This window comes from Psychrobacter sp. YP14, assembly GCF_003209315.1.
GTDB classification, from domain to species: domain Bacteria; phylum Pseudomonadota; class Gammaproteobacteria; order Pseudomonadales; family Moraxellaceae; genus Psychrobacter; species Psychrobacter raelei.
Window position 1 is genome coordinate 519,044 of sequence record NZ_CP029789.1, and the last position, 115,343, is coordinate 634,386.

Annotated in this window: 111 protein-coding genes (2 of these 111 running past the window's edge); 82 read left to right on the forward strand and 29 right to left on the reverse strand. The window is 45.2% G+C overall.

What is annotated here, in order from left to right:
• The 28 genes from rpsJ to rplQ form a co-directional block, all read left to right on the forward strand.
• Positions 1-298: the 3' portion of a 30S ribosomal protein S10 gene (gene rpsJ / locus DLE54_RS02175; protein WP_007394248.1), read on the forward strand. Its footprint begins 14 nt before the window's first position; only the last 298 of its 312 coding nucleotides appear in the window; its start codon lies beyond the left edge, outside the window; its stop codon occupies positions 296-298.
• A gap of 94 nt (positions 299-392) precedes the next feature.
• On the forward strand, positions 393-1,031 hold the full coding sequence (gene rplC, locus DLE54_RS02180; RefSeq protein ID WP_110816100.1) for a 50S ribosomal protein L3: 639 nt from the start codon (positions 393-395) through the stop codon (positions 1,029-1,031).
• 14 nt (positions 1,032-1,045) lie between these two features.
• The gene (gene rplD, locus DLE54_RS02185; protein WP_011959714.1) at positions 1,046-1,648 is read left to right on the forward strand and encodes a 50S ribosomal protein L4; all 603 of its coding nucleotides are present in this window, start codon (positions 1,046-1,048) and stop codon (positions 1,646-1,648) included.
• Positions 1,645-1,995, forward strand: coding sequence for a 50S ribosomal protein L23 (gene rplW, locus DLE54_RS02190; RefSeq protein ID WP_011959715.1), 351 nt, complete (start codon positions 1,645-1,647; stop codon positions 1,993-1,995). Before rplD ends, rplW begins: the two co-directional genes overlap by 4 nt.
• Positions 1,996-2,006: 11 nt before the next feature.
• Positions 2,007-2,837 carry a 50S ribosomal protein L2 gene (gene rplB, locus DLE54_RS02195; RefSeq protein ID WP_011959716.1) on the forward strand — a complete coding sequence of 277 codons (831 nt, stop codon included), beginning with the start codon at positions 2,007-2,009 and terminating at the stop codon, positions 2,835-2,837.
• A gap of 11 nt (positions 2,838-2,848) precedes the next feature.
• Positions 2,849-3,124, forward strand: coding sequence for a 30S ribosomal protein S19 (rpsS, locus tag DLE54_RS02200; RefSeq protein ID WP_007394243.1), 276 nt, complete (start codon positions 2,849-2,851; stop codon positions 3,122-3,124).
• A gap of 10 nt (positions 3,125-3,134) precedes the next feature.
• Positions 3,135-3,464, forward strand: a complete 330-nt coding sequence (gene rplV, locus DLE54_RS02205; RefSeq protein ID WP_011959717.1) for a 50S ribosomal protein L22 — start codon at positions 3,135-3,137, stop codon at positions 3,462-3,464.
• 3 nt (positions 3,465-3,467) lie between these two features.
• Positions 3,468-4,211 (forward strand): 30S ribosomal protein S3, encoded by a 744-nt coding sequence (gene rpsC, locus DLE54_RS02210; protein ID WP_011959718.1) that lies wholly within the window; start codon positions 3,468-3,470, stop codon positions 4,209-4,211.
• Between the two features lie 3 nt (positions 4,212-4,214).
• Positions 4,215-4,628 (forward strand): 50S ribosomal protein L16, encoded by a 414-nt coding sequence (gene rplP / locus DLE54_RS02215; RefSeq protein WP_011959719.1) that lies wholly within the window; start codon positions 4,215-4,217, stop codon positions 4,626-4,628.
• A complete protein-coding gene (gene rpmC / locus DLE54_RS02220; RefSeq protein WP_007394239.1) occupies positions 4,628-4,822 on the forward strand; it encodes a 50S ribosomal protein L29 in 195 nt (64 codons plus the stop codon). Before rplP ends, rpmC begins: the two co-directional genes overlap by 1 nt.
• Positions 4,822-5,109, forward strand: coding sequence for a 30S ribosomal protein S17 (rpsQ, locus tag DLE54_RS02225; protein WP_011959720.1), 288 nt, complete (start codon positions 4,822-4,824; stop codon positions 5,107-5,109). Before rpmC ends, rpsQ begins: the two co-directional genes overlap by 1 nt.
• Before the next feature lie 148 nt (positions 5,110-5,257).
• Positions 5,258-5,626 carry a 50S ribosomal protein L14 gene (gene rplN / locus DLE54_RS02230; protein ID WP_007394238.1) on the forward strand — a complete coding sequence of 123 codons (369 nt, stop codon included), beginning with the start codon at positions 5,258-5,260 and terminating at the stop codon, positions 5,624-5,626.
• A gap of 9 nt (positions 5,627-5,635) precedes the next feature.
• Complete coding sequence (gene rplX / locus DLE54_RS02235) at positions 5,636-5,953, forward strand: 50S ribosomal protein L24 (RefSeq protein WP_011959721.1); 318 nt, start codon at positions 5,636-5,638, stop codon at positions 5,951-5,953.
• Between the two features lie 21 nt (positions 5,954-5,974).
• Complete coding sequence (gene rplE, locus DLE54_RS02240) at positions 5,975-6,511, forward strand: 50S ribosomal protein L5 (protein ID WP_007394236.1); 537 nt, start codon at positions 5,975-5,977, stop codon at positions 6,509-6,511.
• A gap of 12 nt (positions 6,512-6,523) precedes the next feature.
• Positions 6,524-6,829, forward strand: coding sequence for a 30S ribosomal protein S14 (gene rpsN, locus DLE54_RS02245; RefSeq protein WP_011959722.1), 306 nt, complete (start codon positions 6,524-6,526; stop codon positions 6,827-6,829).
• 12 nt (positions 6,830-6,841) lie between these two features.
• Positions 6,842-7,240: a 30S ribosomal protein S8 gene (rpsH, locus tag DLE54_RS02250; protein ID WP_110816101.1), complete on the forward strand. Its 399-nt coding sequence runs from the start codon at positions 6,842-6,844 to the stop codon at positions 7,238-7,240.
• A gap of 194 nt (positions 7,241-7,434) precedes the next feature.
• A complete protein-coding gene (gene rplF / locus DLE54_RS02255) occupies positions 7,435-7,968 on the forward strand; it encodes a 50S ribosomal protein L6 (protein ID WP_011959724.1) in 534 nt (177 codons plus the stop codon).
• An 11-nt stretch (positions 7,969-7,979) separates the two neighbouring features.
• Positions 7,980-8,330, forward strand: coding sequence for a 50S ribosomal protein L18 (gene rplR, locus DLE54_RS02260; protein ID WP_011959725.1), 351 nt, complete (start codon positions 7,980-7,982; stop codon positions 8,328-8,330).
• A 2-nt stretch (positions 8,331-8,332) separates the two neighbouring features.
• Positions 8,333-8,830, forward strand: coding sequence for a 30S ribosomal protein S5 (rpsE, locus tag DLE54_RS02265; protein WP_011959726.1), 498 nt, complete (start codon positions 8,333-8,335; stop codon positions 8,828-8,830).
• A 33-nt stretch (positions 8,831-8,863) separates the two neighbouring features.
• Complete coding sequence (gene rpmD, locus DLE54_RS02270) at positions 8,864-9,043, forward strand: 50S ribosomal protein L30 (RefSeq protein ID WP_011959727.1); 180 nt, start codon at positions 8,864-8,866, stop codon at positions 9,041-9,043.
• Positions 9,043-9,501, forward strand: coding sequence for a 50S ribosomal protein L15 (gene rplO, locus DLE54_RS02275; RefSeq protein WP_011959728.1), 459 nt, complete (start codon positions 9,043-9,045; stop codon positions 9,499-9,501). Before rpmD ends, rplO begins: the two co-directional genes overlap by 1 nt.
• A gap of 5 nt (positions 9,502-9,506) precedes the next feature.
• A complete protein-coding gene (secY, locus tag DLE54_RS02280; RefSeq protein ID WP_011959729.1) occupies positions 9,507-10,838 on the forward strand; it encodes a preprotein translocase subunit SecY in 1,332 nt (443 codons plus the stop codon).
• Between the two features lie 55 nt (positions 10,839-10,893).
• Positions 10,894-11,010, forward strand: coding sequence for a 50S ribosomal protein L36 (rpmJ, locus tag DLE54_RS02285; RefSeq protein ID WP_007394227.1), 117 nt, complete (start codon positions 10,894-10,896; stop codon positions 11,008-11,010).
• A 240-nt stretch (positions 11,011-11,250) separates the two neighbouring features.
• A complete protein-coding gene (gene rpsM, locus DLE54_RS02290) occupies positions 11,251-11,607 on the forward strand; it encodes a 30S ribosomal protein S13 (protein WP_011959730.1) in 357 nt (118 codons plus the stop codon).
• A 20-nt stretch (positions 11,608-11,627) separates the two neighbouring features.
• Complete coding sequence (gene rpsK / locus DLE54_RS02295) at positions 11,628-12,020, forward strand: 30S ribosomal protein S11 (protein WP_007394225.1); 393 nt, start codon at positions 11,628-11,630, stop codon at positions 12,018-12,020.
• A 112-nt stretch (positions 12,021-12,132) separates the two neighbouring features.
• Positions 12,133-12,774: a 30S ribosomal protein S4 gene (gene rpsD, locus DLE54_RS02300; protein ID WP_011959731.1), complete on the forward strand. Its 642-nt coding sequence runs from the start codon at positions 12,133-12,135 to the stop codon at positions 12,772-12,774.
• 39 nt (positions 12,775-12,813) lie between these two features.
• The gene (locus DLE54_RS02305) at positions 12,814-13,821 is read left to right on the forward strand and encodes a DNA-directed RNA polymerase subunit alpha (RefSeq protein ID WP_011959732.1); all 1,008 of its coding nucleotides are present in this window, start codon (positions 12,814-12,816) and stop codon (positions 13,819-13,821) included.
• Between the two features lie 20 nt (positions 13,822-13,841).
• Positions 13,842-14,201: a 50S ribosomal protein L17 gene (gene rplQ, locus DLE54_RS02310; RefSeq protein ID WP_011959733.1), complete on the forward strand. Its 360-nt coding sequence runs from the start codon at positions 13,842-13,844 to the stop codon at positions 14,199-14,201.
• Positions 14,202-14,457: 256 nt separating this feature from the next.
• On the opposite strand, the gene DLE54_RS02315 is transcribed toward rplQ, so the two are convergent.
• Together DLE54_RS02315 and DLE54_RS02320 are read right to left on the reverse strand one after the other, a co-directional pair.
• Positions 14,458-15,078, reverse strand: coding sequence for an L-threonylcarbamoyladenylate synthase (locus DLE54_RS02315; protein ID WP_110816102.1), 621 nt, complete (start codon positions 15,076-15,078; stop codon positions 14,458-14,460).
• A gap of 171 nt (positions 15,079-15,249) precedes the next feature.
• Entirely contained in the window at positions 15,250-15,921 is a 672-nt protein-coding gene (locus tag DLE54_RS02320; protein WP_110816103.1) for an elongation factor P hydroxylase, read from the reverse strand.
• Positions 15,922-16,034: 113 nt separating this feature from the next.
• Here DLE54_RS02320 and DLE54_RS02325 point away from each other — a divergent pair, with 113 nt between their 5' ends.
• From DLE54_RS02325 to lysM, 6 genes are all read left to right on the forward strand, one after another.
• Positions 16,035-16,649 carry a YceD family protein gene (locus DLE54_RS02325; RefSeq protein WP_041773272.1) on the forward strand — a complete coding sequence of 205 codons (615 nt, stop codon included), beginning with the start codon at positions 16,035-16,037 and terminating at the stop codon, positions 16,647-16,649.
• Positions 16,650-16,917: 268 nt separating this feature from the next.
• Positions 16,918-17,100 carry a 50S ribosomal protein L32 gene (gene rpmF, locus DLE54_RS02330; protein ID WP_011959737.1) on the forward strand — a complete coding sequence of 61 codons (183 nt, stop codon included), beginning with the start codon at positions 16,918-16,920 and terminating at the stop codon, positions 17,098-17,100.
• Between the two features lie 122 nt (positions 17,101-17,222).
• Positions 17,223-18,221, forward strand: coding sequence for an ACP S-malonyltransferase (gene fabD, locus DLE54_RS02335; RefSeq protein ID WP_011959738.1), 999 nt, complete (start codon positions 17,223-17,225; stop codon positions 18,219-18,221).
• The gene (gene fabG, locus DLE54_RS02340) at positions 18,221-18,949 is read left to right on the forward strand and encodes a 3-oxoacyl-ACP reductase FabG (RefSeq protein ID WP_011959739.1); all 729 of its coding nucleotides are present in this window, start codon (positions 18,221-18,223) and stop codon (positions 18,947-18,949) included. The genes fabD and fabG overlap by 1 nt, the downstream gene beginning before the upstream one ends.
• Before the next feature lie 227 nt (positions 18,950-19,176).
• Positions 19,177-19,419: an acyl carrier protein gene (acpP, locus tag DLE54_RS02345; protein ID WP_011959740.1), complete on the forward strand. Its 243-nt coding sequence runs from the start codon at positions 19,177-19,179 to the stop codon at positions 19,417-19,419.
• 369 nt (positions 19,420-19,788) lie between these two features.
• Positions 19,789-20,295 carry a peptidoglycan-binding protein LysM gene (gene lysM, locus DLE54_RS02350; RefSeq protein WP_110816104.1) on the forward strand — a complete coding sequence of 169 codons (507 nt, stop codon included), beginning with the start codon at positions 19,789-19,791 and terminating at the stop codon, positions 20,293-20,295.
• A 226-nt stretch (positions 20,296-20,521) separates the two neighbouring features.
• Here the strand turns inward: lysM and queG are convergent, their stop codons facing one another.
• On the reverse strand, positions 20,522-21,718 hold the full coding sequence (gene queG / locus DLE54_RS02355) for a tRNA epoxyqueuosine(34) reductase QueG (protein ID WP_110816105.1): 1,197 nt from the start codon (positions 21,716-21,718) through the stop codon (positions 20,522-20,524).
• Between the two features lie 93 nt (positions 21,719-21,811).
• Between queG and DLE54_RS02360 the strand changes: the two genes are divergently transcribed.
• The gene (locus DLE54_RS02360) at positions 21,812-23,491 is read left to right on the forward strand and encodes an NAD(P)H-hydrate dehydratase (RefSeq protein ID WP_110816106.1); all 1,680 of its coding nucleotides are present in this window, start codon (positions 21,812-21,814) and stop codon (positions 23,489-23,491) included.
• A gap of 71 nt (positions 23,492-23,562) precedes the next feature.
• Here the strand turns inward: DLE54_RS02360 and DLE54_RS02365 are convergent, their stop codons facing one another.
• Together DLE54_RS02365 and DLE54_RS02370 are read right to left on the reverse strand one after the other, a co-directional pair.
• On the reverse strand, positions 23,563-24,126 hold the full coding sequence (locus DLE54_RS02365; protein ID WP_110816107.1) for a hypothetical protein: 564 nt from the start codon (positions 24,124-24,126) through the stop codon (positions 23,563-23,565).
• Positions 24,127-24,231: 105 nt separating this feature from the next.
• Entirely contained in the window at positions 24,232-24,795 is a 564-nt protein-coding gene (locus DLE54_RS02370) for an NUDIX hydrolase (protein ID WP_011959745.1), read from the reverse strand.
• Between the two features lie 229 nt (positions 24,796-25,024).
• On the opposite strand from DLE54_RS02370, the gene DLE54_RS02375 reads away from it, so the two are divergent.
• Positions 25,025-26,008, forward strand: a complete 984-nt coding sequence (locus tag DLE54_RS02375; RefSeq protein ID WP_227535423.1) for an NUDIX hydrolase — start codon at positions 25,025-25,027, stop codon at positions 26,006-26,008.
• A gap of 37 nt (positions 26,009-26,045) precedes the next feature.
• Here DLE54_RS02375 and DLE54_RS02380 read toward each other — a convergent pair whose 3' ends face one another.
• Positions 26,046-27,110 (reverse strand): biotin--[acetyl-CoA-carboxylase] ligase, encoded by a 1,065-nt coding sequence (locus DLE54_RS02380; protein ID WP_110816108.1) that lies wholly within the window; start codon positions 27,108-27,110, stop codon positions 26,046-26,048.
• Between the two features lie 265 nt (positions 27,111-27,375).
• On the opposite strand from DLE54_RS02380, the gene DLE54_RS02385 reads away from it, so the two are divergent.
• From DLE54_RS02385 to DLE54_RS02400, 4 genes are all read left to right on the forward strand, one after another.
• Positions 27,376-28,188, forward strand: a complete 813-nt coding sequence (locus DLE54_RS02385) for a sulfite exporter TauE/SafE family protein (RefSeq protein ID WP_011959748.1) — start codon at positions 27,376-27,378, stop codon at positions 28,186-28,188.
• Between the two features lie 118 nt (positions 28,189-28,306).
• Entirely contained in the window at positions 28,307-32,161 is a 3,855-nt protein-coding gene (locus DLE54_RS02390; protein WP_110816109.1) for an AAA family ATPase, read from the forward strand.
• 183 nt (positions 32,162-32,344) lie between these two features.
• Entirely contained in the window at positions 32,345-33,370 is a 1,026-nt protein-coding gene (locus tag DLE54_RS02395) for a cell division protein ZipA C-terminal FtsZ-binding domain-containing protein (RefSeq protein ID WP_110816110.1), read from the forward strand.
• Between the two features lie 208 nt (positions 33,371-33,578).
• The gene (locus tag DLE54_RS02400) at positions 33,579-34,685 is read left to right on the forward strand and encodes an RNA-guided endonuclease InsQ/TnpB family protein (protein WP_110816111.1); all 1,107 of its coding nucleotides are present in this window, start codon (positions 33,579-33,581) and stop codon (positions 34,683-34,685) included.
• A gap of 75 nt (positions 34,686-34,760) precedes the next feature.
• Here the strand turns inward: DLE54_RS02400 and DLE54_RS02410 are convergent, their stop codons facing one another.
• The 4 genes from DLE54_RS02410 to DLE54_RS02425 all read right to left on the reverse strand — a co-directional run bounded on the left by DLE54_RS02410 (position 34,761) and on the right by DLE54_RS02425 (position 39,107).
• Entirely contained in the window at positions 34,761-35,639 is an 879-nt protein-coding gene (locus tag DLE54_RS02410) for an SDR family oxidoreductase (protein ID WP_227535431.1), read from the reverse strand.
• Between the two features lie 66 nt (positions 35,640-35,705).
• Positions 35,706-36,440, reverse strand: coding sequence for a histidine phosphatase family protein (locus tag DLE54_RS02415; RefSeq protein WP_110816112.1), 735 nt, complete (start codon positions 36,438-36,440; stop codon positions 35,706-35,708).
• 60 nt (positions 36,441-36,500) lie between these two features.
• On the reverse strand, positions 36,501-37,712 hold the full coding sequence (locus DLE54_RS02420) for a phosphotransferase family protein (protein ID WP_227535440.1): 1,212 nt from the start codon (positions 37,710-37,712) through the stop codon (positions 36,501-36,503).
• Between the two features lie 150 nt (positions 37,713-37,862).
• On the reverse strand, positions 37,863-39,107 hold the full coding sequence (locus tag DLE54_RS02425; protein WP_110816113.1) for an acyl-CoA dehydrogenase family protein: 1,245 nt from the start codon (positions 39,105-39,107) through the stop codon (positions 37,863-37,865).
• 327 nt (positions 39,108-39,434) lie between these two features.
• Here DLE54_RS02425 and ligA point away from each other — a divergent pair, with 327 nt between their 5' ends.
• The 3 genes from ligA (at position 39,435) to DLE54_RS02440 (ending at position 43,478) form a co-directional block, all read left to right on the forward strand.
• Entirely contained in the window at positions 39,435-41,495 is a 2,061-nt protein-coding gene (gene ligA / locus DLE54_RS02430; protein WP_110816114.1) for an NAD-dependent DNA ligase LigA, read from the forward strand.
• Positions 41,496-41,703: 208 nt separating this feature from the next.
• The gene (locus DLE54_RS02435; RefSeq protein ID WP_110816115.1) at positions 41,704-42,969 is read left to right on the forward strand and encodes an NAD(P)/FAD-dependent oxidoreductase; all 1,266 of its coding nucleotides are present in this window, start codon (positions 41,704-41,706) and stop codon (positions 42,967-42,969) included.
• A 170-nt stretch (positions 42,970-43,139) separates the two neighbouring features.
• Positions 43,140-43,478, forward strand: coding sequence for a RidA family protein (locus tag DLE54_RS02440; RefSeq protein ID WP_011959757.1), 339 nt, complete (start codon positions 43,140-43,142; stop codon positions 43,476-43,478).
• 170 nt (positions 43,479-43,648) lie between these two features.
• Here the strand turns inward: DLE54_RS02440 and DLE54_RS02445 are convergent, their stop codons facing one another.
• Both DLE54_RS02445 and DLE54_RS02450 read right to left on the reverse strand, forming a co-directional pair.
• On the reverse strand, positions 43,649-44,308 hold the full coding sequence (locus tag DLE54_RS02445) for a hypothetical protein (protein WP_110816116.1): 660 nt from the start codon (positions 44,306-44,308) through the stop codon (positions 43,649-43,651).
• Positions 44,309-44,416: 108 nt separating this feature from the next.
• A complete protein-coding gene (locus tag DLE54_RS02450; RefSeq protein WP_110816117.1) occupies positions 44,417-46,132 on the reverse strand; it encodes a vWA domain-containing protein in 1,716 nt (571 codons plus the stop codon).
• Positions 46,133-46,521: 389 nt separating this feature from the next.
• Here DLE54_RS02450 and DLE54_RS02455 point away from each other — a divergent pair, with 389 nt between their 5' ends.
• Positions 46,522-47,439, forward strand: coding sequence for a DUF808 domain-containing protein (locus DLE54_RS02455; protein ID WP_011959760.1), 918 nt, complete (start codon positions 46,522-46,524; stop codon positions 47,437-47,439).
• A 136-nt stretch (positions 47,440-47,575) separates the two neighbouring features.
• On the opposite strand, the gene DLE54_RS02460 is transcribed toward DLE54_RS02455, so the two are convergent.
• A complete protein-coding gene (locus DLE54_RS02460; RefSeq protein ID WP_110816118.1) occupies positions 47,576-51,682 on the reverse strand; it encodes an Rne/Rng family ribonuclease in 4,107 nt (1,368 codons plus the stop codon).
• 1,284 nt (positions 51,683-52,966) lie between these two features.
• Here DLE54_RS02460 and DLE54_RS02465 point away from each other — a divergent pair.
• The 4 genes from DLE54_RS02465 to DLE54_RS02480 all read left to right on the forward strand — a co-directional run bounded on the left by DLE54_RS02465 (position 52,967) and on the right by DLE54_RS02480 (position 56,504).
• On the forward strand, positions 52,967-54,061 hold the full coding sequence (locus DLE54_RS02465) for an RluA family pseudouridine synthase (RefSeq protein ID WP_110816119.1): 1,095 nt from the start codon (positions 52,967-52,969) through the stop codon (positions 54,059-54,061).
• A 27-nt stretch (positions 54,062-54,088) separates the two neighbouring features.
• Positions 54,089-54,784, forward strand: a complete 696-nt coding sequence (locus DLE54_RS02470; protein WP_110816120.1) for an HAD family hydrolase — start codon at positions 54,089-54,091, stop codon at positions 54,782-54,784.
• A 109-nt stretch (positions 54,785-54,893) separates the two neighbouring features.
• Entirely contained in the window at positions 54,894-55,841 is a 948-nt protein-coding gene (gene ubiA, locus DLE54_RS02475) for a 4-hydroxybenzoate octaprenyltransferase (protein ID WP_110816121.1), read from the forward strand.
• A gap of 24 nt (positions 55,842-55,865) precedes the next feature.
• Positions 55,866-56,504, forward strand: a complete 639-nt coding sequence (locus tag DLE54_RS02480; RefSeq protein WP_110816122.1) for a DUF4112 domain-containing protein — start codon at positions 55,866-55,868, stop codon at positions 56,502-56,504.
• Here DLE54_RS02480 and DLE54_RS02485 read toward each other — a convergent pair.
• From DLE54_RS02485 to efp, 3 genes are all read right to left on the reverse strand, one after another.
• A complete protein-coding gene (locus DLE54_RS02485) occupies positions 56,499-57,173 on the reverse strand; it encodes a hypothetical protein (protein WP_110816123.1) in 675 nt (224 codons plus the stop codon). The two genes, DLE54_RS02480 and DLE54_RS02485, sit on opposite strands and share 6 nt — an antisense overlap.
• Positions 57,174-57,688: 515 nt before the next feature.
• A complete protein-coding gene (locus tag DLE54_RS02495) occupies positions 57,689-58,114 on the reverse strand; it encodes a secondary thiamine-phosphate synthase enzyme YjbQ (protein ID WP_110816124.1) in 426 nt (141 codons plus the stop codon).
• Between the two features lie 231 nt (positions 58,115-58,345).
• Positions 58,346-58,921 (reverse strand): elongation factor P, encoded by a 576-nt coding sequence (gene efp, locus DLE54_RS02500; protein ID WP_011959768.1) that lies wholly within the window; start codon positions 58,919-58,921, stop codon positions 58,346-58,348.
• Positions 58,922-58,978: 57 nt separating this feature from the next.
• Here efp and epmB point away from each other — a divergent pair, with 57 nt between their 5' ends.
• Positions 58,979-60,097, forward strand: coding sequence for an EF-P beta-lysylation protein EpmB (gene epmB / locus DLE54_RS02505; protein ID WP_110816125.1), 1,119 nt, complete (start codon positions 58,979-58,981; stop codon positions 60,095-60,097).
• 11 nt (positions 60,098-60,108) lie between these two features.
• The gene (locus DLE54_RS02510) at positions 60,109-60,618 is read left to right on the forward strand and encodes a c-type cytochrome (RefSeq protein WP_197708902.1); all 510 of its coding nucleotides are present in this window, start codon (positions 60,109-60,111) and stop codon (positions 60,616-60,618) included.
• A gap of 129 nt (positions 60,619-60,747) precedes the next feature.
• On the opposite strand, the gene DLE54_RS02515 is transcribed toward DLE54_RS02510, so the two are convergent.
• The 3 genes from DLE54_RS02515 to radC form a co-directional block, all read right to left on the reverse strand.
• A complete protein-coding gene (locus DLE54_RS02515; protein ID WP_110816126.1) occupies positions 60,748-61,332 on the reverse strand; it encodes a M23 family metallopeptidase in 585 nt (194 codons plus the stop codon).
• A gap of 148 nt (positions 61,333-61,480) precedes the next feature.
• Positions 61,481-64,330, reverse strand: coding sequence for an acyl-CoA dehydrogenase (locus DLE54_RS02520; protein ID WP_110816127.1), 2,850 nt, complete (start codon positions 64,328-64,330; stop codon positions 61,481-61,483).
• 359 nt (positions 64,331-64,689) lie between these two features.
• Positions 64,690-65,370 (reverse strand): RadC family protein, encoded by a 681-nt coding sequence (gene radC, locus DLE54_RS02525; RefSeq protein WP_011959773.1) that lies wholly within the window; start codon positions 65,368-65,370, stop codon positions 64,690-64,692.
• Between the two features lie 396 nt (positions 65,371-65,766).
• Between radC and coaBC the strand changes: the two genes are divergently transcribed.
• From coaBC to DLE54_RS02545, 4 genes are all read left to right on the forward strand, one after another.
• On the forward strand, positions 65,767-67,017 hold the full coding sequence (gene coaBC, locus DLE54_RS02530) for a bifunctional phosphopantothenoylcysteine decarboxylase/phosphopantothenate--cysteine ligase CoaBC (RefSeq protein WP_110816128.1): 1,251 nt from the start codon (positions 65,767-65,769) through the stop codon (positions 67,015-67,017).
• A 114-nt stretch (positions 67,018-67,131) separates the two neighbouring features.
• Positions 67,132-67,941 (forward strand): oxygen-insensitive NADPH nitroreductase, encoded by an 810-nt coding sequence (nfsA, locus tag DLE54_RS02535; protein ID WP_011959775.1) that lies wholly within the window; start codon positions 67,132-67,134, stop codon positions 67,939-67,941.
• Positions 67,942-67,999: 58 nt separating this feature from the next.
• Positions 68,000-68,764 carry a TSUP family transporter gene (locus DLE54_RS02540; RefSeq protein ID WP_110816129.1) on the forward strand — a complete coding sequence of 255 codons (765 nt, stop codon included), beginning with the start codon at positions 68,000-68,002 and terminating at the stop codon, positions 68,762-68,764.
• Between the two features lie 115 nt (positions 68,765-68,879).
• Positions 68,880-69,575 (forward strand): DNA-3-methyladenine glycosylase family protein, encoded by a 696-nt coding sequence (locus DLE54_RS02545; protein WP_110816130.1) that lies wholly within the window; start codon positions 68,880-68,882, stop codon positions 69,573-69,575.
• A gap of 29 nt (positions 69,576-69,604) precedes the next feature.
• On the opposite strand, the gene rsmI is transcribed toward DLE54_RS02545, so the two are convergent.
• Positions 69,605-70,534 (reverse strand): 16S rRNA (cytidine(1402)-2'-O)-methyltransferase, encoded by a 930-nt coding sequence (gene rsmI / locus DLE54_RS02550; protein WP_110816131.1) that lies wholly within the window; start codon positions 70,532-70,534, stop codon positions 69,605-69,607.
• Between the two features lie 106 nt (positions 70,535-70,640).
• On the opposite strand from rsmI, the gene DLE54_RS02555 reads away from it, so the two are divergent.
• The 8 genes from DLE54_RS02555 (at position 70,641) to hisC (ending at position 78,797) form a co-directional block, all read left to right on the forward strand.
• Positions 70,641-71,069: a YraN family protein gene (locus tag DLE54_RS02555; RefSeq protein ID WP_110816132.1), complete on the forward strand. Its 429-nt coding sequence runs from the start codon at positions 70,641-70,643 to the stop codon at positions 71,067-71,069.
• 173 nt (positions 71,070-71,242) lie between these two features.
• Complete coding sequence (locus DLE54_RS02560; RefSeq protein WP_110816133.1) at positions 71,243-72,115, forward strand: BON domain-containing protein; 873 nt, start codon at positions 71,243-71,245, stop codon at positions 72,113-72,115.
• Between the two features lie 77 nt (positions 72,116-72,192).
• Positions 72,193-73,107 carry an alpha/beta hydrolase gene (locus DLE54_RS02565; RefSeq protein ID WP_227535444.1) on the forward strand — a complete coding sequence of 305 codons (915 nt, stop codon included), beginning with the start codon at positions 72,193-72,195 and terminating at the stop codon, positions 73,105-73,107.
• Positions 73,108-73,395: 288 nt separating this feature from the next.
• The gene (locus DLE54_RS02570) at positions 73,396-73,650 is read left to right on the forward strand and encodes a BolA family protein (RefSeq protein ID WP_011959782.1); all 255 of its coding nucleotides are present in this window, start codon (positions 73,396-73,398) and stop codon (positions 73,648-73,650) included.
• Between the two features lie 210 nt (positions 73,651-73,860).
• Positions 73,861-75,159, forward strand: a complete 1,299-nt coding sequence (gene murA, locus DLE54_RS02575) for a UDP-N-acetylglucosamine 1-carboxyvinyltransferase (protein ID WP_110816134.1) — start codon at positions 73,861-73,863, stop codon at positions 75,157-75,159.
• 53 nt (positions 75,160-75,212) lie between these two features.
• A complete protein-coding gene (gene hisG, locus DLE54_RS02580; protein ID WP_110816135.1) occupies positions 75,213-75,884 on the forward strand; it encodes an ATP phosphoribosyltransferase in 672 nt (223 codons plus the stop codon).
• Positions 75,885-76,074: 190 nt separating this feature from the next.
• The gene (gene hisD, locus DLE54_RS02585; RefSeq protein ID WP_011959785.1) at positions 76,075-77,367 is read left to right on the forward strand and encodes a histidinol dehydrogenase; all 1,293 of its coding nucleotides are present in this window, start codon (positions 76,075-76,077) and stop codon (positions 77,365-77,367) included.
• Between the two features lie 326 nt (positions 77,368-77,693).
• Positions 77,694-78,797 carry a histidinol-phosphate transaminase gene (hisC, locus tag DLE54_RS02590; RefSeq protein WP_110816136.1) on the forward strand — a complete coding sequence of 368 codons (1,104 nt, stop codon included), beginning with the start codon at positions 77,694-77,696 and terminating at the stop codon, positions 78,795-78,797.
• A gap of 146 nt (positions 78,798-78,943) precedes the next feature.
• Here the strand turns inward: hisC and DLE54_RS02595 are convergent, their stop codons facing one another.
• Positions 78,944-80,647 carry an anthranilate synthase component I family protein gene (locus DLE54_RS02595; protein WP_110816137.1) on the reverse strand — a complete coding sequence of 568 codons (1,704 nt, stop codon included), beginning with the start codon at positions 80,645-80,647 and terminating at the stop codon, positions 78,944-78,946.
• Between the two features lie 466 nt (positions 80,648-81,113).
• Between DLE54_RS02595 and DLE54_RS02600 the strand changes: the two genes are divergently transcribed.
• Both DLE54_RS02600 and DLE54_RS02605 read left to right on the forward strand, forming a co-directional pair.
• The gene (locus tag DLE54_RS02600) at positions 81,114-82,433 is read left to right on the forward strand and encodes an EcsC family protein (RefSeq protein ID WP_110816138.1); all 1,320 of its coding nucleotides are present in this window, start codon (positions 81,114-81,116) and stop codon (positions 82,431-82,433) included.
• 278 nt (positions 82,434-82,711) lie between these two features.
• Complete coding sequence (locus tag DLE54_RS02605; RefSeq protein WP_011959789.1) at positions 82,712-82,990, forward strand: type B 50S ribosomal protein L31; 279 nt, start codon at positions 82,712-82,714, stop codon at positions 82,988-82,990.
• An 83-nt stretch (positions 82,991-83,073) separates the two neighbouring features.
• Here the strand turns inward: DLE54_RS02605 and murJ are convergent, their stop codons facing one another.
• Positions 83,074-84,624 carry a murein biosynthesis integral membrane protein MurJ gene (murJ, locus tag DLE54_RS02610; protein WP_110816139.1) on the reverse strand — a complete coding sequence of 517 codons (1,551 nt, stop codon included), beginning with the start codon at positions 84,622-84,624 and terminating at the stop codon, positions 83,074-83,076.
• A gap of 236 nt (positions 84,625-84,860) precedes the next feature.
• On the opposite strand from murJ, the gene DLE54_RS02615 reads away from it, so the two are divergent.
• Positions 84,861-85,742, forward strand: a complete 882-nt coding sequence (locus DLE54_RS02615; RefSeq protein WP_110816140.1) for an HpcH/HpaI aldolase/citrate lyase family protein — start codon at positions 84,861-84,863, stop codon at positions 85,740-85,742.
• 32 nt (positions 85,743-85,774) lie between these two features.
• Here the strand turns inward: DLE54_RS02615 and ampD are convergent, their stop codons facing one another.
• Positions 85,775-86,395, reverse strand: a complete 621-nt coding sequence (ampD, locus tag DLE54_RS02620) for a 1,6-anhydro-N-acetylmuramyl-L-alanine amidase AmpD (RefSeq protein ID WP_110816141.1) — start codon at positions 86,393-86,395, stop codon at positions 85,775-85,777.
• 178 nt (positions 86,396-86,573) lie between these two features.
• On the opposite strand from ampD, the gene DLE54_RS02625 reads away from it, so the two are divergent.
• Positions 86,574-88,586 (forward strand): DUF4105 domain-containing protein, encoded by a 2,013-nt coding sequence (locus DLE54_RS02625; protein WP_110816142.1) that lies wholly within the window; start codon positions 86,574-86,576, stop codon positions 88,584-88,586.
• A gap of 28 nt (positions 88,587-88,614) precedes the next feature.
• Positions 88,615-90,042 carry an alpha/beta hydrolase gene (locus DLE54_RS02630; RefSeq protein WP_110816143.1) on the forward strand — a complete coding sequence of 476 codons (1,428 nt, stop codon included), beginning with the start codon at positions 88,615-88,617 and terminating at the stop codon, positions 90,040-90,042.
• Position 90,043: 1 nt separating this feature from the next.
• On the opposite strand, the gene DLE54_RS02635 is transcribed toward DLE54_RS02630, so the two are convergent.
• The 4 genes from DLE54_RS02635 to DLE54_RS02650 form a co-directional block, all read right to left on the reverse strand.
• On the reverse strand, positions 90,044-90,823 hold the full coding sequence (locus DLE54_RS02635; RefSeq protein WP_110816144.1) for a hypothetical protein: 780 nt from the start codon (positions 90,821-90,823) through the stop codon (positions 90,044-90,046).
• A 50-nt stretch (positions 90,824-90,873) separates the two neighbouring features.
• Positions 90,874-93,789: a hypothetical protein gene (locus DLE54_RS02640; RefSeq protein WP_110816145.1), complete on the reverse strand. Its 2,916-nt coding sequence runs from the start codon at positions 93,787-93,789 to the stop codon at positions 90,874-90,876.
• Positions 93,790-93,952: 163 nt separating this feature from the next.
• Positions 93,953-94,552, reverse strand: a complete 600-nt coding sequence (locus tag DLE54_RS02645; RefSeq protein WP_110816146.1) for a hypothetical protein — start codon at positions 94,550-94,552, stop codon at positions 93,953-93,955.
• A gap of 168 nt (positions 94,553-94,720) precedes the next feature.
• Complete coding sequence (locus DLE54_RS02650; protein WP_110816147.1) at positions 94,721-95,365, reverse strand: hypothetical protein; 645 nt, start codon at positions 95,363-95,365, stop codon at positions 94,721-94,723.
• A 416-nt stretch (positions 95,366-95,781) separates the two neighbouring features.
• On the opposite strand from DLE54_RS02650, the gene DLE54_RS02655 reads away from it, so the two are divergent.
• The 12 genes from DLE54_RS02655 (at position 95,782) to lpxC (ending at position 110,135) form a co-directional block, all read left to right on the forward strand.
• Positions 95,782-96,672: an NAD-dependent epimerase/dehydratase family protein gene (locus DLE54_RS02655; protein WP_110816148.1), complete on the forward strand. Its 891-nt coding sequence runs from the start codon at positions 95,782-95,784 to the stop codon at positions 96,670-96,672.
• A gap of 72 nt (positions 96,673-96,744) precedes the next feature.
• A complete protein-coding gene (locus DLE54_RS02660; protein WP_110816149.1) occupies positions 96,745-98,127 on the forward strand; it encodes a hypothetical protein in 1,383 nt (460 codons plus the stop codon).
• Between the two features lie 168 nt (positions 98,128-98,295).
• Entirely contained in the window at positions 98,296-98,970 is a 675-nt protein-coding gene (gene pyrE / locus DLE54_RS02665; protein WP_011959803.1) for an orotate phosphoribosyltransferase, read from the forward strand.
• A gap of 112 nt (positions 98,971-99,082) precedes the next feature.
• Positions 99,083-100,060, forward strand: a complete 978-nt coding sequence (gene gshB / locus DLE54_RS02670) for a glutathione synthase (RefSeq protein ID WP_110816150.1) — start codon at positions 99,083-99,085, stop codon at positions 100,058-100,060.
• A gap of 179 nt (positions 100,061-100,239) precedes the next feature.
• Complete coding sequence (locus tag DLE54_RS02675; RefSeq protein WP_110816151.1) at positions 100,240-100,683, forward strand: DUF2147 domain-containing protein; 444 nt, start codon at positions 100,240-100,242, stop codon at positions 100,681-100,683.
• A gap of 369 nt (positions 100,684-101,052) precedes the next feature.
• Complete coding sequence (gene murG / locus DLE54_RS02685) at positions 101,053-102,210, forward strand: undecaprenyldiphospho-muramoylpentapeptide beta-N-acetylglucosaminyltransferase (protein ID WP_011959806.1); 1,158 nt, start codon at positions 101,053-101,055, stop codon at positions 102,208-102,210.
• A gap of 171 nt (positions 102,211-102,381) precedes the next feature.
• The gene (gene murC / locus DLE54_RS02690) at positions 102,382-103,812 is read left to right on the forward strand and encodes a UDP-N-acetylmuramate--L-alanine ligase (protein ID WP_011959807.1); all 1,431 of its coding nucleotides are present in this window, start codon (positions 102,382-102,384) and stop codon (positions 103,810-103,812) included.
• Positions 103,813-103,953: 141 nt separating this feature from the next.
• Positions 103,954-104,952 (forward strand): D-alanine--D-alanine ligase, encoded by a 999-nt coding sequence (locus DLE54_RS02695; protein WP_110816153.1) that lies wholly within the window; start codon positions 103,954-103,956, stop codon positions 104,950-104,952.
• A 274-nt stretch (positions 104,953-105,226) separates the two neighbouring features.
• A complete protein-coding gene (locus tag DLE54_RS02700; RefSeq protein WP_227535454.1) occupies positions 105,227-106,117 on the forward strand; it encodes a cell division protein FtsQ/DivIB in 891 nt (296 codons plus the stop codon).
• A 355-nt stretch (positions 106,118-106,472) separates the two neighbouring features.
• Complete coding sequence (gene ftsA, locus DLE54_RS02705; protein ID WP_011959810.1) at positions 106,473-107,771, forward strand: cell division protein FtsA; 1,299 nt, start codon at positions 106,473-106,475, stop codon at positions 107,769-107,771.
• Positions 107,772-107,851: 80 nt separating this feature from the next.
• Positions 107,852-109,045: a cell division protein FtsZ gene (gene ftsZ, locus DLE54_RS02710; RefSeq protein WP_011959811.1), complete on the forward strand. Its 1,194-nt coding sequence runs from the start codon at positions 107,852-107,854 to the stop codon at positions 109,043-109,045.
• Between the two features lie 196 nt (positions 109,046-109,241).
• Entirely contained in the window at positions 109,242-110,135 is an 894-nt protein-coding gene (lpxC, locus tag DLE54_RS02715; protein WP_110816155.1) for a UDP-3-O-acyl-N-acetylglucosamine deacetylase, read from the forward strand.
• A gap of 295 nt (positions 110,136-110,430) precedes the next feature.
• Here the strand turns inward: lpxC and DLE54_RS02720 are convergent, their stop codons facing one another.
• Positions 110,431-110,970 (reverse strand): DciA family protein, encoded by a 540-nt coding sequence (locus DLE54_RS02720; protein ID WP_110816156.1) that lies wholly within the window; start codon positions 110,968-110,970, stop codon positions 110,431-110,433.
• Between the two features lie 189 nt (positions 110,971-111,159).
• Here DLE54_RS02720 and DLE54_RS02725 point away from each other — a divergent pair, with 189 nt between their 5' ends.
• Positions 111,160-111,885 (forward strand): CHAP domain-containing protein, encoded by a 726-nt coding sequence (locus DLE54_RS02725; protein ID WP_011959814.1) that lies wholly within the window; start codon positions 111,160-111,162, stop codon positions 111,883-111,885.
• A gap of 232 nt (positions 111,886-112,117) precedes the next feature.
• Here the strand turns inward: DLE54_RS02725 and DLE54_RS02730 are convergent, their stop codons facing one another.
• On the reverse strand, positions 112,118-112,453 hold the full coding sequence (locus tag DLE54_RS02730) for a YhbY family RNA-binding protein (RefSeq protein WP_011959815.1): 336 nt from the start codon (positions 112,451-112,453) through the stop codon (positions 112,118-112,120).
• Positions 112,454-112,854: 401 nt separating this feature from the next.
• Here DLE54_RS02730 and rlmE point away from each other — a divergent pair, with 401 nt between their 5' ends.
• On the forward strand, positions 112,855-113,487 hold the full coding sequence (gene rlmE, locus DLE54_RS02735; RefSeq protein ID WP_110816157.1) for a 23S rRNA (uridine(2552)-2'-O)-methyltransferase RlmE: 633 nt from the start codon (positions 112,855-112,857) through the stop codon (positions 113,485-113,487).
• Positions 113,488-114,013: 526 nt separating this feature from the next.
• On the forward strand, positions 114,014-115,343 hold the 5' portion of the coding sequence (ftsH, locus tag DLE54_RS02740) for an ATP-dependent zinc metalloprotease FtsH (protein WP_011959817.1). It continues 554 nt past the right edge of the window; 1,330 of the gene's 1,884 nt are visible here — the first part of the coding sequence; its start codon is at positions 114,014-114,016; the stop codon falls past the right edge of the window.

A 115,343-nucleotide genomic window follows, 5' to 3' on the forward strand; every position in this document is an offset into this window, starting at 1 on the left:
AATCCGTATCCGACTAAAGTCTTTTGATCATAGATTGATCGATCAGTCGGCACAAGAGATTGTCGATACCGCAAAGCGCACTGGTGCGCAAGTTTGTGGTCCTGTACCGTTGCCTACTCGCATCGAGCGTTTCAACGTCCTAACCTCGCCACACGTCAACAAAGACGCGCGAGATCAGTACGAGATTCGTACTCACAAGCGTATGCTTGACATCGTGCAACCTACTGATAAAACAGTAGACGCATTGATGAAGTTGGACTTGGCTGCTGGTGTAGACGTTCAAATCGCATTGGGTTAATAAGTACGTTTCTATAATAATACGTACTGATTAATATAGAGCGACATACTAACAATTACCCAGAATATTAATTGAAGATATAAAGAGGTTTAACATGGCGATCGGTTTAGTCGGTAAGAAATGCGGCATGACCCGTGTCTTCACTGAAACAGGCGCTTCTATCCCTGTAACGGTTGTTGAGGTCGATGCAAACCGCATTACTCAAATCAAAACGAATGACACTGACGGCTATCAAGCCATCCAGATCACCACAGGTGAGCGTCGTGACAGCCGCGTAACAGCAGCACAAAAAGGTCACTTTGCTAAAGCAGGCGTTAAAGCCGGCCGCGGTGTGTGGGAATTTCGTGTTACAGAAGATGAACTTGAAGGACGTGAAGCGGGTAGCGAAATTGCTGCTGACCTATTTGAAGCAGGGCAACTTGTTGATGTTACAGGTCAAAGTAAAGGTAAAGGCTTCCAAGGTGGCGTAAAACGTCATAACTTTAGTATGCAAGATGCTACACACGGTAACTCAGTATCGCATCGCGTATTGGGTTCTACAGGTCAGAACCAAAGCCCAGGTAAAGTTTTCAAAGGTAAGAAAATGCCAGGGCAAATGGGTAACAAACGTGTTACCGTTCAAGGACTTGAAGTCGTGTCAGTAGACGCTGAAAAAGGTCTTCTCGTCATTAAAGGTGCCATTCCAGGTGCCAATGGTGGCGATGTCATCGTACGTCCGTCAATCAAAGCCTAAGCAAGGGGATTAACGTGAATTTAAAAACTGTTACAGGCGCAGCGGTTGAGCTGTCTGACACGGCATTTGGTCGTGAATTCAACGAAGCCCTCGTTCACCAAGTCGTCACTGCTTATTTAGCAGGCGCACGTCAAGGTACCCGCGCACAAAAGACTCGTGCTGAAGTTTCTGGCGGTGGTAAAAAACCATGGCGTCAAAAAGGTACTGGCCGTGCACGTGCTGGTTCTACTCGTAGCCCAATTTGGGTTGGTGGTGGTCGAGCGTTTGCTGCCAAGCCACAAGACTGGTCACAAAAAGTGAACCGTAAAATGTATCGCGGTGCGATGCAGTGTATCTTAGCTGAATTAGTTCGCCAAGACCGTCTAATTTTAGTTGACAGCATCACTGTGTCAGCGCCAAAGACAAAAGAATTAATTAGCAAATTGGCAGAACTTAATGCACCACGTGCATTAATCGTGACCAATGAAGTTGATGAGAATCTATACTTAGCTGCCCGCAACATTCCACATGTGAATGTTCTAGGTACTAACGAAGTGGATCCAGTTAGCTTGATTGCGTTTGATAAAGTCATCATGTCTGTTGACGCAGCGAAACAATTTGAGGAAGCACTAGCATGAACAACGCAAGACTTTATCAGGTCTTAAAAGGGCCTGTGTTCTCAGAGAAATCTCAGCTGTTAGGTGACTCGTTAGGTGTTCAAGTTTTCAAAGTTGATAACAATGCCACCAAGCGTGAAATCAAAAAAGCAGTCGAGTTAATGTTTGAAGGTGTGGAAGTTACTAAGGTAAACACCTTAAATGTTAAAGGTAAAACAAAGCGCTTTGGTCGCACTGTAGGTCGTCGTAATGACTATAAAAAAGCCTATGTGACTTTAAAAGCTGGTCAAGATGTACAAATGGCTGATGCTGGTGAAGAGATTGCAGATAATGCAGCTTCTACTAGCGAAACAGCGAACAACGAATAAGGATACAAATCATGCCTATCGTAAAAGCAAAGCCAACATCACCAGGTCGCCGTTTTGTTGAAAAAGTGGTGCATCCACACCTTTACAAAGGTCGTCCGCATGCCCCACTTGTTGAAGCACAAGGTAGATCAGGTGGTCGTAATAACAATGGTCGTATTACATCACGTCACATTGGTGGTGGACACAAGCAACACTATCGTATTATCGACTTCAAACGTACTAAAGACAATATCCCAGCAACGGTAGAGCGTATCGAATACGATCCAAACCGTACTGCACATATTGCCCTTCTTAAGTATGCTGATGGTGAGCGTCGTTATATCATCGCTCCTAAGAAACTTAAAGTTGGCGATACAGTATTGTCAGGTGAAGCGTCACCAATCCGTCCAGGTAACTGTTTACCTCTAAAAAATATTCCTGTTGGTACTACCATCAGTAATATTGAACTAAAAATCGGTAAAGGCGCGCAAATGGCTCGCTCAGCTGGTGCTTCAGTTCAGTTACTAGGTAAAGAAGGTATTTACGCAATCCTACGTCTACGTTCAGGCGAGACTCGTCGTGTACACGTAAATTGCCGTGCCGTTATCGGTGAAGTTTCAAACACTGAAAATAACCTAAAATCACTTGGTAAAGCAGGTGCATCTCGTTGGCGTGGTGTTCGCCCAACGGTTCGTGGTACTGCGATGAACCCAGTAGATCACCCACACGGTGGTGGTGAAGGTCGTACAATGGGTAAACATCCAACAACGCCATGGGGTCAGAAGACTAAAGGTCTTAAAACGCGTTCTAACAAGCGTACTGACAGTATGATCATCCGTCGCCGTCGCGCCAAGAAGAAATAAAGGAAAATTTCATGCCTCGTTCATTGAAAAAAGGTCCATTCATTGATGCGCATCTGTTTGCCAAAGTAGAAAAAGCTGTAGAGTCAAACTCACGCAAGCCTATTAAAACTTGGTCACGTCGCTCGATGATTCTGCCACAAATGGTTGGTCTAACAATTTCTGTTCACAACGGCCGTACACATGTACCGGTTATCATTAGTGAGCAAATGGTTGGCCATAAACTAGGTGAATTTGCCCCGACTCGCACTTATCGCGGTCATGGCTTTGACAAGAAAGCAAAAAAATAAGGTGCTCACTATGGAAGTAACTGCAAAATTACGCGGTGCCGCCATTTCGGCACAGAAAGTTCGACTTGTCGCAGATGAAGTTCGTGGTAAGTCTATTGAGCGTGCTTTGGATATCCTTGCGTTCAGCAATAAAAAAGGCGCAGTATTCGTTAAGAAATGTCTTGAGTCTGCTATCGCAAACGCTGAACACAACCACGGTTTAGATATCGATACGCTTAAAGTATCAACTATCTATGTGGATGAAGGCATCACGCTAAAGCGTATCCTACCACGTGCAAAGGGTCGTGCTGATCGTATCAGTAAACGTACCTGTCACATCACTGTTAAGGTAGGAGAATAACTCATGGGACAAAAAGTACATCCAATCGGAATTCGTCTTGGCGTTGTAAAAAAACACAATGCTAACTGGTATGCAGACCCAAAACAGTATTCTGAATACCTACTTAACGATCTTCAAGTACGTGACTATCTTCGTAAGAAGCTAGACAATGCTATGATTAGCCACATTATGATCGAGCGTCCTACTGGCGCAGCTAAGATCACAATTTCAACGGCTCGTCCTGGTATCGTTATTGGTAAAAAAGGCGAAGATATTGAGAAGTTACAAAAAGAATTAACCAAAATGATGGGCGTACCTGCTCAGGTTAATATCGAAGAAATTACTTCTCCAGATTTAGATGCTCGTCTAGTTGCTGAAGGTATCGCCAGCCAACTAGAGCGCCGTGTTATGTTCCGTCGTGCGATGAAGCGCGCCGTTCAAAACAGCATGCGCTCTGGTGCTCAAGGTATTAAAGTAGAACTGTCTGGTCGTTTAGGTGGTGCTGAAATCGCTCGTACTGAGTGGTATCGTGAAGGTCGTGTACCTTTACATACGCTACGTGCTGATATCGATTATGCATCAGTTCGTGCAGAGACTACTTACGGAACCATCGGTGTTAAAGTATGGGTATTCCGTGGTGAAATTCTAGATGGTATGGATAGCGTTTATAATCCTCCTAAAGAAGATAAGACTCGTGCGCCAAAACGTCGCGGCCGTAGTAACAGCAACCGCCGCAATTCAGACAGAGCAAACACAGATAGAGGTTAAGCTATGTTACAACCAAAACGTACCAAATTTCGTAAAATGCATAAAGGGCGTAACACGGGTTTAGCACATCGTGGTAGCACCGTTGCATTTGGTCAGTTTGGCCTAAAATCAGTTGGTCGTGGTCGTATGACAGCACGTCAAATTGAAGCGGCACGTCGTACCATCACTCGTAAAGTAAAACGTGGTGGTAAGATCTGGATCCGTGTATTCCCTGACAAGCCAATTACTAACAAACCATTAGAAGTTCGTATGGGTAAAGGTAAAGGTCCTGTTGAGTACTGGGTATGCGAAATCAAACCAGGTAAAATGCTTTATGAGATCGAAGGGGTTTCAGAAGAGTTAGCCCGCGAAGCGTTCACGCTTGCAGCAGCTAAGCTTCCCTTCAAAACTACCATTGTTAAGCGGACGATAATGTAATGAAGATCAGTGAATTACGAGACAAATCAGTAGAAGAGCTGACTGGATTACTAGATGAGAAGCAACTTGATGCTTTCCGTCTTCGTATGGCAAAAGCCACCGGTCAACTAGGTAGCACCCACGAAGTCAGAGCCAATCGCCGTGCGATCGCTCAGATCAAGACTTTGATTAATGAAAAACAAAGAGGCGCCTAATGAGTGACGATATTCAACAAACCGAAGTTTCGGGCACAGGTGTAGGTATTGTTACTGGTAAGGTTGTCAGTAACAAGATGGACAAGTCCATTACAGTATTGATTGAGCGTAAAGTTCGTCACCCACTATATGGCAAACAGATCCGTCGTTCTACAAAAATTAAAGCCCATGATGAAAATAACGTCTGTAAAGAAGGTGATGTGGTTCGTATTATTGAAACCCGTCCTATCTCTAAGACTAAGTCTTGGAAATTAGTAGACGTTGTGGAAACAGCGGAAAAAATATAAGCAAATTGCAATTGGCATTAATTACTGGTAGAATACGTCCCCTTGTGGTGACTTACCAAATTAGTGAGTACTTCATGTGATTTTTATGATTGCATGAAGTTATTCACCAGTATAGTTATTGCCTATTGTATATGATTGGAGTAACGCGATGATTCAGACTGAAACAATTCTGGAAGTTGCAGATAATAGTGGTGCACGACGTGTACAGTGTATTAAGGTTCTTGGCGGTTCACATCGTCGTTATGCCTCTGTCGGTGACATCATTAAAGTATCTGTTAAAGAAGCAATTCCACGTGGTCGTGTTAAGAAAGGCGATGTAATGAATGCTGTGGTTGTACGTACCAAAAAAGGTGTACGTCGTCCAGATGGTTCAGTACTTCGTTTTGATGACAACGCTGCTGTATTGCTTAACCAGAATAAAGCCCCGATTGCCACTCGTATCTTTGGGCCGGTAACTCGTGAACTACGTGGTGATCAATTCATGAAGATTGTATCACTAGCACCAGAAGTACTGTAGAGGTAACCCATGGCTAAATTACGTAAAGGCGACAATGTCATTGTTATTGCTGGGAAAGATAAAGGCAAACAAGGCACTGTGCTAGCGGTAAAAAATGACCGTATTAAAGTTGAAGGCATTAATATTGTAACCAAACACCAAAAGCCAAATGCGGCAACTGGTGCTGAAGGTGGCATTGTTAAGCAAGAAGCATTTTTACATATTTCAAACGTCGCAATTTTCAATGCGCAAACCCAAAAAGCTGATCGTATTACTTATCAGTTTGACGATGAAGGCAACAAAAAACGTGTCTATCGCTCAAACGGTGAAGTAGTGGCGACTGCGTAAAACACTAAGGGTGTAATAGCAATGGCTAGATTAAAATCACTATACAATGACCAGTACAAGCAACAGATCAAAGATGAACTAGGCTTGGAAAACGTCATGCAAGTACCAAAAATCACCAAAATTACTCTTAACATGGGTGTTGGCGGTGCTTCACAAGACAAGAAGCTTTTAGAAGGTGCCGTAGCGGACATGACTGCAATTGCAGGCCAGAAGCCGGTAATTACTAAAGCTCGTAAATCTGTCGCTGGCTTTAAAATTCGTGAAGAATGGCCAATTGGCTGTAAAGTGACACTTCGTGGCGAGCAAATGTATGAGTTTTTAGATCGTCTCATTGCTATTGCTATCCCACGTATCCGTGACTTCCGCGGCTTTTCACCAAAAGCATTCGACGGTCGTGGTAACTACTCGTTAGGTATTAAAGAGCAAATCGTTTTCCCAGAAGTTGATTATGATAAAATTGATCGCCTTCGTGGGCTTGATATCACTATCACGACATCTGCTCAGGATGACGAGCAGGGTCGCGCACTGCTTAAAGCATTCGGCTTCCCATTCAAATAGGAATAAAGCATTATGGCAAAAAAGAGCATGATTAATCGCGAATTAAAGCGCGAGAAAATGGTTGCTAAGTATGCTGAGAAGCGTGCAAAGCTTAAGGCAATCATCGGCGATGTTAATGCAAGTGACGAAGAAAGAATGGAAGCCATTCTTGAACTTCAGTCTCTTCCACGTAACTCGTCTCCAGTAAGACTACGTAATCGTTGTGGTGTAACTGGCCGTCCTCATGGTTACTTCCGTAAGTTTGGTTTATCACGTAACATTTTACGCGAACGCGTAATGCAAGGTGATGTTCCAGGCGTTCGTAAAGCTAGTTGGTAAGGGAGTAATACTATGAGTATGCAAGATACAGTTGCTGATATGCTAACCCGTATCCGTAACGCACAAATGGCACGTAAAGTTTCTGTTGCTATGCCAAGCTCAAAACTACGTAAGTCAATTGCTGACCTACTGGTTCAAGAAGGTTACATCGCTTCTGCTGAAGTAACTGACCAAGGCAATGGCAAAGCAACACTAAGTATCGAATTGAAATACTTCGAAGGCAAGCCTGTTATCGAAGTAATCAAACGCTACAGCCGTCCAGGTTTACGTCAATACCGCGGTAAAGACGCTATCCCATCGGTACAGCAAGGTTTAGGCGTTGCGATTGTTTCTACCAGTAAAGGTATCATGAGCGATCGCGCTGCTCGTGCTGCTGGCATCGGTGGTGAAATCATCGCATTTGTTGCTTAAATCATAATTTGTATTATTTAACTTTTTAAAACATTATTAATCAGGTATAATGGGCGCCTTTATTTAGGCCCCAAGTTTTGATTACTAATAAAAAGCTTAAGTAATATAGAGCTGATTATTTAAATTAACAGGCCTAGTGCCTGTTAATTTTTTCATAATCATTCGTTATTTATCTGTTATTAAGGAATATTCCTATGTCTCGTGTGGCTAAAGCCCCAGTAGCACTGCCTAATGGCGTAAGTGTTACTTTGAACGGTCAGCAGGTTGAAGTTAAAGGCAGTAAAGGTACTATGTCTTTACACCTGCATGATTTGGTCGAGCTAAAACAAGAAGATAGTCAACTGATCTTATCACCTGTTTCTGACTCTAAAGAAGCTTGGATGCACACTGGTACTATGCGTTCAACTTTGAATAACTTCGTTATCGGTGTTTCTGAAGGTTTTGAAAGAAAACTTCAGTTGATTGGTGTTGGTTACCGTGCACAAGTTGCGGGTAATAAAATCACCCTAAACGTAGGTTACTCACATCCAGTTGAATACATCCTTCCTGAAGGTGTAACTGCTGAAACGCCAAGCCAAACTGAAATCATTTTAAAATCAAATGATAAGCAGGCACTAGGTCAAGCTGCTGCGAAAATCCGTGGTTATCGTCCGCCTGAGCCATATAAAGGTAAAGGTATTCGCTATAGTGACGAGCATGTGGTTCGTAAAGAAGCTAAGAAAAAATAAGGTGAAATGACATGTTTGATAAAAAAGCTGCTCGCTTACGTCGAGCTAAAAAAACACGTGCCCACATCCGTCATTTGGGTGTGCATCGGTTAGTTGTTAACCGTACTCCACGCCATATCTATGCTCAGATCATTTCTCCAACTGGCGGAGAAGTATTAGCACAAGCCTCAACGCTTGACGCTTCATTACGCTCTGGCGCTACTGGTAACGTTGACGCAGCTGCTGCTGTAGGTAAACTTATCGCTGAACGTGGAACATCTGCTGGTATCACTAAAGTTGCTTTCGACCGTAGTGGTTTCAAATACCACGGCCGCGTTAAAGCATTAGCTGACGCCGCTCGTGAAAATGGATTGGAGTTTTAATCATGGCTAAAGTAGAACAAAACGACGGTTTAGTAGAAAAATTAGTTTCTGTTGACCGTGTATCGAAAGTTGTAAAAGGTGGTCGTATCTTCTCATTCACAGCATTAACTGTTGTTGGTGATGGTAATGGCCGTGTTGGTTTTGGACGTGGTAAAGCTCGTGAAGTTCCAGCTGCTATCCAAAAAGCACTTGAAGCTGCAAAACGCAACATGATCACTGTTGATCTTGATGGCGCTACTTTACAGCATCCTATTATTGCCCGTCATGGTGCAAGTAAAGTATACATGCAGCCAGCTAACGAAGGTACTGGTGTAATCGCCGGTGGCGCAGTACGTGCTGTACTAGAATCTGCTGGTGTAGAAAACGTATTAACTAAATGTTATGGTTCAACGAACCCAACTAACGTAGTACGTGCAACATTCAATGGTTTACGTGATATGTCGTCACCTGAAAAGGCGGCTGCAAAACGTGGTAAATCTGTAGACGAAATCTTGGGCTAACCATTATTTAGATATTAAAGTAGGTGAGTTACGATGAAAACAATGAAAGTTACTCAAATTAAATCTGGTGCCCATCGCCTCAAGAGCCACAAAGCTTGTCTTATGGGCCTTGGTTTACGCCGTATTGGACATACAGTTGAAGTTGAAGACACGCCTTCAACCCGTGGAATGGTGAATCGCATCAATTACATGGTTAAAGTGGAGGAAGCGTAATGGGACTTAAATTAAACGAATTATCACCAGGCGTAGGCGCCAAAAAAACTGCACACCGTAAAGGTCGTGGTATCGGTTCTGGCCTAGGCAAAACTGGTGGCCGTGGTGTTAAAGGTCAAAAATCACGTTCAGGTTCAGGCGTTCGTCGTGGATTTGAAGGTGGCCAAATGCCATTATTCCGTCGTGTACCAAAATTTGGTTTCACAAGTCAAATGGCATTAACTACTGCTGAAGTTCGTCTGTCTGAACTGAACAAGATTGACGGCGACGTAGTAAGCGTTGAGACTTTGAAAGCGGCAAACATTATCCGTCATGACATGAAACGTGCGCGTATCATCCTATCAGGCGAGATTACTAAAGCTTATACATTCAAAGGTGTTAAAGTAACTAAAGGTGCTAAAGCTGCTATTGAAGCTGCCGGCGGTACTGTTGAAGTTACTGAGGGTACTGAGGAGTAATTTAGATGGCTAAGCAATCTGCGCCTACCTCTGCAATTCCGATGAACCCGCTCGTTTTTATTCGTAAATATGATGAGCTATGGAATCGTCTGTTATTTTTGATAGGGGCGCTGGTTGTCTACCGTTTAGGTTCACATATCCCAGTTCCTGGTATTAATCCGGTTAGCCTAGCTGACTTATTCTCTCGCAATGAAAACACCATCTTAAGCATGTTCAACATGTTCTCAGGTGGTGCTTTAGAGCGAATGTCAATTATGGCTTTGGGTATCATGCCTTACATCTCAGCTTCTATTATCGTACAGATGATGTCGGCGGTACTACCGTCGCTTGAAGCTTTGAAAAAAGAAGGAGAGGCCGGTCGTCGTAAGCTGAACAAGTATACGCGACAAGGGACTCTCTTTTTGGCATCTATTCAAGCCATATTTATGTGTACCGGATTAATCAGTCAAAACCTGACTTTATCCTCAGGGTTAACCTTTTATATTCCTGCTGTGAGCTCTCTTGTAGCAGGCGCCATGTTCTTGATGTGGCTTGGTGAGCAAATTACAGAACGCGGTGTGGGCAATGGTATTTCAATGCTTATTTTTGCAAGCATTGTATCCAGTGTGCCTAGTATGTTAGGTCAGTCTTTCGAAATGGTCAAAAACGACCCTCAAAGTCTGATTGTACTGCTGATATTTGCGGTATTAGGCATTGCAGTGACTGCAGGTATTGTGTTTATTGAACGAGCACAGCGCCGCATCCCTGTTAACTATGCGCAAAAACAGCAACTAGGTCGTAAAATTTATGCCGATCAGCAGTCACATTTGCCGCTGAAGATTAATATGGCCGGCGTTATCCCAGCGATTTTTGCCAGCGCTTTATTAATGTTCCCAGCAAGTCTGGGGCAGTGGGTAGGTAACTCTGCCGATCCTAGTACATGGCAGCAAATTCTACAAACCATGTCATTAGTTCTCGCACCGGGTCAGCCATTATATTTGGTTTTATTTGGTGCAATGATTATTTTCTTCTGTTATTTCTACACGGCATTGGTATTTAGTCCACGTGAAGTAGCAGAGAACTTGAAACGTAGTGGGGCATACATTCCTGGCATTAGACCCGGTCTGCAAACTCAGCGTTATCTAGATCACGTATTAAACCGCTTAACCTTCATTGGGGCGATTTATATGACGGCGATTTGTTTAATGCCAATGCTACTACAGTCTTCATTTGGCATACCATTCCACTTAGGTGGGACATCACTTTTAATTATGGTAGTCGTGGTTATGGATTTCATTTCACAGCTACAGGCTCACTTAATGACACATCAGTATCATGATCAAACACTGATTAGATAGGTCTTAACTTTATCCTTAAAATCGCTAAAAAGTGTTTGTTCAATAGGAGAAAATTATGAAAGTTCAAGCATCTGTTAAGAAAATTTGTGGTAGCTGTAAAGTAGTTCGCCGTAAAGGTAAAGTACATGTTATCTGCAAAGCAGAACCACGTCATAAACAGCGTCAAGGTTAATCAGTAATTTTTGAGTATTTTAGACACGTTTAGAATACTATTTACGAATTAAACTTGAAAAATAAAGGCGGATGAGCTATCATCCGCCACTTGCCGTCGTTTACTAACTTTTATTTGGCTTTTGGCGTTAAAACCAGTTGACCAAAGACAAGATACAGTAAATGGCAAAATCTGAAACATAAGTCTCAAGATTATTTTTAATATAATAAAGACTCATTTTTCATAACTGGAGAGAAATCAATGGCTCGTATTGCCGGCGTCAACATCCCGGATAACAAGCATGCAGTGATTTCATTGACTTATATTTTTGGTATTGGCCGTACTACCGCTAAGAAAATCTTAGACACGGTGGGCATTGCTCCTACTACCAAAATCAGTCAATTAGATGACGCACAGCTTGATGCTATCCGTGCAGAAGTTGGTAACTACATGACAGAGGGTGACCTACGTCGTGAAGTTTCAATGAATATCAAGCGTTTGGTCGATTTAGGTTGTTACCGTGGCATCCGCCATCGTCGTAACTTACCTGTAAGAGGTCAAAACACGAAGAACAACGCTCGTACTCGTAAGGGTCCGATTCGTTCAATTAAAAGATAATTAACTTAGGAAGCTAAAAGATGGCAAAAGACACCCGTGGTCGTAAAAAAACGGCACGTCGTTCGGTATCCGAGGGCGTAGCCCACATTCATGCGTCTTTTAATAACACCATTGTAACGATTACTGATCGTCAAGGTAATGCATTGGCTTGGGCCACCTCAGGTGGACAAGGCTTCCGTGGTTCACGTAAATCTACACCATTTGCAGCCCAGGTTGCAGCTGAAGTTGCTGGTAAAGCAGCTCAAGAAACTTATGGTGTAAAAAATGTCGATGTTCTGGTTAAAGGTCCAGGACCGGGTCGTGAGTCTGCGGTAAGAGCTTTAGGTGCATTAGGTTATAAAATTAACAGCATATCTGATGTAACCCCAATCCCACACAACGGTTGCCGTCCGCCTAAAAAGCGTCGCGTATAAACTATTGTTGCCGTATATTGTGCCGAACGTATTGGCAGATATACGGTGTGTGTATTAAGACGAAATTACCGTTACAAGTTACTATTAAGACGTAACTCAAGGAGACACAAGCATGGCCCGTTATATTGGTCCAAAATTAAAGTTGTCGCGTCGTGAAGGTACTGATTTACAATTAAAATCAGGTGTTAAGCCTTATGACGTTAAAACTAAAAAAGCAGGTCGCGTACCTGGCCAACATGGCAACACTCGCAATAAAGCTTCTGAATACTCGTTACAGCTTCGTGAGAAGCAAAAAGTTAAGCGTATGTATGGCGTTTTAGAGCGTCAGTTCGCTAACTACTATAAAGAATCTGCACGTGCTCGTGGCGCAACTGGTGAACACCTATTGCAAATGCTAGAGCGCCGTTTAGACAACGTTGTATATCGTATGGGCTTTGGCTCAACTCGTGCAGAAGCACGTCAGTTAGTAAGCCACCGTGCGGTTATGATTAAAAAAGCTGGTCGCGATGAGTTTGTTCGTGTGAACATTCCATCAATCCAAGTTCAAGATGGTGACGTTATCGCCATTCATGAAAAAGCGAAAGAACAGTTACGTATTAAGAATGCTATCGAACTTGCCACTCAACGTGGTATCCCTGAGTGGTTAGAAGTTGATCATAGCAAAATGCAAGGTACATTTAAGCAAGCTCCAGATCGTATTGATCTACCTGCAGAAATCACCGAAAGCTTAATCGTTGAATTGTATTCTAAATAATCGCTAACAATAATTTGATTAACTAATCGAGGTGACAATATGATGCTAAATGCTACCGAGTTTCTGACCCCTAATGCCATTAATGTGGATGCGGTTGACGAAACCAATGCAAAAGTCACGCTCGAGCCGTTAGAACGCGGCTTTGGGCATACCCTAGGTAATGCCCTTCGTCGCATTCTTTTATCTTCATTGCCTGGTGCAGCGGTTATTGAAGCAGAAATCGAAGGAGTTGATCATGAATATTCAACTCTTGAAGGTCTGCAAGAAGACGTTTTAGATTTATTGTTAAATCTAAAAGGTCTTGCGATTACTATGCACGATCAAAATGAAGTGTTTTTAACACTAGACAAAAAAGGTCCTGGCATTATCACTGCGGCAGATATCGAACTGCCACACAATGTTGATATTGTTAACCCTGAATTGGTTCTAGGTACGCTAGGTGACCGTGGTCATCTAAAAATGCGCTTACGTGTGGTTATGGGTCGTGGTTACGAGCCTGCTAACCTACGCCGTGAAGATGGTGACACGAAGGCCATTGGTCGCTTGAAATTGGATGCTAGCTTTAGCCCAGTTTCACGTGTGGCTTATCAAGTTGAAAATGCTCGTGTTGAACAGCGCACGGATCTTGACCGTCTGATCATTGAACTAGAAACCAATGGCACGATCGATCCTGAAGAAGCAATTCGCAAAGCAGCAACTATTTTGCAGCAACAAATCTCTATTTTTGTAGATTTAGAAGCAGAAGAAGCGCCAGAGCCTGTGAAAGAGAAAGAAGAGGTTGACCCTGTACTATTACGTCCAGTGGATGACCTTGAACTAACGGTTCGCTCAGCCAACTGTTTAAAAGCTGAAAACATTTACTATATCGGCGATTTGGTTCAGCGTTCAGAGACTGAACTGCTTAAAACACCAAACCTTGGTAAGAAATCATTAACCGAAATTAAAGACGTTTTAGCGTCTAAAGGTCTTGAACTGGATATGCGCCTAGAAAACTGGCCACCAGCAGATCTACGTGTTGATGACCGTTTTTCTTACCGTAGCCGTTAAACTATTAAGGATATTTGACCATGCGACATCGTAAGAGTGGAGTTAAGCTGGGTCGCACCGGCAGCCATCGTAAGGCAATGTTCCAGAACATGACAAACTCTCTGTTTGAGCATGAACTGATCAAAACAACATTACCTAAAGCTAAAGAGCTTCGCCGTGTAGCTGAGCCTCTAATTACTTTGGCAAAAGAAGATTCTGTAGCCAACCGCCGTTTAGCATTCAGCCGTATGCGTAACAAAAATATGGTTGGTAAGTTATTTGGTACATTAGCACCACGTTATCAAGCGCGCCCAGGTGGATACATCCGTATCATCAAATGTGGCAACCGTGATGGTGACAATGCACCAATGGCTTATGTTGAACTGGTAGACCGCGACTAATTTTTATTGGTTGTTGGCCAGTCCATCTGCTACAAAAAACCTCAGTAGCTTTATAAATTCTGTTTTACATAATTTATAAAGTAGCTGGGGTTTTCTTATGTCCTAAAAAAGCTTAGTTGTCCTCACTGACTTCAAATACTCGATGTAGACACCAAGCCTAAAGATATAAATAAAAAATAACGGACTAACATTAATTAGTCCTTTATCTCAATTCTAGCGTTAACTGTACCCTATATCATCTTTGATCTACACCATTTTACTCAAGAATTTGACTGGCATCACCAGCACCTTGACGCACTAATTGTGGGGGGAAGACAGTCATATCCACTATGGTGGTCAGCTTGGTGGTTAGCACACCGGCGTTAATCATGACATCAATATTATTACCCAGCTTGTCTTCAATATCGAAGGGATCATCTAGTGCCAATGGGGTAGAGGGCAAGATAAGCGAACTGGTCAAAATCGGTTCACCCATAGCCTCTAGCAGCATCTGCGCTATCGGGTTAGAGGGCACACGAATACCAATGGTTTTTTTCTTGGGATGCGATAACTTTTTTGGCACATCTTTGGTGGCATCTAGAATAAAAGTGATTGGCGCGGGAGTGGATGCTTTTAACAGCTTAAACTGCTGATTATCTACGGTAGCGTAGGTGGCAATTTCGCTTAAATCTCGGCACAACAGTGTAAATTGATGCTTATCATCGAGTTGACGAATTAAACGCAGCTTCTCAATAGCCTCTTTTGAGCCAATTTTGCAGCCAAAAGCATAGCTGGTATCAGTAGGGTAGACGATCAGCTGATCACGGTTTAATGCATCCACAGTTTGGCTGATAAGTCTGGGCTGAGGGTTTTCGGGGTGAATGTATAAAGTTTGCATAAGATGCCTCCTGATAACTAAGGTCAATCCTGATGCTGCTTTGAGCTTGCGATACAGGCTGCATTGTAGCGCCTTTAGAATCGCACAGTTAAAAGTTAGCCATTATGACCCTAGACTAGGTTATTTATAATTGTCTAATGAGTTAAATTGGGCAATTAATTAGTTGGGTGTCTAAGCTATAGTATCATGACACAAGTAGGCTAGAGCTGTTAACAGTATTTTTGCATCTTTGGGCAGGGTTTGTGGGGCGTTAAGGTAACTGAGCGCTTGGTTATAAACGTCAATAGCAAAAGTGCTCTGACTGGTATCAAAGTTGGCATGTAGGTTGTCTTGTGAGACCCGAAAGCGTCGTTGGCACATTATGCTAAATAGGCATTCTATAGCTTGCGGCTTAATCTCTACTTGCTCAAATGCATGCTGCTGGGCTTCTGTACGCCCATCGGGGGCATACCAGTAGCCAAAGTCGGACAACGTGCGTCTGCGGGCACCTGCCAAGCTCCAGTGACTGATTTCATGTAGAGCGCTTTGAAAAAAGCCATGTGCAAACTCGATACGTGCAGGTTGTCCATCAACTGAGGGAAAATACTCAGGCTCAAAGTCGCCGCGTACTAAGGTGACGTTTTGAGTGGCAAATAAAGTATTAAATACAGCAATAAGCCAGTCCACCTTCACAGCCTCTATCTGCTCATCTGTTAGATTGACCAAATTAAGTGTTTGCTGCGTAATGTGTTGCCATTGGGATTTGAAACGAGATAACGCTTCAGGCATAGTGCTTGGCATCTTTTGCAGCAGCGTATTGGCCAAAGCGGTTATGGGTAGGTCATAAAAATTAATCACAGACATGGCTTTAATGATCCAAAGAAAATGGCAAGCGGCTATTTTAGCAAGTTAATTGCCGCTGACAACCTTATCCTCGCTTAGCAATGAGCGATATCATTTTTAAAAAAGAGAGAAGTATGACAAAATACACCAAGGATACTAAATCCACTAACTTAACGGATTTGAACGTGAGCAATAATACTGAAAAAAGTGCACAGCAGTTACCTAATCACGTCAATTTAGAGAAGTGGGAAGATGCCGGCTATGTTTGGTCCGGTAGCATTACCCCACGTCTGCTAAAGCGATTGGTAGATATTGTCCCTGAAGACTATCAAGATAAGCCCATTGACTTAAGATGTGAGCTGAAAAAACAAGGTCAGCTATTGACCTTAGAGATGCAGTTCACAGGCGATATTTGGGTGACGTGTCAGCGCTGTCTTAATCCACTGAACATCGATGTCACTCACGATGCGCAGCTGATACTATTACAGCGTGAAGAGCAAGAAAGCTTGGTGGATGAGTCCGATGATTATCTGCTGCTAGAGGAGCTGCTCGCCGATCAGCCTGAGAATAAAAAAGGCGATCGCCTGCTACCACTAAAAAAACTGGTCGAGGATGAGTTGCTGTTAGATGTCCCTTTATCTGCCAAACATGATGATTGTGAAATGGCAGTAGAGCAGGTCGGTGAAATTATCGAAGAGGAGGCAGAAAACCCATTTGCCGCACTCGAAGCACTCAAAGGTAAGCTTTAAAACTTGATCTTAGCACGTGCTCATCTGATTGATTAGATCTCGTAAAACTTGCAAAGTGAATACCCCTTTATTTTATGGAACAAAGCGAGTATAATCTCTCGTTTATTATTCCCAGATTTTAAACCTATTTGATTTTTAATAAGAGTTGCTCTTATTGAGGTCAATAGAGAACTCATTTTGCTAAGTGAGCTTATTGTATTTTAGATAAATTTTTATTTAAAATATGGCGCTCACCGCCAAAGCATATTTTAAAATAGGAGCAAGACCCATGGCTGTTCAAAAAAGTCGTAAAAGCCGCTCACGCCGTGATATGCGTCGTTCACACCACCATATGGAAGTTGCTGAGCTAAGCATCGATGCTACCACTGGTGAAAAACATCGTCGTCACCATATGACTAAAGATGGTTTTTACCGTGGCCGCCAATTGTTTAAAGCGAGTCAGGAAGACTAACTCATAATCATTTTAAATGATTATGGTTAGATATAAGAGCTAAGCCTTACTAATGACCCTTTTATCATTAGTGGCGCTTGGCTCTTTTTTTATGAGTATATTTAGGGATAAGAAGGCTTATAATGTCACTAAAAGCGTCGCAAGCAGTTAAAAAACAAGGTCAACTGGATGTGCCTCGTCGCATTGCGGTTGTTTTTCCTGGGCAAGGTTCACAAACTGTCGGTATGCTAAATGAGCTGAGCGAAGCGTATCCTATCGTCAAAGAGACGTTTGCTGAAGCGAGTGAAGCATTAGGGTTTGATTTGTGGGCAGTGTGTCAAGATGAGGCTGAATTAGGTAAGACTGAGAACACTCAGCCTGCGTTATTAACCGCGAGTATTGCCGTTTGGCGTATTTTGCAACAAAACACTCAAATTGAACCTCTATTTTTAGCAGGGCACTCTTTAGGAGAGTACAGTGCCTTGTGTGCTGCGGGCTCAATTAGCTTTGCAGATGCTGTAAAATTGGTTCACGCGCGTGGCCACTTTATGCAGCAAGCTGTGGTAGGGGTTGATACTAAGATGGCTGCTGTACTTGGCTTAGATAACAGCCAGGTGATTAGTATCTGTGAGCAAGTAGAGAGCAATAATGATGACACCATCGTGAGCGCTGCCAACTTCAATAGCCCAGGTCAAATCGTGGTTGCGGGCAACTCTGAAGGTGTTGATATCTTAAGCCAACATATCCAATGTATGGGCAAGCGTATAGTGCCGCTCAAGGTGAGCGTACCTTCGCACTGCGCATTGATGCAGCCAGCCACAGAAGCCTTGGCAGAGAAGCTGGCCGAATGCAAATTTGAGCTGCCAAGCATTCCTGTAATTCAAAATAAAAACGCCATGGAAGAAAAAACAATCGCCGGTATAAAAAAGGCGTTAACTGAGCAGCTTAGCCATCCTGTGCTATGGACTCAAACCATGCAAAAACTGGCCGATAAACACATCAATTTAATCATTGAGTGCGGTGCAGGCACGGTTTTGAGTAATTTGGCAAAAAGACAAGACACGCCTATTGCCACTTATCCTACTGATAAGCCAGAGCGACTCGCTAAGCTTTTTGATAAGTTAAATAATGAGGATCTATAATGAGTCGTACAATCACTTTAGTTACAGGTGCCAGTCGTGGTATCGGTAAAGCTATTGCCAAGCGTTTTGCTAAGGAAGGTCACTTTGTGATTGGCACTGCCACAACCGCTGAGGGTGCTCAATCGATTGATGAGTACTTACATGATGCTGGCGGTATTGGTCGCAGTTTGGATGTGACCAATCAAGAAAGTATTGATAAATTATTTGAAGAAATTGAAAGCGTTTATGGTAGCGTGCAAGTATTGGTCAATAACGCCGGTATCACCCAAGATGGTCTGCTCATTCGTATGAAAGATGAAGATTGGGATAAAGTGGTAGACACCAACTTAACCTCAATTTACCGCATGAGTAAGCGGGCAATGCGGGGTATGATGAAAGGGCGCAAAGGTCGTATCATCAATATCACCTCAGTTGTGGGTCAGATGGGTAACGCCGGTCAAGCCAACTATGCGGCTACCAAAGCCGGTGTAGAAGGCTTTAGTCGTACTTTAGCCCGCGAAATTGGTTCACGTCAGGTGACCGTTAACTGTGTGGCACCAGGTCTTATTGAGACGGATATGACCGATGAGCTTGATGAGCGCCTACTTAATTCTATGTTAGATGCGGTTCCTGTGGGACGTCTGGGCCAGCCTGAAGATGTTGCTGCTGCCGTCTCTTACTTAGCCAGTGATGAGGCGAGCTATGTAACTGGCGCTGTCATTCCTGTCAATGGTGGCATGTACATGTAATATATGCAGGTAAATTGTTAATTAATTAGAATTACGCCGACACTTTTGCTATTATAGGCAACAGATGTACACTTTAGATGAAAGTGGTCGCAATAATTGATAATATAGTGACCCCTATCTAGTAGATCGATGCTAAAGTTCAATGCTTGAGCGGCCACTACAGGTGAAAAGTTTAAGCATTGCCATTATTAGAAAATTTTAAATTACCAATCAGGATGGAGACTCCTATGAGCGAAGAAATTGAATTAAAAGTAAAATCAGCTGTAGCCGAACAGCTAGACGTGAATATTGAAGACATCAAGAGCGATTCTTCATTCATTAACGATCTAGGTGCTGACTCTTTAGACCTAGTTGAACTAGTAATGAACTTTGAAAATGACTTTGATATCACTATCCCTGATGATGATTCAAGTGAATTAACCACCGTTCAAAAAGCAGTAGACTATATCAAGTCAAAATTAGAGTCTTAAGCTTTAATTTGCTGTCAATGACTCGGTTATAGAGGCATTGATAATAAAAGACCATGTACGTCACGTACGTGGTCTTTTTTTTGGTGTATTGTTTATGTGCTCAGGCGGCACGCCATTTGTAAGTAATAAAATTTAACAATTAGCTACATTGAAATAGTAATAAATCACAAGGGCAGTGGGTATACTTTAAAAGTGGAAGTCACAAACCAAAATACACAATATTAAAGACTCATTGTTTGCTGCGCTGCTTAAGGTAGTTATCAGTCGGTACTGGCTACTTGACTGAGATGTGCCTTAGACTTGAGCTAATAATTTTATTTAAAATAATATGTGGCAAATAATATAATCAATAATTTTTAGGAGAAATTCATGGGAATTTTTAGTTTTGCAAAGGATATCGGCGATAAGATTTTTAATCGTGATGATGCCAAAAAACAAACAGAATCACACGCAGATGCTAATGCAACCCCAGCTGCCTCTACTGAGCCATCAGCACAGTCAGTAGCTAACTTACTATTAAAGCGTATTCAGCAGCAAAACCTTAACATCACTAATTTAAAAGTTAAGTATAACGCCACCACAGATACCGCTGAAATCAGTGGTAATGCAGAAACTCAAGCAGACCGTGAAAAAGCGATCATCGCTATTGGTAACGTTCAAAACGTTGCTAAAGTTATCGATAACATCGATATCAAGCAAGATGCGCCTGAATCTACGATGTACACTGTAAAATCTGGTGATTCTTTATCTAAGATTGCTCAAGAAGTGTATGGTTCTGCGAATGAATATAACAAGATTTTTGAAGCTAACAAGCCTATGCTAAGTAGCCCAGACAAAATCTACCCAGGCCAAGTACTTCGTATTCCTAAGCCTTAATCTGTTTAATAGCTAAGCTTCTCTATCTAAGGCCCTATATTTAAGGTCCTATATCTAAGGTGCTATAGCTAACAGACTACAGGAAAACGTAAAAACGCTTAAGCCAAAAAGCCACCAACAACAGTTGGTGGCTTTTTTAGCTTCAAAATAAACACAAATAAACACTTAAGTGACCTGTCATTATTTATGATATTTTAAATCCTACATTGGGCCAAAGACTTATCAGTTATGACGTTGATGAGTGAAGCTTAGCCAGCTGCTCCTTAATGGCCCAGTGAATGTGCTCATCTAATACCTCACCGTGCTCGCCTAAACGAGAGTTAAGCTTTCCGATGTGCTTGGCATGATAAGGCGCATTACCGATACCAATAGACAGATTACGCAAAAAGTTCACATAACCGGTGCGGCGCAGTGGGCTGCCCTCGGTGCTTTTTAAGAACTGCTGCTCGCTCCACTGCCACAGCTCAATTAATAAGCTGTCATCTAGATTATGGCGGGCATGAAAGTCGTCAATAGGGCTAATTTGAGCATAACGATTCCAAGGACAAATAAGCTGGCAGTCATCACAGCCGAAGACTCGATTACCAATCGCCTTACGGTATGTCTCGTCAATGATGCCATCATGCTCAATGGTTAAATAAGAGATGCAGGCACTGGCTTTAAGCTGATAAGGGGCGACAATCGCCTGGGTGGGACAAATATCTATACAGGCACTACAGCTACCGCAGTGAGCGCTAACGGCCGTATCCTCTGGCAGTGCTAAGCTTAAAAACAGCTCTCCTAAGACAAAAAATGAGCCTGAGTCTTTATTAATCAACAAAGTGTGTTTACCCGTCCAGCCCAGTCCTGCCGCATCGGCTAAAGGACGCTCAAATATCGGTGCTGAATCACTAAAGGGACGAAACACAAAAGGGCTATCTACGCCAATATCCAAGTGTTGCCACTGAGGAAGCATGGCTTCAATATTTTGAGCCAGTTTTTTTAGACGCGAGCGCATGGTTTTGTGATAGTCACGTCCTCGGGCGTAGCGGGCAATAATGGCATGATTGGGGCGCAGGTTATCTTCAATACGGCGCGGTGCGGGTGCCGCCTCTAGATAATCCATACGCACTGATATGATGGTGCGTGAGCCCTCTACCAACAGCGCAGGATTGGCGCGCTTATCATGGTTGCTCTCCATAAAGGTCAGCTGTCCGTGATGTCCTTTCGCCAGCCAGTCACGCAGACCTTGCATTTGTGCTTCAAACAGCGGATTGTCAACGCTAATAAAGCCGCAGTCGGCAAAGCCTAACTTGATTGCCTGCTCACGAATCCACCGCTTGACATCGATGGCATCTTGAAACTCATTGGTCGGTATGGACGCATTTTTGGCAGTTGGCATAGGCGCTGTGGCAGAGGCTGGGGTAGACGACGAGGAGGACATAATAAGACACAATACTCAAAGCTCAATTAAGGGGGTATGATAAGCTATAACTACCCAAATATAAAACCTAAGCTGCCTTGGAGTCTTACTGATATGTCAAAGCAATCTCATTGTGACGCCGCTGCGCGTAGTATTCAGTCTATTCAAGCTAATGATGCGCTAGTCCCCTTGTACAGCCCTAAGCAGGTATATGGCATAGAAAAAGCGTGGTTTGATGCCGGTAATGACAGCTATGCCCTAATGCAGCAGGCTGCTTGGCAGATTGCTCACTGGATTTACCGCACTTATAGTAAGGCCGGTGATAAGCTAAAGATAGGGGTGTGGGTGGGCCGTGGTAATAATGGCGGTGATGGCTGGCTGGTGGCTGATTATTTGACGCAATTAGGCGCGCAGGTCGCTGTCATTGAAGTGGGGCCAGAGGTCAGTACCGCTGATGCGCTTTTGGCCAAGCAGCAGGCTACAGCGACCTTAAATAACAACAAGCAAGTAATAGAGCAGACATTCACCAGCCATTTAGCGAATCAAACAAGCTTTGCTAAAGTTTGTGAACAATCCGAGTACTTAAGCGCCGATGTCTATGTGGATGCCTTATTTGGTATTGGTCTAGACCGAGCGCCTCAGTCTGCTTATGCCGATGCCATTCGCTATATCAATGCAGCCAAGCAGTACAATCATCGCTTACAAGTGGTCAGTGTGGATGTACCAAGTGGCGTGGTCTCAAGCACAGGTGAGGTCTTCGATGAGCAGGCGGTGAGGGCAGATATTACCTTATGTTTGGTGGCTCGCAAAGTAGGCTTGCACCTAAAAGATGCTATGGACTATACCGGAAAGCTGGTAGATCTGCCGCTGATACCCACAGTGTTGGGCAAGCTGCCACAAGCTTGGCTACAACATCACGCGCAGCCGTTACCTGCGCGTGATCACAATACCCATAAGGGCAGCTTTGGTCATGTGCTTATCGCTGGCGGTAATCAGGTCGACGGGTCTCAGGGTATGGGTGGTGCCGCTATTTTATCGGCCAGCACAGCCTTTGCCACAGGTGTGGGTAAGCTGACGGTGGCTTGTCATAAGGCTTTTCATGGCAGTCTAATAGGCGCTGTGCCTAATGCCATGAGTTTAGACTTGCATGATGCCTCAAGCGTAGAGTCTCTTATTGCGCAGTGCGATACTTTGGCAATAGGTATGGGGTTTGGGCGAGATGAGAGTAGTTTTACGCTGTTTGAGCGCTACTTGCGTACCGCTTTGCAGCAGTCCATTGCCCTGATCATTGATGCCGATGGTTTGTATCATTTGGCCAGCTTGGCTAAGCAGGCTCCTGAAATTATTGATCAGCTGATTGAGCATGCTAAGACTCATGAGGTCTGGTATACACCGCACAGTGGTGAGGCAGGGCGATTGCTAGATATATCGGCTGATGAGATAGAAAAAGATCGACTGGCGGCCATCACGCAATTGGCCAATAAATACAATGGCAGCTGGCTGCTCAAAGGTGCAGGCTCATTGGTACTACATAAGGGTGAAATACGAGTCTGTGCAGCGGGCAATGCGGGAATGGCAACGGCTGGCATGGGTGATGTATTGTCTGGGCTGGCCGCAGGGTTACTGGCGCAATCGGTACTGCCTAAGTCTTCTCGCACTCTCATACAAGCGGTCATGATTCATGCAATGGCTGGTGACGTACTTGAGCGCAAAAAAGGAGTGTGGGCGCTACAAGCCAGTGACATGCCGCCTGTGGTAGGACAGATTATGCAGCAGTTAACCCAAGCTCAGTAGCGCTGTGAATATGAGCGCTTATATCGCCCAATATGCTGGCATAGCCAGAGCAAGGGGATGACTTGTAAAAACTAGCAGTACTGCGCCAATAGTTGCTCGGTATTTTCTCGCTTTAGCTCAATCATAGGGGCGGTTAGATAGACTCTTTGGCCAGTAGCATTGAGCGTATATACCTCATCGCCTGTGGTTAAGTGCATTAAATTAACTTGCAGCTTTTTACATTGGGTCTGAATGGTTGGGTCCAAAGTCTTGAAAGGGGGAGGGGCTTGGTTGTTTTTTGCAGTGGTGCTGCCTGAAGATGACAATAAAGGTGCAGTAAAAGACGACTTAGGTTGGGTTGACGTATTGGTCTGAGGCGGCGCGACAGGGGCGGAGAATTGACCTGGCTTACTGGGCCGGCCGTCACCTCTCATCTGTATGATTTCAACCTGAGTGCCTATGTCAGGTGCAAATTGTGAGTATTTTACCTCACCAAATTCTCCCGTAGTTTTATACACCGGCATGGCCCAAGCTGGCAGAGCAACACCTAGGCCAAGTGCCGCCACACTTAGTCCATATATGAACGTCCGATTTAACAGTGGCTTGGCAAGCCTATCGTGCATATGGATCCATGGCACAGCCTTAAATAAATTCATAAGCACGGTTTATCCTATATAAGCTAAGCAGTGGCAGGCAATAAGCAGTGGGACGCAGTAAGCAACAAGATGTAAATTTTAACCAAATCATCGGGTGACAAATGATTAGTAGCGCTTGATACTCTTGTCTTTTGAAATGGTCTCTTGATGAATAGGAAACTGGCTGTGCTCAGTGACCGACTTTCGGTCATTAAAATAGTGATGCAAAGTGCGTTTTACCGCTTCAAAGGCGATGTCATCCCAAGGAATGTCTTTTTCTTCAAATAAGGCACACTCTAAGCTTTCAGGCCCGACGCCATATTTGCCGTCTTGCAACTGGGTCAGATACAGCACATAGATTTGACCGATATCAGGAATGTCATATAGACAGTACAAATGCGGGTGTGTTGCCACAGCGTCAGCTTCTTCTACAGTTTCCCGAGCGGCGCCTTCTGCCATGGTTTCGCCAATCTCCATAAACCCTGCTGGCAAAGTCCAATAGCCATATCGAGGCTCAATGGCACGGCGGCATAGCAGCACCTTATCTTGTGAGATGACAATGGCGCCACAAATAACCTTAGGGTTTTCATAGTGAATATAATGGCAGTGTGGGCAGACCAAGCGCGGGTTGTGGTCGCCGGCAGGAATTTTATGCTCCGCTAACTGGCCGCATTGCAAACAGTACGCCATAGGGCAGTCCTTATTTTTGAAATTAATCGATTACTTATTATTTTAAGCCGCATTTTCAGCGCTTGCTTTGTTAAAAATGAGCAAAAAACAGGCTGGCTACTGATACGCGTTATAGCATTTATCATACATAATTACTAAGGCCAATCTATCATCAAGATAGCATATTTCAGCATAATACGTTAGTCTAACCCTACACTCTTATTTGTTGGCTTACTGTTTATCGCGCCTTATGAAATCCTCTATTGAAACGCTACTTGTACCACAAAATCTGTATCAAAATGAGCACTCACCACGCTTTGAAGAGCTTGCGGTGGTGTTGCCTGAGCAGGTCATTCACCCTAAGCTTAGGCAGCTGGTTGAGAGGGTACAACAGCACACATTGCATGCCACCTTTAAGCAAGACATAGCGGACACCAAGGTTCACACTCAGGCGCAGTTGGCGGCGCACTTCCAAGGCAACTCTCAAGATAATGCCCGTGCTACTGAGCAGGGCAAGTCTGCGCATAATCCGTCTCACTCTACAACAACTGATGCTGCAGTTGATGGCATACAATCAGTACTCAAAAAGGAGGTGGCCACGGTCAAGGGTGGCGCACACACTAAAAATACCGAGTTGTCATCAGGGGGCATCAGTCGAGCCCAAAGGATTTTAGATAAGCTGGTCACCACTGACAATGCAGATGCCGCAGTTTTGGTGGTTATTACCAACGAGGCGCATCCTAAAATGCTGCTGACTCGGCGTGCTGCCCACTTAAGCAGCCATGCCGGAGAGGTGTCTTTTGCGGGAGGAAAGCACGACACAGGTGACGGTAATAATGTGGTTACAGCGCTGCGAGAGGCCTGCGAAGAGACCGCTCTACCACCGAGCAAAGCACAGATTGTTGGTCAATTACCAATTCAGGTATCCAAAAAGGGACTGGTGGTGCGTCCTATCGTGGCTTTGGTGGAGCCGCCCATTACCTATGTGCCTGAGCTGGGCGAAATTGCCCGTATTTTTTGGGCTGACTTTGAGACGCTAATCGAGCAGCCCACCACAGACCACATTTTGCCTTATACCATCAATGGCCAGACCCTTAATATAAAGACACCCAGCTGGCGTGTAGATGGTGAAGTGGTGTGGGGGCTGACCGGTCGGGTGCTGGCTGGTTTACTACAGATCGGTTTTGATCGCGAAGTGACTTGGTATTATGAGCCGGTTGACGGCTCTGATTAACCCATCAAACTCTCATCTTCATCCTGAATCTGCATATTTAGCCTTTATCCTTGCCCGTTAAACGGATGGTGCCTGTGTAGATATTGCGCGGCTCTACGTATCCTTGCTGCGTGGTGTTTATGGCTAAGCTGCCATCCGTATTTATCCCCGTTACCACGCCGTGAATCACCACTGTATCTGAGTGTTTATCTTGGGCGCTTTGTGGTTGGGTCGCTTGAGTGGTGTGAGCGGATAAAGGTGGCTGCTCAATAATGATTGGTCTGCCAGCCAGCACATTGACTGCACTATAGTCTTCAATAAACTGTGTCAGGGCGTAGCTTTGTTGTGAAAACTGTTCAAATTGAGCCACGGCACGCAGCAAGGTGGCACTCACAGGTATATATAAATCCTCAGCACGCGGTAAGTGGCTGTGAGCGTCAGAAGGCAGGCTGTTATGGGCGCTGTGAGCATTATCCTTATTGGCTGTGTGGGTTTGTTTATAATTTTGGGTTTGCTTAATAATCTGAGTTAGGCTAATGGCCTGATAATCCATGCCTTCTTTGGTGCTGTCACTTAATACAGGCGCAGCCTCGATATTCATACCGACCCCAATAATAACGCCGGTAATCTTATTGTCTGTCACCACAGGCTCAATCAAAATCCCCGCCAATTTATGAAAACTGGTATTGCTTTTATCAGCTGCGGTGGGCGTCTCACCAGCGCTGAGAGACTCAGTGTCATAATAGCCTATGTCATTGGCCCATTTTACCCCGACTATAGGCAAGCCTAGACTGCGGCGCTGACGATTGAGGTTTTGCAGCACTGGCAGGCGGGTGATGTGCAAGCCGACCACCAAGGATAATAGGCCAGACAAAGACGATTGTAAGGGGTGATACAGCGATAGATAGATATTGCCAATAGGTGACTGCCACGTTCGGGTACGCTGGCCACGGCCGGCAGTTTGCATACTGGCAGTGAGTAGATAGGGGCGAGTTTTGTCAATGTCACCATTGGCAAGTTGTTGCATAAGCTCGCTATTGGTAGAGGGGCTGACGGCCACGTGACGGTGTATTAACGGCTGATTGGCGCCTTGATTTAAGACAGACTGTGAAGCAAAGGGCATAACTTGGCCTACAAAATAAATTTAAGGGGCTAATGTGTGAAATCGGATTTTCAGGGGTTGATAACTGGCGAACAAATAAGGGGAATATTAGCACAGCTGCCCCCCAGCTTGCCGATATGTTGCGCTGCATTCGGCTTATTTTATTGATTTTCAAAATTGGTGTTTTGTTATACTGGCCCTGCAGGTAAGTTTAAGACTCATTAACTGTGATTTGCTAAGTATTGAATAGGTATCGGCAAAGCGCACAAGGCAGGAAGAAACAAGTATGATGATACTGTGGTTTTTATTGGCAGGAACCTTTGCAGGCGTGTGTGCCGGTCTATTCGGTGTGGGCGGTGGTATGATTATTGTGCCAGCACTGGTGTGGATGTTCACCGCTTATGGCTATTCACCCGATATCATTGCGCATTTGGCAGTGGGCACCTCACTGGCAACCATTATGGTTACCTCCATCAGCTCTTTGACCGCACACCACAAGCGTGGCGGTGTGCGCTGGGAAGTATGGAAAAATATGGCCATTGGTTTGGTCGTCGGCAGCTTACTTGGTGCAGCAGTGGCTGATCAAATGAATGGCTTAATGCTACAAGCACTGATTGGTGTGGCAGCGCTGCTGGTGGCCTTTAAGATGCTGTTTTTGTCCAATAAAGAAAATTTAGGTCGTCCTCTACCTTCAGCACCGGTTCAAATTGGTGCCGGCTCTGGGATTGGTATGGCATCCGCAATATTCGGTATCGGCGGTGGCAGTTTAACTGTGCCTTTTTTGACATGGGCAGGCTTACCGATGCGTCAAGCGGTAGGCACATCAGCCGCTTGCGGATTACCGATTGCCCTGGCAGGTGCGGCAGGCTTTGCTTGGTTTGGTCAGGACGTGGTAGGCTTGCCTTCTGGGGCCATTGGCTTTGTACATGTCACCGGATTTATTTGTATCTCGATCGCCAGCTTTATCACCGCTAAACTGGGCGCAAAATGGGCGCACCAATTACCGGCTGCTACCTTAAAAAAGGGCTTTGGTGCACTCTTGGTAATCGCAGGCAGCCAGTTGTTGTGGTCAGGCCTAAAAGGCATGGGTGTTATTTAGATAAGCACAGCGCAAAACCTGAAAAATCACCGCGTTTGCGGTAAAATAGCCGCGCTCATTTGTCTGATAGACAGCTACGTTTTCTCCTTCTTATCTTTTAACTTATTATGCGGCCTTCATGCGTTTAAAATCTCTTAAATTGTCCGGCTTTAAATCTTTTGCCAATCCAACCACTTTTAGCTTTCGCCATGGCATTACTGCCATTGTGGGGCCTAATGGCTGTGGTAAATCTAATGTGATTGATGCCATACGCTGGGTTTTGGGCGAGTCCTCTGCCAAGCAGCTGCGTGGTGGGGCAATGAGTGATGTTATTTTTGCCGGTACTCAGAATAAAGCTGCCAAAAGTCTGGCCAGTGTTGAGCTAACCTTTGAGCATACCCAAGATGAGCAGACCGGTATTCGCCATGAGCTCAATTTATATCATGAGCTGTCAGTGCGCCGCCAGATTAATGGGGAGGGTAAGTCGGATTATTTTATCAATGGTACCCGATGCCGCCGCCGTGATGTGGTCGATGTATTCTTAGGCACAGGCTTGGGACCACGCAGCTACTCGGTGATTCAGCAAGGGATGATAGGGCGTATTGTCGACTCAAGCCCGCTACAGTTGCGTGAGTTTATTGAAGAGGCCGCGGGGGTGTCACGCTATCAGGCCCGCCGTGAAGAGACTCAAAAAAAGCTGCTTAGAACCCGAGAGAATTTAGAGCGCTTGCAAGACATTGAAGCTGAGCTGAGCCGTCAGAAGAAAAAGCTGGCCAAACAAGCTGAGAGCGCCACCCACTATCAGCAGTTGCAGCAGCAGCTAAGTGAAGTCAAAGAGCAGCTGGGCACGCAGCAATTGTATCAGGCCAAAGCGGCACAAATGCAGCACAAGGCTGAGCAAGAGCAGCTGACTAAGAGCCTTGAGGCGCAGCAAGCTCAGGACAGTATGCTGAAACAAAAGCTGGCCAAAGTCAGTGCGCGTCTGGCTGAGGAGCAGTGGCTAAAAGATGAGGCGCGTGATAGCCTGCACCAACAAGATTTACAGCGCCAGCAGGTTGAGCATCAACTCAAAGAGCTGCACTCTAGTCTCAGTCAGCTGGAAGGGAAGTTACGTGCCAATGCCGATCGGCAGCAAAAAATACAGGCCAGTATGTTGGCCACCGAGGAAGACAATCAAGCACAAAATGAGACCTTGACCCAGTTAGCCCCTGAGCTTGAAGCCCTGCAAGTACAGCAGCAGCAAACGCAGGAAAAATATGCGCCGCTGCAGTCGGCTTGGGAGGCAAGCAATACCAAAGTGGCTAAGATTGAGGCGGACAAACGAGAGGTTGAGCAGCGTCTTGCGCTTGCCAAACAGTCTGAATCTCGGTTCACGCTGGATTTGTCCAAATGGCACAACAAAGATAAGCTATGGCAGCAAGAGGCAATAAAATGGGGAGTGCGCCCAAGCGGTGATACCCTTAGCGCTACTGACGCAGAGGTGACATCAGCCCCAGTTTCGCAGCCGTTAAATGAGCAGATTGCTGGTATCGATAACCAGCTTAAAGGCTTAACTAAGCAGCAAGAGGTTATTGAAGAGCAGTTAGAGACTAAGCAGCCAATTTTTAATCAATTAAAGCAGACACAACACCAGCAGCAATCACAGCTTGCCCAGTTAGAAAAGCAGCATGCCAGTCTGATGGCAGAATATGACACGTTGCATGCCATTGTTCACCCCAAAAAGCCGGCCAAGTTACCCTCAGCGCAGCCGACAGATGGCGCTCAATCCGCTGCAGATAACAGTACGGCGGAAGATAACAGTACGGCTAACCGCTCTTTAGGACACACGCTTGGGCAGCTCTCAGCATTACACGAGCAGATTAAGCTGACCGCCGCTGGCGAGCCTTATGCCCAAAGCTTGGATAAATGGTTGGCGTTTTGGCTGGATGCGGGGATACTGCCGGCCACCGGCTTTGGCAACGATAACGGCCATGCAGGATTTATTCAGTGTCTGCTGTCTGATGACAGCTTTGATAAGCTTAGTAATAAGCCTCAACGTAAAGCAGATAAAAGCGCTGCAATGCCCCCTCAGAGTGTGTTATTTGAGGGCAGTACTGCATCAGAGCATCAACAGCAAGACTTGCCACCTGATTTACAGCCCTATTTAAAGCCTTTAACTGAGCTGATTGCTGCGCCCAAGCTTAGACTGTGGCAGCATACTTATTTGTATGTGAAAGAGCATAAGACAGATGAGGGCGCGACAGACCTAGCACTGGACTTAGATAAAATCGCAGTGCTGCTGCACAGCATGCCTGCACCTATAATAATATTAACGCAAGCAGGATGGCTAATCACTCGAGTCGGCGCAGTGCATATCAGTAAGCTTGATAAAAGTGGACAACATCCGTCATTTTTAAGCATTCGCTTGCAGCAACAACAGCGTCTGGCTGTACTTGAGGCGCATTTAAATGAGACAGAAACCCAGATTGAGCAGCTTACTAACACCATAAAAGCACAGGCTCATAAGCAAGAGCAACTGTCTGTGATTATTGAAGAGCTGTTGGCACAATTATCTGCCTCAGCGCATAAGCGCCATGAACTACAGCAGCAAAGAATTACCTTGATAGCCAAACAAGAGCGGCAAGACAGCGAGCAGCAGCGCTTACAAGCACAGCGAGATGAGCTGGATGCTGAACAGCAAGAAATCCAAAGCGCTCAGTTGGCATTAAGCCAAAAAATTGAATCAGATAACAAGCACTTACAAGCCTTGATGCCAGAATTAAAGGCGGCAAAACAGCAGCAGCAACAGCTAGAGTTAGAGCGCCAGCAAATCAGTCAGCAAGAGCGTGACAACAATGACAGCTTACGTCAATTACAGTTGCAATACAGCCAAGTACAGATTGCTGCCAAGCACAGTGCGGCGCAGTTACAGCAGTTTATTGAGGACAAGCAGCAGTTAGAGCGCAGTCAGCAAAAGCTTATCCAAGAGCAAGATAAGCTGCAACAAAAGCTGCCACAATTACAAGCCCAGCAACAAGCAGTCAGCCAGCAGCACCATGAGCTGCAAGTGGCCTTAGATGAGCGCCAAGCGGTAATTGGCAGCTTACAGAGTGACGTTGAGGCGCATCAAGCCCGCCGTGATGACTTAGAATCGCACATTCAGCAGCTACAAGATAAGTTATCGCACAGCATCACTCAAGTGGCCATTGCTGATGAGCGTATCAAAGAAGCCAGTGAGCGATTAAAGGGGTTAAACACACAAATTAGCCCCTTGGCTTTACTGACCGATTATATTACCCATGGGCGCAGTGTGTCAGCTGCCAAGCTAGAAAAACTGCAAGCGGCAGAAAGTCAGCTAACGGCTAAGCTTAATAGCATGGGGCCGGTAAACTTAGCCGCCGCAGCCGAGCTGGCTGCTGTAGATGAGCGTCTGCTTCCGCTTGAGCAGCAGATTAATGACATAACAGCCAGTATGGATACTTTAAGTGAAGCCATTGCCTCTATCGATGGCAAAACCAAAACCTTGTTCTTACAAACCTTAGACTCGGTTAATGAGTCGCTCACTCAGCTGTTTACCAAGGTGTTTGGTGGTGGTCAGGCCAGTTTAACCTTACTCAAAGACGATGAATTGGGCGTAGGGGAGCAGTGGCGAGCAGGTCTTGAATTGATGGCGCAGCCCAAAGGTAAAAAGAACAGCCGTTTGGCAGTATTGTCTGGTGGGGAGAAGACATTAACAGCGCTGAGCCTTATTTTTGCTATCTTTAAGCAGCATCCTGCACCATTTTGTGTGCTCGATGAGGTGGACGCACCGCTTGATGATGCTAACGTGGTGCGCTTTACCAATTTGATTGCTGATTTAGCTGATGAGGTGCAGTTTATTTTTATCAGCCACAATAAATTGGCAATGCAAATCGCCGACGAGCTTAAGGGGGTGACCATGCCGCAAGCGGGTATCTCAACGCTGGTGAGTGTCAGCCTAGAAGAGGCCGAGCAGTATTTAGAGCCTTCGGCTTAACGATTTATAGACATTGAAAGTTACATTGGCTAAGTAGCAACTACCAGATGCTTCAGGGTAAAATTAAATAAAACATAAGCCAAATAAAAAGTTACCCATTGCTCGCAGCGGTTGATGACGGGCAGGGTTAAGCGTGCTAGACTAATAGCGTTTTTTCTACCTCAATTTTAGGACACGTACATCATGACCACCGTAGACTATATTTTAATTATCATCGCTGTTGTTATTATGGTGGTAGGTCTGTATATGATTATTCGCGGTATTTCTGCTCGCAAAAATAAAGCCCACGCTCAGTCAATTATGCGTGATAAAAATGGCATTCCTATTATTCCGCGTCATGAGCGCAAGCTGGTAGAAGAGCCGGAAGCCCTAGAAGCAGGTGAGACGGTTATTGTGCCAGATCGCGAGCATTTGCAGCCGGTTATTACCGATAATGCCCCTGCCGCTGAGCCGCAGCCTAATCATTTAGATAAGCCAGCTGAGACTGAGTTTGTACCCACAGCACGCACCACTCAGTCAGCTGATATGATGCCGCATACGCCTGCCGCCTCCCATCAATTTGCCAATACCACTGACAGCCCATTGACCAATCCGCATCTAGCCGCGCTAGACGATGATGGCGAAGATGACTTGTTTTCAAGCTTGGCCTCAGCGACCGAAAAGCTGATGCCGGTTATTGAGACCGCTCAAGAGTCTGAGTTCTTGGACAACAGCCCCATGCTTGATCAGCATTTGTTGGCAGAGGCAGACCAAGATCAAAACAGCCCGCTTAATCACGCACAAGAAAATATCAACATCACTTTAGTGCCCAAAAACAGCTATGACACTATTGATGGTAAGACCATTTTGTCCATCGTATCGCAATACGGCCTAAAATATGGTGCCATGAATATGTTCCATCGTTATGAGAATAAAGATGGCTCGGGTATTTTATGGTTTAGTATGATGGGGGTGACTCAGGACGGTATTGCGCCCTTTGATTTAAACTTGTTGCCCACTTCTCGTTTTAATGGTTTGGTGTTGTTTTTATCGCTGCCCCATCCTAAAGCGACTCAAGGCTTCGACACCATGATGAGTGTGGTCAATTTAATCTCTAATGATTTAAATACCTTGGTGCTTGATGAGAATAATGACATCTTAACCCGTGAGCGTAGACAGCAGCTACGTGCCCAGGTCCAAGAGTATCAAGCTGCGTATCAACAGGGTTAATTGATCGCTATTTTAAAGACAGAAAATTAAGATGGCCGTTAAATAAAAAACGGTTAAATAAAAAACCGTGTTCTCACAAGAGCACGGTTTTTCATCACCGGTCGCCTTAAAACCACCTACTTCAGGGGGTGGATATAAGGCGACACACACTGTCGTGATCAGTACTTAAAGTATTGCAAGTTAAAATTAACCTCGCCATACTAACCCTATGAAAACCCTCAAGCTACGCATCAAAGACAAACATGCAAACCAGCTAAACAAACTAGCTGGGAGTGTTAACTATGCGTGGAACTATGTTAATGCGTTAAGCTTTGAGCATTTAAGACGCACAGGTAAGTACTTTTGGGCCTATGATTTAAGCCAATACACCAAAGGCAGTGGTGAGTATTTAGGCTTACACTCGCAAACTTTGCAAGCCATCAACGAAACTCAGGCCAAGTCTCGTAAACAGTTTAAAAAAGCCAAACTAAATTGGCGAACCAACAGACCCGATGCCAAACGTAAATCGCTTGGCTGGATACCTTTTAAAAAGTCTGCTATCAAGTATCTACATACAAGACAAACAGGTAAAAAAGCACTTAAATCAACCATACAGCTATCGCTCTGTAAAGGTCAAAAGGTAATCATAGACGTATTTGATAGCTATAATCTAAGCCTATATCAAATCAATACGCTTGAGATAGTGCAAGACAGCCGTAATCGTTGGTATGCCTGTATTACCGTCAAAGACTTTCCTAGACAAGCAAGTGGCAAAGGCAGCGTTGGTATTGACTTAGGCTTAAAGCAGTCTGCTACCACATCAAACGGTGATAAGCTGACAACTAAACAAACTCAAAAATGGGCGAATAAATTAGCAGTCGCCCAGCGTGCAAACAATAAAAGCCGGGCAAAGGCAATCCACGCCAAAATCAAAAACTCAAGATTAGATGCCATACACAAATTCACCACCCAATTAGTTAAGAATAATACCTTAATTGTGGTTGGTGATGTTAAATCACGCTCATTCACTAGTAAAAAAACCAACCTAGCTAAATCAACATACGATGCAGGATGGTTTGAACTCAAAAGACAACTGGACTATAAATGCAAGTATGCAGGTTGTCAGCTTGAGATGGTAAATGAGAGTTACACTACCCAGACCTGCTCGCACTGTCTTAAAATAACTGACAGTAGTCCGAAAGGTAGAGCGGGACTTGGAATAAGAGGATGGAGGTGTGCTGAGTGTGGCACATGGCATGATAGAGATATCAATGCTGCTAAGAACATCCTTGCGGTCGGGCTTGACCGTCTAGCTGTAGGAATCCCCTCGGTTTAGCGAGGGGAGGAAGTCAAATTGTGGATGTTAAGTTTGAGAAAGTGCAGGGTACTTAGTGACGCAATAACCAAGTTATTAGCCCAGCTTATTGACTAAATGTAGGGGCAAATGCTTCATGGCTTTACCCACCAACATCCAAGGCAGGGCAGGTACGCAAGCTTCTTCAACACCTGATTCGATCGCGGCGACTAAGGCTGTGCTGCCGGTTTGCTCATCAACTTCAAAGGGCAGCTTAGGTGCCCCTTCATTGATTTCGGTGCGAATATAGCCAGGATAGATTGTGGTCACTTTGATAGGTAGCTTATCGGCAATCATTTCAGCGCGGATACCTTCTGCTAAGTGAGCCAGTCCTGCTTTACTGGCGGCATAAACCGTTAAGTGCTTGGGCATACCACGCATGGCGGACATACTAGATATGGCGACTAAGTGCCCCAGGTTTTGTGCTCGGAAGATCTGCATCGCCGCTTCACACTGAGCCAGTGCTGAAATAAAGTCAATCTCTGCGGTGCGCCGGTTAATATGAAAGCGGCCGGTACCTACTCGGCGGCCTTCACCGACACCGGCATTGACGATGACTTTATCAATTTGTCCAAACTGTGCTTGAAAGGCCTCAAATACGCTAAATACTGCCTCATAGTCGCTCACATCCAGTGACTTAATCTCAACACGGATGCTAGGGCTGTTGGTTAGTATCTCTGCCTTTAAGGCCTCAAGACGATCTGTGCGGCGGGCACAAAGCGCTAAGTTATAGCCCAGTTTGGCAAAGTTTTTGGCCATACCTGCGCCAATACCTGAGCTGGCACCGGTGATTAAAATTGTCTTATCTTTACCGACTTGCTGCTTGGTTAACTCAGCCAAATCTTGGTTTTGTAATAAGGATTTGGTTTGTTGTGCCTTGTGCTGCAAGGTGCCCATAATCCCTTGTTGTAGACTGCTAAATAAAGTGTGTTTCATAGCTATCCTTGTGATTTGTTAACAATGTGTGTCGAGTCATTATCTTGTGCGGCTAAGAAATAGGGCTTAGTGCCACGTCAGCAAATCTTGCCCCTGTTGATACAAATGACTGTGCTCGTTGAGTGACAATAACCTAAGCTTTGGCGGTGTATCAGATGGAGTAGACTTAACCACCACCGAGGTAACGCCTGTGTTAATCAGGCTGCGATTAATGCTGTAAGCGGTGGCACTGCTTTGACCGAGTAAATGGGCAGTAATAGCAGCAATCACCCCACCTGAGGTAAAAATCAAAGCAGTGTTTGCTTGCTTGTGCTGGGTAAGCTCAACCACGTGCTGCAAAGCCTGCTGCACCCGCTGATTAAACTGTGGCCAACTTTCTAAATACTCCTCATCATGATCGCCACTATGCCAACGCAGCATGGCTTCATTAAACAGCTCCGCCAAGCGCACTTTGGGCACAGGGGCACTGGCAATGGCCGTCAGTAGACCGACTTCAGTGCTAAACTCAGGGTTGTACTTAACAAACACATCGGTATGATTAAACTCGTTAAAGCCTTCGATCAGGGTCGGTTGAAGCTGTGCAGCATCTGGATAACCGGCTTGATAAGCGCTTAAGAAATGGGTTGCCGAGTCTTGTTGACGAGATAAGCCCCCCGTTACAATCGCATCAATTTTGCGCTGGGCTTTGGCATACTGGCTTCCTAAGCACGCCGCTTGTTTGGCGCCAAGCTCAGAGAGCTGATCGTAATTTCGTTGACCGAAGGAGGCTTGGCCGTGTCTGGCAAATAGCAAGGTAGTCATAAAGTCCCATATATCAAAATCAAAATAAATGTAGAGCAAGCTTTAAAGCATAAGGCAGGGCTACTTTAACCACTGCTTGGCCAAAGATTGAATGGGCGCAGGCAGCTTGCCACTGTCTATTACCCGAATGGCCTCGTGCTTGGCGATAAGCTTTAAAGCGCGTGCATGAATGGCGTGGATAATAAGCCAAAAATCTTTAAAAGCGGTGTTATCAGTCTGCTTATTATAGTAACGATAGTAGATTTGCTGAGCGATACCAGCCAGACGGAACAGACCGAATACCTCATAAAAAGCCCAGTTGCTATCCGCCATGCCAGTCTTGTTCAGATAGTATGTCACCACCTCTTCTCGAGTCATCATCCCCTCTAGATGTGTGGGCTGACGGCGAGACTGACGCATGATTCTATTGTCATCTTTTTGTACCCAGTAGGCCAGCGCACTGCCTAAGTCCATGAGCGGATCGCCCAAGGTAGCCATTTCCCAGTCTAGTACCCCGATCACTTCAGTGGGGTTGTCAGGATTTAACACCACATTGTCAAAGCGCCAATCATTGTGAATCACACAAATACGGCTGTCTTTTGGCAGATTGCGTTTGAGCCATTGACGCACTACAAAGAAGCTTGGCACATTGGGGGTCTTGGCTTTTTTATACCGCTTGTCCCAGCCGATCACCTGACGCTCGCAGTAGCCTTCACCTTTGCCCAGCGCCGTTAACTGAGGATTTTGTTTGTAGTCAATTTGATGCAGCTCGATTAAAGCATCGATGACATTGGTACATAGCGTGCGAACTTGAGCCGGCTGTAAGGTGATGGCTTTGGGCAGGTTGGCGCGTGGAATAATACCGATTAAGCGCTGCATGACATAAAAATCGCAGCCAATCACCGAGTCATCGGTACACAAAGCAATCATTTTTGGCACGTAAGGGTAGTCGTCCTGCAACGCTTGCTGCACCTTGTACTCACGCACCATGTCATGTGCCGACTTAGCCTTAGTGCCGGCAGGTGGACGGCGTAGAATTAAGTCCATGTTGGCGTATTGCAGTCGATAGGTCCAGTTAGAGGCACCGCCTGAAAACTGAGTAATCTGCGGCTCACCTGCCACCTCAATACCTTGGGTGCGTAGCCAATTGCTGACCGCATTACCATCTAAGGTCTCAGAAGCGCGTACTTTGCCCGCCTGATCAATCACTGAGTTTTGGGCAGTGGGCTTGGCTTCTGTTGAGGCTGTTGACTGGGAGTTTGATGAGGTGGGAGTGGTATCTGTGGTGCTCATAAAAAGTCCTTTTGTCTATGGCAAAGATAAAAAATTAGTTAGGATAACGCAGCGGTAAAACTTAGCCCAAGCGGTAGATGACGCCGCTTGGCTGTATATTAGGTGATTAAGAACAAGCCGATTTCTTTTATGCCATAAGGCTTAGCCGAGCTAAGGCTTAGCTTTAGGGCGGCCGTAGCCCAATTTCTTTAATTCAAGTTTGGCAATCATGGTCTTGTGCACCTCATCGGGACCATCGGCCAAGCGTAAGCTGCGTGCTTGAGCATAGAATCTTGGGAGCATGGTGTCTTGGCTGACGCCCATACCACCGTGGATTTGCATCGCCATATCGACCACTTCTTGTAGCACCGTTGGTGCCACCACTTTGATGGCTGAGATTTCAGTTAAGGCCGCTTTTACCCCTTTTTCGTCCATCTTTTGTGCGGCATAGAGGGTAAGCAGGCGAGCTTGGTCAATGCTGACTCGAGCCTCAGCAATGCGCTCCATATTACCGCCAAGTTGCAAAATGGGTTTGCCAAAACTGGTACGGCTCATGCCACGATGAATGGCCAGCTCCAGTGACTTCTCAGCGGCGCCAATACAGCGCATACAGTGGTGAATACGGCCAGGGCCAAGGCGACCTTGGGCAATCTCAAAACCCATGCCTGGGCCGCCGATAATATTGCTTACCGGCACGCGTACATTATCGAATACTACCTCACCATGGCCGTGCGGTGCATCATAATCACCAAACACTTGTAGCATGCGCTCAATCTTAACCCCCGCAGTGTCTAGCGGCACCAGTACCATAGAATGCTGATGATGGCGGTCTTTGCTGTCATCAGGGGTGTGAGCCATAAAAATAACAAAATCCACATCAGGATCACCGAGGCCAGATGACCACCATTTGCGGCCATTTAGGACAATATCATCACCATCAATAATGGCAGTGGCTTGCATATTGGTGGCATCACTTGAGGCTACGGCAGGCTCAGTCATACAAAATACAGAACGGGTTTCGCCTTCCAAAAGAGGCATTAAAAAGCGCCGCTTTTGTGCCTCATTGCCATAGCGCCATAACAGCTCCATGTTTCCGCTATCAGGGGCGTTGCAGTTAAAGATATTGGGAGCAATGAGGCTACGGCCGGTCAACTCGGCGATGGGGGCGTATTCGGTCACAGACAGGCCAGCGCCTAAGATGTCATCGGGTAAAAACATATTCCAAAGCCCGGCCGCTTTCGCCTGTTTGCGCAGAGTATGATACTGCTCAGGCCACTGCCAGCTTTGCCAGTCGCCACCAGGATTTAGCTTATGACAACGCTGCCAGAATTCATCTTCAATAGGTTCGATTTGGGTTTGGATAAACTCTTTGACACGGTTATAAAAGTCTTGTCCACGCGCACTGATGTCAGGCATCATAAAATCCTTTTTATGTGAAAAATAGGGAGAGGATAACAAAATAAAGCCTTGAGTCTTAATGCTTTATAATTGACCACTTGGTTAGTTTATCACTAATGGCGCTATTTTTTAGAGTCACTATTGACCGGTGGGTGTTTGATTGACTGCCGTTATATTTTTCGATATATCCCTGAAAAGTGCAGGGTGGATTTATTGGCTTTAAGTGGTGTTTATTGGCTTTTAGCTCGGCAGCAAAGATGCAAAATTGGTATCATATGACCACTCAAATATTTGAACCAAATGAAACATTAAGCGCAAAAATGCAATTAAAATAAGGCCCGCTCTATGACTCAAAACACAGCAGACACTCATGCCTCAGCACAAGCTCAAGAGGTCATTGCAAAAATGCGTACCTTGATCGCACAGGTGCGTAAACACAACAATGCTTATTATGTGATGGATGAGCCGACCATCAGTGACAATGAATATGACCAATTGCGCTTAAGTCTCATTGAGCTTGAGGAGCGTTATCCTGAGTTAACTCAGCCCGACAGTCCGACGGCTAGCGTGGGCGACAATCCTCTGCCATCATTCTCCCAAGTGCAGCATGACATTGCTATGCTGTCACTGGGTAATATTTTTAATTATCAAGACTTACAAGAGTTTATGCGCCGGGTCAATGACCGTCTAAGTGATGCTGATCGAAATCCTGAGTATGAGATTGAGATGAAATTAGATGGCTTGGCTGTTTCATTAAAATATCATAACGGACAATTTGTGCGCGGCGTGACTCGCGGCGATGGTCAAATGGGCGAGGACATTACCCAAAACGTGAAGACCATCAATAACATTCCCCTGGTGATAGAAGCGGCGCAAGATATTGATGTGCTGGAGGTGCGGGGCGAGGTACTGATGCCAAAAGCAGGCTTTAAGCGCTTAAACCGTTTGGCAGAAGAAAATGGTGATAAAACCTTTGCCAACCCCCGTAACGCAGCAGCAGGTAGTCTACGTCAATTAGACCCAGCCGTGGCTGCCAGTCGTCCTTTGGCTTTTTATGCGTATTCGGTGAACCAAGGCTTGCCTGAAGCGATTACTTTGCAATCGGCGGCTTTGACCTGGCTTAAGCAGTTAGGCTTTACTGTTAGTGACTTTGAACGGGTAAAAACAGCCCAACAAGTTCAAGACTACTATGAGTCGATGATACAAAAACGGGCAGATTTAGCCTTTGAAATTGATGGGATGGTCATTAAGGTCGATGACTTAACGCTACAAAGTCAACTGGGCGCGTTATCTCGTGAACCGCGCTGGGCCACCGCCTATAAGTTCCCTGCTGAAACGGTGATGACCACACTCAATAGTATTGAATGGCAAGTGGGGCGTACCGGTCAGCTGACTCCAGTGGGCAAGCTTGAGCCAGTGCAAGTGGGCGGTGTGACGGTCAGTAACGTGACCTTGCACAACTTCGGGGAAATCCAGCGCCTTGATGTGCGTGCAGGTGATACCGTCAGCGTCCATCGAGCGGGCGATGTGATACCTAAAGTGACTCGGGTATGGCATGATTTGCGCCCTGAGGGTACCTCGGCGGTGACGCTGCCAACCCACTGTCCTGTGTGCGACTCACCTGTGGTATTGCCAGAGGGTGAAGCCTTGGCACGCTGCACCGGTGAGCTGTTTTGTCCTGCGCAGCAGCAAGAGGCACTAATTCACTTTGTATCACGTAAAGCGATGGATATTGATGGGCTCGGTGAGCGCTGGTTAATCAGTTTCTTTGAGCATGGCATCGTCAAAACTGTGGCCGATATTTATCACTTAAATGAGCATGCTGATGAGCTGGTTACTCTAGAAAAATTGGGCGAGAAGTCCGTTAGCAATATGTTGCGCGCCATTGAAGAGAGTAAAAAAACCACACTGGCGCGCTTTATCTATGCGCTAGGCATTCGCGGTGTGGGAGAGACCACAGCACAGAATCTGGCACAATATTTTGGTGATTTGCCTGAATTGATGGGTGCCAGCATTGACGCCTTAGAGGCCGTACCTGACGTGGGCCATATTACCGCTGAGCTTATTTATAATTTCTTCCGTGCTGAGCATAACATCGAAGTCATTAACGCATTGCAGCAAGCTGGCGTGTATTGGGATAAGGTAGAGCAGCAGGCCTTAGACAATCTGCCCCTTGAGGGCCAAACGTGGGTAATAACAGGTACCTTGGTCGCCAGCGGTATGTCACGCGATGATGCCAAGGCGCATCTGCAAGCTTTGGGTGCAAAGGTCTCAGGCAGCGTATCGGCCAAAACCTCGGCATTATTGGCCGGTGAAAAGGCAGGCTCTAAGTTGACCAAAGCGCAGAGTCTGGGGGTGCGTGTGGTGTTAGAGGATGAGTTCTTAAAGATGATTGGGGCGTCATGACACCACACTCATCCATTTAATAAAACAAAATGCCGAAATCAATTTAAAAACTCAATCAAATTAGTAGCACTTTAGGCGCATAAAAGCGGTATCATAATGCGGTGCACGTCTGTTCTATAAACGATTATCAGACGTGCTTTTTATTATTGAATATTCTCAACTTGTTAACCTGACAGTTCATTTAACTGGCCCAGGAAAAGGATGTTTTATGCAATACGATGTTATTGTGATTGGCTCAGGAATGGTAGGCACTTCAATTGCTTGGCACCTACAAAAGAATAATTCTAAAGTGCTGGTTTTGGACAAAAAGGCGCCCGGTGAAGAGACCTCTTATGGCAATGCCGGTCTTATTCAACGAGAAGCTGTGTATCCTAAGGCTTTTCCAAGACAAATGAGTGAAATCTTAAATGTACTGCCCAATACTCGAACGGATATTCGTTATCGCTGGTCAGCTTTGTTTAATTATCAAAGCGCTTTATATCAGTATTGGACCAACTCAACGCCCAACAAACTGACCAAGATTGAAGATGAATGGGCCACTTTGATTGAGCATTGCACCAGTGAGCATGATGTGATGATTCAAGCGTCAGGTGCGGATGACTTAGTGCGTAAGGGTGGCTGGTTTGAAATTTACCGTACCCAAGAAAAATTCGATTACGCCATTAAACTGGCTGAAAGAGCGGCATCCAAAGGTGTTCAATATAAGCTATTAACCCCTGAAGAGCTAAAAGCATATGAGCCAAATGTTAACTTTGATGAGTTCATTGGTGGTATCCACTGGCAAAACTCTTGGCAGGTCAAAAACCCAAGCCGTTTGGTAAAAACTTATGCAAAAAGCTTTGAGGCCATGCAAGGTGAGATTAAGCAAGCCAATGTGAAGACCATCGAGCAAAACGACGAGGGTATCTGGCAAGTAACCGTTGAAAATAACTCAGGTGAGATGGCCACGTATACCAGTAACCATGTGGTGATTGCAGCCGGCCCTTGGTCGACTGAGTTGACACGTCCTTTGGGCTACGATTTCCCATTGTTCCCAATGCGCGGCTACCATCAGCACTTTAAGGTAGATGAAGCCAACCGTATTGGTCACAGCTTATTTGATGCCGAAAAAGGCTATTTAATGGGGCCTATGGATCAAGGTATTCGCATCACAACGGGTGCGGAGATGACCACGCTCAATGCACCTAAGAACTTCGGTCAGCTTGAAGCGGTATTAAAAATTGCCAAAAACGTCCTGCCGTTAGAAGAAGCAGTAGAGTCAGAAGCTTGGTGCGGTTCACGTCCTTGTATGTCGGATATGAAGCCAGTCATTGGTCCTGCGGCGCGTCATCCTAATCTATGGTTTGCCTTTGGTCACGCGCATCAAGGCTTTACACTTGGCCCAGCTACCGGCCGCTTGGTACAAGAGATGATCAACGATAAGCCATTGTACGTGGATGCCACACCTTTTAGCGCACAGCGTTTTGGTAACTAATCATCACTTTACTGGTATTATGTTATCTATTTTAGTTAAGGTGTGATCTTTAGCTGATAGGCATGATAAATAAGCTGGCAGAGGGCGCCTCTCTTTGTCAGCTTATTGCCCTTTTTTAGTGATGTTGTTCAAGTTTTATAGATTAATTAACCCTAGGTGACCCTTTATTTATGCAAAAATTACACAGCAACCAGCGCATGAGCAAAATTGTTATTCATAACGAGACCATCTACTTATGTGGACAAGTAGGTAACGCTGAGGATGATATCTCTGCACAAACCTTAACCTGTTTAGAGAAGATTAAAGCACTACTAGAAGAAGTGGGCAGCGACAAATCAAAAATCTTATCTACCACAGTTTGGCTAAAAGACATGGCTGACTTTGCGGCGATGAATGCGGTATGGGATGAGTGGTTTAGCGATGTGTTGCCACCAGCTCGTGCTTGTGGCCAAGCGGCTTTAGCCCGTCCTGAGCTATTGGTCGAGATGATTGTCACTGCTGCCGTTTAAAGGTACTGAAGTCATCAAATAGCCATAAAAAAGACAGCCAATTGGCTGTCTTTTTTTATGGGTGATTATGGGCAATGACTTAGAGGGGGTTTGCTCACAGTGACCTTGATAAGAAGCCCCTTTTATACCGTATAGGCTCTGAGCACAGCCCAAGACTTAATGCCCAAGATTTAATGCGCTGCTGTGTTACTGGCAGCGTCTGCCTTGCCCTCTGGGCTTGGCATAATCTCAATAGGCAAAATCAGCCCGCGAGCGAACTCATGCTTAATCACATAGTCGTATTTGCTGGGGGTAACATTGGGGGTGGTATACACAATCAGCTTGGCATCTTTTTCTGAGTAGCTGTGTGAAACGTAGCTGTCAGCCAACTGATCCAGCAGTTTTTCTAATGGCTCATTGCTGGCCATGCCCACAGTTAGACTATGCTGCGCCTGTTCAGGAGATATGCCAGAAAATTTGGCTTGAGCCTGAACCGCATCGCTGTCTAAAGCAAAGGGATACTTAAAGCTTTTGGGGTCGACCGCTTGCTCACCGGAATCTAGCGCACGCCAGTTAATCTCTAGAGGCTTGTCTTGAGTGGACATCATAGGCTGAGTGTCAGGGTTATTTTGTGGCTGCTGCGCGGTTTGCTCATTATTATCAGTATTGGTGTCTGTTTTTAATTCAGTCTTTGATTCAGTGTTATCCGTAGAGGCATCGGCTTTAGTCTTGGGTGCTTGATTACAGCCGGCAACCACCATGCTGCAACCAATAAGCATAGAGAGCAGGGCAGGCTTGAAGCGGGATATAGCGCTGCTGTAAGGCAGTAAGGTATCAAAAGAGCGGGTCATAAATTACATCTCAATAAGAGGGCAGGCGATGCAGCTATCTGTAGGTTATAAGGTGGATCCAATAACCACAGACAAAGGCTGGCACCTGCCGGTGTGTGTTATGGGGAATTAGTTTAGCGCCTCAGCCAAACTGACCAGTTTAATAAATTCAGTACGGCTGCCACTGCTGTCGATCGGGCTTTGAGCGCCGCTTTTGGCCAGTCTTTGTAGTTGACTATAGCTTAAATCATTCACATATTTACTGCCAGTGAGCAGCTGACCATAGCCTGCCACTGCTAAGGCAAAATTGGTATCGGCTGACGCGGCAGTTACTCTATTGGCAATAGGGAAGGACAAGAGCTGCGACTTTTCAGCTTGAGGCGCCTTGTAGCGAATTTTTAAAAACCCAAGTTCACGGTTATTGCCACTGACTGCTGCGCTGTTTTGGTAACGGCTTGGTTCTAGTAAACCTTTTTGCCCCACAGGAGTCACCTCAAATAGCGCCACCACAGATTTTCCTGCGCCCAATTCACCTGCATCGACATTGTCATTATTAAAATCCTCTTTGGCTAATACTCGGTTTTCATAGCCAATCAAGCGCCATTCAGAGACAGCAGCAGGATTAAATTCAAGTTGAATTTTAACGTCTTTGGCCACGGTGTTAAAGGTAGCAGACATCTCATCGATAAGTACTTTTTTGGCCTCAGACAAGCTGTCGATATAGCTATAGTTGCCATTGCCGTTATCCGCCACTTGCTCCATCATGTGATCGTTATAATTGCCTTGACCAAAGCCTAAGGTCGATAATGAGATGCCCTTATCCCGATTACTGCGGATAATTTGCAACATGTCTTTGACACTCGATACCCCCACATTAAAGTCGCCATCAGTGAGCATCAAAATGCGGTTAATGCCGTCTTTTTTAAAGTGCTCAGTAGCTTGTTGATAAGCAAGCTTAATAGCCGCCTCTCCATTGGTTGAGCCGCTGGCGGTTAGGTTATCAATGGCATTTAGGATTTTTTGGGTCTGATTGCCTGGGGTAGAGGGCAGCACAACCTTTGTGTTACCGGCGTAGGTGATTAAGGTGATACTGTCTTGGGCACGTAGCTGTTTGGTGAGCATTTTTAAGCTGGATTTCGCCAGTTGCAGCTTATCTTCAGTGTCCATTGAGCCTGATACATCGACCAAAAATACCAAGTTGGCCGGTGGCTGTTTTTGTTTAGCGGTTAATAGGTCTTCGGCTTTAATGCCTACTTTGACAATTTGATTGGTTGGGTGCCAAGGAGAATGGACCACTTCTGTACTGACTAAAAATGGCGCATTGGCCTGTTTTTTGGCTGCTGTAAAATCGTAGTTAAAGTAATTAATCAGCTCCTCTACCCGCACCGCATCTTTAGGGGGCAGTTGGCCTTGATTCAAAAAGCGGCGTACATTGGCATAGCTGCCGGTGTCGGTATCGATGCTTAACGTTGCAAAGGCTTGCTCTGAGGTGGCATTGACCGCATTAGGCTCAATTTCAGCATAATTTTCTTGTTGCTTTGGTGCCATATAACCTTGTGAGGGGGGCGGCATGATGCTTGCATTCGCTGTCATTTTGCTCAATTGGCGGGACTCAGCCATGGCTGGGGTGGCCATGACCACCACTGGGGCAGCAGCATCCGCTTGAATGCTTTGCTCTGCTGTCTCCAAAGTTGTGGTGCTGGCTTTATCGGACGCAGGCGTGATTTTTGATTGTGGAGCACAGGCTGTGATGACTGACAAAGACAGTACACTTAGGAGTGGCCAAACTTTGGATGTAGCATTAGGGTTGGCGGTGCGGGGTATATGAGTTGTTGAGATGTTCATAAACTGTCCTTGTTAGAGGCGAAATACATTAAAGCCATTAGGGTTTAGCGCCTTCTTCATCGTGTTCGTGGCTCATGATATAAATAATTGGAGCCTATGATATAAATAAAATGTTAATAATTGTCGGCTTAGTGCTTAAATTAACCTGCACTGCTTACAATCGCAATATGGTTTTCATTAGATTACGAGATAAACTAAGCATTAACAGTAAATATATGTTGAAATAAACCCAATACGAATTTTTATATTGTATTTAAATCTGTGTCTTGGTTATTTATGATAAAAGCTTGTAAGGCGCGTTAGAGGCTTTTATGAGCTTTATGGCTGAGTAAGTAGAGGCAATAAGGATTTAAATACATCATAACATAGGTAATAACTAAGGAGATTTTATGGCAGGTGGTAGCTTACTAATGCTGCTCGATGATATTAGCGTGATTATGGATGATGTCTCGGTAATGACCAAAGTGGCGGCCAAAAAGACCGTGGGCGTGCTGGGGGATGATCTTGCGCTAAATGCTGAGCAGGTAAGCGGGGTCAAGCCTAGCCGTGAGCTCCCTGTGGTCTGGGCAGTAGCAAAAGGCTCCATGATAAATAAGTTTATCTTGGTACCTGCTGCGCTTCTCATCAGCTACTTTGTGCCGTGGCTTATCACGCCTTTACTTATGGTGGGTGGCTTGTTCTTATGTTACGAGGGTGCCGAAAAGGTTATTCATAAATTTTGGCCAAAGCTGTTGCCCCATGATGAAGAGCAGCAGGCGCGCATCCATGCCAATGCAGATGACACTGTGGACTTGGTTGCGCTCGAGAAGCAGAAAGTAAAAGGTGCCATTCGAACTGATTTTATCTTATCGGCTGAAATTGTGGTGATTGGCTTAGGGACGTTAAGCGCCGCCAATTTATTAGACAAAGCGATTGTGCTGTCTGTTCTAGCCATTGGGGTTACCATTGGTATTTATGGCCTAGTGGCAGGTATTGTTAAGATTGATGACTTGGGGCTGCACATGATGCAAAGACCAGGTGCAAGTAAGATAACCCAAAAAATCGGTGAATTCTTATTGTCAGCGGCTCCCAAGCTTATGAAGTTTTTGACCATCGTAGGCACTATTGCCATGTTCTTAGTCGGTGGTGGCATCATCGTGCATGGTATCGGTTATCTACACCATGCGGTAGAGGACATTGCACACTTATCTGGTGTATTTGAAGGGTTATCTACCAATCTATTAAATGGTGCCATAGGTTTTGTCATTGGGGTGGTGCTGTTATTTATATTAACTGCCATCTCAAAAATGCGCGGTGACGCCCACTAAGATTATCATCAAGACGCCAGCTCTAAACCAAAAACAAGACTCAACAAAAAGGCCACTTAATTTATTAAGTGGCCTTTTTGTTATTAGGATGATGAAAGATGACCCTTGAGGTCAGCCAATCGATAGGGGTAAGCGGTTAGCTGTCACTATCGGTGGAGCCTTTAGGGGTGGCTGTGGTCTTTTTGGCATCCTCTTTTACCTTGCGCGAGCGTGCTTTGGGCACTTTTGGCGAGGTTAGATTTAACAGTCCTGTTTGCGGCAGTAGCTGCTCTGAGATGTTTTCAATCATGCTCTTATAAGTCTCAATACTGGTTTTATTGGACGTATTAGCAGCATGGTGCGCTGCTTGTAGCATCTCGGTGCTGTCATCACTGATGGCATCGGCTTGTGGCTCATTCACTAACGCTGTGGCCGGCTGCTCTATGGTTTCAGTAACATGAGCCTCATCCGCTACTTGCTGCACTGTTGCCTCAGCGCTTGAGTCGGTATCCTCTAAGAGCGTATCATTAGCGCTTTGGGCCGATTGGGCTACTGGCAGCGGCTGACGCAAGGCTTTTAAGAAAGCTGCTTCAGTGTGTCCCGCTGCAATGCTGTCCACGCCCTCTTGACCGAGCATTTCACGGATAAAGTGGCCGACATTTAGCGTAAGTAGCTGAGCTAAATCCTTAACTTCTTGTGGCGCTGCCTCTGCTTGAGCCGGTGTCGCCTCCACAGTATCGCTAACATCGCCCGCAGTTAAGCCATTGTCTAAAGGCTGTGTCACTGCGTCAGAGGCAGCATCGGGGGCAGTATAGTCCGGATGCTGGCCACGTGGGTCATTTGAGGCGCGCGCACCAATTGGGCTTGGCTTAACTTCAGTCTTACCTTGCTCGATGGTATGGGTCGCTACCGCTGAGGTCATCTGGGCAAAGCGCTCTAGATAACTGGGTGATAAGGACTGATAGCCATAATTTACGAAGCTAAAGGCCTTGGCGTGCTGCTTGCTGTTATTAGCAGCGGCTTTACGCTTCGCAGCAGGCTTGGTTGTACTGCCTGACGTCTGCTTGTGCGCATTTAATGCCGCTAAGAAGCATGCAATTACCCCATCTTTAGCCAAGCGCATACGTGGCTGGGCTAGGTGAGTGTGGATAAATTGACCCACAGAGCCTGTAATCGTAGCCACTGGTGCTAAGAGCTCTGGCTCATCGGCTTCAGGCGCTGCAAAAGACTGAGCTTGAGCTTCAAGAGAGGCTTTGATCACACGCGGGTCATTGCTGGCTTGACCATATTTTTGCGCCGCCACGTAGCGGTTGGCAAACAGCTCTTTGGCATCAAAGCTTAAGCTTGCCGTCTCAGGGGCCTGATCTTCTGAGGCTACAACAGGCTGTGCAGTTGCCTCCTCTGGGGATCTTGCAGCGTAAGCAGCGTTAATAGCGGTGGCTTTGGCTGGAGTCGCTTCAGTATCAATCACCGCTTCAGCTGGTTCAGACTGGGCTGTGCTGGCTTGCACCTTAGCCGGCTGGTCCGCTTTGGGCTCAGCATCTTTGCTTACTGAGGGTGCCACGACTGACTCAGTCTTGGTATCGGCTTTTTGCTTTTGATCGCCTTGAGCAGCACCATCTTTCATATTAGAAGCTGGTTCGGCCACCTCTGTGACAGCTGCCGTGTTAGGCTGAGCTGCAGATGCATCATCGCTTGGCTTATGGTCACGCGAAGCTTCAGACTTAGCTGCCTTTGAGTTGTCAGCTTGAGGCTCGGCTTGAGTGCTTTGCTGGCGAGTTACGGCGCGATTGTTAGGGCTCGCTTGCTGCGCTTCAGGCTTACTTTGAGTCTGTGCAGATTTTTGGCTTGATTTAGCATCATCTAAACAGATATGCACTACTTCGGATTTTTTCAAAGTGTTCTGTGCTTCAGTCACTCTTAGGTTCACCTCATTAGGGTCAACCGGACGCTCAGAGTTTGAGCGGCTGCCATTTTTATCGGCGCTGCGTGACTTTTCGTCTGTTTTTTGATTACGATCAGAGCGGTTGTCTGAGCTGGCCTTGTTAGGCTGTTTGGTGTCACCGCGCTCTATAGCACCACGTGATTCACGTTTGCTATTAGGCTCACGCTTAGGCAGCTCTTTGTTAGGCTCTTGCTCAGCTACCTGACGGTTGTCTGACTTGTCTGCTGTATCAGCCGACTTCTTGTCTTCTTTGTCTTGGCTGCGGCGACGGTTGTCAGGCTTGCTACGCTTGTCATATTTATTACGGCTGCGGTTGTTGCGGCTGCGGCGACGGTCTTTGTCATTATCGGCTTCAGTGTCATCTGCGCTATTGGCTTGCTCGCTAGCGGTAGGGGCAGAGGCAGGTTTGGCCGCTACAGTAGCGGAAGCCACAGGGGCAGCGGCTGGCGCGGCGCTTACTTGACCAAAAGCGCCTCGGCTTTGCGCACCGGTATTAACGATGGCTTCAATCGCTTGAGCGGCATCAGCACTGCTTACTGTGGCTGACATCTGGGCTTGCGGTGTTGGGGCAAATAGGTTTGATAGCCAAGCCACGGCAGCAGGTTTGGCCTGTTCTACTTGGGCCTCGGCAGGCTGCTGTGGTTTGGCAGCGGTATTGGCCACAGGAGCAGCGGCTTTAGCGGCCTCGGCAGGCTTGCTGGTATCGGCGCTGGCTTGAGGTGCCGTTTTGCGCGGCTGACGCACAGGCTGCTGCTCTGGACGCTCAGATTCCGCAGTTTGCCAGTCCACTTCATAGCCTAGGCCACTGGTTTCTTGCTGCTGAGTATCGGTCACACGCTCATAGCTTGCGGGTGCGAAGCCATGGTGGTTAAAGTGGATATTGAAGTTTGGCGACTCAAGGTGGGCATGTGGCAAGATAGTAATGCGGGTGCCGCTGTCTTGCTCAAGGTACACCAAGCTTTCACGCTTTTCATTTAATAAAAATGCTGCTATATCCGTAGGTACTTCAGCTTGCACCTCACCATGACGCTCTTTTAAGGCTGTTTGTTCAATTTGACGCATGATAGACAGTGATAACGAACGTAAATCACGAATCATACCGTTGCCATGACAGCGAGGGCAGATATAGCCGGTGGACTCTTCTAAAGAAGGACGTAGGCGCTGACGGCTCATTTCCATCAGACCAAAGCGTGAAATCTCCCCAAACTGAACACGAGCACGGTCATATTTGGTGGCTTCAACCAGACGTTTTTCCACTTCTTTTTGATGTTTGCTGTCGTTCATATCAATGAAGTCGATAACAATTAGGCCGCCCATATCACGCAGACGCAGCTGACGGGCAATCTCATCGGCTGCCTCTAAGTTGGTGTGATAGGCTGTCTCAGCGACGTCCGCACCTTTGGTCGATTTGGCTGAGTTGATATCGATAGAGACCAAGGCTTCGGTTTGGTCAATAACAATTGAGCCACCAGAGGGCAAACGTACTTCACGCTGATAAGCGGTTTCAATTTGGCGCTCAACGTTGAAGCTTGAGAACATAGGCTCAAAGTCAGTGTACTTGCGTAGCTTATCAATTTGAGTCGGCATAACTGCTTTTATAAAGGTCTCAGCCTCAATGAATGCCTCTTCATTATCAATCCAGATCTCAGTGATGTCATCACGTAGATAATCGCGTACCGCACGAGTCACCACCCCCGCTTCTTGATGTACAAGACGAGGAGAGGCGTATTTTTTGTTTTGATCTTGAATGGCGTTCCAGATATTAAGCAGGTGATTTAAATCGTGTTGCAAATCTTCTTGGGTTTTGCCGATACCAGCAGTACGTACGATAACGCTCATCCCTTTTGGCAAATCTAAATTACCCAGCATACGCTTCATGTCTTCACGCAGCTTGCCTGAGATTTGACGTGAGATACCGCCGCCTTTCGGGTTGTTTGGCATTAATACCAAATAGCGGCCGGCCAAAGACACATAAGTAGATAGGGCGGCGCCTTTGTTACCACGCTCTTCTTTTTCGACTTGCACGATAAGCTCATCGCCTTCTTTGATAAGCTTGCGGATGTTTTCTTCACGAGGGTTGCCTGACAGATATTCGCTGGCAATTTCGCGCACTGGCAAGAAGCCCTGACGCTTTGAGCCATATTCGACAAATACGGCTTCTAATGACGGCTCTACGCGGGTGACATGGCCTTTATAGATGTTGGCTTTTTTCTGTTCGCGGGTGCGGTTTTCAAGATCGAAGTCGTATAAATGGTTGCCTTTACATAAGGCGACACGAACTTCTTCGTTGTGGGTGGCGTTAATCAGTATGCGTTTCATTGCTGTGTCCTAGTTAGGTCATGACACACAATGGCTGATAGTATCTAGAAGATAAGCTTTGGCATTAAGGCGGCAAAAATGATATCGCCTGTGAAGTGCTTGTTGCCGATAATTATACTGCGCTAATTATGCTAACAATAAAGCGACTTATTTTGGGCAAAAAGACCAATAATGAGTGGCTGAAAATTAAACTTTAAAGCAAGTGTTTTTTAAGTGATTAAGTGGCTGTCAATTGCTTAGCAAGAAAATCAAGCAGAAAAAAAGCGAAGAAAAAATCTAAGCACTCTGCTGTCATTAAGGCTGCAGCTTTGGGTGATACGCTAAGTTGTATAAAACTTGGCTGGCCGTAAAGGTTAATATCACTTATCTGACGAATAACGTCAGGGGGTGCTGCCGGTTTCCAGCTGCTTTGTTATAAGCAATCTGGCTTTATTACGTTCCTGCTGGTGTTGCAAGTGGCTAATTAAACCTATCCGTTTTACTGGGTAGTAACTGATAAAGAGGGGTGTAAGTTCTCTTTATATTATTTAGGTATGACCGCTGGACTGTATGGCAGTCAAGGGTTAGGGACCTGTTAATCGGGTCGGTCTTAATTATAAAAACTTAATCAGTTAAAGGGTTTTGAGTCTAAAGTCTTATCTCGTTATCAATTTAGAGCTAATTTTGACGGGGCGTACTTGGCAAATAACGGCTTTTAATTATCGACAATCGCAAGATTTATTGAGCGTTTGCTTACGGTTATTTGACCGCCAAATTAGCACAGTTTGGTCTTTTATATCCATGCTTATTACCACATAACATAAGCGGTAGCTTAGAGGGTAAATCGGTGCAAGGTGTAAGGTTGCAGCAATTGGCTAGGGGCTACTTTATGTCCATCTGGCGCTTAAAGTCAGAGGGTTTGGGCTTGTGGCCAAAAACCTCAAATTTCTAAAAATATTACAGCATTGTGTTCATGTTAAATTTAAATGGGGGCGGCGGTGCCAAGTCGGCAATAGGTAGTTGTAAGCTACAAAAAAACCACTCACCCAAAATCATTGTTTATGAAAATAACGTTGTGGGCTGACTTTAATATCCAAAAAACAACAGGGCTTATAACCACCCTAATACAAACTGTCCACAGTGCCTAAACAGGGATACTGCCGGTAAAGGAGTCAGTTTTTGTTGTGAAACCGCGCTAGCGTGTCAAAGTGATCATAAAAATGAGCTTTTAGACAGAACAATGCACGAGACACAAAGTCAACGTGTTAGACTATACCAAATCTTTTGCCAAACACCTAACAAAATATGTCAAAATCCAACCGAAAACCTGAGAAAAATGTAGATAAAATGAACAGTCAAAATAGCAAGATAGAGCAAGATTTAGAAGGTCTAATGGCCAGCGTTGGCGCTGAGCCAACCCAAGTTAGACGCCATTCTACCAAGGCTCGCCCACAAAGTGCCGATGAAGATATCAAGGATTTTGGACAGGTGAACCACCTAGAGGTTACCCGTAATCAACATGGCCAACGCATTGATAATTTTTTGTTAGCCAGACTTAAAGGTATGCCGCGCGCGCACATTTATAAGATGATTCGCTCAGATGAGGTGCGTATTAATAACAAGCGCTGTAAGCCTTATAACAATCTTGAGCGTGGCGATGTGGTGCGTATTGCTCCTGTGAAACTGGCGACTCGCGAAAAACCAGTGATCAGTGAAGGCTTCGCTAAAAGCTTACTTGAGCGTGTGGTCTATGAAGATGAAGGGCTTATTGTGCTAAATAAGCCTTCAGGCATGGCGGTACATGGTGGCAGCGGCCTAGATTTTGGGGTCATTGAAGCCATGCGTGATGCCACTAGCAAAAAATATTTGGAGCTGGTGCACCGCATTGATAAAGATACGTCAGGCTTACTGATGATTGCCAAAAAGCGCTCAACGCTTAAAGTATTGCAAGAGTATTTGCGTGAAAAAACCATTCAAAAGTACTATCTGTGCTTGGTAAAAGGGCAGCCGGCACTTAATGAGTTTGAGATTGATGCGCCGTTATTACGTTACACGGTGGCCAATGGTGAGCGCCGCGTAAAAGTAGATAAAGCTAATCCTGAAGCTAAGCTTAGTCAGACAACCTGCAAGGTGTTGGCCCGCTTTAAGATGAACGGTGAGCCGGTGAGCTTAATAGAGGCTATGCCTCACACTGGACGTACCCATCAAATCCGAGTGCATTTGGCGTATCTGGGTCACCCTATCTTAGGCGATGACAAATACAACATCAAAGATACCTCAGGGGTTCGACGCTTATGCCTACATGCTTGGCAGCTAGATGTGCCTGAGTATGAGGTGATTAAAGCGCCACTGCCTGAGGATATGCAGTCGTTATTGCCTGCAGATTTTAAATTAGATTAAGCTGGGTTGTCAGAGGGTTAAATTGCTATGAATGAGGTGGTCACTAACACTGAGCATGACTTGAGTCAAAAATCGCTGATTATTTTTGATTGGGATGGCACCTTAATGGATTCAATCGGCCTGATTGTAAAAGCCATGCATGTCGCAGGAGAGGCCCATGGCTTTAGCACCACAGATGAAGCGGTTAAGTCTATCATTGGGTTAAGCTTAATGCGCGGTATTGAGCTCTTATATCCGCAAGCGAGCGCTGAGCAGCACTTGGCCATTCAGCAAAGCTATGCCGATTACTATATCCACGCCAGCACCTTACCCAATCAGCCGCACTCTGAGTTTTTTGAAGGCATCGAGGCCATGTTCAAGCAACTGTTGGCACAGGGTAAAAAACTGGCTGTGGCCACTGGCAAAAAGCGTGCTGGCTTAGATAGAGTCATGGATTATGCCAATAGCCGTCATTATTTTGTCAGCAGCCGCTGTGCTAATGAGTCCGGCTCTAAACCCAATCCGCAGATGCTGCTTGATATTTTGCAAGAGACAGGGTACGCCGTGGCAGATGCGGTCTTTATTGGTGACAGCATTCATGATATCCAAATGGCCAATGCGCTGGGAATGACCTCGATTGCGGTCAATTATGGTGCAGCAAGCGCGCAAGTGCTAGCCGCTGAACACCCGACGTATCAGGTAAGCACTCCCTCACAGCTCATTGAGTTGTTAACGGCAGGCTAAGCTTGATTTAATTTAATGGTTTTTAAAGCGCTGCTGATTGTCGCCGCTCTTGAATTTATTTAACCCCCCAACCGCTTCGGTGTAACTGATTTAGCTTTGCTGACTTGCTATGACTACCAATTTTAAAAATAAACTTCAAGCCTATATTCACTTAACCCGCTTTGATAAGCCTGTCGGGATTGAGCTGCTGCTGTGGCCCACGCTCTGGGCAGTATTATTGGCAGCTTTTGGCCAGGCCATCGCTCAGACCCCCTCAAGTGTAACAGCATCACCAAGTGTGCTGCCGGCTTGGTCGGTACTATTGATTTTCGCGCTTGGTGCGATATTGATGCGCGCTGCAGGCTGCGCGATTAATGATTTTGCCGATCGTAAAGTGGATGGTTCGGTAACACGCACCAAAGGGCGTCCTTTAGCCGATGGCAGATTGACCGGACGCGAGGCGGTAGGGGCATTTTTAGTCTTGTCGCTTATCAGTGCCAGTTTATTGTTTTGGCTGCCCATTGCGGTGTTTTACTGGTCAATCGGCGCCCTTATATTGGCGTTTATTTATCCCTTTATGAAGCGGTTCACCCATTTGCCGCAGGTGTTCTTAGCGGCCGCATTTGGCTGGGCCATTCCCATGGCTTATGTGGCCATACAAGGGCAGCCGGATGTGTGGTGCTGGCTGTTATTTATTGCTTACATGTGCTGGACGGTAGCCTATGATACTCAGTACGCTATGGCAGATCGTGATGATGATTTAAAAATTGGGGTGAAGTCCACGGCGATATTATTTGGCCGCTATGATGTGGTCATCATCTCGTTACTACAAGTGGCCTTTTTGGCAATAATGGGTGTGGTTTTTTATCATTATTTTGCACCCACAAGCCTTGGGTTAATTCCTGTTTATGCCTTGGGACTGGTTGCCATTTTGTTTGCTCAGCAAAATAGGGCCTGTGCAACTCGTGAGCCTATGGCCTGTTTTCAGGCGTTTTTAGCCAATGTTTGGGTGGGACGATATGTGTTTTTAGTGGTGCTTTTGAGCAGCCTTTACATCCAGTTTAATGGCCTCACTTAACTTTTTTACACCCAAGAGAGACTCATGGCAAAACCCTTTAAAAGTGATTTAAGCCTTGACGCTAAACTAGCAGCGCATCAGCGGTTTGAACAAAATCTGCTAAAACAGGGCCTGACTAAGCAGCAAGTGGTAGAGATGGAGCGCAAACTGGCCAAATTCGCCAACACCATGGATTCTGTGGTGCGCATCCCCTTTACCAATCAAGGGGTGGGTGCAGATGCCGCCTTATCTACTGTGCCTATTGCAGGTGATGTTGCCGGTTTATTATTGACCGGTTACGCCTTTATGCTGGGGATTAAGCTTGGTGTCCCTGCAAAAAAATTAACGCCAGCGGTTAGATTGGCATTGATAGATTTGGTCGTCGGGGTGGTACCCGTAGCCGGCACGGTGATGGATGTATTTTTGCGTCCCAGCCGCAAAACCTTACAGATCGTACGTGAGCACATGCAGCAAGAATATGGGATTACTGATACCACTCATGTTGATCGCCCTTTTATGCATCAGGCGCTACAAAAAAAGCAGCAGCAGGCGAAATTTTGGCGCAATCCTTTGGTGGCGTGGCTTTATTTGCATGTGCCTGATATTTTAGGACTTATCGTCCTAATTTTATTGGGCTTGGCACTGTGGGCTATGCTAAGTTGGATTATGGGCTGGGTGTTATGATGATTTTTGCGGCTTAATCACTTCGGTATCACTATCCACAGCTGTAAAATTAATAGGCTTACCTTGATAAATCAGATCAATATTATTGCCGCCACCATGAGTCACCAGCTCAATACTGCCATCAATGGAGCGATAAGTGGGGTTGTTGCCTTGGCCAGTAGGGGCAGTTAGCAGTACCCGTTTACCTGAAGGCATCATAAGATTGGCTTGTAACGTAGCGGTAGCTGAAGTCTGAAAGGTCACATAAACGCTGCGGCCTTGGCCATCTTTATACTCTACATCCGTAACTTGGGTCTCACTGGTGGGCGCCGCATTTTTGGTGGTGGAGGCCGTGGCCCCAGCGCTGCTATCTGCATTAGCTGGATCGGTATTGATAGCCGATGCCTGCTGGCTTTGCTCCTGCTGCATAGCCTGTGCATCAATAATCTCGGTATCTGCACCATCATTGACATCTTCCACCGTTTGGCTCTGGGTGTCCATCGTCTGAACCTCTGTGCTAGGGACAGTATCAGCAGGCTGTGAGGCTGTACTGCTTTGGGCAGCGTTACTGTCTGTGTCTTTGGTGGTTTCATCTGTTTTTTGGCAGCCATAAAGACCAACAAGGGCACTGCATAAACAGGTGGCCATAATCAGCTTTTTGGTCGGGGCGAGCACAGAAGAAGATAACATGAGCATCTCACTTACAAATAATTTTGGGGTTGACTTCCTCCCCTCCCTAAAGTGAGGGGATTCCTACAGCTAGACGGTCAAGCCCGACCGCAAATCTTAGAGGTGGCTACCGCCTTGCAATTCACACCTTGCATCTAAGATTCTTATTTCAAACTAACCCTACCGTTAAGATTGTCTGTTGACACGAGCTAGTTTGAGGGTGTGTGTGGAATACCATCTACCAGTCAAGACACTGCGTACTCGCAATTTATACTTGTCTTAGCTGTTTTTTGTAGATGGTTTAACTTAATAGCTGATTGATTGTAGCAACCTTGTCGCCTTATATCCATCCCCTGAAGTGGGTGGTTTTACGGCGACCGGTGATAAAAGCCATAGATATGGATGTATTGGCAACAGTCATCAGCCAACTAAAGCTAAATTTAATCACACTGTGTATTCAGAAACAAATACCATGATTAACACTGTGTATGAATTTGTTAGCAGTATCTGTCTTTACTTTATAAATACAAAAATACTTAAACAGTTGCTGTGAGTACAACGGTGCGGCTGCCCCCATAATTGCGATGCTCACACAAATAAATACCCTGCCACATACCCAGTCCCAATCTACCGTTGGTCAACGGCACAGTTAGGCTCACTCCAAGCAGCATGCTTTTAAAATGGGCGGGTAAATCATCCTCGCCCTCTAAGGTGTGTCTATATTGAGGCTGATTGGCCGGGGCAATTTGATTGAGCCAGTCTTCGGTATCTAACCGCACATCTGGATCAGCATTTTCGTTAATTGCTAAGCTGGCCGAGGTGTGCTGCAAAAAAAGATGCACCAGACCGGTGTCAGCATTTGGCGGCAACAGCGTCTCTAGTGCTTGATGAATATAATCGGTGATTAAATGTACGCCACGAGAGTGAGCAGGCAGCTTAAGCGTTGTTTGGTAAAATGCCATCACATAAGTCTCTTTGTCATTTGAACAGGCGCGTGCCAAAAATTATACAGCCAAACGGGCGCGGTGCAACGATTATCTTTGAGGCCCAAAAAAATAGCCAGGCTCAAAAAGCTTTGATAGGCGGTCACTGGGTGTATAATACCCACTGCGGCGCCTGATGCAAAACGATTGAGACTGGCTACTTGACAGAGGCGCCAAATAAAGGCGCCCCTGCTACGACTAACTTATGAGTTATTGGCTAACGCGAGTTTGATAGTCACCAGTACGGGTATCCACACGAACGACTTCATTTTGTTGTACGAATAAAGGCACACGAACCACAGCGCCAGTTTCAAGGCGGGCAGGTTTACCACCACCACCTGACGTATCACCGCGTACACCTGGATCAGTTTCTACAATCTCTAACTCAACAAAGTTAGGCGCAGTGACTGATAAAGGTACACCGTTGAACAAAGTGATGGTACATAAATCGTTACCGTTTTCTTTTAACCATTGCTTCGCATCAGCCATTGCATTAGCATCGGCTTGCAATTGCTCGAAGGTTTCTGGATGCATAAAATGCCAAAACTCACCATCGTTATATAGGTAGTTCATTTCGGTATCAACCACATCTGCGCCTTCTAGGCTCTCACCTGATTTGAAGGTTTGTTCTAACACTTTACCAGTACGCAAATTACGTAGTTTGACACGGTTAAAAGCTTGGCCTTTGCCTGGCTTCACAAACTCGTTATCAATGATGGCGCAAGGGTTGCCATCATACATAACTTTAAGACCGGCTTTAAATTCGTTAGTTGAAAAACTTGCCACAATATTGCTCCTGATACTTTTCAAATTAATGACAAAAAATCACACATAATGAGTCCCATGATAAACCATTTACCCCAACAAAAAAACAAGCAAATCCCTATTACCTCAGTCGCTGTTGGTACCTGTGCACCAAAGGCGGGTGAGTCGTTGCAGGTTATTGAAGATAGTAATGAGGCTATCGACTGGCAAACACAGGTTGCAGATGTTATTACAGATATCGATCAGTTGCTAGCTATTTTGGAATTAAGCCATATTAAAGATGAGCTGTATGTACCGCAGGGCTTTGGTTTGCGGGTACCTAAGGCGTTTGTGGCAAAGATAAAAAAAGGCGATGCAAATGACCCGTTATTGCTACAGGTATTGCCCAATAAGCAAGAGCAGACACAGGTTACCGGTTATGTCAGTGATCCACTGGCTGAGAATGCGCATAATCCAATTAAAGGATTGTTACATAAATACCGCTCTCGGGTATTGGTGACCGTCACTGGAGCCTGCGCCATTCACTGCCGCTACTGCTTTCGCCAGCATTTTGATTATCAAGCCAATTTGCCAAAATCAGATCAGTTACGCTTAATACAAGACTATATCAGGCAGCATCCTGAGATTAATGAGGTTATATTAAGTGGCGGTGATCCGTTAAGCGTGACCAATCGACGCCTGTTTTTGTGGCTACAAGCTTTAGAGGATTTGCCGCAGATTAATACCATACGTCTGCACACTCGGCTGCCGATAGTCATTCCAGATCGGCTAGATAATGAGCTGCTTGATCGACTCGAGCACAGCCGCTGCCGTATCGTAATGGTGGTACATACCAACCATGCCAACGAAATTGACAATCATACAGCAAAATTGCTACAGCACGCCCGCCAAAAAGGGATTACGCTACTCAACCAAACTGTGCTATTGGCTGGGGTTAATGATGGGCTTAAGCAGCAAGTGGCTTTAAGTGAGCGGTTATTTGAGGCTGGCGTGCTGCCTTATTATCTACACCTGTTGGATAAAGTGGCTGGCGCTGCGCATTTTGATATCGCCCAAAAGCAGGCCATTGACCTATATTGGCAAATGCTGGCTCATTTGCCAGGTTATCTGGTACCCAAATTGGTACAAGAGCTACCACACAAGCCCTTTAAAACCCCTGTGGACTTATATCACAGTGACTCTGCCCATCTATTTTAAGAGAGCTTTTCATGTCTTTATGTGTTTATTCATCAGCGGGTGCTAAGCGCCTAGCAAGTGCTTTTGGTATTAAAAAATCAGTGGCTTTATTGGCGATGGCTGGCTTTGTGGCCTTAGGGAGTGGCTGTACGCAGACCCCGCCGGATTACAGGCTGCAAGTTACTGCGCCCGCTTATCAAGGCGGGGATGCCCAAAAAGGCGAGAAGCTATACGAGGATAACTGTACTCAGTGCCACACCATCCGCCCAGGAAGCAATAAAAAAGGGCCTCAGTTATTGGGGGTGTATATGGCGCCATCAGCTCAGCTAAAAGACTATAAATACAGTGAAGCGATGAGCCATGCCAATTGGATATGGGATGCCAAAACCTTGGATAAATATATTGCCGATCCAGAGGCAGTGCTGCCAGACACACGTATGCTGTCTGACCCCATGCCAAATACCCAAGATCGACAGGATATTATCGCTTATCTATCGACACTAGGTCATGATGCGCCGCCAGTGCCTGAGGAAAAAAAGTAGCGTTTATCCAAATCTAAACTCCAAATCTAAACACTGCCACGCCAGATTATGCACGTGGTCAACCCAATGAATCCCGCTCTTGTGGTTGGCTCATTCATTATTTGGCCCAGCAGCTTATTTAGCCAACAACTATTTAGCCAATAATGGATAAGGGTTGACGGCACCGGAGCGGGTATAGATACCATAATGTAGGTGGGGCGGGGTGCCTTTGGCATTGCCGCTGTCACCGACATATCCTATGATCTCACCGGCCTCAACCCAGTCCCCAACCTCAATATCAGCAAACTGCTGCATGTGCGCGTAATAATGCATCACACCTCCTGGGCCAATAATAGACACCACATTACCGCCGAGTCTATCCAGACCCACCTTACGAACCACGCCTATAGTCGTACTGTGAATAGGGGTGCTGCGCTTGGCAAAAATATCTATACCCTCATGAGTACGGCCTTCACTGCGTGCTGCGCCCCAAGTATCTACCAAACTTGCCCCTTCAATGGGATTGGGTAGGCTACCCATCTGTGGAGCGCTTTGCTGGATAAGTTCAGTATATTTGATGCGATCACTTATATAATGACGTAGTTGCTGCTGATAATCGCCAGTATAAATATAGGCCATATATCCTAAGGCACTAATAATGGCAAGCTTGATCAAAGACTTTACAAACCAAGCCATACCGTTGCTGGGCGGTCGGTTTGGACTGGGAGTTGGCATAGAGGGACCTCGTTATTTTCATCTGGTTTGAGCGCTCAAGGCAGCAGGCCTAATATCTATAATAAAAGACCGTGCTCAGAGTGACTGAACACGGTCTTTTTTAACGCTTACAGCAGGGGGTGTGGTAGAGCGCACTGTGTAGTGAGCACTACTTATTGGGGCGATGCGGATTGTCTGAGCTATCGCTTTGAGCGCCCTCTGTCTGCTTATTGGCCTGCTCTAGGCTGGCTTGATGACGAGCATGGTTTTTGGCCATGCGCTGCTCTAATGTCAATTCAGCATCACGCAGGCGAGGATCATTTGCTTCATTAAAGTCGGCTTCATTAAAGTCGGCTTGATCCACCTGCTCCTCTAACTGCGTTTGTTCAGAGACTGGCTTAACCTCTCCATCTTGCTGATAGCCATGCGCGCTATTTTGATCGCCACTGTCCTCTATATAATCTGACTGCTCTGAGGCAGCTTGTGCAGGGTTTTCAATGGCTTCAAGCACATAAGGCGTTAAATTTTGCGCCGCATTTTCTAAGGTATGCGGATTGTAGCGGGGTAAGGCATGATTTAAGTGCTCATCAAAGACGTCTGTAAGCAGGGCATCAAAGCGCACAGCGTTATACTCAATCAGCTGTTCAGACTCATGCTCGGTGATAACCCCATCTTTTAAGGCAGTCAACACATGATCTTCAAAGGTCAAACCGGCAAATTCGCCTTTGTTCTCCGCTTTTTTAAAGCTGTGCCATAATGGCTCTATGTGGCGTAGCATCTGGAATGCGTTTTCGATACGGCCAGTGTTGTTGTCCGGATCTGTGGTGTAATACACCAAGCTTTTTAATTGCTCGCGGAAAGGGTTTTTCTCGCCATCTAACATCATCAGCTCGCCCACCTCACGTTTGAGCGCATCACTTGGCTTACTGGCAAAAGCGCCACCTGGGAAGCAGACAAATTTAACCAAGCCGGCTGCCATACGATTTGGGAAGTTGGCATATAATTCAAAGAAGGCTTCTTGAATGGTATATAACGCATTGTCTAGTGCCAAGCGGGCGTGCAATTGTTCTGCTTTTGACTGAGTGCCATGGGCGTAATAACGTAAAATGGCCGTCATAATAAACAGATGGGCATGAATGTCTGCTAAGCGGCCAGACAGCATCTCTTTGCGTTTTAAGTCACCGGCCAAAAGTCCCAATGCCATATCAGCGGTCAGCGCAAAGTTGGCACTTAAACGGTTAATTTTTTTGTAATAAGGACGGCTAAAGCTGTCAGCGAATTTCGGTGCTTTGCTGCTACCACCAAAATAACCGGCCACAAATGAGCGGGCACCTCGGTTAAAGGTGTAGCCTAAATGTTTGAAGAACATGTCATCGAATTTATGCTGTGCTGAGCGTTTGTCCTCACTTTGTAGCAGTTGTAGCTCTTCAAATAAGTAAGGATGGCAGCGCATGGCCCCTTGCCCGAAGATCATCAATGAACGGGTCAATATATTGGCACCCTCGACAGTGATAGAAACCGGTATGGCCTGATATGGTAGTGCTAAGAAGTTACGGGGGCCAAGCTGAATAGCACGTCCACCAACAATGTCCATACCATCATTGACTATTTTGCGCATGGTTTCAGTAGCATAGTATTTGGCCATCGCAGTCATGACTGAGGGTGTGCCGCCTTCATTGAGGCCACAGGTGACCAAGTGACGGAATGACTCTAGCATGTAGGTATTGCTGGCGATGTTACTGTTGGCATCTTGTACGCCCTCAAATTTACCCACAGATATTTTGAATTGCTCACGAACTTTGGCAAAGGCACCAACCGTCAAATAGCTCATCTCGCCGGCTGAAGTCGATAGGGCAGGCAACGAGATACCGCGGCCCACAGCCAGACATTCCATCAGCATACGCCAGCCTCTACCCGCATTTTCTATTCCCCCAATAATGAAGTCTAGCGGAATAAAGACATCTTTACCGACCACAGTACCATTCATAAATGGTGAGCCTGGGTTATGACGCTCGCCGGTATGAACGCCTTCATAATTGGCGGGTACTAAGGCGCACGTAATGCCGTAATCAGTTTTGTTTTTATCACCCAATAAGCCATCTGGATCATGCAGTTTAAAGGCCAGACCCACTACGGTAGCCACAGGGGCTAAGGTAATCCAGCGCTTAGAGAAGTTCATGTTAAGGCCCAGTACCTCACGGCCTTCATACATGCCGTAGCACACTACGCCGGTATCAGGAATGGCACCTGCATCTGAGCCAGCTTCAGGACCGGTCAGACCAAAACAAGGGATTTCAGTACCTTTAGCCAGACCTGGTAGCCAGCGCTGCTTTTGCGCCTCAGTACCGTAGTGCATCAACAGCTCGCCTGGGCCCAATGAGTTTGGCACCATACACGTAACGGCAGCCGTTAAGCTGCGTGAGGCGATCTTACTCATAATACGGCTTTGAGCATAAGGGGTAAACTCACGCCCGCCATAACTTTCAGGGATAATTAACCCCAAAAACCCATTGTCTTTAATATACTGCCATGCTTGAGGTGATAGGTCCTTATCATGATGATGAATTTGCCATTCATCTAACATGCTACACAGTATTTCTACTTCATTATCAATAAAAGATTGTTCTTTTTCAGATAACGTTGGGTACTGGTAATTGGCAAACTTATTCCAGTCCGGCGCACCCATAAACAGCTCTTTTTCCCACCAGCTGGTACCTGCATCTAATGCCTCACGTTCGGTGTCGCTCATACTAGGCATGGCGCCGGCCAGCATCTTATAAGCCGGCTTACTAATCACTGCCTGACGCAGTGGCGCGATAAGAACCAACAGGCTACCGATAATCATTGGCACGCCCAATAACAGTGACCACGGTGCGATAAAGGCACTGACCACGGCAATGACAATAAGAAAAATGGCACCAACAGTGCGGCTTAGCCCATACAAAAATACCAGCAGTAGAGCGAACAGCTGCAATAAGATGGCGAGTATAAAAAAGCCAACTAAAGTTAAAGGGGTCATAATTAGCAACCTAAAAAGAATTAAAAAGTAAAAAATCCGTCAACTATTGGCCAAAAGCTTGTGAGTTATAGTATGTGCTTTGCAACTTGCCTATCAATAAACTGCTTTATGGCACTTTAAATAGGCGGGAGTATTGGCCGAGTTTTATCGGTTTGATTTTAGCTGTTGTTTGATACTAATTAGCTGTTTTTTGATACTAAGTAGTAGGGCCAGATTACTTGAGGTGTCTGCTAAGTCAAACCGATAGTGACGCTATGTTACAGAGTAAGTAGATAAAAGGAGATAATCAAGCTAATAATCTTTACAATTGGTTAATTTTGTACAGATATTTTTTAGAGCTATTTTGATACAAACGATTATCAAAACGGTGCCGTGGCTGTTTCGGCAAAAGACAAGGTTTGATTGCGCCCAACAATAATGTGATCTGTTAGACGCAAGTCGATGGCTTCGCAGGCAAGCTTTAGGGTCTGGGTCAGATGAATGTCTGCAGCAGAGGGGGTGGCATCTTGATTGGGATGATTATGAGCGATGATAATCTGACTGGCGCCTTGCTCTAAGGCATGACGTAGCACTTGCTTGACGCACACCGAACAAGAGGAGAGGCCGCCTACAAATAGCACCTTATAATCGAGCAGGTTTAAGCCGTTATCTAAGCACAATACGGCGAATACCTCTTTACTTTCGCGGCGTATTTGGGTGGTAATATAGTCTTTGACCACTTGCGAGCGGTTTAAGCTGTTACCTGATTTAAGCTCGCTGTTTAGGTAGCGTTTGCCCATCTCAAGGCTGGCGAGTAATTGAGCATACTTAGCTGTGCCAATGCCATGACAGGCGAGCACCGCCTCTTTGGGTGCTGCCAGTAGCTCTGCAATCCCTCCAAAATGATCAATAAGACTTCGGGCAAGCTCTATGGCTGATTGCTGCTTGCTGCCTGTTCTTAAAAATATGGCCAGTATTTCAGCATCTGTTAGATATTCGGCGCCAAGATTTAATAGTTTTTCGCGCGGTCTATCCTCTTCGTGCCAGTCTTTGATTGCCATGGGATTACTCTTTTGTCTGATAGGTGAATAAAATAAGATTAAGATTAAGATTAAGATTAAGATTAAGATCAATGATGGGCGCAGTAAAACCGCCGCTTAGTCTAACAAATTATCAAGCCACCATGGCAGATATTGTGAAATTAATAACAATAAATAGTTAAGTTATTCTATTTAAAAATACAAGTTTTAATCATGGCTATGGCCTGCAAGCGGTCAGTAGGTAATGTGCTCCTATGGTAGGAAGGCAAAATAGGCAGTCAGCGTTTTTGTGACTTGCGGTGAGCTTAACCAATAAAAGCTATCCAAAACCGAGTCAAACTTGTTACCATAACTGCATTTTTATTGATAACAACTCAATTTATCGTCAGATAACTCTCCAAAAGGTAGCTTTTGCTTATGAGCCCAATCTTTACGCCTGTCACCTCTGTCGCCCCTAATATTACTAAGGTTATCCTGGCCATCACCGGGGGTATTGCTGCTTATAAATCTGCGATACTGGCCCGACTGCTCATTAAGTCAGGCTTTGAAGTGCGGGTTATCATGACTGCAGGCGCGCAGCAGTTTATTACACCTTTGACGTTGCAAGCATTGACGGGTAACGAGGTACATAGCGAATTATTAGACACCAAAGCAGAAGCCGGTATGGGTCATATTGAGCTGGCAAAGTGGGCAGATCTTATTGTTATAGCCCCAGCTTCAGCCAATACTTTGGCGCGTTTGGCAATGGGCATGGCTGATGACTTACTAACCACCGTGTGTCTGGCCACAGCGGCGCCAGTGATGGTAGCGCCAGCGATGAATCAGCAAATGTGGGCACATCCTGCCGTCCAGTTAAATGTACAAACTCTTAGTGACATGGGGTATGAAATCATTGAGCCGGACAGTGGCGTGCAAGCTTGTGGCGATGTGGGCTCAGGACGATTACCTGAGCCGGATATCTTACTGCGCCAAGTTATTAACTTCAAAGCCCGACTGACTGTAGCGCAGTGTTTAACAGGTAAAAAGGTCACCATTACCGCAGGACCAACTGTAGAGGCGATTGATCCGGTACGATTCTTATCCAATCATTCCACCGGAAAGATGGGTTTTGCTTTGGCGCGAGCTTGCCGAGATGCTGGAGCAGAAGTCACTTTGATTGCAGGTGGTAAAGTGAGCCTAATGACCCCGTTAGAGGTTAAGCGTATTGATGTGCTCTCTGCAAATGACATGCTACAAGCGGCGACCCGCTCTGTGGAAGCCGGCTGTGATATCTTTATTGCTACAGCCGCTGTGGCCGATTATCGTACTCGTGATGCCGCCCCACAAAAAATCAAAAAAACTCAGGATGAAATGACCCTGGATTTGGTAAAAAACCCTGATATTTTGGCCACCATTTCACACAGCTATCCAGATATGTTTGTGGTAGGCTTCGCCGCTGAAACTCAAGATGTAGAAAAATATGCCCGCGGCAAACTTGAGTCAAAGAACTTAGATATGATTGCTTGTAATGATGTGTCACGCAAAGACATAGGTTTTGCCAGTGATGAAAATGCGATGCTGGTATTTTTTGCCAATCAGTATCAAAAACCGCCAGTTGAGTTAGAAAAAATGAGTAAAGCTAACATAGCTGAACATTTAGTTAACCTAATAGGTAGTGTTTTAAATTAATCTTGACTTTATAATACAGTTTAAGAGGGGGAGGGTTTTGCTTGACGCTCTCTTATCCTTGATATCTGACATTTTATATCTGCTGTTATAAATTTAATCAAGTAAGGATTGGCTATGACCGATGTTTCTGAAAATATAAAAAAAATGAACTCAACCTTAGACGCTATGCTATCTCATCGCTCAGTTCGCAGCTTTACCGATGAGCCGATTAGCGAGCAGATGCTTGAAGCCATCTTACAGGCAGGACGTGCCGTCTCAACGTCCAACTACATGCAGTCTGTTAGTGTCATTCGTATTACAGATCCTGAGCAGCGCATTAAATTTCACCAAATCTCTAATGGCATGACACAAGAGCAGTACAATCAAGCCAAAAGTGAGGGCAAAAAACTGGCGCATCCTTATATCTTAGAGTGCCCGGAGTATCTGGTTTTTTGTATGGATAACTACCGTCATCACTTAGTTGAGCCTGAGGCGCAGCTGGACTGGATGGAGGTGGTCATTATCTCAGCTGTCGATGTTGGCCTGTATGCACAAAATGTAATGGCTGCCGCTGAGTCTTTAGGGCTAGGTGGCGTGTATATTGGCAGTATGCGTAATGACATCGAGCGAGCGGGTGAGGTTATTAATGCCCCCAAACACGTTGTGCCCTTATTTGGTATGTGTTTGGGTCATCCCAGCGATGCACCGGTTAATGCTACGCAAAAGCCACGATTCCCATTGTCTATGCTGGTCTCTGAAAATCAGTATACACCGGCCACTCAGCAGCAAATCGATGCCTTTAATAAAGAGGTAAAAGACTACTATGACAAAAGAGGTAGTCAGGAGCATAAAGCTTGGGAAGCTCAAGTGACTAAAACCTTTGCGACGGCAGTGCGCCCTCAGGTTATGCCATATTTAAACAAACAAGGTTACGCCAAACGCTAATCTTATAAATAACAGAACGCACTCAAGTTCTGTTAACCTTATGTTATAGGGATAGAACATGTTCGATTTCGAACAGCTATTACTGCTCTTTATATTTGCAGTGGGCTCGTTGTTACATGGTATCACCGGTATAGGTGTCACCTTAGTAACGACGGGCTCATTGGCGAGTATGTATCCTCTGCAACATGCCATCATTCTTACCATCTTGCCCTCATTTGCGCTTAATCTGATGACTTGGCTTATCGGCGGCGAGCGCAGTATTTGGGGCAATTTTACATTTTATCTGAGCCGCTATTGGCTACTGGCCTTGATGAGTCTGCTTGGCAGCTTACTTGGGGTTAAGCTGCTCATGTGGGTCGATAGCAGTTATATTCTACTGTTGTTGGCTGCGGTGATTGCTTTTTATGTGGCCAGTAATGCACTGGGCAAAAAGATTATTCTACCGGCCACCACACCTGTGTTAATAGTGACGGGACTGATAGCGGGCATTATCGGTGGCTCGACCAATGCCATGTCCACCATATTGCTCATGTATTTGCTGGGCAGCACCAATGATAAAAACACCATCGCCAAAGTGGGTAACATGTGTTATTTGCTTGGCAAGGTGGCTCAGATTATTGTGCTTCGAGAGTCGATAGTGGCCCTGCCCAAAAGCGATTTACTGCTGATTGCGGTGCTGACCACCACGTCGATTGCGTTTTTATTGGTGGGTATTCGTCTGCGCCGTTATCTCTCGCAGCAGCGGTTTCGCCAATTGGTACTGCTTATCTTAACTGTGCTGGGTATTAGAGTAGGCTGGCAGGGAATTATCGGGCTGATATAGCTTTATATCACTTTGGGGCCTGAATGACTGCGGTGAGTCAGGCAATCCATAGCATCTTCATTAAATGAAATCATCCAATCAATGATAATGTCCGCCAAGGAGACAGTCGCTGCTCATGAAACACTCCTCTCTAAACCGTCAGCCCTCTGCATCCAAACTGCCCAGCGAGCCAGCCTGTAATCTGATACAGACTATGAATGATCTTAGCGAGCTTGAGGGTCATATTAAACAATTGATTGACATTGAACCTCGATTTGCCCCCATTTATCAGCAGCTAGGGGTACCAAGCCTGCGCCGTAATCGCGGCGGCTTTAGAGAGTTGATGCGAGCGATGGTGGGTCAGCAGCTGTCGGTAGCAGCAGCAAGCAGCATATGGAGTAAGCTTGAGAATGCGGCATTGATTACCCCAGATGCGATAATGAAAGCCGATGATGATACGCTACGCTCCCATGGCTTATCTAGACAAAAAATTCGTTATATACGATCCTTGGTCGAGCATGATATTGACTTTGAGGCATTGGCTAATTTGCCGGATGAGGCAGTCATCTCGGAGTTAACAGCGGTCACTGGTATTGGCAAATGGACGGCGCAGATGTATCTATTGTTTAGTCTAGGGCGCGCTGATATATTGGCGGTAGATGATCTGGCTATTAAGGTGGGTGCCATGGAGGTGCTAGGACTTGATGAGCGACCCACGCCAAAGCAGCTAGAACGCTTAACCCAAAGCTGGTCACCGCATCGCAGCGCCGCAAGCTTATTGCTATGGGCGCATTATGGCTGGCTAAAAGACCAAGAGGCAGTGCCGGTTTAGGTATGGTTTAACCGCTACTAGCTTAGAGGCTATTCAGATTTTTGTAAGTCAAGCAGCCTCTGATACAAAGTATTTTTCTTAACGCCGGTAAGCTCAGAGGCCAAAGCAGCCGCTTTTTTTACAGATAAATCCTGTAAAAGACGCAGCAGTAGTTCATCATGAATACTGTCATCATCTGAGTCATTATTCACATTACCCCCAACCACCAGCACAATCTCGCCTTTTTGTTGATTGTTATCAGCCTCTACAAACTGAGCCAATTCACCTAAGGTGGATTTTTTGACGGTTTCAAAGGTTTTGGTTAATTCACGGCACAAGGTGGCCGGGCGATTATCACCAAAGACGCTGGCCATATCTTTAAGGCTCACCACGATACGGTGCGGCGCCTCATAGAATATCAGGGTTTCGGTACGCTCAATATACTGCTCAAGCTGCTTGACACGGCCATGGGTTTTGGCAGGTAAAAAACCGACAAAGCTAAACTTGTCCGAGGGTAGGCCAGCCACACTTAACGCAGCAATGGCAGCGCTAGCCCCTACGATAGGCACGACGCCAACCCCTGCTGCATGAGCCGCCTGAACCAGCTGATAGCCTGGATCACTGATTAAAGGGGTGCCGGCATCACTGATTAACGCCACAGAATGACCGCGCTGGATCATTTCGATAATCTTGGGTGTTTGAATCTCGCTGTTATGTTCATGATAAGCCCAAGTCTGGGTGTCGATACCAAAGTTGGACAAAAGTTTGCCTGACGTGCGGGTGTCTTCACAGGCAATAATATCTACCTGCTTTAAGGTATCGATGGCGCGAGCGGTGATATCGCCCATGTTACCAATGGGTGTGGCTACGATATAAAGATAGGCGCTGGCCACGTTATTATGAGTATGACGAACGGGCGTAGTAGCAGGTGCTGAGGTGGCGGTTTGGGTGAGAGACTGAGAGTCATCTTGCGCTGACATAAAAGACCTTTTGTAAAAGTGAGATATAAAATAAGGAGCCATGCTATCAGTTTACCATGATGTGCTAATATATCCCCTTCATTGCACTATAAAAAAAGGGCAGATTATGCCAGCTAACCCCGAATTATTGATTTCGCCAAAACAGCGTCAGGGGGGAGGGTATGAGCAATTGGCCGCTGATTTCTTGCAGCAGCAAGGGCTACGGCTTATTGCCCGTAACTGGCAGCAGCCCAAAGTGGGTGAGATTGACTTGGTGCTTATTGAACACGGCCGCTCTTGGAATGTCTTAGTATTTGCTGAGGTGCGTAAGCGTAAGCTTTTAGGCTATGGTGACGCACTGGCCAGTATCACCCGCAGTAAACAAAAAAAACTGATCAAAACCGCACGCTATTTTTTGCGTCATCATCCTGAATATGCCGATTTTGAGTGCCGCTTTGATGTGGTGGGGTTTACTGAGCGAGCAGGCCGATCCGGCCAAGGGGAGCCGCTACAGTCAGAGTGGCTACAAGGGGCATTTTTGGCGCCTGCTTGGTAAAATAGCCAACAGAGGCTACGCTTTTGTTACCAAATGCTCAATGCAGCGTAAGTTATTAGCGGTAAACTAGCAGCTAAACTTTTTAAAAGCGCACCCCTAACCGTACCGCTTAAAATCGCAAGATTAAAAGTCAATGTTATGAAGCACTAAGCTATAAATAAGGACATTATAAAATGGTAAGTTCTTGGCTATTCGGCAATAAGATAATCCAGCGCACCACTGTGGCTGTGGCACTAAGTGCAGGCCTACTTTCTGGCTGCGCCAGTATACAATCTTTTAATTCATCTGATGATTCGTTTGGGGTGGCGGTGACCGACCGCACTTTAGCTCAGCGTATTTTGGATAAAAGTATTGAAAATACCGCAAAAATTAATATTAGCCGTATTGATCCCACTTTGTATCAGCGCAGCCGCATCAGTGTCGACAGCTTTTATAGCACGGTGCTGGTGACCGGCGAGGTGCCAGATGAGCAGACTAAGCAGCAGGTAGAGACGATTGTGTCCTCCATGCCAGATGTAAAACAGTTTTATAACAAGCTGACTGTGGGGAACCAAAAAGGCACCAGTTATACGGTGCATGATGCTTATATTAGCTCCAAGGTAAATGCCAAGATATTGGCCAATAATGCCCTAAGCAGCAGCCAAGTTAAGGTGGTTACTGATGATGGCATTGTCTATATTTTAGGTAAATTGACCCCCGCGCAGCGCAGTCACTTAATTAATATCATCAATAGCACGGTAGGTATTAAAGAGTTGGTTCTGCTCAATCAGTTGATTGATGATAATGGGGCCGTAATTGACGAAAGCAGCATCACACAAGAGACGGGGCTTGAGCCACCTGCACCGGTCTATACAGAGCAGCCACCTGCTCAAGCTGCCCCCGTAGATACCCAAAACTATGCGCCGCCGGCTCAAGTTGCACCTGAGTATCAAGCACCAGAGACTGCGCCTGCTGCACCGACAGCTGAGGCGTCGACCACTCAAAACTCGCAGGTGTATCCGAGTCCTTATATTGAGATGTACAAGCAAGATGTGAGTGGTTGGTAGAGCATACTAATCGAGCCGTAGGCAGATTATCTTTTGAGCCACACCATATCTTATAATCAACAATCTAAGTAGAGTCTATGCTAAATTATAAAAAACTCAGCTATTCACTGGCTGGCGGAGCGGTTATTTGGATGTCGATACAGACGGCAAATGCCGCCTCTGTACTCGGTCTGTTAAATGCTGTGACCCCTAATGGCGGTGTAAGCGTCATTAAAGATTTGGCTTATGGCAGCGAACCTGAGCAGGATTTGGATGTGTATTACCCCAAAGCTTTGACCCAAGCGATACGCAACAATGACACGCCTGCTGCCAATTACCCGTTGGTGGTGTTCGTGCATGGTGGCTCGTGGGAGAGTGGCAATAAAGAGCAGTACAGATTTGTTGGAGAAAGCTTAGCTCAGGCCGGTTATGTCACTGTGGTCATCAATTATCGCAAAGCACCTGAGCATATTTATCCAGATTTTGTGCAAGATACGGCCAAGGCCATTGCTTGGTCGCATCAAAATGCGGCTAAGTTTTTTGCCGATGCCAATAAAATGGCTGTCATTGGTCATTCTGCCGGCGCTTTTAATATAGTGGCGGCTGTGTCTAATGCCGATTTTTTAGCAGTTTATGGTTTACAGCCAAGCGACATAAAGGCTGTGGTGGGTATGGCCGGTCCTTATAGCTATGACTTTAGAAAGTTCTCATCGCGCAGTGTATTCCCTGCTGAGGCCACGCCAGATGAGGTGATGCCTGATCGGTTGATTAAAGCGGGCAGCAGTGGCAAGCAGCCACCTTATCTATTAATGACAGCACAAAATGATAAAGTGGTACACATTAGCAATACTCAGAACATGACCCAAGCGCTACAAAAGGCAGGTGCAAAAGTGACAGTAGAGCAGATTGATGGGGCCAGTCATGCGACCAGTATTGGGGCCATGGCCACCACCTTAACCTGGGTTAATCCGGTACGTCGGCAGCTACTTGATTATTTACATGACACCTTATAGCGGGCACGCTTAATGAACAGTAAAGCGGCCGCTTCTACTAAATGGCAGGCAAATAAAAGGCAGGCAAATAAATGGCAGACAACAGGGCTTAAAAAACTCAGGCAGGACATATGAGGATATCGAATGTTATATACGTTGATAAATGACCTAGCCTCAGCCATCTGCCAACATCTATTAGGTAAATAACCGCAACCCTTGCTATAATCAAAAACTTATAGCAGGCTTTAGGTTATTTGCCTATTTAGCGACAGCGAACACATTCACCCAATAAAATTATAGGTAGTTTTCATGAGCATGAACGCGGACGATTTAATCGCATTTTTACAGCCCCATTTCCCAGAAGCTTTTATTCAAGCGGCAAATCAAGGCAATAAATTTGATGTGCGTGTTGTGGATGCAAGCTTTGAAGGCAAACGTTTGGTACAACGCCAGCAAGCAATTTATGGCTTGGTCAATGACATTATCGCCAGCGGTGAGATTCATGCGTTAAATATCCAAGCCTTGACCCCCCAAGAGTGGGAAGCCAAACAGGCAGGTCAATAGGGGCTGATGACGAGCTGATACCATCACTCTTATATTAGCGGTACTTAACTGAGCGCTTGACCTTATCTTTGGTCATAGTATTTTTGATCATGGTATTTTTTATCATAGTATCTTTGATGGTCAGGGTTGTCTTATTTACCGCACCCTTTGTATTTTTAGTCACTTATTTAGTGTAATTTTTATTGAAACAATCGTTTAGGACAGTATTCAATGGACCAATTCTTAATCACCGGCCGCAGCCGCATTGCAGGCGAAGTCACCATCTCAGGCGCAAAAAATGCCGCCTTGCCACTTCTTGCTGCCATGATATTGGCAGAGACGCCGACAACATTGAATAATGTGCCTTCACTACAAGATGTGCGCACGTTAATCAAGCTGATTGCAGGACTTGGCATTCGTATTGAAAAGCAAGGCGATACGGTAACCTGTGACACCAGCACCATCGAAAACTACTTTGCCCCCTATGAGCTGGTAAAAACCATGCGTGCCTCTATCTTGGTTTTAGGTCCTTTGTTGGCCCGCTTTGGTGAAGCTGAAGTATCACTGCCTGGTGGCTGCGCTATCGGCTCACGTCCAGTGGATCAGCATCTAAAAGCCTTTAAAGCAATGGGTGCGGAGATCACTGTAGAAAACGGCTATGTTAAAGCCCGCGCCCCTGAAGGTGGCCGCTTGATTGGCTGTGAATTCAGCTTCGATATGGTAACAGTAGGTGGTACAGAAAATGTGCTGATTGCCGCCACTTTAGCCAAAGGTACCACGGTATTAGAGAACTGCGCACGTGAGCCAGAAGTGGTTGATTTGGCCAATATGTTGGTGGCTATGGGCGCTAAGATTAGCGGTATTGGCACGGCTACCTTGACCATTGAAGGTGTAGACAGCCTACAGGGCTGTGAGTACTCCGTGGTGCCTGATCGCATCGAGACCGGCTCTTATTTGGCAGGCGCTTTGATGACCGAAGGTGATGTGACTACTAAGAATACTGACCCGGCGTTATTACAGCCTGTGCTACAAAAGTTTGAAGAAATGGGCGCCATTATTACCACAGGTGACGACTGGATTCGTGCTCAAATGACCGGCCGTCCCAAGCCAGTTGATATTCGTACCCAGCCACACCCAGGCTTCCCAACCGACATGCAGGCCCAATTAATGGCGGTATGCTGCTTAGCAGAGGGCACCAGCACCATTAGCGAAAACATCTTTGAAAACCGCTATATGCATGTGCCAGAGCTTAAGCGCATGGGTGCAGACATCCAAGTTGACGGTCACACAGCCATTATCCGCGGTGTAGATAGCTTCAATGCGGCACCAGTTATGGCCACTGACTTACGCGCCTCAATGTCACTGGTAATGGCCGCGGCGGCTGCCGAAGGCGAGACGCTGATTGACCGTATTTATCATATTGACCGTGGCTATGAAAACGTAGAGGAAAAGCTACGTGGCCTTGGAGTAAATATCGAACGTGTCAATCCGATAACTGATGCAGCAGAAGCCGATAGCTTGGATGACTAAAGCCCGCTTGGTTATAACAAAAATACTCTCATCTTATTAAGACATACCCGACTATGACTGAAACAAATGAAATATTAAACCAAGCCGATAGTGACTATGATGGTCTAACTTTGGCATTATCTAAAGGGCGTATTCTAAAAGAGACGCTGCCTTTGCTAAAAGCGGCAGGTATCGAGCTTTTAGAGGACCCAGATAAATCTCGCAAACTGATTTTTCCCACCTCACATGCCAAGGTTCGGGTACTAATTCTGCGGGCCAGTGATGTGCCGACCTATGTAGAGCACGGGGCGGCCGACTTCGGCGTAGCGGGTAAAGATGTGTTGTTAGAGTATGGCGCCAAACACGTGTATGAGCTGCTGGATCTAAAAATTGCTCAGTGTAAACTGATGACTGCAGGCATTAAAGGTGTGGCGTTGCCCAATCGTCGCCTGCGCATTGCTACCAAATATGTCAATGTGGCGCGTGCATATTTTGCCAGTCAAGGTCAGCAAGTAGATATCATCAAGCTGTATGGCTCGATGGAGCTGGCGCCTTTGGTTGGCCTAGGTGATTTAATTGTCGACGTGGTCGATACCGGCAATACTTTACGTGCTAACGGCCTTGAGCCGCTTGATCACATTTGCGATGTCTCGTCACGTCTGATTGTCAATCAGGTCAGCTACAAGCGTAAATACAGCCTGCTTGAGCCAATTTTAGACAGCTTTAAGCAAAGTATTGGTGATTAGTACGGACATAGAGCATTGATAACCACTTGCTATTATTGATATTTAAACCAGTGTAGGGCAAAACCTAGCAGTTTTGCGTGATACACTGGTTTTTTTTTAAGTGTTCTTATATGACTTTGTAAGACACTGATGCTTAGTGCTTAGTAAACATAAGCCCTTTTGGTATAACCTTATTTTTTGAGGATTTTTCATGCGTACTTTGACCAGCACCGACCCCAATTTTGAGCAGCAGCTTACCGACTTGCTTGCCTTTGAAACTGTGAATGATAAAGAGCTACTGGCTACTGTTGATGACATTATCCATCAAGTACGTCATGGGGGTGATGCAGCGGTACTGGCACTGACCCAAAAGTTTGATGCCCACCCTGCAACGAGTATGCAGCAGTTAGTCTTAACACCTGACGCTTTAAAACAAGCTTTTGATCAATTAGATGAGCCGATTAAAGCCGCTCTAAAGACAGCTGCTGAGCGTATTAAAGATTTTCATCAGCGCCAAGTACAGCCAAGCTGGGATTATACCGATGCACTGGGCAACCGTCTGGGACAAAAAGTGACGCCGCTAGATAGAGTGGGTATCTATGTGCCCGGTGGGCTGGCCTCTTATCCCTCGTCAGTACTTATGAATGCGGTACCTGCTAAGGTCGCTGGCGTGGCCGAGGTGATTATGGTGGTGCCAGCGCCAAAGGGCGAGCTGAATCCCTTGGTATTGGCAGCCGCTTATTTATCTGGCGTAGATAAAGTCTTTACCATTGGCGGCGCGCAAGCAGTAGCGGCGTTGGCTTATGGTACAGATAGCATCGCGCAAGTGGACAAGATTACTGGGCCAGGCAATAAGTATGTGGCCGCAGCCAAGCGTGCGGTATTCGGTCAAGTGGGCATCGATATGATTGCCGGTCCCTCTGAAGTTTTAGTGTATGCTGAAGGTGAGGCGGCGGACAATGCCGACTGGTTGGCGATGGATTTATTGTCTCAAGCGGAGCACGATACAGTGGCGCAGGCGATTTTTGTGACCACCAGCGAGCAGCAATTAAATGAGGTTGCTACGGCCATTGACAATGCCCTTGAGCAGTTGCCCAAAGCGGATATCGCCCGTGAAGCACTACAAAACCGTGGTGCGCTTATTTTGGTGAAAGACCGTGCTGAGGGTCTGGCTTTAATTAATCGTATTGCCCCTGAGCATTTAGAATTGTCACTTGATAAGCCCGATGATGTGCTGGCAGATATTCGTCATGCTGGCGCCATCTTTATGGGTCGTCACACCCCTGAGGCCATTGGTGATTATTGCGCAGGCCCTAACCATGTGCTGCCGACTTCTGGTACTGCACGCTTTTCCTCACCGCTTGGGGTGTATGACTTTCAGAAAAAATCCTCTATTATCTACTGCTCAGCTGAAGGCTCAAAGCCACTGGCACAGATAGCAGATACTTTAGCAATGCAAGAGGACTTAGAGGCGCATGCCCGTTCGGCACGTTACCGCAGCTAATTTAACACGCTTATCTGCAGCTTGTAATTCATTGACACCCGTTTGGTGGAATTGGCCTATTTAGCATAGGTACTTATGGTCGTGGCGTCTTGATCAAAATGACTGGGTCATAAGGGCGCTGTAAAGTGACACTAACTGTCGTTTAATCCCTTACGGGTGTTGTTTTTTGGTGGATTATTATCGTTTACTTGGGGCGGGCGTGCTAAGATAAGCTGTGCTATTTGCTTTGAACTTGCCCTTAATATCTTAATTGAATGAAGTGAGTAAGACCAAGTTATTGCGTATTGTGATGGCTGGCCACACTTCATATCACCCCTTATAAAAAGATGATAAAGACTATGGAATTTAAACTTGATACGCGATTGTGGTCTACAAAAGCACGTAATTTAAACCCCTATGTACCCGGAGAGCAGCCCAAGCACGATAATTTGTGCAAGCTAAATACCAACGAAAACCCGTTTCCGCCTTCCCCCAAAGTTGTAGAGGCCATTACGGCCGCTTTAAGTCATGGCGGTGATCAATTGCGTCTGTATCCGGCACCTGAGTCTGATGCATTAAGGCAGGCTTTGGCTGATGCTTATGATTTACAGCTCAATCAAGTCTTTGTTGGTAATGGCTCAGATGAGGTTTTGGCGCTAGTATTTGCCAGCTTTTTTATGAAAGAGCGCCCATTATTGGCGCCGGATATCAGCTATAGTTTTTATCCGGTATACGCCGATACTTTTGGCATTGATTTAGTAAAAATCCCATTGCGTGATGATTTTAGTATTGAGACTGATGATTATCGTCAGCCTTGCTCAGGCATTATTATTGCTAACCCCAATGCGCCCACTGGTATCTTAATGTCACTTGAGGCCATTGATAAGCTAGCCACTGAGCACCCCAATGCAGTGATTGTGATTGATGAGGCTTATATTGATTTTGCCAGTACCGAGCAGGCATCAGCCATCCGCTTAATTGAGACGCATGATAATCTACTGGTTACCCAAACCTTCTCAAAATCACGCTCATTGGCAGGGCTGCGTGTGGGTATGGCTTTTGGTAATCCTTCATTAATTGAAGCGTTAACCCGCATGAAAAACAGCTTTAATAGCTATCCACTAGACCGTTTGGCACAAGCGGGAGCCTTAGCCAGTGTAGAAGATGAGCTGTATTTTAAGAGTACCTGTGAGCAAGTTATTGCGCTACGCGAACAGCTGGTTGAGCAATTAAACTTGCTTAACTTCACGGTATTGCCATCACAAGCCAACTTTGTGTTTGCCCGCCCACAGCAGGGCAATGCCAGCGAAGTCGCCCAGCAGCTACGTGAGCAAGGCATTATCGTGCGTTATTTTAATCAGCCAAGAATTAATGAATATTTGCGCATTACTGTGGGTACCGCTGAGCAAAACCGACGTTTGATTGGCGCCTTACAGCAGATGGCCGGTTAATCCGTATTGTCTTTCTGCCTTGCGTTTCTGTCTTGTCTTTCTGCCTTGATTGCATGGCCATTTAGCAAGACATGCATAAAAAAGGACACCGATCGGTGTCCTTTTCTTTTTGTCTTTTTTGTAGGCAAAAATAAAATGAGGTGTGTCTATGGCGTAGATTTAGAGGGCTGCGGATTTAAGATGTGTCGCAAGTTGCCCACCTTATCATGACACTCTTGATATTCTGATTGGCACTCAGAGCCCACGGTAATACCGCCGCCTGCCCACAACGCCACGTTGCCTTGATGATCAGCTTGCAAGGATCGAATCAGCACATTCCACTGTCCATTGCCAGAGAAGTTCATAAAGCCCAATGTTCCGCAATAGGCTCCTCGTGGCGCCACTTCTAGCTCACTAATAATCTCCACCGCACGCTTTTTTGGGGTGCCAGTAATAGATCCGGCCGGTAAGCTGTCGAATAATACAGTTAATGGATGGTGCTCAGGCTTAATGGTGGCAGTGATGGAGCTGACCATATGGTGCACGTTGCTAAAGCTTTCGATGGCAAACAGTTTGGGGACTTTGACGCTGCCTATTTGCGCATATTTGCCCAAGTCATTACGCAGCAAGTCTACAATCATTACGTTTTCAGCTTTGTCTTTTTCGCTCATGGCCAATTGCTGCTTGAGCGTGTCATCTTGCTCGGGTGTTTTGCCTCTTGGCAGCGTACCTTTGATAGGTTTGGTTAGAATTTGTGATTGGCCTTGATGATCGTTATCAAACCACACAAACAGCTCAGGCGAACAGCTTAACAATTCAAATGCAGCAAAGGGATGAACACCTGATGGGGCAGGGATGTCAGAGTGTTTAGCCTGTTTTGTGAGCTGCGTAATGCAGAGATAGCCGGCAAAAGGTGCCTGTGTTTGCTGATGTAGCTGGGGCAGGTAATTGACCAAACGAATGGGGCTATCTGACGGGAAATAGGTATCGGTATCGCTGGTGGCATTCGCCTGCGTCGGAGAGTGATTTTTTGCACTGTCATCATTTTGAGCATGCAAAGCGCTGGGCAATTGTCCTTGCCACTTTTGGGTTAAGTTAATCTGATAGCTGTCGCCTTGATATAAATAGTGTTGGGTTTGCTCAAAGGCAAAGCGATAACCCTCAACATCCCAGATAGGGTCTAAGGCAAGCAAAGGTGATGCCAATTGTTTTTGTTGCCTCGAGGACAGCTGCGCCTCAAATGCCTGCAAATAGGTCATAACTTTGTTGATAGCTTGCTGAGGGCACGCCGGCTGTGTGTGCAGCTGCCAGCCTTGGGGCGTTGGGGTCAAATAAATATCATAATGACCCAAGAAAGCTGCCGGCTGCTCGGCCAAGCCGATATCTGACTTGGGACTAAGTGCTTTGGCTGCTATGTCATAACCAATAAAGCCCATCAGACCATTGTGATAAACACAGCTTTCGTGAGGTTTATTGATGCTGTGTGCGCTATAGTTGCCGCCATTATGAGCCTTGTTATCAGCTTTTTTATGCACAGTGGCATATTCAATCAGCTCACTTATCCACTGCTCATAACCCATGTGCTGCGTTGTAACCATTTGGGTGGCGGCTTGTGATGCTTGATCTTGTGGGCGGTTATATACGGTCACCTCTACGTTCAGCGCAGAGGACTTGAGGTTATGGGGTCGTGTGATGGGCGAGACGCTCCAGGATTTTTTTGGCAATAAACCTACCACAGGGCTGCCTTGATTATTAAGCCAGCATACATGCCAAGGCAGATGACGCTCAGCGCACTGCTCAACAAAATCTATCAGATAAGGCACAAGCTGATGCGCCGGCAGGTTATCAAATGAAAAGGTGTGGTAAATCATAAACGCTCAATAAAAGTAAAAAGGGCTGTGGTATTGTTGGATAACAACCATACCTATAGACAGTTGGGCACAGGTGATGGCCATTTTCGGCTGCTAAAAGTTCACGGATACCATACATCAAGTGCCACAAACAACATACGTAAAATGCCGGCTATTTTACATTGTGCCAATCGCTGATAACACTGTTTAAACTGATATCTTGCTTACAATTACATATCATTTGGTAATAACTAAGCTTAACATTTGCTAGGCACAAGTGGCTGTCTGTAATATAGACTCATGTATAAGTGCTAATATAATAAGTGCTCATATCAATAAGGCGAACATAGGCTACAGCAATATTGTAGATCGCGACATGAGCCGCACCAAGTTTAACAATACTCAGCCATTATCCATAACGGCACTTTAGGGCTTATTTTTATTCGCTATTTACCTTTAATTTTTACTCATTCAGGAAGAATATTTTATGGCTAAGCAATCAAAAAGTTCAACAAAAAGCAAAGCAGTTGTAACCGGTCTAGACGTATTAGGCCATGTGGCACGCAATAATTTAGAGCGTTTTGGCTCTATGCTTGACAGTTTAAGTGCCAAATCAGGCAAAGCCAGTCAATTTAAAGCGGTCGATTTATCTGACTACAAAACCAGCACGGCCAGCAACTTGTTAAGCCAACAAACCATTAAGACCTCAGAGCAGCTATTGGGTAAGCGCTTTGCGACTTATGGCAAGTATGCCAAAAAAGTTGTGCCAAACAGTATTTATCAAAAGGCGTCTGACAGCGTATTTTCACAAGTGGCAAAATTGGCTGCCACATGGAGTGAAATCGATTTACCACGCGAGCAGCGCTTTGAGGGCATTCAGACGTTAAGCGATCAAGAGCGCAATGCGTTGGCACGTGATATAGCCAACCAAAACCGTGCTTTGGCTACTATAGGCGGCGTAACGGGTCTGGCTGGTCTACCGGGTATGTTGGCTGATACGCTGTGGTTGCTTTTGGTATCACTACGCACGGTTTATCAGTTGGCCACTGTGTATGATAAACCCTTAACCGGTAAGCAAGGTATTAAAATGGCGTATGCGGTGATTGGCAGCGCTGACTTAAGCAAAATGCAAGAAAAACAGACGATTTTAGCAGCGCTAGGTGTGGCCAAAGGTTTAATTAGCAATGCAGATAATACGGGTCTACGTAGTGAGCTTTCAAAAGGCTTAGGCATTGCTGGCAGTAATATTGAGTTTTATGCCAAACAAGTGGATAAGTTAGCAGAGCAGTTTAACTTCGACTTAGACAGCATTAATATCAGCTGGATGGGCAAATTCTTACCGCTTGTGGCTGTGGGAACTACGGTACATTACAACAGCCATTTGATTGATCAAGTTATCGGTGTGGCCAAGGCAACATTTGGTCCAGAGCCCATTGTGGCGAAGCAAGCGTTAACGGATGCAACCCATGAAGAGGATCAATCAGACAACGCGTCAGAAAAAGCTGCCGATAAAAAGCAGCCTGCTAAAAACGATAGTGAGGCTAAAACACAAAGCGCTGATGAAGCAGCTGACAAAAACGCTGACAACAATGCTGACAATAAGCAAACTAAGGCTGATAAAAAAACTGAAGTAAGCGATGACGTGGCCGATCAATTCGGTGAAGAGCCTACAGATCCCACCAAAGGTGCAGAAACCCAAGAAAGCTATGACTTTCACACACAAGAGGGGCAACCTGCCAAAAAAGACGCTGAGTCAACAACTGCCAATGACGCTAAAAATGACGCTAAAAAAGATCAAGCCAAATAGCCTAATAGCTTGATAATTTAATAAGCTTATCTTGGCTTAATAACCGTTTAGACAGGTCAGGGCGTGACGTAAGGTGAGTATTGTTTAATACCACCTTGCATCATGCGGTATAACTCTGTAAAATTACCGCCTTAACTTCCCGCTGAGGAAGGCTAGAATAGCAGGTGGTTGGTGTTGTGTGCTGGAATGAGCCAGTGACATGATAGCTAACAGCTAATGCGTTTAGTGCCTCAGTTAAATACAGCTTTGCTGTATATCGGACATAGAGAGAATTAATTATGCGTAAAGATATCCACCCAGAATACCAAGAAGTATTATTCCACGACACTAACGCTGACGTGTTCTTCTTAACCCGTTCAACTGCTAAAACTAAAGCTACTCGTGAGTATGAAGGTAAAGAATATCCTTACTACCCACTAGATATCTCTAGCGCTTCTCATCCTTTCTACACTGGCGAACAACGCAAAACTTCTAACGAAGGTCGTGTTGCAAGCTTCAACAAACGCTTTGGTGCGTTTGGTGGCCGTAGCAAGGCTAAGAAAACTGACGCTGAGTAATGATTTAAATTATTCTGCTTTAAGTTTTAAGCAAAGAAAACCACCGTTTTTTACGGTGGTTTTTTTATTATATAAACTATCCGTTAGCCATGTTTTAATTGACGAGGACGGAAGCCTGATGCCAGTAGCACCACACCATATACCAGCGCACCCACGGCACAGATTAGCAATAAAGCAAAGACGCGATGCCACTGTGAAGCATGAGTGGGGAAGTAGGGGAGCATTAAATACAGCGCAATCACCATCAATAAGCTAGATATGGCAAACTGAGCAAACAGCTTTTTCCACTGTGGGCCAAAGCGGTAAAAGTTGCGCTTATGCAGAAGATAGTACAGTAGACCTGCGTTGACGAAAGAAGCGGCTGTGGTGGCCAATGCCAGACCGCCATGCAAAGGCAGTTTGAGCAGATAAAACAGACCCACGAAGATTAAGCTAAATATCATGTTAGCAATCACAGTGATAATACCAATTTTCACTGGAGTCTTGGTGTCTTGACGGGCGAAGAAAGCGGGCGCAAAGATTTTAATGAGCATAAAGCCTAAGATGCCGCCAGACATACTTCGTAGCGCAAAGCCACTCATATTAGCATCGCGTAAAGAAAACTCACCACGCATAAATAGCGTCTGCATCAATACATCAGACAACACAAATAAAGCACAGGCTGCTGGCAGACCCACCACAATAATTAATCGAGCCGCCCAGTCTAAGGTCTTACGGAAGCTGACATCATCTTTTTTGGCTTCACTGGTAGACAGGCTTGGCAAAATAACGGTACCAATGGCGACCCCAATTAAACCCAAAGGCAATTCGGTCAAACGCTCAGCGCCATATAACCAAGAAACCGAACCGGTGATCATTAATGATGCCAAGATGGTGTTAAGCAGCAAGTTAATTTGAGTGACTGAAACACCAAAGATGGCCGGTAACATCAGTTTTAAGATGCGGCGCACCCCTTCGTGCTGAAAATCAATCTTGGGCGGCACAAGCAGTTTTTGCTGATACAACTGCGGCAATTGGATAAAAAACTGTAATAGACCTGCTATGGCAACGGCGTAACCTAAGGCCATAATCGGTTTATCAAACATAGGCGCAAAAATGAGAGCGGCCGCAATCATACTTAAGTTAAGCAGGACAGGGGCTACAGCAGGCGCAGCAAAACGTCCATAGCTTTGCAAAATACTACCGGCAAAGGCGGTCATAGAAATAAACAGTAAATAGGGGAAGGTTAAACGCAGTAGCTCGGTGGTGGTGTTAAACTTATTGGGGTCCTCAGCAAAACCTGGCGCAAATAAACTGACTACCCATGGCGCTGCCAACATAACCACTACCGTTAGCATAGATAAAATCATCAATAGCGCACCTGAGGTGCGGCTGATTAAAATCTGTACTTCTTGTAGGGTACGGCGCTCTTTGTATTCAGATAAGACAGGAACAAAAGCTTGACTAAAGGCGCCTTCAGCGAAGAGACGGCGTAGAAAGTTTGGAATCTTGAATGCCACCAAAAAAGCATCCATCAGGCCACCAGCACCAAACACACTCATTAGGACCATGTCGCGCACAAGGCCTAGAATACGTGAGAGCATGGTCATGGAGCTGACAATCATTGTCGAGCGAAACAGTTTACTTTTTGCCATGTAATCTCAATACCTGTTTGTTTAAAATAGGTTTCATTGGGTTTTAAAATTATAAAAAACTGGCAGATTATAGCACTATCTCGATACGATAATTGTACTGGCTAATGAAATTGTGATGGAATCTGGGGGTGTGTCATACTTGGTAGTTTGTCTGTTTTGGCTCTGAGCTGTAATCATTTTATTGTTAATTTTAATAAATATACCTATAAACCATGAAGGGTAAAAAAGGATAAAAAATGAGCGACTCTTATCGCATAACGCCAATCGCCAGCTCTGGTACAGGCAGCCGGCCAATCGTCAGTCCGCGCAGTTGGTTATTCGTTCCCGCCACTTATCCAGAGCGATTTAATAAAGCATTAAACAGTGGGGCGGAAGCGGTCATTATTGATTTAGAAGATGCTGTGGCCTTGGACCAAAAGCGCCAGGCACGTGAGAATATAGCTGAGTTTTTTTCACAATTAGAGTCTGATAATGTGAGAGCCAGTGTTTGGCTGCGCCTTAATAATGATGAGCAATTGGCTGAGGATTTAGTGCTATGTAAGCAGCTGACCTCAAGTAAGTTGGTGTCCGGCGTGCTGCTGCCCAAGCTGACCTCAAGTGCGTCAGTCACTCAAGTATGGGAGCAAACGGGGTTAACTGTTGTGGGGCAGATTGAGTCAGCTCTAGGATTAAGTCAGTTAAACCAAATCACCCAAAGCAAGGGGCTTATGGCGCTAAGCTATGGCCGCCTTGATATTAGCAATGAGTTGTCATTACGCGCAGGCAGTCAAGCTGAGCAAGACTTTTTTCGCCAGCTGCGCGTCACTTTATTATTAGCCAGTAAAGCCAATGGATTACAAGCCCCGATCGAGAGTATTTATGCCGATTTTAAAGATGAGGCAGGCATGCAAATGGCGGCTGAATACGCTTCTGACTTAGGCTTCTCAGGTATGCTGTGTATCCACCCCAAGCAAGTGGCCTTAGTAAATACAGCCTTTACCCCCAGCCAAGCTCAGCTTGAGTTTGCCCAACAAGTAATCGACTATTATCAGCGCACTGGTGAGAGCATCTTTGCCATAGACGGGGTCATGGTAGATTTACCGGTGATTTTGCAGTGTCAAACACTGTTGTCTGCTTAGAGTCAGACACTGCATTATTTAACAACGCTGCATTATTTAGCCACCAAGGTGCTGACTAAGTCACGCAGCGTGTCCCACTCAAAATACTCTCCTGGATCCGTTTTACGCCCAGGGGCAATATCACTGTGGCCTGTTAAATGACGGCGTGTTTTGGGATAAGCCTTATAAATAGCGGCGATTACACTGGCCAAGGCGGTGTACTGCTCAGCGGTGAAAGCCTGAAAATCTGAGCCTTCAAGCTCAATACCTATGCTGTAATCGTTGCATTCAGGCCGGCCCAGATAGCTTGATCGCCCGGCATGCCAAGCTCTGTTTTCAAAGTTGACCAATTGAGTGATTTGGCCACTACGCTCGATAAATAAATGCGCGGAGACCTCCATGCCTTCAATGCTCTTAAAATAAGGATGTGCGTCCCAATCCAAAGTATTGGTAAATAATGCTTTGACATAATGTAGGCCTTGCTCATTTGTTTGACCAAACTCATTAGGTGGCAAGCTAATATTATGGATAATGATGGCACTAATTTCGCAAGATTCAGGACGCTGATTGTAATTAGGTGAGGGCAGCCAGTCGGCTTGAGTTAAAAGACCTGATTCAATGCTTAGAGGTATAGGCTTGTAAGAAGCGCGGGCTTTAATAAAGGGTTTTTTCATAAGTAGTCATTTTATTATGAGTAAATAAGGGAGGCTAATAACACTGTTTAAGCGGCACTAAGCAACATAATATATACCGCTATTAATGGCTTTAAATCAGCGGCATGGTATCATAAACCCATTAGGCGGCAATCGATTAAGCTGCTTTATTATACTTAAATTAATAATAGGGTGAATCATGTTATCAGACAAATCGGCTGTAGGTTCTTGGGCTCAAAGCACACCCTTATTAAGCCTAAAAAATAGTGTCATTCATGTGGCAGTGACCAGTATCTTGGTAAGCTTAAGCGCGTCCGCTTATGCCCAAGCTCAGCCGCAGCAGACTAAGCATAACAAGGACATCGCAAAGATGCCTATAACGCAGTCTGCTAAAATGACGGCAGAACAAGCCGGTAGCTTAGAGCAACAAAAGCAGATAGATCAATTGATTGCCACAGCAAAGCAAAAAAATCTGGCCACCCATCCCAGCTGGCTGCGACTGCATTATTTTGAACCAAATGGCCATACAAAAAGTGGCTCAGCACGCTATAAAAGTAAAATCACTAACCCAGAATTTTTTCTAAGCCCTGCAGGTCACACTGATCCGCAGGCTGAGTTAGAGGCCTTTATCACTGCCACAATCACTCAAGGTATAAAGGGCAATGACAGTGCGGCCTGTAGGTTTCCGGCGCGTACTCATTGGCTCAAGACTCAGCTTGGCCTTGAAAACATTCAGCCCGACTGTCCTGACTTTGATAATTGGCTTCAAGCATTAGACCCACAGCGCTTATCTGTAGTATTCGCTGAAGAATATCCCAACCGTCCGGTATCCGCTTTTGGTCATACCTTGATGCTCATTGATTCTAAGGCCAGCCTGGCTGATCCCAAAGCCATTGATAAAGCGCATGCACTAAATGATACCGTGGCCGGCAATCCTGATGATTCATTTCTCGTCTATGCAGCCAAATCTGCCGCTGGTGGTTATCCTAATGACATTACTATTGAGCCCTACCCACAAAAGCTTGCTGACTATCTAAAGACCGACAACCGTGACGTTTGGACCTATGAGCTTAAGCTAACAGATGCTGAAATTCAGCAAATTATGCGTCATGTTTATGAGACCAAAGACTTAGAACTGCCTTATTATTTTACTTTAGATAACTGCGCCTCAGAGATTCTACGCTATATTGATGTGGTACGCCCTGAAGGCAACTTATTAGATGAATTTAAGCTGGCAGTGGTGCCCTCTGATGTGGTTCGATTGCTTAAAAAACAAGGCTTGATAACAAATCAAAGCTATTTTCCTGCAGACAAGACATTGGCACAGGCCAAACGCAATAACCCCCAAATAGAATTGCCCAAAAGCAGCATTGATGCGAATAATCGCCTGGTCCCCACACAATTAACCCCTGCTGATAATAACCCGCTAAATGGACATGAACTACAGCGCGTGATGATCGGTGCAGGTGCGCAAGATGACACAGGCTATCTGAGCTTGGCCTATCGCGGCGGATTTAATGACTTATTGGATCGGCCCAGTGGCTATCCACAAAATTTTCATTTAGAAGCAGGTTCTATTGCGCTTAGAGTGTATCAAGACCAAGAGCCACACAAAGGCGATCATAACCGAGTGGAGTTACAAGAGTTGGCCATTTTGCGTGGCCGCTCATTTAACCCGATCAATACCGCCCGCAGCGGCGACTCTAAGTTGTCAAGCTGGGGAGTTAACTTGCAAGCTACGCAAGTAAAAGATGGCTCTCAAGCCAAATTAGCGACTCATGACGATCCCGACGCCAGCCATCTGGTGGGCAGCTTTGCTTACGAGAAAGGGATATCTGCCGCCTTTGGGACACCAACAGCGGGCTCAGGTAAGCTACCGCCGCAATTGTGCTATGCCTTTGGCTCCGGCTTAGCACAAGTGGGTAAAGGCTTAAGTCGTGGCTACCGAGTGGGAGCAGGCGTGAATTTGGGCTGCCGCTATCAGCTCAATAGCAAGGCTAGGGTGGTGGGGGAGCTACAAATGCCATATTGGTATCACGGCGACTTAGATTCAGACAATCGTAGAAGTCATTATTGGCAGCCAATAGTTAGCTTAGGGGCGCAGTATGACTTGGCGAAGAACCAAGCGATTCGCCTGCAAGGCAGTTATCAGCTGCAAGATGATATTGAGGGCAGAGACGATATACAACTGGCGTATATCAAGCATTTTTAACACTTAAATACTGAGCATAGCAGTATGGATGTCACTTTATGGAAGCGGCCTAATGATCAATCCTACCTCACCCTCGAGTGCCATGCCGATATCGCATCAGTCATCAGCTTTGACCACAAACTATCCGTTACAGGCAGATAATGATCAATTAGATGAGCGGGCATGGCAAGACCCTGAGCTGTCTTTGCGTGATTTTGTGGCCGGTATCAGTCAACTTGCGGTGATGGGCGTGATTGAAACGACAGGTATTGCTGAAGCCATACACCGCGAAATCGTTTTGCGGCCATTAAGGCTATTGAATCACCGCTATGGCGACTTGTGGTATAAGGGCATTAGTGGGCGGGTGTATCAGGTGGTGAAGGGCATCACTTCAATCGTTGGTCACAGTTTGGCAATGGGTCTAAAGCAATACTGCCAGTTAATGCACCATACCAAGCCTCATCCTCTGCCAAACACGCTCAGTATGGTGGTGAATGTCATCAACGGAGTCATGGGCGATCATCTTGTTAGCAACAATAATCCGCTTGCTCTGCCGATGACCTTGTATGGCGTGGATAGCCATCACAAATATACCAAGCCAATACTCTCTAAGCGAACTGGTGCTGATGAAAGTCTTTCTAAACTCGGCAATACTACTCAAACCGTGTACACAAATCAGCGAATCAAAGGCCGTGTGGTTATTATCTTGCACGGCTTGTGTATGGGCTACATAAACTGGCAACCTGATGATGACGCGTCACTTGGGCGGCGAGTGATAAAGAACCTGCCTGCATCCACGGTATTTTACTTGAACTACAATACCGGTCAGCGCATATCGACAAATGGTCGTCAGTTCTCTCAACTGCTAGAAATGCTGATAACGCAATACCCTGATATCACTCAAATAGATCTAATCGGCCACAGCATGGGTGGTTTGGTATCGCGTAGCGCGCTGTATTATGGCAGTGAGCAACAGCACGACTGGGTGAACAAAGTACAAAAGTTAATCACACTCGGTTCGCCACATCATGGCGCCCTGCTTGAGCGCATTGGTGATGTGGTGCAGCAGAGTATTGGCAAGCTGCCCTTTGCTGGCTCGTTGGCCAAGCTTGGCGATATACGCAGCATGGGTATCATTGATTTGCGCCATGGCAGCGTGCGTGATGAAGACTGGCAATCGCTGCAAGCTCGCAGTGTGTTGCCGGACAGCGAGCGTCATGCAACCCCTCTACCACAGCATATCAAGGCTTACTTTTTGGCAGGCAGCTTGAGTGAGGAGGGGCAGGCTTCTAAAGTGAGTGATCTGCTGGGTGATGGGCTGGTAAATATCAACTCAGCCCTTGGTGAACATACCACCGAGCACACCTTAGCTGTTCCAAAAGAGCACAAAGCCGTCTTTTATGGCGTGGGCCATATGGCTTTGCTGTCTGATGAGCAGGTTTTGGATAAGACAGTTGAGTGGTTGGTGGAGGGTTAAGCTACTGAGTTAACACCCCTATGTTTAGCTTATATTCACCTGATCTTTTTATATTTCCGTCAGGCTTGATAATAACTTCAGTACCTACACCTACCCAACACATCTTATTCGTTGATGAGGTGAATCTTTGACTTTCCTCAGCAGGAGTACTTTGAAATAACCTAATACTTGCGGTTAAAGGGTTGTTGTCATTATCTCGTAAAATCACATTATTTATTATAGCAATACTGTTTGTTGAACTGGTGTCTGTGACACCAACCTGAGTCCCATTATTGGCTCGAAAAATACTTGGATTGCTTCTAAGGTAGTTTAATATGGCAGTGTATTGATTTCCAACAAGCAAGCTTCCTTCACATTGACTAGCGACAGGTATTCTTGTATAAAAATTGAACAGGCTAGGAGAGCCGAATGCCCCATCTCGATTAGGGTATCTTGCAGTAAGTTGATTGGTGTTTAAGCTATTGACTGTAAAACCAGATAGGTTAATACTACTATTAGATATAGAAGACTGCTGTATTGTAGAACCTCGAGATATAACTTGAGAGCCAGCGGTGACTAGTTCAGTGCTTCTAGGACTAAAAGAAAGCGCATTACTATCAAAACTTTGCTTACAAAAATATATAGCTTCGGGGTTACTGGTTGCCGAATTTACTTTAGATAGTTCGGCATCATTGGGGGAGTAAATAGCAGGACATGCCGCAAGCGCAGCTTGGCCGATAAAACCAGTGGTGGCTAGAATGGCCAATCTTAATGCCATTTTTTGGGTGTATGCAATGTTCATAACTTTCTCTTCATCGACCTATCTATAACATGTCTATAGCTTTGTCTTATTTAATCTGTTGGCGGCAACACAATCTGCATTACAAAGTCATTATCAATCACGACTTTCTGCTCTTGATAGCCTGGTGACTTTAAGATGTATGTCGCAGCGGGTAGCCCAAATACTTGGAAGTAACCAAAATTGCCAGAGACAATCGATTGGATCAGTTGATTGTCTTGATAAACACCTATTTCGACATCTTGTTTGGCATTAGCCAACTTACCTGATATCCCATACGTTCTTTGCAAATTAATCGGTACAGCGGTTGGTGAGTAGTTAGCTACACGGATACGCGGTGTGGGTAGCTCACTGGTGCTATACTCAAGCGGCAAATCTTTAGCATCCATGTTTAACGTGTATTCGCCGGCTCTAATATTACTAATCAAATACTGGCTGCTGGTATCACTAGATCCCAAAAGGCTGGCGTTTACTTTTTGATTGTCTAAAGTAAAGGTCATAGCTTCGCGGCCAATATTCGGCTCTGCAGGATGGGCAATATCAACAATCACACTACCTAGACTTTGGCGAGGATAGTTACCCAATTTTAAGTTTTGTTTGGGGGCTTTGAACATATCAAAAGACAGTCTGGCGTACAGATAGTTGTTTTGTGTCCAAGCGGGCAGTGACTTATCGCGTATCAATACATCGTCAATTAATAGGCCATCTAAGCGCTCTGTCGATATGGAGTCCACATATTTATGCTTATATCCAATACTAACGTTGACGCTATTTTGATGCGTCAACTGCCAGTCAGCCTGCCAACCGATTTGATTGTCATATAGGCTATAACCTAAGCTAAGCAGATTGCTAACCGTGCTTAGCGGGCTACCTCCACCCAATCCGATACCGTCAAAACGGTGATTGATATCACCTTGATAAAGAAGGTTACTATGGCCATGACGGTAACTAATAGATTGTCCTAAGCTGGTTTGGTCATTGAACTGGTGTCTTAGTGACAACGTATCACTGTCATTGTCACCAGAGAGTCCAACCGTATTTTGACCCACTCTATTATCATAACCTTGCCTGTTAATATCCTGCCAAGACAAGCGATAGTTATAACGATCGCCTCGAGTATCCCAGTTCAGTCCACCATTTAAAGCATTGCTAAACTGATGGTTAATGCCGGCATAGGCGTAGTAGCTCTCTGAATCTAAATTATTGGCAATGTCTTCGTAATATTGATTTAGAGTGATGTTGGTTCTGTTGGTTGGCTGATAGTTCAAAAATAACTGATGGCGCTCGTCACGTTGCGACCCTGCCACTGCCGAACTGGTATTATCGTATTCTCTGAGGTTGTATTGATAATTGGCCCACAGCTTTTCAAGATGATATTGCAATTGCGCTTGCCACAACTCTTGGTTTGGCGTATTTGCATAGCTTAGGTCAATGTTACTGCGTGTGGATGGGCTATAGTTTAGGCCGGTGTGCCAAGATACGGAGTCATCACTGTCACTGCTATTGTTTTGCAGGTTGGTATTCACACCACCGCGCACTGCCATACGGTTGTTTAAGCCATATTCTGCATAGACATGTGCTGCTGTTTCATGGTTGTCGTTTGAGTCACTATTAAACGCATTGCCCGCACGGCCAATACCTGCTTCAATAAGTAGCTCATTGGTAGCAGCATTGGTGCGGCGTTTGCCCAAAAATATAGGTCGAACCTCTAATGGCTGGCGAGCCAAAGGGTAGGCAAATATGGCAATTTCGACCAAGGTGTCAGTCAGGTTGAGCTGACTGACATCGAGGTTTAAAAACTCATAGCGTCCATCAAGACCAATTTGCACGCGTGCGACAGCGCGTCCATCGATGCGTAGCTCAGCAACACCGCCAGGCTCTCCAGTACCAATAATATGCTGATAATCTTGACTGGTGTTTTGCAATAAGCTGCTGCTGTTGTCATCAAAATAAGAAAGGTGTCGGCCAATATCACGATTACTATAGGCGATTAGGGCACCAGTAAACTCTGAGCCTGAGGTTTGAGCGCCTTGGCCTAATGAGTTGGGCTGGTTGATGCCCAGTCGAGTTGCTACTTTTTCGCCAGATTTTGCCCAATATAGGTTATCAATTTCCCAGTCTGATGGCAGGGTGCTAAAACCATCGACAGCGGTATCTTTAAATTTGTCGTTGTTGATGTTTTCTGAATGACTATCTATACCGACCGCTTTGGCGCCCCAAACCCCACCCAAACCATAACCAAAAGCACCAACATTGGCATAGATGTTGCGGTTGGTTGATTGGGGCTGATTGGGTGCGGTGCGGGTTTCTGAAACGTTTAATGAGCTATCAAAAGACAGACCAAGCAGACCGGCTTTACTAGGATAGTAGTCGATGGGCAGCTTTTCAGTGTTGTCTTTATTATTAGCAGCAGCGCCGTTGTTGATGCTTTCTGGTCGCCAGCCCATATTTAGGTTGATGGCCAGATTTGCCTGATTATAGTCAGCGGTGATACCAAGTTTTTTGAGGCTGCTGAGTGCCAAATACTCTTTATTGTCTTTTTTGATGACGTCATTTTCGGTAAGTTTCGCATCACCAATGGGGGTTTTTGCCAAATAGAGCGTGTTGGCTTTTGCGATTTGGTCGGTTTGATTATTCTGCGCAGAGGGCTCAAAGGTGACACCCGTCAAACGAATCAAATCATCTTTAGATAGAAAATAATAGGTATTTGCTTGAAGTGGACCAGTAGTTGTATTGTTTGCCGGAAGCTCACTAACGCGGGCATCATACAACATATCAACAGCGTCAACTTCTTGGCCGTTGATAAAAACACCAACCAAGCTGGGTTTGAGCTGTTCTGAGGCGGTGTTTGCATTGCTTGTGTTGCCGCTATTTGAAAGTGTTGCAGCAAAAGAAGTTAAGCCGAGGCTACCTACTGAGGACATAGCTGCCAGAATCATCAAGCGTAAAGTGGTTTGTTTGGTCATCATATCTGGCAAATACTGCTCAAAAACATCTAAAAAGCTGGCCTAAACATGAATGAATCATGGGGATAGGCGCTAGCAGAATGGTATCAACGGGTGTGCAAATGAATACTACTGTCGTTAACTCGTTAATTCATGAATAAATGGCAGTGATTATTCAATATTAATTTTATTCAACATTAATAAAGACAGGTAAGCCATAGCGTGATCCAATCTCTAACGTAACGCCTTTACCGTCTGCATCATAAGTTAATGATTTATCAACCTGCTGCTCAATAGATAGCATCGCAGCATGTTTGCCGGCTGAAAACTCTAGTGGCAAACGCATGGCCATACGTACCGTCTGATAGCCACCTGGTGCAATGGTGAACTCGGTTGGATTAATCAATGTCCAAGGCTTTAACGTTGTTTCACTCGGTTCGACAGGCTTGCCTGAGGCATCCATATCAACAAGGTTCAAACGAATTTTTTTCGGCTTGGTGCCATAGTTATAAAGCGTCAAAGACTGGTTGAGTCTTGAGGTGTTTTTGTTTGTTTTCAGCGACACGGTTTCATCAATGCGTGAGGGTGTTATGCCCAGCTGTGCTGGTGGCAAGTCCTTTTGTTTGTCTTGATTGACGACCATGCTGGTCTGACCGTTTGCATCTTTTGAGGTGTGAATAATCAATTCTGCATGGGCTGACTGTGCAATCAAAGAAGAGGCGAGAAGTACCGCTGAAGAGAATAAAGCCTGATGTACTGTATTAGAAGAGGGGGTGTTTTTCAGCATAGAGTGTCCTTGCTTTGAAAAATAATAAGACGAGAAGACTGCATATATAGACTGAGAACGATTCTAAAAAAGTATATAGTTGTATAAAGATAAAGGTCTATTCAAAAAAATACCAGCTATCAGCTGGTATTTTTTGATTATTGGGCTGATGGCTATAAACTAGACTTTCTAGTTACCAGTTAAAGTAAGTAAGAAAGTATCTGTTGTTGCTGCTGCTGCTGCACGACCAGTAGCACCGTGAGAGGTGTACTCTCCAGAATGATTGGCATTAGCTAAGTTAAGATTAAAGTCAATATCACCTAACACAGGAGTCCATCCCGATGGTATTTTAACTTCAGCGGTATTTTCATTAGTAAGGACTTGATTGGTAGACTTTAAAGTCGCAGCAGAAACAGCTATCGTAGATCCAGAAGCAGGGGTGCTAACGTTGGTAAGCGTAGGGTTTTTAGTCTCTACTTTTAAAGCAACAGGAGCACTTGATAGGCTACGTACTGCCCAAGCGTCTTTAAGGGTTACGTTGATTGTATTATTGCCATGTCGCTGAGTATGAGCTGAAGTAGCATTAACTTTGTCTCCAATAATCGAATAAGAGCTCGAGCCTATAGGAGCCACTAATTCACGAGTAGGCTCATCACCTACAACAAAGTTATCAGTATTGGTTAGCTTTAAATGTGCATCATCCCAGTGATATAGCACTAAAATCTCTGGCAAGGTAACACGGAAGTCAGTTGATCCACTGATAGACGCTGCTGAAGCAACAGAAGCGATAGATAAGGTAGCAGTAGCCAGTGCAATTTTAGAAAAAAGTTTCATATATATAGTTCCCTGGGGTTAAGCCAGTTTAAAAGTTTGGGGACCAGTGATACTTATTATGATTAATTGGAATCGATAGCGCAGGATGATTTTACTGAATCAAGCAAGAGTGTTACTGGTAGTCTGGAGGTTTAAAAGGTAAGCTATGTGGAGGATATGAGGTATTAGAGGGTTATATGATGCTCTATTAATCTATCTCTACATGTAATACCATCGATTATATTATGGCATTTAGATTTAATCAATGATTGTTTAGATGACTCGAATAATATTTTTGTAACTTAAATTAAAAGCACTATAAAAATCATTAAAAAAATAATATTAAAAGACTTAGCAGAATTAAAAGCTTAATCAAACAGTTATGATAATTGTTATAGACAATAAAAAACAGTTAAAAATATAATAAGGAAGCGAGAATGGAGAGTTTAACAAACACAGATTTAGCCAGTTCACAGACATCGAAATATCTCATTATAGGGCAGGGTGATATTGGTTTGGCAGTGACTAATGTGCTGGCTCAGCAGCAGCTTAAGGTTACGGGGTTGGCCAGAGGAGAGCTTCAGTCTTATGATTTGAATGAACAGGCGGACTACCTGCAAGCTGATGCGCTAACGCTAACGGCAGAGCAGCTTTATGCGTTTACCCATATTGCAATCATAGTGACCCCAGATGGCTATGAGACAAAAAACTATAAACATACTTATTTAGGTGTCGCCCAGCATGTTGCAAATTTAGCTGATCAACTACCAAAGCTTCAAAGGGTAGTGTTTATCTCATCCACCGGGGTGTATGGACAGGATAATGGTGAGTGGATAGATGACACCGTTGTCCCAGTAGCCCCCAAAAGAGAAGCCTCAAAATACATCTTGCAAGCTGAGCAGGCACTGCAGCAAGTATTTGCTGAGCGCGCGGTAATCATTCGTCCTAGTGGCATTTATGGTGAACAGCGCCTCATGCGTCTGCGTCAGGCAAAAGAGGCAGATAAAGCGCCAATGCCAGTGTCCGCTTGGACCAATCGTATTATGGATACAGACTTGGTGACCATTATTGTTAAAGTGCTCACTTTATCTGCATCTGAGCCTATAGCGCCTATGTACTTGGCAACAGACTATGCACCGGTGACCTCTTATGAGTTGATGGTTTGGCTGTGCAATAAACTTGGTACAACGCCGCCTGCAGTCTTAAGTGAGACAGATAAAGCGCAGGTAAGCGGCAAGCGCTTGCACAGTAACATTCCGCGCGATTGGCTGCAATATCCAGATTGGAAAAGCGGGTATATGCATATTCTACAAGCTATTGAGGCATAAAACGTTATAATAGTTATAATATATTACACGCTTTAAAAGAGCGTTTTTACGTTAAGCTTATCAGGAGGGCGTATGTCATCAATGGGAAACTCACAAGACGATGCGCAACAAGGCTCATCAGCAAGTAATAAGCCTAACTTAAATAGTAGTCGCAGTAATAGCCAAGACAGTCAGCCTCACCCTTTTATTCAAATATCGCGTTTGAGTGATAAGTTGCATCAGCCTTTTCAACAGGATAGGCATTTACGCGACTCTAATACCAATCATGTCCGCTCAGATGCGATGCAGGTATCTAACGCCCATACCTCTCATACTGGTACTCAAGCACACTCAGAGTCCTCTGCTCTCGATTGTACCGACTTATCAGAGTCATTGTCTGATTGTGAGTCTAAGACAGATACAGAGGTAGAGGCATATAATCAGATGGCGCACACCTTGCAGCAGCGTCAAATTAAGCACGCAGGAATCAGACATCCTAGCTTTAATGGCGATGCTATAGGATTAGATCCAGACCGCCCTTTGAGCGATATACCACATCCTGCCCCACGTTATCAGCAGGCGCTGCATCAATTGGTAGAGCGCACTCAGATACCGCGCCAATTATCAGAGTCTCAAAGAGAGGGTTCAAATGCTTCGATGTGGGCGCTCATTGCTTCACCTGAGTTGGCTTCGCATTTAGAGTTGCTGCAGTTGGGTGGTTTGATTAATTTGCCGGCTCATTTCTTCGAGCCTGTATTTGATACTGCCAGTGGCTCTGAGCAATCTGATCACTTAGAATCGGCCAATGTATCAGACACACAGCTGTTAGCGCCTTTAACTCAGATGAGCTTATTAGACATGGCCGATATCTACCAAGCGTGTCAACAGTATCCAGGCTTAACACGTTATGGGTTTAGGCACTCACATTGTAATGACGATCAGAATTGGGCAGGGCAGGCTGATAAGCAAAACCAAGGTGTCTGCTCATCAAAACTGTCTGCCTTGATGCCTGAGATGATTAATGATTTATTTGCCCCAAGCTGGGAGGTTATCTTATATCCTGAGCGCTTTGATAATGGGGTTGACAGCTTAACCACAGATATTTTGGCTTGCAGTGTCGCTGTGCACATTCTTAAGCAGTGCCGTCGTCAAGCGCATATTAATGATTACCTAACTGCCAAACAAATCTGTCAGCACATGCGCAGTTATGTGCTTAATCAATGTAATCTACATCCACAGTTTGCACAGCAGTACCGTCAAATTCGCTTGTTTGAAGGTCATGTGGTGGTGGCCGCCAGTTACCTATCTTTGCAGGTACAGCACGCCAAACAGCACCGCAAAACCGCGATCACCAATCAAAAGGGTGAGACCAGTCATAACTTAGGCCAGCCCATTTATCTTAACCTATGCAGCGATTGTGTCCTGTTTACTAGATACCCTAATATCAGTAACTATTACATTAATGGCTGGTCATAACCCTGACATTAAAAGGCGATTAAAGCTATAATACGCCGCTAATTGGCTTTATATATGACAGATTTTTGGCCTATCTTTTACCAAGCTTTGGCCTAACTTTAGCCTAAGTTTGGTTGGTGGCTTGATATAACGTCACTTTACTTTTTATTTATTTAAATAGGACTTTTCATGGCAGTTTCTCCTTCTATTTCTAATTTTTCTAGCAGTGCTTTTATTGAGCTTGCTTTGTCTAATGAAGTGTTAAAGTTTGGTGAATATGTGCTTAAATCAGGCCGTATTAGTCCTTATTTCTTTAATGCAGGTTTACTGTCCACAGGAGAGATGTTGTCATTATTGGCCAATGGTTATGCCGAAGCTTTAGCTCAGCAAGTAAAGGTGTCGGGTAGCGATGAGCTGGTTATCTTTGGCGCCGCTTATAAAGGCATTCCTTTTGTGGCAGCCACTGCACAAGCCCTATGGAATAATCATGGCATTAACGCACACTGGGGTTACAATCGTAAAGAGGCCAAAGATCATGGTGAAGGCGGCAACTTAGTGGGTGCAGATGTGAATGGCAAAGCGGTATGGGTGCTAGATGATGTCATCACTGCTGGCACAGCAATGCGAGAGGTTGTCGATATTTTGGATGCTGCCGGTGCCACAGTGGCCGGTATTCTTGTGGCGCTTGATCGCAAAGAGCGTGGCCAAAATGAGCAATCTGCGATTCAAGAGCTGGCAGAGAACTTAAAAGTTCCTGTACAAGCTTTGGTTAATATAGATGATATTATTGATTATGTGGCCAAAAAGGGTGAGGAAACGCAGTTGGCCAAAATGCGTCATTACCGTGAGCAGTACGGCGTATAAACGGAGTGGGGCTTAAGTCAGCTAGACTTGTAAAAATGACGCCTAGCCATCACCCTAACTATAATCATCTTATCTTTGTCAGTTGCTGACAGTCATAACGGAGTGAATTACCATGAGTCAACATAGCGCCCAAAAACCACTGAATATTTTAGTGGTGATGGATCCAATCGAAACGGTGAACTATAAAAAAGACTCAACATTAGCCATGATGTGGTCTGCCAGTGATCGAGGACATGGTTTGGGGTATTGTCAAATTCATGACTTATGGCTGGATAAGGGCGAGTTAAAAGTAGATGCGCAAGCGGTCACGGTTCGCCGTGACCCTAACGATTTTTACAGTTTAGCGGATAAGGTAACTCAGCCAATTACTGATTATGATGTCATCTTAATGCGTAAAGACCCGCCATTTAACATGCGCTTTTTATACAGCACTTATATGTTAGATCATGCCAAGGCAGCGGGGGTATTGGTGGTCAATGACCCTCAAGCGATTCGCGACTGTAACGAGAAGCTTTTTGCCACCTGGTTTAGCGACTTAATGAGTCCCACCATAGTGACCAGCAAGCAGCAGCATATTCGCAAGTTTATCCAAGAGCATCAAGATGTTATTGTAAAGCCTTTAGATGGTATGGGCGGTACCGGTATCTTTAGATTGACGCAAGACAGTCCCAATATTGGCGCCACGCTTGAGATGCTTACTGAACTTGAGACTTTACCGATTATGGCGCAGCGTTATTTGCCAGAAATTAAGCAGGGCGATAAGCGAGTGTTGATTGTTGATGGTGAAATTGTTCCCTTTAGTCTGGCGCGCATCCCCACAAAAGGCGAAACCCGCGGCAACCTAGCTGCCGGTGGACAGGGTGTGGCTATGCCAGTGACTGAGCAGGAGATGGCTGTGGCCAAAAAGGTGGCGCCTATTGTTAAGCAAAAAGGCTTGATGTTTGTTGGTCTAGATTTGATCGGGGCCAGAATTACAGAGATTAACGTCACCAGCCCCACCTGTGTACGCGAAATTAACGACCAATGTGGTACCGATATCGCGACCGATTTAATTATCGCCATTGAGAAAAAATGCACTCAACATTCATAACTGGGATGGGCATAAGTAGAGGGGATAGCCATAATATGGCAATACTCTGTTAATTATTCTTACAAAATAATTAAATATTTTATCGTTAGTAGGGTGGTTATTTGTTACACTCTACGCTACGATGAATAAAGTGAGTGTGACTCACTTTGGATTAATTGCACATAACACAAGGATGTAATATGAGTACCTTTGCAAAATCACTTATACTTAGCGCCGGTTTGGCTTTCGCTTTTAGCGCTAGCGCTGCGGACCAATTAAATAACACTCAGTGGACGACTTATAACGATAAGGGTCAGCCAGATTCTGTATTAAAATTTACCGAATCAAATGGTAAGATTTCTGCAAAAATTGTGAAGTTGTTAGACCCCCGCGCCCAAGGCAGAACGGTGTGCGATGTATGCCGCGGCAAATTCAAAGACAAATCTTTAATAGGCGCGACTGTGCTTTGGGATTTAAAAGCAGATCCAAACAACCCTAATAAATATGTCGGTGGCAGCGGTATTGAGCCTGAAACAGGCATGACTTTTTCAGGTAAAGGTGAGCTTAAAGGGGATACTTTGGAGCTTAGAGGCTATAAAGGCATATCACTACTGGGCAAAACACGTGTGTTAAAGCGTCGTTAGTCTTAGCAGGTTCACTCTCAATGAGACTCAATGAATGAGAGTAACTGTGTAAAATGCATGAATTGGCTATGAAATGAGGTGATTCATATCCCACCTACTTTCATAGTACTCATTTTAATAATAAAATATAGACCATCTTAAAGGCCAAGCTGTGAAAAACATCACAGCTTGGCTTTTGTGTATTCGATGTTTTGTGGGAAAACTCATTTTGAGGCATAGATTGTCCTACAGCATCTAAACAGTTGTTTACTTTGTTGTAAGATAGGCGGGTATAACTTAGGTAGGTCATCGCCTAAGCCTGTTATTTATGCTATGATTTTTCAACTTTTATCTGTACCTATTTTTAGCTAAAAATTAGGAGAACCATTCGTGTCTGAGTCTGCTGCTGTACAAACCTCCGCACCAACATCCCCATCGACAAGCTCTTCGGTAAAGACTCCTAAAGTATTAATGATGGCAGCGGGCACAGGCGGCCATGTATTTCCTGCATTGGCAGTGGCAGAAGAATTGACCCGACGCGGCGCAGAAGTACACTGGTTAGGTACGCCGCATGGCATGGAGAACGACTTGGTTCGACCTGTGGGCTATACTTTTCATACCATCGATATGCAAGGCCTGCGTGGCAAAGGTGTGGGTAGACTCTTAAAAATGCCGTTTACTCTATCGCAGGCAATGCTGGCGAGTATCAAGGTCATCAAAAGCAATCAGATTGATGTGGTGGTCGGCTTTGGCGGTTATGTCAGTGCCCCAGGAGGTCTGGCTGCAAAAGCCACCGGAACACCGCTTATTATTCATGAGCAAAATGCCATCGCTGGCATGAGTAATCGCTACTTGGCCAAGATTGCTACCAAGGTGTTACAAGCCTTTCCTAACACGTTTGGTGATAGTGACAGCGCCGAAAATCCTAAGCTTGAAACCGTGGGTAACCCGGTGCGTGAAGCGATTTGTGAGATTGAGCCGCCTGAGAAGCGTTATGATCTTAATGATGAGAGCCCGCTTAAGCTTTTGGTGGTTGGGGGGTCTTTGGGTGCCGAGGCATTAAATCGTACGGTCCCTGCTGCCTTGGCTCAGATAGATAAGCCGATTGCAGTCCATCATCAATGTGGCCGTAATAATTTGGACAGCACCCAAGGCTATTATCAAGCGGTGGATAGAGCTGTGCATACGGTCACGGTTAAACCCTTTATCGACGACATGGCCGCAGCGTATGCTTGGGCGGATGTGATTGTTTGCCGAGCGGGGGCGCTGACGGTGACTGAAATTCAAAATGTGGGACTGTCAGCCATCTTTGTACCTCTGCCACATGCCGTCGATGACCATCAAACTGCTAATGCCCGCTCGTTGGCTATTGAGGATGCCGCCTATTTAATCCCGCAAAGTAAGCTGACGCCTGAATATCTAGCACAGACACTACTGGACTTAGACCGTGAGAAGTGTCAGAGCATGGCCAAAAAAGGCAAAGCCTTGGCCAATCCAGGATCAACTGTGGTGACGGCAGACTTTGTGTGGGAGCAAGCCATTCGCTAATGAGTTGCTTTGCATCGGCGATATTTAGCGTACTTGTAACGGTTAGGCTCAAGTTACTACAAAACTTATGCTATTACCGTAAAACCTATTTTAAACGGTATTTAGCTCATTACTAGGTAGCTATTATTTCTACCAAATATTTATTGTCATTTTTTATTGAAAGAGAACCCTATGTCAAAATCAGCCCTGCCAAAAAGATTAATCGAAATTCCAGAAATGCGCCGCATTAAAAGCATTCACTTTATCGGCGTGGGTGGTGCAGGGATGTGCGGGATTGCTGAGGTAATGAAAAACCAAGGCTATGGTGTTAGTGGCTCAGACATTAAAGAAAGTCCGGTAACCAAGCGCTTACAAAGCTTGGGAATTGAAGTATTTATCGGTCATGACTCAAAAAATATTGCCAATGCCGACGTGGTCGTGGTCTCTTCTGCCATTGATCGCGAGAATCCTGAGATTCAGGCTGCTCTAAAGGCACAATTACCCGTGGTACGCCGTGCTGATATGCTGGGTGAATTAATGCGTTATCGTCATGGCATCGCCGTGGCCGGTGCCCATGGTAAGACGACAACCACGAGCTTGCTGACCATGATGATGACAGAGGCTGGGTTTGATCCTACGTATGTTATCGGCGGTAAACTTAATGCTTCAGGAAAAAATGCTTCACTGGGTGAAAGCCGCTATTTAATTGCAGAAGCTGATGAGTCAGATGCTTCATTTTTGACCCTGCATCCTATGGCTGCTATTGTGACCAATATTGACCAAGATCATATGGATACTTATGGTAATAGCTTTGATAAATTAAAAGCCGCTTACATCCAGTTTTTACAAAATATGCCGTTTTATGGTCTGGCTGTGGTCTGCGGTGATGATAAAGAGCTGTTCGATATGATTGATGATATTGGTCGCCCAGTATTAACTTTCGGCTTAGAGCCGCACAACAATGTGCAGGCCACCAATGTACGTGTTGATGGCACTAAAACTCACTTCACCGTGCTGCGTAAAGACCGCGAGCCATTGGAATTAACGTTAAACATTCCAGGGCAACACAACGTACTTAACGCCTTAGCTGCCATTACTATGGCCACCGATGAGGGGGTGAATGATGACGCTATTAAACGGGCGTTGGCAAAGTTTGCTGGGGTAGGTCGCCGCTTTGAGCAGCAAGCTTGCGTGGCCAAAGATGACGGTGATGTTTTATTAATTGATGATTATGGTCATCATCCAGTAGAGGTGGCAGCGACTATTAAAGCGGCGCGCGCCAGTTATCCTGAGCGCCGTTTGGTGATGTTATTCCAGCCGCACCGTTACAGCCGTACTCGTGATTGTTATGATGACTTTGTGGCGGTATTATCGCAGGTGGATGTGCTGCTATTGCTGGATGTGTATAGTGCCGGTGAAGCGCCAATTGTGGGCGCTGATACCAAGTCATTGGCTCGTAGTATCCGCTTGCGCGGTGAAGTTGAGCCGGTTGTGGTGGATAAAGATGAGCTGGCCCCTGTGATGCAGCGGGTGCTACAAGCGGGTGATATGCTTATTACCCAAGGCGCAGGCAACGTAGGTCAGCTAAGCCAACAATTAGCGGCCAATAACCTGTATCTTTAAGCCAACACTAATCCTTGAAGATTATGATTAGTGTTTGAAGTAATTTTTATCTATACTATTTACGTTGTGACTAAGCTGACTGGTCTTATTGGCCTTGCTGGGTGTCACGGCTTTGATTATTGACCCTTTTTACCATTTAAGATGCCCATGACTATGACTCAATCTGCTACCAACCCAACTGCAACCCCTGTATCTGCTACCAAAGCTTCTGCTAACGCCGCCACGACTCAAGATCCAAGCATCTTTGGTAAAGTCGCCGTGGTCTTTGGGGGTAATAGCAATGAGCGAGCAGTGTCATTAGACAGTGGCAATGCGGTATTACAGGCGCTACAGTCACAGGGTATCGATGCCACTCATTTTGATCCTAAAGACCAAGATGTGACTGAATTAAAAAATTACGACCGTGTATTTAATGTGCTACATGGCCGCGGCGGTGAAGATGGTCAGTTACAAGGCCTGCTAGATTGGCTGGGTCTACCCCAGACAGGATCCGGTGTTTTGGCATCAGCGATTGGTATGGACAAAGTACGTACTAAGCAATTGTGGCACGGCTGTGGATTATCTACTGCGCCTTTTGCAGTATTGGGCGCTGACACAGACTGGCAGCAAATCGTTAATACTTTGGGTCTGCCTTTAATTGTAAAGCCAGTGCATGAAGGCTCAAGTATTGGTATGAGCAAGGTGAATACGTTAGATGAGCTGCCAAAAGCCTATGAAGTGGCAGCAGGGTGTGGTGATGTGGTGATGGCAGAAAAATGGATTACTGGCCGTGAGTTTACCATCGTTATTATCGATGATGAGGCTTATCCAGTTATTCGCCTGCAGCCTGCAGACATCTCCAATTTCTACGATTATGAGGCCAAATACAATCGTAACGATACTCAGTACCATATTCCTTGTGGCTTAAGCGCAGAAGAAGAAGCACATTTACAGGCACTAAGCTTGGCGGCATTTAAGGCAGTAGACGCCAAAGGCTGGGGCCGTATTGATGCTATGCAAGACGAAGAAGGTAACTTTTGGCTATTAGAGATTAATACCGTACCTGGTATGACCAGTCACAGCTTAGTACCTATGGCAGCTAAAGCACGTGGGATGAATTTTGAACAGCTATGTTGGCATATCTTAGCCCAGACTCTGTAAGGGTTAACAGGGCTAGTGTGGTTAAATAATCAGATAAATAAGGCAAGGCTAACCACCACGCGGATCTGATTAAAACACACCCATTTAAACCCAAAACCAATTAAAAATATGTATTTTTAGACCCAAATAGCCCTATGAGATATTGCATTATTTCTCATATGGTTTTTTCTGTCATAAATTGATACATGCTCACTAAACATAGGCGCTATCGCTACTTCAGCAAATGCGTTACAATTATAAGTTATTAGACAAAATGGACACGATGGCTGCCTCTGTGAATAAAACTTCGCTGAATTTAAGTAAATTTTTATCTGCAAAAGTGTGGATAGCTATCGCGGTAGTGTTGTTTGTTGTCATATTTGTTTTGGTGGCCAATAGGGTGTATCACTCTCAGCCTGCCAAAGTGGTGGTAAACGCCAAAAATCTAGATGCCGCTCAGTACCAAAAGCTTAATACCGCTATGAGCAAAAAACAGGCTGGTAGCTTTTTTACCGCAGTATTGCCTGAGCTTAAAGACAGTGTGATGCAGCAAGATTGGATTAGCCAAGTAGACATTGAGCGCAAATGGGGTGAAGGAATTGTTATCACCGCCTTACCACGTGAGCCGATAGCTAAATTTGGCAGTGAACACTTAATAGATTCGCAAGGCAAAGTATTTAAGCCTGTGAGCGAATCTGAATTGTCTCAAGATGGACTTATTATGCTGCAAGGAGATGCTGAGCAATCCTCCTTAATTATGCAGCAAATGCAGCAAGTCAACCAGTGGTTTGCCCCTTTAAAAATGCAAGTGGATGATCTGGTGTTAACACCGCGCATGACTTGGGCAATTCGCTTTAATAATGGCATGCGTATTATTGTCGATAACGAGCACACCTCACAAAAGCTTATGAATCTTAGCCAATTGCTTCAAAACCAGTTGGCAGATAAACGTGGTCAAATACAGGCAGTAGATTTGCGTTATAAAAATGGCTTTGTGATTGATTGGAAAAAAGACTCAGTACCTGATAAAGTTGAAATGAATCAAAGAAGTGATACTCAAAAGATGGCAAGTACGCAAAAAGCCACCAGTAGTACAAGTGAACAGAACAAAAATACCAACAGTTCAAGCTTAGCTAATGAGCCGCAAGCAGCAGCTTCTCGTCCAAGCAGCCAACAAACCAACTAAAGAGCGCATTTGATTCTGCCGCAAAGCATAGGCGATGCCCGTTTATTGATAAGTTGTTTTTATAGCACCTCTAGCTGCTGCGTATAGTGTGTTACCGTGATAAGCGCTAAGCTTGTCTTGGCCAATAAACGCTCAGTTAGATATAAAATAAAAGAAAGATGGTGGATACATGGCTGGCAAAGGATAGGGCAGTAATAGCAGGAAATAATAAAGGGTACTTAAGGCCAGTCTGCTTAAGGATAAGCCCAGACGAATTAATAACCAAACAACTTAATCTAACCTTACTGTTTTTTGTAGGATACAGCGTATAACCAAATACTCTAAACTCCTAACAGTACCTATATGTTCTAAACTTATGAGTAAATCTGAAAATCTTCTCGCCGTTATTCATCTAAGCGCCACTGCAGTGTATGTAGTCGTTGGTAATGTGATTTCTGCAAAAGAAATTCGCATTAAAGGGGTGGGTGAGGTATTTACCAATGATTTTCAGCAAGGTCAGATTACCCACTTTGATCGTTTAAAAAGCTCTATCCGTCAGGCCATTATCCAAGCTGAGGAAATGGCCAATTGTCGTATCCATAGTGTTTGGCTTACCTTATCGACTCCTGAATTATTAAGCCATAATGGCTTTGGTGTGGTGGATTTAGACAGTGGCGTGGTCGAAACCCAACACATTGTTAATGCGTTAACCTTAGCCAAAGCCAGTGTGCTACCCAATACCCATTATTTAATGCATTATTGCCAACAAGGCATCTTCCTTGAAAATCAAGAAAAGATGGTAGATGATGCCATTGGTATGTATGCAAACAAAGTCACTGTGATGTATCATTTAATGATGATGCCGGTGAGCAGCCGACAAAATATTCAAAAACTAATTCAAGCCTGTGATGTGAGCATTGACCATATGTTGTTCGATGCGGTATCAAGTGCTGAATATGGTCTGATGCCAGACGAACGTGAGCAAGGGGTGTGTTTGATCGATATCGGCGCAAGTACAACCAGTATTTGTGTTTATCGTGAAAATAAATTAATTTTTACCCACTGTATCGCTGATGGCGGTAATAACGTCACCATGGATATTTCAGCTGAGCTCAATATCACCATGATGGAGGCTGAAAGACTCAAAATTGAAAAAGGGACTGTGGATACGCGTGATATAGACCCTTCTCGTTTTGAGACGTTTGCTCGTGTGGGTAGTATGAATGATGAGGTAACGGTTAATATCTTACAGTTGGCCCAAATCATTGAAGCCCGTTATATCGAGCTTTATAAAGCGCTATTTCAAAAGCTTTCAGATGCCGGCTTACTCGACTACCTACAACGTGGTGTGGTATTAACCGGGGGTGGCAGTCAAGTCAAAGGTATGGTACGTTTCTCAAAACGCTTGCTTGAGATGCCGGTAGTGCTGACCACGCCGCATGAGGCAATTTCCGCTTACAACTATTTTGATAGTCATGATGAGAAGTTTAAAGAGCTCAATGCAAGAGTGGAGCAGCGCTCGCTACAAACTGCTTTTGGCGCGTTGTTATACAGTCAAAGCGAGCAGTTTAAACACAGCGAAAGAAGCTCTCCTGAAGCGTTAGAGGTTGATAAGCCCAATTCATTTAGCAGAATTAGACACAGTTTGAATAACTTTTTTAAAAACCTTATATAATTTAATTTTCATATTTGACAGTCATCACTTAGTTAATACATATAAAAATTAACTAAAAAAGGTGACCCCAAGGAGTGATAATGTCTAAGTACACAATGGCTACTAATAGCCACGATTTAAATAATGGCCAAGCTCGTTTTACAGTATTTGGCGTTGGCGGTGGCGGCGGTAACGCGGTTGAACATATGGTTCAACAAGGCGTTAAAGGGGTTACCTTTGTTTGTGCCAATACTGATAAGCAAGCCTTAGACAGACTAACTGCTGATAACAAACTACAATTAGGTGCCAATACCAACCGTGGTCTAGGCGCAGGTGCTAACCCTGAAGTGGGTCGTGAAGCCGCTGAGCAAGAAGAGGAGTCTATCCGTAAACTGCTTGAAGACTCAGACATGGTATTTATTACTGCTGGTATGGGCGGTGGTACGGGTACGGGTGCGGCCCCTGTTGTGGCGCGTATTGCCAAAGAGATGGAAATCTTAACGGTCGGCGTAGTAACCACACCCTTTAAATTTGAAGGCGGCAAACGTATTAAAGCGGCCAAAGCCGGTATCGATCAGTTATCAAACTTTGTAGATTCTATCATTACCATTCCAAACGATAAGCTATTAAAGGTGTATGGCAACATCTCAATGCAAGATGCTTTTAAAAAGGCGGACGATGTATTGATGCATGCAGTACAAGGTATCGCCCAGACCATCTCAAGCGAAGGTGTGATCAACATTGACTTTAATGATATCCGCACTGCTATGACCGCCAAAGGTCATGCTATGATGGGTATTGGCCGCGCCAGTGGCGAAGATCGTGCCCGTCAAGCGACTGAAAAAGCCATTCGCTCACCACTACTTGATAATTTATTGTTAGAAAATGCCAAAGGTCTTATCGTAAACGTTGTGTCTTCTGAATCAGTGACTTTAGATGAGCTAAATCAGATCACTGAAGTGGTTAACGATATTACCGATATAGAAGATGCCAATATCTTTATTGGTACAGTCATTGATGAGAAGCTAGGTGAAGACTTACATGTCACGGTGATCGCTACAGGTCTGACCTTAGATGAAAGCCAAGATGAGCGTAAGCCTATGCTGTCTGCCAATAGCAATCAAACCGTTGATCCTAGTGTACACACCAGCGCGTTTAACAGCCATCAAAAAGCGGCTCAGTCTCAAGCCTATCCGGCACAGGCACCTGCAGGTAGTTCTTCAGCTCCGCAGCAGCCTGCAGCGACTAAAACCAATAGCATCCAAGACTATCTAAAGCGTCAACAAAACCGTTAATAACTTAACAATAAAATTGTACCTGCTATTAAAAAGCCAAGCCAATGCTTGGCTTTTTTTATGCCTATCTTTTGTGAAATTAACCACAAATACCTAGGATATAAGGTAATATTATTGAGCGACTGTGCTAGAATTCTTTTTATTTTGCTCGTTAATGACAGCAACTCATTGACGACAGCAATAAGGTACCGGCTTTATGAAACAACGCACCTTAAAACAGCCCATAACTGTCGTTGGGATAGGACTACATAGCGGTCAAGATGTCACCTTAACCTTGCAGCCTAGTGAGGTAAATACGGGGATTAGATTTTTGCGCACCGATATTGAGGATGCTCCCTTGATAGCGGCCGATGCATTTTTGGTGACAGACACGGTCATGTCCTCTAATCTGATGGTAAATGGCATAAAAATTGGCACAGTCGAGCACCTATTAAGTGCTTTGGCAGGCTTTGGTATAGATAACCTACTGATTAAGGTGTCTGATGCTGAGCTTCCTATTATGGATGGCAGTGCTGCCAATTACGTCACCTTATTACTCGAGGCAGGTATAGAGGAGCAAGCCGCTCCTAAGCAGTTTATGAAAATATTAAAACCTGTCAAAGTAGTCGAGGGAGATAAGTGGGCACAACTTGAGCCTTACGACGGCTTTAGCTTAGATTTTGAAATTGACTTTAATCATCCTGGTATTCCAAAAGATACCCAGCGCTATCGCTTTGAATTCTCCTTGCATAACTATATCGAGAATGTGGGCAATGCTCGAACCTTTGGATTTATGCGAGATATTGAGCATCTGCAGAAGAATAATCTGGCGCTAGGCGGCAGTTTGGACAATGCAATTGTGCTTGATGATAACGGCATTATGAACAAAGAGGGCCTAAGACATCAAGAAGAGTTCGTGCGTCATAAGATTTTAGATGCTATTGGTGATTTATATTTGGCTAAATACAGTCTGATTGGCGGTTTTTCTGCTTACAAATCTGGTCATGCATTGAACAATAAGCTCATTAGAGAGGTATATAATGACCCCAATAACTTTGAAATTGTAACAATTTATGACACATCTTCAGTGGCGAGAGCTTATGAAATTTAAATTTCAAGTAAAATCTTCAATAATTTTTAGATTTTCTGGTCGTTTTTTTAGATTTTAAGCAACAATATGGAAATATAAAAAAAGGTGAAACTCAGGTTTCACCTTTTTTTGTGTCTAAATAAGAAATACTTTCATAATCCAAACATATTCAATACTTACAGCCTAATTATTAAAGTGTATCTCATGATGAAAAAGTGGATTTATTTAGGATAATTGATGAATTGGTTTTAAAAACTAAACGTTATATACCAAGAAAACGACATCAAGTTACATAATAAAACATTTTAGAGACTATTTAGTTAGGTTTTGCGAGACGCTTTAGAGAGTTTTTGAGGCGCTCGTCTTTAATGACATGCTCTAAAGTGTGTGTTATAGTTCTTCTCGTTGTTTCGGTCAGGCCATGATTAACGTGGCTTGAGCCCTTATTAGCAATTAAGTTCGATTGATTTGAATGCGGTTTTGAGTGATCATGATTTTCATTTAAATGATTAATTGAAGCAGGGTAAGTAACGATTACATCTATATTCTTTAGTACGCTGAATGTAAGAGATTGTTCTTTAAGTATATGAATTAGGTTGTTTGACTGGTATCGAAGATGATTTGCTGCAGTTTGAGACTGTACAGAGAGCACCAAGTGCCCCTCTTCGAATTTAACCACCCACAGAGTGTCTAATATCTCTTGGGGGAGGCCAGAGTCAAATAATACCTTAATCTCTTGAGTTATTTTGTTCAGCTCAGAGCATTTATCCCGTAAAAAGCGCGGCAAGGCAGACGCTGCAGACTTTTGATGATCAATGCGATTTGCTAAGTGATTGGGTTTTAATGGGTTTTGCATCGCAGGCCTCAGACTTAATTTTAGATGGCGTTATAACTGACTATATGAATAGCATAAACGGTTGCTAGGTCTAAATACAGACTGTTTCGATAGGTCGTTTGTTTTACGTTTATTTATTAAATGAAGATTAGAAGACTATTTGACAGGTAGGTTGAATAGTACATTAAAAAGATTAATTCTGGGAGCGTTATGAAAAAGTCACTTATTATTTTGTCGTTAATGGGGCTAAGTGCCACACAAGTAAATGCCACGGTTCAACAGACTTTTGAACCATCTGCAAGCTCTTCATTAGCTTCAGTTAATAATACACCTATCAAGAGAGTCTCAGTTTACTCAAACATTAGTGGAAATAGTGCAAGTATCGGTCAGATTGAATCTTTATCCAGTCAAGCAAGTCAAAAGAGCGATGAGTTAGCTCAGCTTGCTAGACAATTAGAAAGTAAGTATTCAGCGACCACATTTGCCACCACAGCCAATAGTCCTATTCGCTCAGCAGCTCGTATCGATAGTTCAGCACCACCCGCGCTAGCCGCAGCTCGTGCTGCCCGTGCCGCTCATTCAAGAACTCAAGGTTTATGTGCTCGCTACGTACGTCAAGCATTACAAGCTGCAGGTTATAGCTTCACCCCCAATGCCTCAGCTTATCAATACGCTACTCGTGGCACTCTAGCAGAAGCTGGCTTCGTTAAAATCAGCAATGACGCGCCACCACAAGTCGGTGACGTAGTGGTGTACAACCGCTCATCTAAGCACCCACATGGCCACATTCAAATTTTTGATGGTAACACTTGGGTATCAGATTTTATTCAGCCTAGAAAAAACCCTTATAGCGACGCCTATTCATATACCACATGGCGCGATGCCCGTTATACAAACGATGCATCAAACGAAGGTATCTACTTAGCAATGGATTAAGCCTAAGCTTGATAGATTATGGCAATGTATTTAGACATCAAAGCTCAGCAGCAAGCTGAGTTTTTTTGTGCCGGCAGTTTATGACATTTATGGTTGATATCAATATGGTTGATGTCAAAGCGGCTAACCCTTCTAACAGCATTGGCTACTCACAAAAAAAGGCCGCTCATACAGAGCGGCCTTTTTAACTTGGCATAACAGCTTTTAAATAAAGCCAATAAGCCTTTGAAGACTAGTCGCTGTAGCGGCTTAGATTTGACAGCTTAGGATTGGCATTAGGGTTACGACGAAGTAATAGCGCCATACGGCCGATGCTGTGGATAAGCTGAGCGCCAGTTTTGGCGGCTAAGTCATCACTAAAAGCGTCACGTTCTTCTTTGGTGCCTGGTGGGGTTTTGATTTTGATCAGTTCATGATCGTTTAAGGCACGCTCTAATTCTTCTAGTACTGATTCGGTTAAGCCTTTGTTACCGATAGTGACCACGGGCTTAAGCTCATGACCAATGCCTTTTAGGCGGCGAACTTCAGTGCTATCTAGGGTTTTGCGTGTGTTTTTTGCAGTGCTCATAATGTCTCAGTATTAATTATTAGGCCTAACTATGCCAGCCTTGAAAAATGTACGTGATAAAAAGACAAACCGATAATTTAGTCATCTAAAGGCTTATCTCAACCGCTGCCATTATAAAGAAAGTTGACTGCGCTTGCATGATTAGATTGTCTCAAAAATTGAAATTGCCATAAACTCTTTGTATTAACTCTTTGCATTTTATAAAAATAGCGAAGTTAAGTCAGAGTGAGCCTTAGGCCACAGTGAGGATAACTCGCTGATATCAATCAAGGTCAAAACGATCAGCAATGAAGGATTAACTGCTAGCCATCCGCCCAGTTAGCCCCTTTATTGGGGCAAATAATGCTAGAATTAAGATTAAAATTTAGTTATGAATTGTCTGAAAATATAGTGAGGATATTTTGGCGACACGTATTACCAATAAAGGCCTATCAAAAAGCAGTAAGGCTTGGATGAAAGAGCATTTGGATGACCATTATGTGCAATTGGCGCAAAAAGAGGGTTACCGCGCTCGCGCTGCCTATAAACTATTGGAAATCAACGAAAAAACCAATCTCATTAAAAAAGGGATGACGGTGGTTGATTTGGGCAGTGCCCCTGGCAGCTGGTCACAGGTGGCAGGCAGACTGGTAGGGGATGATGGCATACTCATCGCTTCAGACATCTTACCGATGGATGCCTTAGAGAATGTCACCTTTATTCAAGGTGACTTCAGAGAGGAGGCCGTGTTTGATCGCTTGATGAGTGAAGTGGGTGACAGACAGGTAGATGTGGTGTTATCTGATATGGCACCCAATACGTCAGGGCATACCGCCGTAGATCAGCCACGTATGATTTACCTGTGTGAGCTGGCAGTAGACTTTGCTTTGCGCGTACTGCCAAAAGGTGGGTCGTTGGTAATGAAGGTATTCCAAGGCGAGGGTGAGCAGCAATTACGCCAGCAGCTACAGTCTCAGTTTTCAAAAGTTCGCACCATTAAGCCTGCCGCTTCCCGTCCGCGCTCAAAAGAGGTGTTTTGGGTAGCTACCAAATAAAGCGGTATGGCGCTGAGCGTTGCTTATGATGCGCATAATCCCATTCACACCGACAACAGATAATCAACACAGCAGCTAATATTTAGACTTTATTGATGCAGCAGGTGGATAATTATCTGTTTTATGCTTGATAAATACTTATACTGACCTAATAAAGGTAGGTAGAAGCAACGGTTTGCTAAAACATATAGTTTAACTCAGCTAAATTTTGGTCAAGTATTATAAAAATGTAAATGACGTAATTTAACTCAATGTAAGTCAGATGTATTGAAACTGCTCAATCTTAAAGCGGGTTATGTCTTAACAGTAATCCACTATTAACCGATTTGAGTAGAACGTTTTAGCTAAAAAACCTTGATTTTATTACTTTTATTTTAACCAAAATCGTGTCATCTGACATAAGGTTAAGCGGGTGTATTAACAAGGTGACGGGCCGTCATTGTTTTTCTGCCTCATGCTATAATGCTAGATTAGGCAGAATTTTGAACACATCAACAAGTAAGGGATGGTATAGCTTGTGAGCGACATGGTAAAAAATACCTTATTGTGGCTAGTTGTTATCGGCGTATTAGTGCTGGTATTTAGCAACTTTGATAGCAGTAATGAGCCTGATACGCTCAATTACTCTGAGTTTGTAACTCAAGTCACTGAGGACCAAATAAAAAGCGTCAAGATCGACGGTGAACAAATCACTGGCGAAAAAGTCAACGGCTCGGAGTTCGAGACCGTTCTTCCTGCAGTGGCGGACGCAGAGTTAATGCCTACGTTGCGTGAGCATAAGGTTGAGGTGCAAGGGGCAGCCCCCGAGCGTCAAAGCATTATGATGCAGTTATTAATTGCAAGCTTCCCTGTTCTGCTAATTATCGGTATCTTCTTGTTCTTCATGCGTAATATGCAAGGCGGCGCTGGTGGTAAAGCCGGTGGCCCCATGAGCTTTGGTAAATCTAAAGCCAAAATGCTGGGTGAAGACCAAATTAAAGTGACCTTTAATGATGTGGCCGGTGCAGAAGAAGCCAAAGAAGAAGTGGTCGAAGTGGTCGATTTCTTAAAAGACCCTGACAAATTCACCAAATTGGGTGCCACCATTCCTCGTGGTATCTTAATGGTGGGCCCACCAGGTACGGGTAAAACCTTACTTGCTAAAGCCATTGCCGGTGAAGCCAAAGTACCTTTTTTCTCAATCTCAGGTTCTGACTTTGTTGAAATGTTCGTTGGTGTGGGCGCATCACGTGTGCGTGATATGTTTGAGCAAGCCAAAAAGAATGCGCCTTGTATTATCTTTATCGATGAGATTGATGCCGTAGGCCGTAGCCGTGGCACAGGCATGGGTGGGGGTAATGATGAGCGCGAGCAGACCCTAAACCAGCTATTGGTAGAAATGGATGGTTTTGAAGGTAACGACGGTATTATCGTTATTGCTGCCACCAACCGCGCTGATGTACTTGATAAAGCCTTATTACGCCCAGGTCGTTTTGACCGTCAGGTGCATGTGGGCTTACCAGACATCAAAGGCCGTGAAGAGATTTTAAAGGTGCATTTACGCAAACTGCCAGCTACCATTGGTGTAGATGTGAATGCTCTTGCTCGTGGTACGCCAGGTTTTAGTGGTGCGCAGATTGCAAACTTAGTGAATGAAGCTGCTTTATTTGCTGCTCGTCGTAATAAGACCAGTGTCGATATGAACGACTTTGAGGATGCCAAAGACAAGCTATTTATGGGTCCTGAGCGTAAGTCTATGGTGCTGCGTGAAGAAGAGCGTCGTGCGACCGCCTATCACGAAGCTGGCCATGCTCTAGTCGCTGAGATGCTACCAGGCACCGACCCTGTGCATAAGGTTACCATCATGCCGCGTGGTT

Excerpts from the sequence above, each read along its gene's own strand:
- nfsA (WP_011959775.1), top strand. The coding sequence starts at position 67,132 with ATGACCGATGTTTCTGAAAATATAAAAAAAATGAACTCAACCTTAGAC.
- DLE54_RS02435 (WP_110816115.1), top strand. The coding sequence starts at position 41,704 with ATGCAATACGATGTTATTGTGATTGGCTCAGGAATGGTAGGCACTTCA.
- DLE54_RS02325 (WP_041773272.1), top strand. The coding sequence starts at position 16,035 with ATGACAAAATACACCAAGGATACTAAATCCACTAACTTAACGGATTTG.
- rplW (WP_011959715.1), top strand. The coding sequence starts at position 1,645 with ATGAACAACGCAAGACTTTATCAGGTCTTAAAAGGGCCTGTGTTCTCA.
- rpsD (WP_011959731.1), top strand. The coding sequence starts at position 12,133 with ATGGCCCGTTATATTGGTCCAAAATTAAAGTTGTCGCGTCGTGAAGGT.
- rplX (WP_011959721.1), top strand. The coding sequence starts at position 5,636 with ATGGCTAAATTACGTAAAGGCGACAATGTCATTGTTATTGCTGGGAAA.
- DLE54_RS02380 (WP_110816108.1), bottom strand. The coding sequence starts at position 27,110 with ATGCCCTTTGCTTCACAGTCTGTCTTAAATCAAGGCGCCAATCAGCCG.
- rplR (WP_011959725.1), top strand. The coding sequence starts at position 7,980 with ATGTTTGATAAAAAAGCTGCTCGCTTACGTCGAGCTAAAAAAACACGT.
- rpmF (WP_011959737.1), top strand. The coding sequence starts at position 16,918 with ATGGCTGTTCAAAAAAGTCGTAAAAGCCGCTCACGCCGTGATATGCGT.
- DLE54_RS02385 (WP_011959748.1), top strand. The coding sequence starts at position 27,376 with ATGATGATACTGTGGTTTTTATTGGCAGGAACCTTTGCAGGCGTGTGT.
- lpxC (WP_110816155.1), top strand. The coding sequence starts at position 109,242 with ATGAAACAACGCACCTTAAAACAGCCCATAACTGTCGTTGGGATAGGA.
- DLE54_RS02630 (WP_110816143.1), top strand. The coding sequence starts at position 88,615 with ATGTCACTTTATGGAAGCGGCCTAATGATCAATCCTACCTCACCCTCG.
- DLE54_RS02555 (WP_110816132.1), top strand. The coding sequence starts at position 70,641 with ATGCCAGCTAACCCCGAATTATTGATTTCGCCAAAACAGCGTCAGGGG.
- DLE54_RS02520 (WP_110816127.1), bottom strand. The coding sequence starts at position 64,330 with ATGACCCCTTTAACTTTAGTTGGCTTTTTTATACTCGCCATCTTATTG.
- rplQ (WP_011959733.1), top strand. The coding sequence starts at position 13,842 with ATGCGACATCGTAAGAGTGGAGTTAAGCTGGGTCGCACCGGCAGCCAT.
- DLE54_RS02465 (WP_110816119.1), top strand. The coding sequence starts at position 52,967 with ATGTCAAAATCCAACCGAAAACCTGAGAAAAATGTAGATAAAATGAAC.
- DLE54_RS02450 (WP_110816117.1), bottom strand. The coding sequence starts at position 46,132 with ATGAACATCTCAACAACTCATATACCCCGCACCGCCAACCCTAATGCT.
- acpP (WP_011959740.1), top strand. The coding sequence starts at position 19,177 with ATGAGCGAAGAAATTGAATTAAAAGTAAAATCAGCTGTAGCCGAACAG.
- DLE54_RS02615 (WP_110816140.1), top strand. The coding sequence starts at position 84,861 with ATGAGCGACTCTTATCGCATAACGCCAATCGCCAGCTCTGGTACAGGC.
- DLE54_RS02410 (WP_227535431.1), bottom strand. The coding sequence starts at position 35,639 with ATGAAACACACTTTATTTAGCAGTCTACAACAAGGGATTATGGGCACC.
- murC (WP_011959807.1), top strand. The coding sequence starts at position 102,382 with ATGTCAAAATCAGCCCTGCCAAAAAGATTAATCGAAATTCCAGAAATG.
- rpsE (WP_011959726.1), top strand. The coding sequence starts at position 8,333 with ATGGCTAAAGTAGAACAAAACGACGGTTTAGTAGAAAAATTAGTTTCT.
- DLE54_RS02625 (WP_110816142.1), top strand. The coding sequence starts at position 86,574 with ATGTTATCAGACAAATCGGCTGTAGGTTCTTGGGCTCAAAGCACACCC.
- rpmJ (WP_007394227.1), top strand. The coding sequence starts at position 10,894 with ATGAAAGTTCAAGCATCTGTTAAGAAAATTTGTGGTAGCTGTAAAGTA.
- rpsN (WP_011959722.1), top strand. The coding sequence starts at position 6,524 with ATGGCAAAAAAGAGCATGATTAATCGCGAATTAAAGCGCGAGAAAATG.
- DLE54_RS02540 (WP_110816129.1), top strand. The coding sequence starts at position 68,000 with ATGTTCGATTTCGAACAGCTATTACTGCTCTTTATATTTGCAGTGGGC.
- DLE54_RS02400 (WP_110816111.1), top strand. The coding sequence starts at position 33,579 with ATGAAAACCCTCAAGCTACGCATCAAAGACAAACATGCAAACCAGCTA.
- ubiA (WP_110816121.1), top strand. The coding sequence starts at position 54,894 with ATGACTACCAATTTTAAAAATAAACTTCAAGCCTATATTCACTTAACC.
- DLE54_RS02725 (WP_011959814.1), top strand. The coding sequence starts at position 111,160 with ATGAAAAAGTCACTTATTATTTTGTCGTTAATGGGGCTAAGTGCCACA.
- DLE54_RS02305 (WP_011959732.1), top strand. The coding sequence starts at position 12,814 with ATGATGCTAAATGCTACCGAGTTTCTGACCCCTAATGCCATTAATGTG.
- DLE54_RS02485 (WP_110816123.1), bottom strand. The coding sequence starts at position 57,173 with ATGTTATCTTCTTCTGTGCTCGCCCCGACCAAAAAGCTGATTATGGCC.
- ligA (WP_110816114.1), top strand. The coding sequence starts at position 39,435 with ATGACTCAAAACACAGCAGACACTCATGCCTCAGCACAAGCTCAAGAG.
- rpsQ (WP_011959720.1), top strand. The coding sequence starts at position 4,822 with ATGAGTGACGATATTCAACAAACCGAAGTTTCGGGCACAGGTGTAGGT.
- rpmC (WP_007394239.1), top strand. The coding sequence starts at position 4,628 with ATGAAGATCAGTGAATTACGAGACAAATCAGTAGAAGAGCTGACTGGA.
- queG (WP_110816105.1), bottom strand. The coding sequence starts at position 21,718 with ATGTCCTCCTCGTCGTCTACCCCAGCCTCTGCCACAGCGCCTATGCCA.
- rpsC (WP_011959718.1), top strand. The coding sequence starts at position 3,468 with ATGGGACAAAAAGTACATCCAATCGGAATTCGTCTTGGCGTTGTAAAA.
- DLE54_RS02480 (WP_110816122.1), top strand. The coding sequence starts at position 55,866 with ATGGCAAAACCCTTTAAAAGTGATTTAAGCCTTGACGCTAAACTAGCA.
- DLE54_RS02470 (WP_110816120.1), top strand. The coding sequence starts at position 54,089 with ATGAATGAGGTGGTCACTAACACTGAGCATGACTTGAGTCAAAAATCG.
- rplN (WP_007394238.1), top strand. The coding sequence starts at position 5,258 with ATGATTCAGACTGAAACAATTCTGGAAGTTGCAGATAATAGTGGTGCA.
- coaBC (WP_110816128.1), top strand. The coding sequence starts at position 65,767 with ATGAGCCCAATCTTTACGCCTGTCACCTCTGTCGCCCCTAATATTACT.
- rplC (WP_110816100.1), top strand. The coding sequence starts at position 393 with ATGGCGATCGGTTTAGTCGGTAAGAAATGCGGCATGACCCGTGTCTTC.
- DLE54_RS02650 (WP_110816147.1), bottom strand. The coding sequence starts at position 95,365 with ATGAAACTTTTTTCTAAAATTGCACTGGCTACTGCTACCTTATCTATC.
- DLE54_RS02395 (WP_110816110.1), top strand. The coding sequence starts at position 32,345 with ATGACCACCGTAGACTATATTTTAATTATCATCGCTGTTGTTATTATG.
- DLE54_RS02660 (WP_110816149.1), top strand. The coding sequence starts at position 96,745 with ATGTCATCAATGGGAAACTCACAAGACGATGCGCAACAAGGCTCATCA.
- epmB (WP_110816125.1), top strand. The coding sequence starts at position 58,979 with ATGATAAACCATTTACCCCAACAAAAAAACAAGCAAATCCCTATTACC.
- DLE54_RS02320 (WP_110816103.1), bottom strand. The coding sequence starts at position 15,921 with ATGTCTGTGATTAATTTTTATGACCTACCCATAACCGCTTTGGCCAAT.
- DLE54_RS02675 (WP_110816151.1), top strand. The coding sequence starts at position 100,240 with ATGAGTACCTTTGCAAAATCACTTATACTTAGCGCCGGTTTGGCTTTC.
- DLE54_RS02720 (WP_110816156.1), bottom strand. The coding sequence starts at position 110,970 with ATGCAAAACCCATTAAAACCCAATCACTTAGCAAATCGCATTGATCAT.
- DLE54_RS02425 (WP_110816113.1), bottom strand. The coding sequence starts at position 39,107 with ATGCCTGACATCAGTGCGCGTGGACAAGACTTTTATAACCGTGTCAAA.
- rplF (WP_011959724.1), top strand. The coding sequence starts at position 7,435 with ATGTCTCGTGTGGCTAAAGCCCCAGTAGCACTGCCTAATGGCGTAAGT.
- hisC (WP_110816136.1), top strand. The coding sequence starts at position 77,694 with ATGATAAAGACTATGGAATTTAAACTTGATACGCGATTGTGGTCTACA.
- DLE54_RS02560 (WP_110816133.1), top strand. The coding sequence starts at position 71,243 with ATGGTAAGTTCTTGGCTATTCGGCAATAAGATAATCCAGCGCACCACT.
- DLE54_RS02510 (WP_197708902.1), top strand. The coding sequence starts at position 60,109 with ATGTCTTTATGTGTTTATTCATCAGCGGGTGCTAAGCGCCTAGCAAGT.
- DLE54_RS02390 (WP_110816109.1), top strand. The coding sequence starts at position 28,307 with ATGCGTTTAAAATCTCTTAAATTGTCCGGCTTTAAATCTTTTGCCAAT.
- hisD (WP_011959785.1), top strand. The coding sequence starts at position 76,075 with ATGCGTACTTTGACCAGCACCGACCCCAATTTTGAGCAGCAGCTTACC.
- ftsZ (WP_011959811.1), top strand. The coding sequence starts at position 107,852 with ATGTCTAAGTACACAATGGCTACTAATAGCCACGATTTAAATAATGGC.
- DLE54_RS02645 (WP_110816146.1), bottom strand. The coding sequence starts at position 94,552 with ATGCTGAAAAACACCCCCTCTTCTAATACAGTACATCAGGCTTTATTC.
- rpsH (WP_110816101.1), top strand. The coding sequence starts at position 6,842 with ATGAGTATGCAAGATACAGTTGCTGATATGCTAACCCGTATCCGTAAC.
- DLE54_RS02730 (WP_011959815.1), bottom strand. The coding sequence starts at position 112,453 with ATGAGCACTGCAAAAAACACACGCAAAACCCTAGATAGCACTGAAGTT.
- murA (WP_110816134.1), top strand. The coding sequence starts at position 73,861 with ATGGACCAATTCTTAATCACCGGCCGCAGCCGCATTGCAGGCGAAGTC.
- pyrE (WP_011959803.1), top strand. The coding sequence starts at position 98,296 with ATGGCAGTTTCTCCTTCTATTTCTAATTTTTCTAGCAGTGCTTTTATT.
- DLE54_RS02365 (WP_110816107.1), bottom strand. The coding sequence starts at position 24,126 with ATGAATTTATTTAAGGCTGTGCCATGGATCCATATGCACGATAGGCTT.
- fabD (WP_011959738.1), top strand. The coding sequence starts at position 17,223 with ATGTCACTAAAAGCGTCGCAAGCAGTTAAAAAACAAGGTCAACTGGAT.
- DLE54_RS02440 (WP_011959757.1), top strand. The coding sequence starts at position 43,140 with ATGCAAAAATTACACAGCAACCAGCGCATGAGCAAAATTGTTATTCAT.
- rplV (WP_011959717.1), top strand. The coding sequence starts at position 3,135 with ATGGAAGTAACTGCAAAATTACGCGGTGCCGCCATTTCGGCACAGAAA.
- hisG (WP_110816135.1), top strand. The coding sequence starts at position 75,213 with ATGACTGAAACAAATGAAATATTAAACCAAGCCGATAGTGACTATGAT.
- rpsM (WP_011959730.1), top strand. The coding sequence starts at position 11,251 with ATGGCTCGTATTGCCGGCGTCAACATCCCGGATAACAAGCATGCAGTG.
- DLE54_RS02415 (WP_110816112.1), bottom strand. The coding sequence starts at position 36,440 with ATGACTACCTTGCTATTTGCCAGACACGGCCAAGCCTCCTTCGGTCAA.
- DLE54_RS02640 (WP_110816145.1), bottom strand. The coding sequence starts at position 93,789 with ATGATGACCAAACAAACCACTTTACGCTTGATGATTCTGGCAGCTATG.
- DLE54_RS02655 (WP_110816148.1), top strand. The coding sequence starts at position 95,782 with ATGGAGAGTTTAACAAACACAGATTTAGCCAGTTCACAGACATCGAAA.
- gshB (WP_110816150.1), top strand. The coding sequence starts at position 99,083 with ATGAGTCAACATAGCGCCCAAAAACCACTGAATATTTTAGTGGTGATG.
- DLE54_RS02375 (WP_227535423.1), top strand. The coding sequence starts at position 25,025 with ATGAAATCCTCTATTGAAACGCTACTTGTACCACAAAATCTGTATCAA.
- ftsA (WP_011959810.1), top strand. The coding sequence starts at position 106,473 with ATGAGTAAATCTGAAAATCTTCTCGCCGTTATTCATCTAAGCGCCACT.
- DLE54_RS02460 (WP_110816118.1), bottom strand. The coding sequence starts at position 51,682 with ATGAAACGCATACTGATTAACGCCACCCACAACGAAGAAGTTCGTGTC.
- rsmI (WP_110816131.1), bottom strand. The coding sequence starts at position 70,534 with ATGTCAGCGCAAGATGACTCTCAGTCTCTCACCCAAACCGCCACCTCA.
- DLE54_RS02565 (WP_227535444.1), top strand. The coding sequence starts at position 72,193 with ATGCTAAATTATAAAAAACTCAGCTATTCACTGGCTGGCGGAGCGGTT.
- rpsS (WP_007394243.1), top strand. The coding sequence starts at position 2,849 with ATGCCTCGTTCATTGAAAAAAGGTCCATTCATTGATGCGCATCTGTTT.
- fabG (WP_011959739.1), top strand. The coding sequence starts at position 18,221 with ATGAGTCGTACAATCACTTTAGTTACAGGTGCCAGTCGTGGTATCGGT.
- rplO (WP_011959728.1), top strand. The coding sequence starts at position 9,043 with ATGGGACTTAAATTAAACGAATTATCACCAGGCGTAGGCGCCAAAAAA.
- secY (WP_011959729.1), top strand. The coding sequence starts at position 9,507 with ATGGCTAAGCAATCTGCGCCTACCTCTGCAATTCCGATGAACCCGCTC.
- DLE54_RS02600 (WP_110816138.1), top strand. The coding sequence starts at position 81,114 with ATGGCTAAGCAATCAAAAAGTTCAACAAAAAGCAAAGCAGTTGTAACC.
- DLE54_RS02595 (WP_110816137.1), bottom strand. The coding sequence starts at position 80,647 with ATGATTTACCACACCTTTTCATTTGATAACCTGCCGGCGCATCAGCTT.
- rplB (WP_011959716.1), top strand. The coding sequence starts at position 2,007 with ATGCCTATCGTAAAAGCAAAGCCAACATCACCAGGTCGCCGTTTTGTT.
- radC (WP_011959773.1), bottom strand. The coding sequence starts at position 65,370 with ATGGCAATCAAAGACTGGCACGAAGAGGATAGACCGCGCGAAAAACTA.
- DLE54_RS02635 (WP_110816144.1), bottom strand. The coding sequence starts at position 90,823 with ATGAACATTGCATACACCCAAAAAATGGCATTAAGATTGGCCATTCTA.
- DLE54_RS02515 (WP_110816126.1), bottom strand. The coding sequence starts at position 61,332 with ATGCCAACTCCCAGTCCAAACCGACCGCCCAGCAACGGTATGGCTTGG.
- DLE54_RS02605 (WP_011959789.1), top strand. The coding sequence starts at position 82,712 with ATGCGTAAAGATATCCACCCAGAATACCAAGAAGTATTATTCCACGAC.
- lysM (WP_110816104.1), top strand. The coding sequence starts at position 19,789 with ATGGGAATTTTTAGTTTTGCAAAGGATATCGGCGATAAGATTTTTAAT.
- DLE54_RS02695 (WP_110816153.1), top strand. The coding sequence starts at position 103,954 with ATGCCCATGACTATGACTCAATCTGCTACCAACCCAACTGCAACCCCT.
- DLE54_RS02495 (WP_110816124.1), bottom strand. The coding sequence starts at position 58,114 with ATGGCATTTTACCAAACAACGCTTAAGCTGCCTGCTCACTCTCGTGGC.
- murJ (WP_110816139.1), bottom strand. The coding sequence starts at position 84,624 with ATGGCAAAAAGTAAACTGTTTCGCTCGACAATGATTGTCAGCTCCATG.
- DLE54_RS02370 (WP_011959745.1), bottom strand. The coding sequence starts at position 24,795 with ATGGCGTACTGTTTGCAATGCGGCCAGTTAGCGGAGCATAAAATTCCT.
- DLE54_RS02360 (WP_110816106.1), top strand. The coding sequence starts at position 21,812 with ATGTCAAAGCAATCTCATTGTGACGCCGCTGCGCGTAGTATTCAGTCT.
- DLE54_RS02315 (WP_110816102.1), bottom strand. The coding sequence starts at position 15,078 with ATGCAAACTTTATACATTCACCCCGAAAACCCTCAGCCCAGACTTATC.
- rpmD (WP_011959727.1), top strand. The coding sequence starts at position 8,864 with ATGAAAACAATGAAAGTTACTCAAATTAAATCTGGTGCCCATCGCCTC.
- DLE54_RS02455 (WP_011959760.1), top strand. The coding sequence starts at position 46,522 with ATGGCAGGTGGTAGCTTACTAATGCTGCTCGATGATATTAGCGTGATT.
- rplE (WP_007394236.1), top strand. The coding sequence starts at position 5,975 with ATGGCTAGATTAAAATCACTATACAATGACCAGTACAAGCAACAGATC.
- rplP (WP_011959719.1), top strand. The coding sequence starts at position 4,215 with ATGTTACAACCAAAACGTACCAAATTTCGTAAAATGCATAAAGGGCGT.
- rpsK (WP_007394225.1), top strand. The coding sequence starts at position 11,628 with ATGGCAAAAGACACCCGTGGTCGTAAAAAAACGGCACGTCGTTCGGTA.
- DLE54_RS02570 (WP_011959782.1), top strand. The coding sequence starts at position 73,396 with ATGAGCATGAACGCGGACGATTTAATCGCATTTTTACAGCCCCATTTC.
- ampD (WP_110816141.1), bottom strand. The coding sequence starts at position 86,395 with ATGAAAAAACCCTTTATTAAAGCCCGCGCTTCTTACAAGCCTATACCT.
- DLE54_RS02545 (WP_110816130.1), top strand. The coding sequence starts at position 68,880 with ATGAAACACTCCTCTCTAAACCGTCAGCCCTCTGCATCCAAACTGCCC.
- DLE54_RS02420 (WP_227535440.1), bottom strand. The coding sequence starts at position 37,712 with ATGAGCACCACAGATACCACTCCCACCTCATCAAACTCCCAGTCAACA.
- DLE54_RS02445 (WP_110816116.1), bottom strand. The coding sequence starts at position 44,308 with ATGACCCGCTCTTTTGATACCTTACTGCCTTACAGCAGCGCTATATCC.